Genomic DNA, 115,343 nt, shown 5'->3' with positions numbered 1-115,343 from the left:
GCTGGGTAAAGAGCTGACAGTCGCCGGTTTCATCGTTGGGTAAACGCAGGCCGCCCGTCAGTTTGTGGGACACCTCCGCCAGCGCCGGTTCAACCTGTCCCAACTGACTGGCCTCGAGGAGTTGGTACGGAACACCGGCATCTTCCAGCACGGCGATATCGCGGGTGGCGTTTTCGTACTGTTGCGCCGTGCGGAACAGCTGCAACGTACCGCCCTGACGGCCTTCGTACTCAATGCCGGTGGTGGCGCGCAAGGTTTTCAGGCAGTCACGGCTGTATTCCGCCAGACGCACCATACGCCCTTTGTTTTCCATGTAATGGCGGGTGTCGCAGTTGCGCAGCATCTGCCACATCCACTTAAGCTGGAACTGCGTGCCGTCGAGGCTAATGGCCAGCGGTGCATGGCGCTGGAACATCCATTTAATCGCCTTCAGTGGCACGCCGGGAGCCGCCCACGGTGCCGCATAGCCCGGAGAGATTTGCCCGGCATTCGCCGCACTGGTTTCCAGCGCAGGGCCTGGCTCACGATCGATAACGGTTACGTCATGCCCCGCCTGACTTAAATACCAGGCGCTGGTTACGCCAACCACACCACTTCCCAGTATGACAACACGCATAGCCACTCCATAATGTGCAAAAGAACAATCTTCTAATTACAGATTGATAACCTAGTTGAAAATATTATTCAACATACGACTTTTTTATGGTGACTTATCTCACATCTTCCCCTACTGGCGGGGAAAGGACTTATTTGGGATCTCCTGCTGCGCGTTATTTTTAACCAGCATAAAACTCTGCGTGAACCGCTTTTTTTACCGTATTGAAAACGGGAAATCGTAAAGAAAAAATTTCTGCTCCAGCACGCTTTTTAACACGTTGATCTATGCTTGAAAGGAGGCTCTCCAGACAGAGAGAGCACCCACAACGAGGGCGCGCTAATGGCTACTATTGATTCCCTGAACAAGGACAACACACGTCTCAGCGATGGACCCGACTGGACCTTTGAGTTGCTGGATGTCTACCTCGCTGAAATCGACCGGGTAGCAAAACTCTATCGCCTGGATACTTATCCTCACCAGATTGAAGTCATAACCTCCGAACAGATGATGGATGCCTATTCCAGCGTCGGGATGCCGATCAATTATCCGCACTGGTCGTTTGGTAAAAAATTTATCGAAACGGAACGGCTGTATAAACACGGCCAGCAGGGGCTGGCGTATGAAATCGTCATCAACTCCAACCCGTGTATCGCTTACCTGATGGAAGAGAACACCATTACCATGCAGGCGCTGGTGATGGCGCATGCCTGCTACGGGCACAACTCTTTCTTCAAGAATAACTATCTTTTCCGCAGCTGGACGGACGCCAGCTCGATCGTCGATTACCTGATCTTCGCCCGTAAATACATTACCGACTGCGAAGAGCGCTACGGCGTCGATGAAGTAGAGAAACTGCTCGACTCCTGCCATGCGCTGATGAACTACGGCGTAGACCGCTACAAACGGCCGCAGAAAATTTCCCTGCAGGAGGAGAAAGCCCGGCAGAAAAGCCGCGAAGAGTATCTGCAAAGCCAGGTGAATATGCTGTGGCGCACCTTGCCTAAGCGTGAAGAAGAGAAAGCTGTCGCTGAGGCGCGCCGCTACCCGTCTGAACCACAGGAAAACCTGCTCTACTTTATGGAGAAGAACGCGCCGCTGCTGGAGTCATGGCAGCGTGAGATCCTGCGCATTGTGCGTAAGGTCAGCCAGTACTTCTATCCGCAAAAACAGACGCAGGTGATGAACGAAGGCTGGGCGACATTCTGGCATTACACCATCCTCAACCATCTGTATGACGAGGGGAAAGTCACCGAACGGTTTATGATGGAATTCCTCCACAGCCATACCAACGTGGTGTTCCAGCCGCCTTACAACAGCCCGTGGTACAGCGGCATCAACCCGTATGCCCTCGGCTTTGCGATGTTCCAGGACATCAAACGTATCTGCCAGTCGCCAACGGAAGAGGACAAATACTGGTTCCCGGATATTGCCGGTTCGGACTGGCTGGAAACGCTTCATTTTGCGATGCGCGATTTCAAGGATGAGAGCTTTATTAGCCAGTTTATGTCGCCGAAGATCATGCGCGATTTCCGCTTCTTCACCGTGCTGGATGATGACCGTAACAACTTCCTGGAAATTTCAGCGATTCATAACGAAGAGGGATACCGGGAGATCCGCTCTCGCCTCTCTTCCCAGTACAACCTGAGCAATCTTGAACCCAATATTCAGGTATGGAATGTAGATCTGCGCGGTGACCGCTCTCTGACGCTGCGCTACATCCCGCACAACCGTGCCCCGCTGGATAAAGGGCGTAAAGAGGTGTTGAAGCATGTGCATCGTCTGTGGGGCTTTGACGTGCTGCTGGAGCAGCAGAATGAAGACGGTAGCGTGGAGCTGCTGGAGCGCTGCCCGACGCGGATGAATACGCTGTAGTGCCGGCCTGAACCGAAACGCCCGCGTCAGGGCGAAAAAAAACCTCTCAGCTGAGAGGTTTTTTCTTTTAGCGGGTCTGGATGGCCAGGTCACCCGGCAGTGTTTTTTGCATCCGGTGCCAGATTTCACCTGAGTCGCGGCCGTAGCGGCGCACGGTTTCATACACCTGATCGTGCTGACCGGTGGAACAGAGCTCGCTCAGCTTGTGGTAAAAGCCCAGCGCCAGACTGCGGGCTTCCGGATTGGCAAAGTAGTGACGACCGATACGGGTATAGAGCCCTTTCATGCCGTTAAGGATGAGGCCGTAAATCGGGTTACCGGAGGCAAACGCCAGGCCGCGGAAGATGTTGTAATCGAGGGTAGCAAACGCATCCGCATGATCTTCCACCTGGTTGGCACTGGCCAGAACCTGGAGCGCATCTTCCGGGTGCTGACGGAAAGCCGTACGAATAAAGATGGTGGCGATATTGGTACGCACGGAGAGCAGATTATCAATCAGCTGCGGCACGCTTTCATGATCGAGGCGCGCCAGCGTTTCAAGAATATTCAGCCCGGAGGTTTCCCAGAAATTGTTTACTTTTGTTGGCTTGCCATGCTGAATCGTCAACCACCCATCACGCGCCAGTCGCTGGAGCACTTCCCGAAGCGTGGTGCGAGTGACGCCAATCAGTTCAGAGAGTTCGCGTTCAGCCGGAAGAATGGACCCTGCAGGGAAACGATTATTCCAGATGCTTTCAATGATGTACTCTTCCGCGAAACCCGCCGGGCTCTGCGCCTTAATGACCATAGTGAGATTTCCATTACACAGCTTTAGCAAATTGCACTCATCATACCAGAGGCTCGCAGAGGCAGATAGCGCAGCAGTGAGAGAAAAGAGGGATCGCCGTTTCATTTTTATGAAATTTACATTGCAGCCGAATCCCCCTCCAGACCGTGATTTTTGCGTATACTGATGTTTTGTTTTACTTCACGGGGAAGAACGTCTGTCGTGGAAATTTCTTTTGGGCGCGCGTTGTGGCGCAATTTTTTAGGCCAGTCTCCCGACTGGTACAAGCTGATACTTCTGGTGTTCCTGGTTGTTAATCCTCTCATCTTTATTGTGCACCCGTTTATTGCCGGGTGGCTGCTGGTCGCGGAGTTTATCTTCACCCTGGCCATGGCGCTGAAGTGCTATCCCCTGCTGCCTGGCGGTTTGCTGGCCATTGAAGCGGTTGTCATTGGGATGACCAGCGCCGAGCATGTAAAAGCAGAACTGGCCTCAAACCTTGAAGTGCTTCTGCTGCTGATGTTTATGGTGGCCGGTATCTACTTTATGAAACAGCTGCTGCTGTTTATTTTTACCCGCCTGCTGCTGAGCATTCCTTCAAAAACGCTCCTGTCGCTGGCTTTCTGCGTGGCTGCGGCATTTCTTTCAGCCTTCCTGGATGCGCTGACGGTGGTCGCCGTGGTGATAAGCGTCGCGGTCGGGTTTTATGGTATTTATCACCGGGTGGCCTCTTCACGTCCCGGCGATGACCTGCTTGATGACAGCCAGGTCGATAATGACCACCGCGAGGTGCTGGAACAGTTCCGCGCCTTCCTGCGCAGCCTGATGATGCATGCCGGCGTCGGGACCGCCCTGGGCGGCGTGATGACGATGGTGGGTGAACCGCAAAACCTGATTATTGCTAAAGCTGCGGGCTGGCATTTCGGTGATTTCTTCCTGCGAATGGCACCGGTGAGCATACCGGTTCTGGTGTGCGGTCTGGCGACCTGTGTAGTCGTGGAGAAATTCAGCCTCTTTGGCTATGGTGCGCATATTCCGGCGCCCGTGCGTCAGGAGCTGCAGAAATTCGACCAGCAAAGCCGTAGCCAGCGGACGCGTCAGGAGACGCTACGTCTTATTGCACAGGGCGTCATTGGCGTCTGGCTTATCGCCGCGCTGGCGTTTCATCTTGCCGAAGTCGGTTTAATTGGCCTGTCGGTGATTATTCTCGCCACCAGTTTTACCGGCGTGACGGATGAGCATGCGATCGGCAAAGCCTTTACGGAAGCCCTGCCCTTTACCGCCCTGCTGGCCGTCTTTTTTGCGATCGTCGCGGTGATCATCGACCAGAAGCTTTTCGCGCCGATCATTACCTTTGTCTTGCAGGCGGCACCGGATGCTCAGCTTTCGCTGTTTTATCTGTTTAACGGGCTGCTGTCGTCTATCTCGGATAACGTGTTTGTTGGCACGGTCTACATCAACGAGGCCAAAACGGCCATGGAGCAAGGCGTCATCAGCGCCGGACAGTTCGAACTGCTGGCGGTGGCAATTAACACCGGGACCAACCTGCCGTCGGTGGCGACGCCCAACGGTCAGGCGGCGTTCCTGTTCCTGCTGACCTCTGCGCTGGCTCCACTCATACGTCTTTCTTATGGGCGAATGGTCTGGATGGCGCTTCCCTATACGCTGGTGCTCACGCTTGTAGGATTGCTTTGCGTCAAAATTACCCTTATTCCCTGTACGCAATGGTTGATACAAGCGGGTATACTTGCCGCGCAGTAAACCTGATATATCGGGCAGCTTGCTGCCCGTTTACCTTTTCGCACGATAAACATCCAATTACGTTTTATTTCGTCAGGTACAGGTGGCGCGAAAAACGAATTCGTTTACACTGCGCTTTCTAAGCATGTTCCAGGGAAATGATTATGTTGAGATTTTTAAACCAGTGCTCTCGCGGTCGCGGAGCGTGGTTGTTAATGGCCCTGACCGCCTTTGCGCTGGAAATGGTCGCGCTGTGGTTCCAGCATGTGATGGGACTTCAGCCTTGCGTACTCTGTATTTACGAACGCTGTGCATTGTTCGGCATTATGGGTGCGGGTCTGGTGGGTGCGATTGCCCCTAAATCGCCGTTACGCTATGCCGCAATTGCCATCTGGCTGTACAGCGCCTGGAAAGGTATTGAGCTCTCCTGGCAGCACACCATGATGCAACTGCACCCGTCACCTTTTATGACCTGTGATTTCGCCGCCCGCTTCCCGAGCTGGCTGCCGCTTGATAAATGGCTGCCGCAGGTGTTTGTTGCTTCCGGTGACTGCTCTGTGCGCCAGTGGGAATTCCTGAGCCTTGAGATGCCGCAGTGGCTGGTGGGGATTTTTGTGGCCTACTTCATTGTGGCGCTGCTGGTGCTCATCGCACAACCGTTCAAACCCAAGAAACGCGACCTGTTTGGCAGGTAAAAAAAACCCGCCTCGGCGGGTTTTTTCTTATCCACGGTTGGGATGATTCATGATGTGATCTTCCCAGTCCTGTACCTCTGACTCTTTCACCGCAATATGACGCACAGAGATGCGTTCACCGTGCATCGCCGCTTTGGAGCCCGTCAGCAGCGGGTGCCATTTTGGCAGGTCTTTGCCTTCCGCCAGCAGACGATAGGCGCAGGTATGCGGCAGCCATTCGAAGGTAGGCAGGTTCTCACGGGTTAGCTTGATGCAATCCGGCTCGTACTCGAAGCGACGCTCATAGTTGCGACACTGGCAGGTTTTGATGTTCAGCTGCTTGCAGGCAACATTGGTGAAATAGATTTCGTCCGAATCTTCATCCATCAGTTTATGCAGGCAGCACTGCCCGCAACCGTCACACAACGATTCCCACTCCACGTCTGTCATTTGGTCGAGAGTTTTGCTTTGCCAGAAAGGAATGTTGTTCATCAGGATGTCCACACGTCAAAAGAGAGCGCACCTTATAACGAGTCTGGCACGTTGTTGCAAGTTTTGCCGCCCTCTTCAGGCGGCAAGATGCTTTTACAGCACGCGAGTTTTCAGTGACAGACCGTTAAAACTGACGTCCAGTTCGTCACCGGCCTGCAGCGGGCCGACACCTTCTGGCGTACCGGTGAGGATCACATCGCCCGGTTTCAGGGTAAAGAAGCGGCTCATGTAGGCAATCAGCGGCACAATTTTATGGATCATATCTGCCGTGGTGCCCTGCTGGCGGATCTCGCCGTTAACCTTCAGGCTGAGCGGGGTGTTCTGCGGATCGTCGGTAAATTCACTTACCGGGATAAAACCGGAGATCGGGCAAGCGTTATCAAACCCTTTGGCCTTTTCCCACGGCTGCCCCGCTTTCTTCATTTTGCCCTGAACATCACGCAGGGTCAGGTCGAGCGCGACACCGTATCCGGCAATCGCCTTTTGCACATGCTCTTCGGAGGCCTGACGCAGCGTCGCGCCAATCAGCACGGCCAGCTCCACTTCATGATGCACCGACCCCAACCCCTGCGGCAGCGCCAGCGGCTGGCGAATGTCGCACAGCGCGGTTTCTGGCTTGATGAACAGGACCGGCTCGTCTGGCGTCGCGCTGCCCATCTCCTGAATATGTTTGGCATAGTTACTGCCTACGCAGACCACTTTGCTGACGGGATAATCCAGTAATGCACCTTGCCAGTTATGATGTTGATACATGTACGACCCCTAAACGGTTGATGTGTTAACCCCGAAAACAGCCGGGACTATTTTTTCCCGTTCACCTCAAGATGCTGTTTTAATAAATTCTCGGGTGGTGGCGGGAGTTGTAAATAATAGCCTTGCTCCGCTAATGCGGTTTTCACTTTTTCCAGTTCGGCGTTGACCAGTTTCTTACGGCCATCCAGCGGCAGCAGCATCGCCAGCTGAGGTCGGCCAAAGTTCTTCATTAATTCTTCAGGTACGCGCGAAAAATCGTCTTTCTTTTCGACATAAAGATAGGTCTGGTCACGACTTGTACTTCTGTAGATCACACAAAACATGTTTTTACTCTGAATTAATGGGTGGTTGCTTGCCTCAATATACTCCTGACTATAACATGCCTGATACTCTTCGGAATATCGCAACGGCGGTGTTGCGGTTAATAGCAAATTGAGTAAGGCCAGGATGTCAAACACGCCAATCGAGCTTAAAGGCAGTAGCTTCACCTTATCAGTGGTACATTTGCATGATGCAAAACCCGAGGTTATTCGTCAGGCGTTAGAAGACAAAATTGCGCAGGCTCCCGCTTTTCTGAAACATGCCCCCGTCGTCGTGAATGTCAGTGGTCTGGATGCACCGGTTAACTGGAAACTTCTCCAGCAAGCCGTGGCCGCGACCGGGCTGCGTATCGTCGGTATCAGCGGCTGCAAAGATGCTGAGCTAAAAGCAGAAATTGACCGTGCGGGTCTGCCCATTCTGACCGAAGGCAAAGAAAAAGCCGCGCGTCCTGCCCCTGCGGCAGTCCAAACGCCCCCTCCTCCGGTGCAAAACGTTACACCTGTCACAAAAACGCGATTGATTGATGTGCCGGTTCGTTCCGGTCAGCGCATTTATGCACCAAACTGTGATCTGATTGTTACAAGCCACGTCAGCGCTGGCGCAGAGCTGATTGCAGATGGCAATATTCACGTATACGGTATGATGCGTGGGCGTGCGCTCGCGGGTGCAAGTGGTGACAGGGATGCACAAATATTTTGTACTCATCTGACGGCGGAACTGGTGTCCATCGCAGGTGAATATTGGCTGAGCGACAAGATCCCAGCCGAATTTTATGGCAAAGCGGCTCGTCTGCGACTGGCAGACGACGCGTTGACCGTTCAACCGTTGAATTGATCCCTTTTTAACAAGGAATTTCTATGGCACGCATTATTGTTGTTACTTCGGGTAAAGGAGGCGTTGGCAAGACCACCTCCAGCGCGGCCATCGCTACTGGTTTGGCCCAGAAGGGAAAGAAAACCGTCGTTATCGATTTCGATATCGGTCTGCGTAACCTCGACCTGATCATGGGATGTGAACGTCGCGTGGTCTATGACTTCGTGAACGTCATTCAGGGCGACGCCACACTGAACCAGGCGCTGATTAAAGACAAGCGCACCGAAAACCTCTACATCCTTCCGGCTTCTCAGACGCGTGATAAAGACGCCCTGACCCGTGAAGGCGTGGAAAAGGTGCTCGACGAGCTGAAAAAAATGGAGTTTGACTTCGTTGTCTGTGACTCCCCTGCCGGCATCGAAACGGGCGCCCTGATGGCACTCTACTTCGCTGATGAAGCCATCATCACCACCAACCCTGAAGTCTCATCCGTGCGTGACTCGGACCGTATTCTGGGGATCCTCGCCTCCAAATCGCGTCGTGCGGAAAATGGCGAAGAACCCATTAAAGAGCACCTGCTGCTGACCCGCTATAACCCGGGTCGCGTGAACAAAGGTGACATGCTTAGCATGGAAGACGTGCTGGAGATCCTGCGCATCAAACTGGTCGGCGTGATCCCGGAAGATCAATCCGTATTGCGCGCCTCTAACCAGGGCGAGCCAGTGATCCTGGATACAATGGCAGATGCAGGTAAAGCGTACGCGGATACCGTTGACCGTCTGCTGGGAGAAGAACGTCCTTTCCGCTTCATTGAAGAAGAGAAGAAAGGTTTCCTCAAACGCCTGTTCGGAGGATAAGTTATGGCATTACTGGACTTTTTTCTCTCGCGGAAAAAGAACACCGCCAACATCGCAAAAGAACGACTGCAAATCATCGTTGCAGAGCGTCGTCGTAGTGACGCCGAGCCACACTACCTGCCGCAGCTGCGTAAGGACATCCTGGAAGTGATCTGTAAGTATGTGCAGATTGACCCGGAGATGGTCACGGTGCAGCTGGAGCAAAAAGACGGGGATATTTCGATTCTGGAGCTGAACGTTACGCTCCCGGAAGCCGAAGAGTCACGTCCGTAGTTCGGGATTGTGTATCCCCGGTAAGCGTATGCCGCCGGGGAAATGTGCCGGGCATGTCAGCATGACCCGGCATTTTCATTATCGCGGATAACCTTCCAGCACAGTATTCAGGCGATCGGCCATCAATTCCCCGCGCCAGCCCGCCATCATTTCCGGCAAACCATTCTGAGGTTTCAGCTTCCAGTGCCAGTTCAGCAGCTGGTTAATCTGACGGCGTGACGCCAGCAGTTCCGCGCTCAGTTTGCTTTGCGTCGCGACGTCCTGCACCAGCGCTTTGATATCCTTGAACGCCTTGCGATAGCCCGGCATATCCATGAGATTCAGCAGTGGCTCCGGCAGTGCTTCGTCCGGCATTTCCTGCGCTTTTGCCACCAGCGCAAGCAGGGTTTTACCGTGGAAACGGATCTCGCTGCCGGAAAGCCCGATGCTGTCCAGTTCGCCCATGCTGCCCGGCATATACCGCGCGACCGCCCAGAGGTGTTCTTCGCGTACCACAAAGTTAACGGCCAGATCGCGCTCGCGTGCTTTACGCAAACGCCAGTCCGCTAACAGCTGCAGACACGCCAGCTGACGCGTACGCAGCTGCCAGGCGTTACTGATATCGCGCCAGGCCTCTTTCGGATCAACCACTTCCTGACGACGCTGCTGCGTCATTCGGCACTCATCCAGCGCGGCGGGCAACCAGCCTGACGCTTCCGCCTCTTTCATCAGTTGGCCGGCAATCGGCAGGAGGTAAAACACGTCTGCCGCCGCGTATTCCAGTTGACGCTCGGTTAATGGGCGTGCCAGCCAGTCGGTGCGGGATTCGCTTTTATCCAGCGTCAGGCCCGTATACTCCTCAACCATGGCGGCAAAGCCCCATGAGAGCGGTCGATTACTGAAGGCCGCGAGGATCTGTGTATCAATCAACGGTTGTGGCATGACGCCAAAAGTATTCAGAAAGACTTCCAGATCTTCACTGCCTGCGTGCAGGTATTTCGTTACCGCAGTATCGAGCAGCAGGTCACGCATCGGCGTCCAGTCGGTAATGCCGAGCGGGTCGATCAGCGACACGTGTTTACCGTCGTACATCTGAATCAACCCCAGCTGCGGATAGTAGGTCCGGGTGCGGACAAACTCGGTATCCAGGGCAATGGCAGGAAAGTCGCGCGTCACTTCGCACAGCGAAGCCAGCTCGTCGTTGGTCGTGATCATCTGGTAATTCAAAACGGATTCTCTTTTGTTTGCGCCCATAAAAAACGCCGGCTTAACCGGCGTCTGGGCGATTAGCGTGAAGCTCAGGCCTTATTGTCTACTTTGCCACGGGCTTCGTCACGTAATTCTCGTCGTAATATCTTTCCGACATTCGATTTCGGCAGTTCCTCGCGAAACTCAACCAGCTTCGGCACCTTGTAGCCGGTCATCTGACGACGACAGAAGGTGATCAGCGCCTCCTCCGTAAGAGAAGGGTCTTTTTTGACCACAAAAATCTTCACCGCCTCGCCGCTGCTCCCGGAAGGGACGCCTATGGCAGCCACTTCGAGCACGCCGCTGTGCTGCATCACCACATCTTCGATTTCATTCGGGTAGACGTTGAAACCGGAAACCAGGATCATGTCTTTCTTACGATCGACAATACGCAGGAAGCCCTCTTCATCCATCACGGCAATATCACCGGTGTGCAGCCAGCCGTCTTTGATAATTTCATCGGTCGCATCGGGACGTTGCCAGTAGCCCAGCATCACCTGCGGCCCTTTGACACAGAGTTCGCCCGGTTCACCTGGTGCCACTTCGTTATCGTCATCATCAACCAGTTTGGCTTCGGTCGACGGAACCGGCAGGCCAATGCTTCCGCTGTGATAGTCGATATCGTGCGGGTTCACACTGACCAGCGGGGCGCATTCCGTCAGGCCATAGCCTTCCAGCAAATACTGACCCGTCAGTTTCATCCAGCGTTCGGCAACGGCCTGTTGAACCGGCATACCGCCACCCGCAGAGAGGTGCAGCGTGGAGAAATCGAGCTTCTGGAACTCTTTGTTGTTGAGCAGCGCGTTAAACAGCGTATTCACCCCGGTCATGGCGGTGAACGGATATTTCGCCAGCTCTTTCACCAGCCCCGGAATATCGCGCGGGTTCGTGATCAATACGTTTTGACCGCCCAGCTCAATAAACAGCAGACAGTTCATGGTCAGCGCGAAGATGTGATAAAGCGGAAGCGCGGTGATCACCAACTCTTTTCCGTGGTGCAGCAACGGTCCGTAGGTGGCATTCACCTGCTCAAGGTTTGCCAGCATGTTACGGTGGGTCAGCATGGCGCCTTTAGCCACACCCGTTGTGCCGCCGGTGTACTGCAGAAACGCGAGGTCTTCTGATACCACTTCCGGTTTAACGTATTGCATGCGGTAGCCCGCCTGCAGCGCACTGCGGAAGGAGATCGCGTCCGGCAGGTGGTATTTCGGCACCAGACGTTTGATGTATTTGACGACAAAGTTAACCAGTGTCCCTTTGGCGGTTGAGAGTTGATCCCCCATACGCGTCAGGATGACGTGTTTGACCTGGGTTTTGTCGACCACTTTTTCCAGCGTGTGGGCAAAGTTAGAGACAATCACAATGGCGGCGGCACCGCTGTCGTTTAGCTGATGCTCCAGCTCCCGCGGCGTATACAGCGGGTTAACGTTGACAACAATCATCCCGGCACGCAGGACACCGAACAGCGCCACCGGGTATTGCAGCAGGTTCGGCATCATCAGCGCGACGCGGTCCCCTTTTTGCAGCCCCAGCCCTTCCTGCAGATAGGCGGCGAACGCCCGACTACGCTCCTCAAGTTTACGGAACGTCATGACCTCGCCCATATTCACAAAAGCAGGCTGGTCTGCGTAACGCCTTACCGAGTGTTCAAACAATTCAACCAGGGATTGATAACGGTCAGGATTGATCTCGGCAGGAACATCTGCGGGATAACGGTTAAGCCAAACCTTCTTCAATGCATCACCTCTGAAATGAGTGTTCGTCGTCATCACAACCCCGATAATAAACAGTTTGTTAACATTATATTAACTCAGCGTACCAGTTTATTAATTGTTCAGATTTAAGGTTGCGAAGCGCGTCACTCTTTTTTTTCGTTTTATTCGTAAAAAACAGAGACAGCGGCTGAGCCGCTGTCTCTTTTCTAACAATTACAGGGAGTTACTCAGTAACGATTGTCTGAACCTGTGCAGGCCCCGGGTTATACCAGCCCCAGCCCGGGTAGCCATAACGATAAGGATGTGGACCCCACATCCACGGATCCATCGGCTGAGGTGGCATGATGACCTGCTGTGTCAGCCGCCAGCGCTTATACCCGTTGACCTGCATGGTCATAAATTTATACGGCGTGTTGCCGACTTTGCCCTCTACCGAACCGGTAATCGGGCCGACGACGGTGACCAGCTGTCCGCGAAAATCGACCGGGTCGAGAAAACCGCCAACGTCGGCATAAATACGCCCGCGGGAAGGTTCGCCAAGGATGGGCCGCGCACCGCTATCCAGCGGAACGGTGGCAATCTCCAGACGGGTTTTCCCCTGCTGGTTTTGCACCTCGATAACCTTGCCGCCAAAGCGCGCTTCCTGGCCGACGTAAAGCTCAGGCGCATTCATCACGCGAACCAGATCCTGCTGTGGCGTGGGGCTGCTGCCCTTAATCGCATCAGGAACGGAAACGCATCCGCTCAGTGCTATGGCCACTGCGCCTGCCATAAAAAGGCGTACAACGTTAGTCTGAACCGCCATGATGCGACTCCTTTTTCTCAGTTCCTGTTACTGAGATTCATTCCCGGCCCGGAAGTTTCTTCCACGCGACGGTGTTTCGCAAATAAACCGGCTCCGCATGTTCAACAGCCACGGTTTTGCCCGCCTCAAGCAGTTGACAGGCGATGGGAAGCATATCCTCTGCGGCGGGCAGAAGCATGTTGCCGTCTGTCAGCGTGATCCCGGTGCCGTTAGCCATCTCTGGCCATGCCGGCCAGCCGGTGCCTACTGTCGCCCACTCGCCGGACAGCTGTTTCAGCCGCTCAGTCACCGCTTCCGGCTTGAGGACTGCCTCGGTCTCTTCACCGTGCCAGATGCCGTTTTCATCGCGGGTGTATTCTGCCCAGTAAACTTCCCCCATTCGGGCGTCAATAGCCGCCAGAACGCGCGTTGCCCCGGTCATGCGCCATGCGCCCTGCGCCATGGTTGCCAGCGTGGAAACACCGATCATCGGCAGTTCTGCGCCCAGCGCCAGCCCCTGCGCAATGCCAATTCCAATGCGTACGCCCGTAAAGCTGCCGGGGCCACGGCCAAAGGCCAGTGCGTCGAGGTCGGTTAAGGTGGTGTTGCCACGGGTTAAAATCTCTTTAACCAGAGGCAGAATGCGTTGGGTGTGTTCTCGTGGGCACTCTTCGAAATGAGCAGAGATAGCACCGTCGTTCAACAGAGCAACAGAACAGGCCTCTGTCGCGGTATCAATAGCCAGAATTCGCATCAGTCGTCGCGCTCTCGCAATGGTCAGTCACAAAATGGCGCGCATCTTAGCATACTCACGGGCAAATTACTCCGCCGTTGGGTTTGCCAGGAAGCGAACCGCGCGTTTAATGTCCCGCGTGCGCGGCGCGGGCGGCAAGCTGGCAAGGAAGGTCGCACCGTAAGGGCGCATCACCAGCCGGTTATCGCATATGACCAGCACGCCGCGGTCGTCTGTGTCGCGAATCAGGCGCCCTACCCCTTGTTTAAGGGTGATCACCGCGTCCGGTAGCTGGACCTCATCAAAAGGATCGCCGCCGCGCAAACGGCAGTCTTCCATACGTGCCTTCAGCAGCGGATCGTCCGGTGAGGTAAACGGCAGTTTATCGATGATCACCAGCGACAGGGTATCTCCCCGCACGTCCACCCCTTCCCAGAAGCTGCTGGTGGCTACCAGCAGGGCGTTACCGGCACTGACAAACTGCTGTAACAGTTGCCCTTTGCTGGTCTCGCCCTGAAGCAGAACCGGCAAAGTCATGGTGGCGCGGAACTGCTCCGCCAGATCGCGCATCATCGCGTGGGAGGTGCAGAGCATAAAACAGCGGCCGTTGTTGGCCTCGATCATCGGCCTGAGCATTGCCGCCAGCAGGCGCGCCGCGCCGGGCTGGTTAGGCAGAGGCAGATTACGCGGAACGCAGAGCAACGCCTGTTTTTCATAATCAAACGGGCTGGGCAGCAGCAGCGACTCCGCCTCCTCAATCCCCAGACGCCCGGTAAAGTGGTGTAGATCGTCATTCACCGAAAGGGTTGCCGACGTGAAGATCCAGCTTCCCGGTTTTTGCGCCATCACCTCTTTGAATTTATCCGCCACCGTCAGCGGCGTCAGAGCCAGTGTGAAATGGCGGGAGGTGCATTCATACCAGTAGCTGAACCCCGGCTGGTTTATCTCTTTCAGCCGTTTGAGGCGTGCCCGATAGAGCGTGGCGCGCTCGAAGGCGGCATCCAGCAGTGCGGAACGGCCGAGCGATAGTTTCGCCACGTCGTAGCAGAGCTCAAGGGCATCATCGAGCAGCAACAGCGCGCGCTGGATATTTTTGTCTGCCAGCAGCTCACGCAGATTACCGCGATAGCCCGGCTCACCCAGTTGCAGGCGAAAATCCTGCGCACTTTGCGCCAGGCGGTCAGCACACTTCTGCAGCTGTTGGGTATCTTTTAACTCGGTGCGGTAGGCAATGGTGAAATCTTTCGCTAAGTCCTGCAGCTGGCGGCTGGAGAGCGACTGGCCAAAATACTGGCTGGCGATGTCAGGAAGCTGGTGGGCTTCATCGAAGATCATCACGTCCGCTTCCGGGATCAGTTCGCCAAAGCCGCTATCTTTAACCACCATATCGGCAAGGAAGAGATGGTGGTTTACCACCACGACATCCGCGTCCATGGCGGTTTTACGCGCTTTCACCACAAAACAATCTTTATACAGCGGGCAGTCGCTCCCCAGGCAGTTGTCGTTGGTACTGGTGACCAGCGGCCAGGCGGGAGAGTCTTCCGGCACGCTCGCGCAGGTGCTGATATCCCCCTCCTCCGTCTGATTGGCCCAGGCGCGAAGAATAATGACATCGCTGAGCGTCTGCACCGGCAGATCACCGCCCGCCAGCGCCTGCTGCTCAAGCCGTTCAAGGCAGAGGTAGTTGGAGCGGCCTTTCAGCAACGCCAGGCGACCTTTATACTTCAGGGCGTTGGCGACCGTGGGCAGATCGCGGCTGTAAAGCTGGTCCTGCAGCGCTTTAGACCCGGTGGAGATGATCACTTTCTTTTTAGCCCGCAGAGCTGGCGCCAGGTAGGCATAGGTTTTGCCCGTGCCGGTACCGGCTTCCACCACCAGCGGCTGCGCGGTGTCGATTGCGCGGGCCACGGCATGCGCCATCTGCCGCTGGGGTTCACGCGGTTTAAAACCGGGAATCGCCTGTGCTAACTGACCTTCTGGGGAAAAATCGTCTGCCACGTTGCTCTCTCACTGTATTTTTGCACAGGGATTATGTCAGCCCATCCTCTCCAGTGCCACCCCAAATAGTGACGAGGGGAACACAATATGGCAGTCTTGCCGACTGACATGAAAATAACGAGGAAACGTTTATGACAATTGTGCGCATTGATGCCGAAGCACGCTGGTCTGATGTGGTCATCCATAACCAGACGCTCTACTACACCGGTGTACCGGAAAATCTCGACGCAGATGCCTTCGAACAGACGGCGAATACGCTGGCGCAGATTGACGCCGTGCTGGAAAAGCAAGGCAGCGACAAATCACGCATTCTGGATGCGACCATTTTTCTTGCCAGTAAAGACGATTTTGCGGCGATGAATAAAGCCTGGGATGCCTGGGTTGTGGCGGGACATGCGCCCGTACGGTGTACCGTACAGGCGACGCTGATGAAGCCGGAATACAAAGTCGAAATTAAGATTATCGCGGCGGTTTAAGCCGGATTACTCCTCTTCATCATCCTCAAAACGCGCCACGATCCGCTCGCCGGTGTGGGTGGCGCGAAGTTCATTAGCAACTTGCGTGATCGCCTGTCCGCTGCTCATCCCCTGGGACATCAGTTCCTGAATACGCTCAACCGCTTTCTGCTGCTGGTCATGGCTCAGAGAAGGTAAACCTGCAAACATTGTCAACTCCTGCTAAATTATCCGCGCTAATTATTTCACGCTGCCCGGTAGTATGCCACACATGAACCCGTTACCCCCTACAGTCATTTCATTACCCTGGCGTTCAGACGCCGCGGAATTCTGGTTTGCCCGTCTCAGCCATCTTCCTTTTGCGATGTTGCTGCACTCCGGTTATGCGGATCATCCCTATAGCCGCTTTGATATTCTGGTCGCCGACCCTCTGCAGACCCTGATAACACTAGGGAATGTGACTACGACGGGCGAAACGCAGTCAACGGACGATCCGCTGTCATTACTTCAGCAGGCGCTGGACGCGCTGGGCTTAACCGTTCCGCAAAATCCCGACCTTCCCTTCCAGGGAGGTGCGCTGGGCTTGTTCGGCTATGATTTAGGTCGCCGCTTCGAAACCTTGCCGGAGACTGCACAGGACGACATTCCGCTGCCGGATATGGCGGTGGGGCTTTACGACTGGGCAATAATCGTCGATCACCACAAGCAGGCGGTCTCTCTGCTCAGCCATCAGGATGTGTCCGCCCGGCTTGCCTGGCTTGAGGCACAGGTCCCCGTCGCGACAGCGGATTTCCACCTGACCTCTGCGTGGCGCGCCAACATGACCGCGCGGGAGTACGCCGCGAAGTTTGAGCGGGTTCAGGGCTATCTGCAGAGCGGTGATTGCTATCAGGTCAACCTTGCCCAGCGTTTTCAGGCAACCTGTGAAGGCGATGAGTGGCAGGCATTTACCCGCCTCAACGCCAGTAACCGGGCACCGTTCAGTGCATTTCTGCGCCTGGAACAGGGCGCTATCCTGAGCCTCTCGCCCGAGCGTTTTATTCATCTTGCCGATGGCACTATTCAGACGCGACCGATTAAAGGCACGCTTCCCCGGCTGGCCGATCCTGTTGCCGACCGCCAGCAGGCGGAAAAACTGGCGGCCTCGTTAAAAGATCGCGCTGAAAACCTGATGATTGTCGACCTCATGCGTAACGACATTGGCCGGGTCGCTGTACCGGGAAGCGTGCGTGTCCCTGAACTGTTTGTCGTCGAGCCGTTCCCCGCGGTGCATCACCTGGTCAGCACCATTACCGCGCAACTGCCCGCCTCGCGCACGGCCTGCGATCTGCTTCGCGCCGCGTTCCCGGGGGGCTCGATAACCGGCGCGCCTAAAGTGCGGGCAATGGAAATAATCGATGAGCTGGAACCGCATCGTCGAAACGCCTGGTGCGGCAGCATTGGCTATATCAGTCTCTGCGGTACGCTGGATACCAGCATCACCATTCGAACGCTGACCGCCTGTAACGGGAATCTGTACTGTTCTGCAGGGGGCGGAATTGTTGCTGATAGCCAGGTCGATGCGGAATATCAGGAAACCTTTGATAAAGTTAACCGTATCCTGAAACAACTGGAGTAATGACGGGTGGATAAAGAGAACCTGACGCTGGATGATTTTCTGTCGCGCTTTCAGCTTTTGCGGCCCAACGTGAGCCGCGAAGCCCTGAATCAACGTCAGGCCGCGGTGTTGATCCCGGTGGTCCGTCGTGAGCAGCCGGGCCTGCTGCTCACCCAGCGTTCGCCACATTTACGTAAGCACGCCGGTCAGGTCGCCTTTCCGGGCGGCGCCGTGGACAGTTCTGACGCCTCGCTGATTGCTGCCGCGCTGCGCGAAGCCCAGGAAGAGGTCGCCATTCCGCCTGAAGCGGTTGAGATCATTGGCGTGCTGCCGCCGGTCGACAGCGTGACCGGTTTTCAGGTCACACCGGTGGTCGGCATTATCCCACCGGATCTGCAATATCACGCCAGCGTCGATGAAGTGTCTGCGGTGTTTGAGATGCCGCTGGAAGAGGCCCTTCGGCTCGGGCGTTATCATCCGCTGGATATCCAGCGTCGGGGTCATGCGCACCGGGTGTGGTTGTCCTGGTATCAGCATTATTTTGTCTGGGGCATGACGGCGGGCATCATTCGTGAACTGGCGCTGCAAATCGGCCTGAAGCCTTGACTATACTTTACATTCCACCCTCTTCTGCCAGGTTTGCGATCGGCGTCGCGCTATTAGCAAAACCATCGTTAACCATTAGTTTAATTCATGTGAATAGTTAAGCCGAGGTCGGTCTTCCCTCTTACACTATGCGCAGTTATAACATCGTTACTGGAACCCCGGTAACCCTGTCAGGAGTGTGAAAGTGATTAGTATATTCGACATGTTCAAAGTGGGAATTGGCCCTTCGTCTTCCCATACTGTTGGCCCGATGAAGGCCGGTAAACAGTTCGTCGATGATCTGGTCGAAAAAGGATTACTGGAAAGCGTTACCCGTGTCGCCGTGGATGTTTACGGCTCACTGTCATTAACGGGTAAAGGCCACCACACCGATATCGCCATTATTATGGGTCTGGCGGGCAATATGCCGGATACCGTAGATATTGATGCCATTCCGGCATTTATCCGCGACGTGGAAACGCGCGGCCGCCTGCTGCTGGCAAACGGTCAGCATGAAGTGGATTTTCCGCATGATGACGGCATGCGTTTTCGTAGCGATAACCTCTCCCTGCATGAAAACGGTATGCAGATCCACGCCTTTAACGGCGACAAAGTGATCTACAGCAAAACCTATTACTCCATTGGCGGTGGTTTTATCGTTGATGAGGAACACTTCGGCAAAGATACAACGGGCGATGTGAACGTACCTTACCCGTTCAAGTCCGCCAAAGAGATGCTGGACTACTGCCATGAAACCGGTCTGTCACTTTCCGGCATGGTGATGCAGAACGAACTGGCGCTGCACAGCAAAAAAGAAATTGAAGACTATTTTGCGAACGTGTGGCAAACCATGCAGGCCTGTATCGATCGCGGCATGAACACCGAAGGCGTACTGCCTGGGCCACTGCGCGTACCGCGTCGCGCCTCTGCGCTGCGCCGTATGCTGGTCACCACAGACAAATTCTCTAACGACCCGATGAACGTGGTCGACTGGGTGAACATGTTTGCGCTGGCGGTGAACGAAGAAAACGCCGCGGGTGGCAGGGTGGTGACTGCACCAACGAACGGCGCGTGCGGTATCGTTCCGGCGGTACTGGCCTACTACGATCACTTTATTGAACCCGTAACGCCTGATATCTACATTCGCTACTTCCTGGCAGCAGGGGCGATTGGTGCGCTGTACAAGATGAATGCGTCTATCTCTGGCGCTGAAGTGGGCTGTCAGGGTGAAGTGGGCGTGGCCTGTTCTATGGCCGCGGCCGGTCTTGCAGAACTGCTGGGCGCCAGCCCGGAGCAGGTCTGTGTGGCGGCTGAAATCGGTATGGAACATAACCTCGGTCTCACCTGTGATCCGGTTGCGGGTCAGGTGCAGGTACCGTGCATTGAACGTAACGCTATCGCGTCGGTAAAAGCGATCAACGCCACGCGTATGGCCATGCGCCGTACCAGCGAGCCACGCGTTTCGCTGGACAAGGTTATCGAGACCATGTACGAAACCGGTAAAGACATGAACGCCAAATATCGTGAGACCTCCCGCGGCGGTCTGGCGATAAAGGTGCAGTGCGACTAACCGTTTCGCCTCAACGCCTCTCTCGCCCATCTTCCACGGATGGGCGAATTTTTATCCCTTTCTCGTCGACTTAATATTTCCCCACTACACTTGCTGTGTTGCCTCGGCTTTTGGTGCTGAAGGCGTATTGGGCGGCCTCCCATGCAAACAGCACAGAGGATCATAAAAAAGTATCGCCGAAAACGCGTCATCGTCTGCGTGATGGTTGCGCTTTTTACGCTCATCATTACGCTGGGTATACGCTTTATTTCACAGCGTAACGTAAATCAGCAAAACACCCTGAACTTTGCGGCGCACTCCGTCAACGTGCTGGATAACGTCTTATTGCCGCTGGAAAAAGGGCGCAGTCCGCTGCTGGCACTGGTCGGAGCGCCCTGCTCTCAGGCGCATTTAGTGTTACGAAAACAGGCAGCCTCACTGCAAACGGTGCGCTCAATTGCACTGGTCAAAGACGGTATCCTTTACTGTTCAAGTATTTTCGGCAATCGCGACGTCCCGTTGCGAGAGATTCAGCCTGCCCTGCCGTCCGCCGAAACAAAGCTGGTGCTCTCCACCGACAAATCCTTGCTTAAGGGAAGCCCGATCCTGATCCAGTGGTATCCGGTTTCTGATAGCGGAGAAGATGGTGTGATGCAGATTGTGAATATCGATCTCATCACTCGCCTGATGCTGGAGCCACAGCGCCCGCTTATCACCGACGTGGCCCTGACCGTGGGGGATAAATACCTGCGCTACGGTGAAAATGTCTCCGACTCGCTGACAATAAACGATGATGAGAGGGTTCTGCGCCAGCAATCCAGCCATTTCCCGTTCACCATTACCGTCAGTGGCCCGGGAGCCAGCGAGCTGGCGTTGATATATTTGCCCTCTCAGCTGCCGCTGGCGCTGATGCTCAGTCTCCTGATGGGTTACGTCGCCTGGCTTGCGACCGCGAACCGCATGAGCTTTACCTGGGAAATTAACCTTGGCCTGGCCGCACGTGAATTCGAGCTGTTTTGCCAGCCGCTGCTGAATGCCCGCACGCAGAAATGCGTGGGGGTGGAGATCCTGCTGCGCTGGAACAACCCCCGTCAGGGATGGATCTCCCCGGACGTTTTTATTCCGCTCGCCGAAGAGCACAACCTGATTATCCCCCTCACACGTTACGTCATTAACGAAACGGTGAGTCAGATTGGCTATTTTCCGTCAACGCCCGGCTTCCATATTGGTATTAACGCCGCCGCCAGCCATTTCCGGCATGGAACGCTCATTCAGGACCTGAACCGCTACTGGTTCAGCGCGCATCCCACCCAGCAGCTAATTGTGGAGCTGACGGAGCGTGACGCGCTGCAGGACGTGGATTATCGCATTGTAAGAGAGTTACACCGTCAGGGCGTGAAGCTGGCCATTGATGATTTTGGCACCGGCAATAGCTCTCTCTCGTGGCTGGAAAAGCTGCATCCGGACGTGCTGAAAATTGATAAGTCCTTTACCAGCGCTATCGGCACTGATGCCGTGAACTCCACGGTGACGGACATCATCATTGCGCTCGGACAACGGCTTAGCATTGAGCTGGTGGCTGAAGGGGTAGAAACGCCCGAGCAGGCGCGGTATTTGCGTCATCACGGGGTAGAGGTACTGCAAGGATTTTTGTTTGCGCAGCCTATGCCGCTTAGGGAATTTCCGCAATGGCTGGCGGAGAGTTCGTCTCCGCCAGCACCGCGTAACGGGCATATCGTTCCGCTGATGCCGTTACGCTAGGCTCAGTTACTCTTCTTCGTCGTGGGCTGACTGCTCTTTAACAATGCGCACCATATCGACGCGATAGTCATTCGCTTCGATTATCGTGATCTGCAGCGGAGGCAGTTCAATGATATCGCCGGTCCGCGGGATTTGTCCGTTAACGGCAATAACCAGCCCAGCCACAGTCGCAATGTCCTCTTCATCGTTGATGATGTTTTCCAGACCCAGCGTGTGCTGTAGCGCGTGCAGATCGGTGGTGCCTTTCACCAGCCAGCCGTCACCGTCGGAGACAATTTCCGGGGTTTCATCCGCATCCGGGAATTCACCGGCAATGGCTTCAAGCACGTCGAGCGGCGTCACCAGACCCTGCACCACACCAAATTCATTGGTGACGATAACAAAGCTACCGCGTGCGCGGCGCAGGACGCCAAGCAGGTTGATAGGATCCAGCGTTTCCGGCACCACAATCGCCGGTGATGCGGCGGCGACAGCTTCGACGTTAATCCCCTCTTCCAGCGCCACCAGCATCTCTTTCGCACGCACCACGCCGATGATCTCGTCCAGTTCACCCCGGCATACCGGGAACAGGCTATGCGGTGAAGAGAGCAACTGCTGGCGAATCTCATCAACGCTCAGGCGGGAATCGACCCAGCTGATTTCACCGCGCGGGGTCATGATGCCACGCAGCGAGCGGGAGGCCAGGGAGAGCACGCCGTTAATCATATAGCGCTCTTCTTCCACAAATGCCCCTTCCGGGACGGGAACCGGGTTACGGCTTTCATTGTCATTCTGCACGTTGACCTGACGGCGACCGCCCATCAGACGCAGAATCGCATCAGCCGTACGCGCACGCAACGGCTGGGTAGACTGCTGCTTGATAAAGTTATGTCGTGCAATCTGGTTAAACAGCTCGATGAGGATCGAGAAGCCAATGGCTGCGTACAGGTAGCCTTTTGGTATATGGAAGCCAAAACCTTCCGCCACCAGGCTCAGACCAATCATCAGCAGGAAGCTAAGGCAGAGCACCACGACCGTCGGATGCTGATTCACAAAGCGCGTCAGTGGCTTAGATGCCAGCAGCATCACCGCCATCGCGATAACCACCGCAGCCATCATCACCGGGAGGTGGTTCACCATGCCAACAGCCGTGATCACCGCATCCAGCGAGAAGACCGCATCAAGCACCACGATCTGCAGTACCACGACCCAAAAGCTGGCATAGCCTTTACCGTGTCCATCATCGTGCTGGCGATTTTCCAGCCGCTCGTGAAGCTCTGTCGTCGCTTTGAAAAGCAGGAATATCCCCCCGAGCAGCATGATCAAATCACGGCCGGAGAAGGTGAAATCCATGACGGAAAAAAGCGGCTTCGTCAGCGTAACCATCCACGAGATCACGGACAGCAGTGCCAGACGCATGACCAGTGCCAGAGAGAGGCCGATCAGACGCGCTTTATCACGTTGTTTTGGCGGCAGTTTGTCCGCAAGGATGGCAATAAACACCAGGTTATCAATGCCGAGAACAATCTCAAGCACGACCAGCGTGAGCAATCCCACCCAGATTGACGGGTCCATTAAGAATTCCATGAAACGCTCCTGCTAACGGAATGACCAAACGGTGCCCCACTCAACGTGGGCAAAACAGAGGCAGACAGAGTCGATACGTGGCGAGGATCGCCGGTGAAACAGGCGCGGAATGGCCTGGAGGATGACTGACGTCGGTGACGGTCCATATAGTGGGCTGTAGCCCTATACTCCTGAACAATTAAACGGAGGCTAAACATATCAGAGACAATGCGTTTTTAGCAAAGATTTACGTTCCTTTGCAAAGATCTGTAACACAGCTGCTTTACCTTACAGATAATTCTGTAACCCATAGCTAAATTACGGATCTTCATCACATAAATTATTTTTTCACTATCTAAAATAATTCGCGGAAGTCTTAGTTTTTTAACTCTAACCCTTTTCTGAATCGATTCGGTTGGCCAGATACGATTCACAGTGCGACTGCCTGGCAGGCGTATTAATGATAATAAAAGGAGGTAGCAAGTGACCATTGCTATTGTCATAGGCACACATGGTTGGGCTGCAGAGCAGTTACTCAAAACAGCAGAGATGCTGTTGGGTGAGCAGGAAAACGTCGGCTGGATCGATTTCGTTCCCGGTGAAAACGCTGAAACGCTGATTGAGAAGTACACTGCTCAACTGCAGAAACTGGATACCAGCAAAGGCGTGCTGTTTCTCGTTGATACATGGGGAGGCAGTCCGTTCAATGCTGCCAGCCGCATTGTCGTCGATAAAGAGCATTATGAAGTTGTCGCCGGGGTGAATATCCCCATGTTGGTGGAAACCTTCATGGCACGCGACGACAATCCGAGTTTTGATGAACTGGTCGCTCTGGCAGTTGAAACCGGTCGCGAAGGCGTGAAAGCGCTGAAAGCACAACCGGTTGAGAAGCCTGCTCCAGTGGCCGCGGCGCCAAAAGCCGCAGCCCCGGCGAAGCCCATGGGCCCGAATGATTACATGGTGATCGGCCTTGCCCGTATCGATGACCGTTTAATCCACGGCCAGGTGGCAACGCGCTGGACCAAAGAGACCAACGTTCGACGCATTATTGTCGTCAGCGATGAAGTTGCTGCTGATACCGTACGTAAAACCCTTCTGACACAGGTTGCTCCTCCTGGCGTTACCGCGCACGTGGTGGATGTCGCCAAAATGATCCGCGTTTATAACAACCCGAAATATGCGGGCGAGCGCGTGATGCTGCTGTTCACAAACCCGACAGACGTTGAACGCCTGGTTGAAGGCGGCGTGAAAATTACCTCCGTAAACATTGGTGGTATGGCATTCCGTCAGGGCAAAACGCAGGTCAACAACGCCATTTCAGTCGATGCGAAAGATATCGAGGCATTCAACAAGCTGAATGCACGCGGTATCGAACTGGAAGCCCGTAAGGTTTCCACGGATCAGAAACTGAAAATGATGGATCTGATCGGTAAAGTTGGGAAATAAGCCCGCGCCGGTTTTTCACATAAAGCTTATGTAATAGGAGAAGTACAATGGAGATTACCACTCTTCAGATTGTGCTGGTGTTCATCGTCGCGTGTATTGCGGGTATGGAATCCGTACTTGATGAATTTCAGTTCCACCGCCCTCTGGTGGCCTGTACGTTGATTGGTGCCGTTCTGGGTGATATGAAAACCGGGATCATCATCGGTGGTACCCTGGAAATGATTGCTCTGGGCTGGATGAACATCGGTGCGGCAGTTGCGCCTGATGCCGCGCTGGCGTCCATCATTTCTACGGTTCTGGTTATTGCCGGTCACCAGAGTATCGGTGCAGGTATTGCCCTGGCCATCCCGCTGGCAGCAGCAGGTCAGGTACTGACCATCATCGTGCGTACTATCACCGTGGCCTTCCAGCACGCGGCGGATAAGGCGGCCGAAAATGGCAACCTGACGGCGCTCTCCTGGATCCACGTCTCGTCCCTGTTCCTGCAGGCGATGCGTATCGCGATCCCGGCCGTTATCGTTGCGATCTCCGTCGGTACCAGTGAAGTACAGAGCATGCTGAACGCCATTCCAGAAGTGGTCACCGGCGGTCTGAACATCGCAGGCGGTATGATTGTGGTGGTTGGTTATGCGATGGTTATCAATATGATGCGCGCAGGCTACCTGATGCCGTTCTTCTACCTCGGCTTCGTTACTGCTGCGTTCACCAACTTCAACCTGGTTGCGCTGGGTGTGATTGGTGCAGTGATGGCGATTCTCTACATCCAGCTCAGCCCGAAATATAACCGCGTTGCGGGTGCCCCAGCGCAGGCTGCTGGTAATAACGATCTCGATAACGAACTGGACTAGCAGGTGAGCGAAATGGTTGATATGACAAAAACTACCACCGAGAAAAAACTCACTCCGGGTGATATTCGTGGCGTGTTCATCCGTTCTAACCTGTTTCAGGGTTCATGGAACTTCGAACGTATGCAGGCGCTGGGCTTCTGTTTCTCCATGGTACCGGCTATCAAACGCCTGTATCCGGAAAACAACGAAGCGCGCCGTCAGGCGATTAAGCGTCACCTGGAATTCTTTAACACCCATCCTTATGTGGCGGCTCCGGTTCTGGGCGTGACGTTGGCGATGGAAGAGCAGCGTGCAAACGGCGCAGAGATTGACGATGGTGCCATCAACGGTATCAAAGTCGGTCTGATGGGCCCGCTGGCAGGCGTCGGTGACCCAATCTTCTGGGGTACCGTGCGTCCGGTCTTCGCGGCGCTGGGTGCCGGTATCGCCATGAGCGGAAGCCTGCTTGGGCCACTGCTGTTCTTCATCCTGTTCAACGCGGTGCGTCTGCTGACCCGTTACTACGGTGTGGCTTACGGTTACCGTAAAGGGGTGGACATCGTTAAGGATATGGGCGGCGGCTTCCTGCAGAAACTGACTGAGGGGGCGTCAATCCTCGGCCTGTTTGTCATGGGGGCACTGGTTAACAAGTGGACGCACGTGAACATCCCGCTGGTGGTGTCCACCATCACCGGTCAGGATGGTCAGACCCGTGTTACCACCGTGCAGACGATTCTGGACCAGCTGATGCCGGGTCTGGTACCGCTGCTGCTGACCTTCGCCTGTATGTGGCTGCTGCGTAAGAAAGTTAACCCGCTGTGGATCATTGTTGGCTTCTTCGTCATCGGTATCGCGGGCTACGCTGTCGGTCTGCTGGGCCTGTAAGACATCACGTAATACGCCGGGGGCTTGCCCCCGGTTTTTTTATCTGGAGGATGAATGACTGTCACGGACATCGTACTGGTTTTGTTTATTGTGGCCCTTCTGGCATATGCGATCTATGACGAGTTCATCATGCCCCGCCGCCACGGCGAAACGCTGCTCTCCCTGCCCCTTCTGCGACGCGGCCGCGTGGATGCGTTTATCTTCGCCGGTCTCATCGTCATTCTAATTTACAACAACGTGACCGGTCATGGTGCAATATTAACCACATGGTTATTATGTGCGCTGGCATTAATGGCGATTTATCTGTTCTGGATCCGTGTTCCGAAAATCATTTTTAAAAGCCGCGGATTTTTCTTTGCCAATGTATGGATAGAATATAACCGTATTAAAGAGATGAATTTATCGGAAGACGGTGTACTGGTGATGCAATTAGAGCAACGCCGGCTGCTTATTCGGGTCAAGAATATTGACGACCTGGAAAGAATATACAAACTTATGCTTAAAACTCAGTAAGTTAACCACATAGCTTTGGCTATATTCTGCGTTTATTTTGCGCACCTGATATAGCCAAAGCTATATTCCATTCTGTCATTTCTCTTATATTTATTAACGTTATTTTCACGCATAAATCTAAATGAAAATCGTTATCAACGCCTTGACGAAATAATGCCGTTCCATTGTTGTTTTATATTCTCAAAATATGTTAAGGTTGCGCCCGTCGTTGGGGAGTAGCTGATTTCCTGTTCGCAGGAAATGTACGTGTCAACATACTCGTTGAAAAACGTGGCACGTACGGACCGTTTGCCGCACAGATTTGTGCAAGGCGGTCAGGCGAGACCATAGATACATCAACTGCTGTTTACTGGGGGCAGTGATGTGTCATATGGATATCTCCCGGTCTGGACGCTTTAATGAATATCTCCGCAACCCTTCTTCTTGCTTTCGGTATGTCCATGGACGCTTTTGCCGCTTCCATCGGTAAAGGTGCCTCGCTGCACAAACCCAAATTCTCTGAAGCGCTTCGCACAGGCCTTATCTTTGGTGCTATCGAAACGCTGACACCGCTCATCGGCTGGGGTCTTGGTATGCTGGCAAGCCAGTTCATACTGGAGTGGAACCACTGGATCGCTTTCGTGCTGCTCGTATTTCTGGGGGGGCGAATGGTGATTGAAGGTTTTCGCGGCAATGGCGATGAGGAAGACGAGCCGCAGCACCGCCACGGTTTCTGGCTGCTGGTGACCACTGCCATCGCCACCAGTCTCGACGCCATGGCCGTCGGCGTGGGCCTGGCATTCCTGCAGGTCAATATTATTGCGACCGCGCTGGCCATTGGTTGTGCCACGCTGATTATGTCGACGCTGGGAATGATGGTTGGCCGGTTTATTGGCCCTCTGCTGGGCAAACGCGCCGAGATCCTGGGCGGTATCGTGCTGATTGGCATTGGTGCCCAGATCCTCTGGGCACACTTCGCCGGTTAATCTTCGCGCTGCCAGCAGTGGATACTGAAATCCGTCTGGCAGCGAAACGTTGTTTGCTCCGCTAAGGTTTCCCACACGTTCGGTTTCGCCCGCCATGCAAATGGCGTCATCTGCAACAACGCTACAGCTTCTTCCCCTGCCAGGTTTATCTCGTAGGCCAGCGTCTGCTCCTGCTTCAGCGTAAAGCCCGCCAGTTGCTCAGAATGTGGCGCATGCAGCCGAACCTCATCATAGATAAGCCCTTTAAGCTCCATCAGATGTCGGGGACCTGGCGTGACGGTAATGACCCATCCGCCCGGTTTGATAACGCGTGCCAGCTCCTGCGCCTTACAGGGCGCATAGATGCGGATAACCGCATCCATGCTGGCATCGTCAAACGGCAGCCGGTGGCTCGATGCCACGCAGAACGTCACGCCGGAGTAGCGTTTTGCCGCCGCGCGGATAGCCACTTTGGAAACATCCAGACCAAATGTCTGCGCGCCCTTCTCTTGTGCAACCTCAGCAAACCGCGCGGTGTAATACCCTTCGCCGCAGCCAATATCCAGCACGCCTGCTGCACTGTCAGTCAGATTATCTTCCAGCAATTGCGCGACGGCCTCTCTGAGTGGCTGATAGTGCCCGGCGTCGAGAAATGCCCGACGTGCCTGCATCATCTCAGCACTGTCACCCGGATCGCGCGAGCGCTTATGCTGCACCGGCAGAAGATTCACGTAGCCTTCTTTTGCCATATCAAACTGATGTCCCTGCGGACAGGCATAACTTTTTTCTGATCGCGTCAGACGCGCGTGGCAAAGGGGACAACTGAAGGACATGGCAGCTCCGGGGCGTAAATCAAAGGGCGAAGTGTACCGCTATTCGCCCCGGTATAAAACGCCTGGGTTAACGCATGACGATAAGGTGCGAGGAATCAGGCGCCAGACCATCGGGTTTGACGTTCTCAAGACGCAATACGTTACCCATAATCTCGCTGAATACCGGTGCGGAGACGGCGCCGCCATAGTACGCCCCGTTTTGAGGATCGTTAATCACGACCACCAGCGCAAAACGCGGATCGCTGGCAGGCGCGACGCCCGCGGTATAGGCAACGTATTTATCGACATATTTGCCGCTATCATCGATTTTCTTCGCCGTACCGGTTTTCACCGCCACACGGTAATCACGTACCGCAGCCTTAACGCCGCCCCCGCCCGGCAGCGCAACGCTCTCCATCATATGCTCGACCTGATGAGCAATCTCTTCCGGCATGACTCTGTGCCCGATAACGGGTGGATCGATACGGGTAATTGAGAGGGGCCGTTCCAGCCCGAAGCCGCCGATGGTGGCATAGACGTGCGCCAGCTGGAGGGGGGTGACCATCAGACCATAGCCAAAGGCGAAGGTCGCCCTGTCGAGCTGGCTCCAGTATTTACGCTGGGGTAACAGACCGGCGCTCTCGCCGGTTAAGCCAAGCCCGGTGTTTGTACCAAAACCAAAGTTCCGGTAGGTATCAATCAGGTGCTGAACAGGCATCGCCAGCGAGAGGCGCGATACGCCGGTGTCGCTCGATTTTTGCAGGATCCCGGTCATCGAGAGTTCAGGGTAGTAACCCACATCCCGAATGCGGTGCCCGTCAAGCATATACGGATGGGTGTCAATGACGCTGTCAGGCTGCACCAGCCCCTGTTGCAATGCCGTCATCAGCACAAGCGGCTTCACGGTTGAACCTGGCTCGAACGTATCGCTGATGGCACGGTTACGAAAATCGTCTATTGTCGCGCCCTGGCGGTTATTGGGGTTGAAATCCGGATAGCTCGCCATCGCGAGGATTTCACCGGTGGGGATATTAATGAGCACTGATGCCCCCGACTCCGCCTTGTTCCAGGCCACTGCGTTATCTAGCGCATCTTCGGTGATGGTTTGCAGGCGCTCATCAATACTGAGCTGAATATTGTGCGCAGGCACCGGCGCGACTTCCGTCAGATTCTCCACCACGCGACCGTAACGGTCTTCCCTGACCTGGCGGACGCCCGGCTTGCCTGTTAGCTGGGTGTTGAAACTTTTCTCTACCCCCTCAATACCCTGACCGTCAATATTGGTGAAACCAATCAGGTTTGCCGCCACATGCCCGGCAGGATAAAAACGGCGTGATTCATCGCGTAAATTGATACCCGGCAAATTCAGCTTATCGATCCATTTTGCCTGAGCAGGATCCACCTGCCGGGCAAGGTAGATGAACCTCCCCTGTGGATTCGCATTAATCCGTGATGACAGGGTGTTCAGGGAGAGATGTAACGCATTCGCCAGCGCCTGCCAGCGATCGTCAAAGCCCACGCCCCCTTTTGCCAGCACCGTTTTTGGGTCGGCCCACACGGCCCTGACTGGGACACTGACCGCCAGCGGCCGGCCCTCACGATCCATGATCATTCCGCGGGGAGCATCAATCGGCAGTTCGCGCAGCGATCGCATATCCTCCTGCTTGACCAGGTTGTCAGGTTTAATAATTTGCAGCCAGGCAACGCGGCCCAGTAAAAACGCCAGACTGCAAAAAATGGCTAAACAGAGCAGCGCAAAACGCGCCGGCGTGAAATTGCCGGCGGTCGTTATCATTTTCTTCTTCACCTGAACCCCAGGACTGTTAAACAACGCCCTGATTTAACGGGAAAAGACGGCCAGAGGGAGGGAAAACAGTGCTACTAACCTCGTAGCTTTGCAACAAGTTACTAACAAGAGCGGGGATGGTAATATTTTGAAAGATAAGGCACATAAAAAAGCCCCGCTATATGCGAGGCTTTATGTCTGAGAGTGAAGTACAACGTGCTTCAGTCAGCAGTGGTTCGATCAGATAGCAGTTACGTTAACTGCAGCTGGGCCTTTCTGGCCGTCCTGAATTTCGAACTCAACGTTCTGGCCTTCAGCCAGAGTTTTGAAGCCGTTACCCTGGATTGCAGAGAAGTGTACGAACACGTCTTTGCTGCCGTCAGCAGGAGTAATGAAACCAAAACCTTTAGACTCGTTGAACCACTTAACTTGACCTTTAATCTTTGCCATTTGCAAAATTCCTTAGAGTGTTTTCTTAGCCCGCAGGCATTACTGAGATAAAACTGAGACATTACTGCATGAGGCACTAATATAAGGTTCGGCAGAGAAGCGGTATTCAACGACAACGTGTTTACTCAGGACTTCTTTACTGAAAATGCCACACATAAACAGAACTGTACCTCGTTTGACCCAAAACGTGTTATCACACACTATGTTTAATATGGCAAGCCATTTTTAAACATGTCTCGATCCGCCGCACAAATTCGAACTGTGCCGGTATGCTTTTGCACAATTATGCGCATGACATATGGACAGCCCTGCTCACTTACACAGACTCGCCGTTGCTTTCACAACCGCTGTTATCTAAGACTTTTTTAACATAGCTCAATCATTCCAGTGCGTCCAGCAACCCGCTAAGAAAAACCCCTACATTGATTGAGTTAGAACAATTTGTGAAAACTTATGCTTAAATCATTGTAACGCCCCTGTATTGTTACAGTGGAAATACAATGTTAATCCTTCACGCTAAACTGTATTAAAAAGCACCAGCTAATAAAGAATGTTATGCACCAAAATAATGAAATTTTTATGACTCTGCATCAAAACAAGGCAAGCAAAACGTTTCGATAAAAATAAAACATTCTTTAGACCTTAGACATACAGAATATATGCAACAATCCAGCGCTTCGTTTATAAGGATAAATATTCACCAATTTTCAGTATCCTGAAGGAATTATTAACCGGTGCTAAATTATCGAGGACTGCAGTTAACTCTCGCACGGGGTCATCAAGCGATTCATCAGCCAGTTCAAACACGCCCCAGTGAATGGGAAACGCCAGTGGGCATCCCAACTGTTGCCACAACGCAACGGCAGATTGCGGATCCATATGATGTATGGCCATGAACCACCGTGGTGCATAAGCGCCAACGGGCAACGCCGCGGCGTCAATTTTACCCAGCCTTTCCGGTATTCGCAGCAGTTCAGGTGAATAGCCCGTGTCGCCGCTAAACCAGAAACGATGATGCCGCCCTTCAAACACCCAGCCACACCACAGGGAGCGATTGCGGTTCCAGAGCGTGCGCATACTCCAGTGCTGCGCTGGTACGGCGGACAGCGTTATCCCCTGCCAGGTGAAACTCTGCCACCAGTCGAGCTCAACAATGCGTCTTGCCCCCCGGCGGCGAAACCAGACTGCCAGACCTAGGGGAACAAACAGAGTGACGTCGGGGAAGCGTTTAAGGATCCGGCGAATGGTCGCGTCATCCAGATGATCGTAATGATTATGGGAGATAACCACTGCATCGAGCTGCTGGAGCTGTTCGACAGACAGAGCGGGAGGCGTTTTACGTTGTGGTCCGAGGAAAGGTAAGGGAGAGGCGCGGCGAGAAAAAACGGGGTCGGTCAGCAGGGTGTTGCCATCAATGTGCAACAACAGGCTTGCGTGTCCGAGCCACCATACCCCATTTTCCTGCGGCTGCTTAAGCGTTGCCGGCTGCCACCACTGGCGGATAAAGTCCTCATATCCGTTTGCCGGGGGGCGGGGTAAGCCAGCTTCTTTGCGCGCTTTTCGCCAGCGATCAACGTCACCGGGCTGATGCCCGACGGGGTCAGTATTACGAAAACCGTTCGGTGTGTGATGTTTCAGGGAGGGGTCATACCAGGGATTTTTCCAGACCACAGCCACCTCCCGGATAAGACAAATTAACGCTCAGCCACCAGGCGGATAAAGTCATCCTGCTCAGTGTTGTCTTCAGCAACCGCGTCTTTCGCCGACGCTTTCTCTTCTGGTTCGTTAGCCTCGCACAGACGACGTAACAGCGCATTCTGACGTTTTTGTTGGTCAAGCAGCGCTTCCAGCAGTTCGATCTGCTCGTTTGTACGGGAACTGGCACGGTTTACGAAAAACCAAATGACAAGCCCCACCAGCAGAACAACCAACGAGATCATCAGGGATGCCATATTTAGCAGCCCTGAATTCAGTAACTCACCCATTTCACCACCTCAATAAAAACGTCTATCTTACCACTGGTGCGAAGGAAGGAAATCACCTTGAGAAAAAATGCGTGTTACCACGGAATAAACTTATTGATTGCGCAAACGCCGCTAAAAAACTGTACATCCTGATCGCACATCACATTGATAGTCTGCGTCCACAACACCACACAGGCTACCAGCACAATAATCAGAATCACCCAGCGTATTTTTTTCACTCCACACTCCGTCTAAAGGCCCGATATAACCAGGTTATCACGGCTATCTTAAACAAGGACTAACTGTACCGCCATCTGGTCGTTTTCAGAATCATGCACTTGTTTCATAGAGTAAACCGTTTAGGCTTACTGCATGACAACAAAGATAAAGAGGCAATGATGCATTTAATCATTCGTACAATTATTGCACTGGCCGTAGTATGGGTTGGCCTTCTGTTAACCGGCTATGGCGTGCTTGTGGGAAGCACCGAAAACGCCGCTGGATTAGGGATTCAATGCAAATACATGACCGCGCAGGGCATGAGCACGGCACAATATATTCATTCAGACAGCGGGATCATTGGTTTAACCAACTGCCCGGTTCTGCGTAAAACATCCGTCGTCATTGATAACGGCTAATCACCCCGATTGATACTGATAAAAAACGCCGCACTGTGTGCGGCGTTTTTTGTGCCCGTAAGGATCAGAACGGGTAGTCGTTATAGCCCATTTGTTCAGAAATCTTGCGTGCGGCTGTATGGAGAATCGCCACATACTCATGCAGACGTTCTTCAGAAAAGCGCAGGGTCGGGAAAGAGATACTCAGCCCGGCAATGACAACGCCAAAGCGGTCAAATACCGGCACACCGATACAGCGCAGCCCTTCCTCCTGCTCTTCGTTATCTTCGCCATACCCCTGCTCACGTACTTTGTCGAGCACGGCCAATAACTCGTCAGTGCTGGTAATGGTGCGTTCAGTACTGCGCTTATATTCCACGCCTTCGAGGATCTGCTTCACTTCTTCGCGATCGCGCCACGCCAGCAGCACTTTGCCAATCGCGGTACTGTAAAGCGGATTACGACGACCGATGCGTGAATACATGCGCAGGTTGTACATGGAGTCGATTTTATGGATGTAGACAATGCTGTCTTCATCCAGTGCCCCCAGGTGGATAGTCTCTTTGGTCAGGCGAGAGATCTCACGCATCTGGATATCTGCGCTGCGGATCAAATCCACGTTTTGCAGCGCACGGGCTCCGAGCTCGAACAGTTTCAGCGTCAGAGAATACTTTTCAGACTCGCCTTCCTGTGCGACGTAACCCAGTGACTTCATGGTTTGCAAAAAGCGATAAACGGTGCTTTTCGACATCATCACACGCTGCGACAACTCTGTAATACCAATTTCACGCTCTTCTCCGAGCGCCTGTAAGATGCCAAACACCTTCAGCACGGAAGAAACAGAATCTGGCTGTTTATCCAAATCTGCAATTGCCATTTACCACCTCATAGAGAGTGTTTTATAAAAATCAGAACCGGTTTTTATTATAAATTCCCGTCATGTTACCTGCAATCGATCCTCGTTTACTTCGTTACAAATCTGCGACATAAAACTGAAATAACGATGCTAAAATAGTTACCCTGAGAATAATTTCACACTGAGCTTTTCATCCCTAATGGAAAAAAACCTGTCCGATGGCCTGCCTTTGCCCCAGCGGTATGGCGCTATCGCCACAATTGTTATCGGTATTTCAATGGCCGTCCTTGACGGTGCAATCGCTAACGTTGCCCTGCCAACCATTGCCAGCGACCTGCATGCCTCCCCTGCCAGTTCTATATGGATAGTCAATGCCTACCAGATAGCGATCGTGGTTTCACTGCTCTCGTTCTCTTTCCTGGGCGATATGTTCGGTTACCGACGGGTGTATCAATGCGGCCTGCTGGTGTTCACCTTTACTTCCCTTTTCTGTGCCCTTTCTGATTCGCTGCATACTCTGACGCTTGCGCGCATAGCGCAGGGTTTTGGGGGGGCGGCACTGATGAGCGTCAACACGGCGTTGATCCGCTTAATCTATCCGCAGCGTCATCTGGGACGCGGTATGGGGATAAACTCGTTTATTGTCGCCGTCTCGTCTGCGGCCGGGCCAACCCTTGCGGCGGCCATACTCTCTGTCGCGTCCTGGCAGTGGTTATTCGCCATTAACGTACCGCTGGGTATTGTGGCCCTCTTCTTTGCTCTGCGCTATCTTCCCGCGAACGGTCCCAAAAGCACGATGCCGCGCTTTGACCTCATCAGCGCAGTGATGAATGCCCTGACCTTTGGCCTGCTGATTACTGCCCTGAGCGGCTTTGCACAAGGTCAGTCCCTTTTACTTACCGCCGCGGAGCTCATTGCGTTGCTGGTGATTGGCTTCTTCTTTGTACGCCGCCAGCTCGCGCTCCCTGTCCCTTTATTGCCTGTCGACCTGCTGCGTATTCCTCTTTTTTCTCTCTCGATTTGTACTTCTGTTTGCTCATTCTGCGCTCAGATGCTGGCCCTGGTCTCTCTGCCCTTCTTCCTGCAAAGTGTGGTGGGACGTACTGAAGTCGAGACCGGACTGCTGTTAACGCCGTGGCCACTGGCGACGATGGTAATGGCGCCGCTGGCAGGGTATTTGATTGAGCGCGTCCACGCCGGATTGCTTGGCGCGCTGGGGCTTGCCGTCATGGCCACGGGGCTGTTCGCACTCGCACTACTCCCCTCATCACCCACCGATCTGGATATCATCTGGCGCATGATCCTGTGCGGTGCAGGGTTCGGTCTGTTCCAGTCGCCTAACAACCACACCATCATCACCTCAGCGCCGCGCCATCGCAGCGGTGGTGCCAGCGGTATGTTGGGCACCGCACGTCTGCTGGGACAAAGCACCGGCGCGGCCCTGGTCGCGCTGATGTTTAATCTTGCCGGGCAAAATGGCAACCACATTGCACTTTTCACCGCAGGCGCCCTTGCCACCCTCGCCGCCATCATCAGCGGGCTGCGCATTACCCAGCCCAGAGTACAGGCATAAAAAAAGCCGGGCGGATATCTCCAGCCCGGCTCATTGCTCTTCTTAGCGTTACTTCAGGTATTCACCACTGCGCAGCGCTTCAATACGTTTATCCAGCGGCGGGTGACTCATAAACAGCTCGCTCAGCGATTTTGATTTACCGTTAATGCAGAATGCCATAATGCTGGTCGCTTCCTGCGGTTCATAGCTGGTTTTCAGACGCTGCAGCGCGGCAATCATCTTCTCACGGCCAACCAGTTTCGCCGAGCCAGCATCCGCATGGAACTCACGGTGACGGGAGAACCACATGGTGATGATGCTGGCCAGAATACCGAATACCAGCTCCAGTACCGTCGCAACCGCGAAATAGATCAGCGGGTTGCCGTTGCTCTCTTCCCCTTCATCGCGGTTCCCGCCCATAAAGCCTGCCGCGATCTGCGCCAGAATACGGGAGATGAAGATAACAAAGGTGTTCACTACGCCCTGGATCAGGGTCATGGTGACCATGTCGCCGTTCGCGATATGGCTGATTTCGTGAGCGATAACCGCTTCGGCTTCGTCACGGCTCATGTTCTGCAACAACCCGGTGCTGACGGCAACCAGCGACGCATCACGACGGGCACCTGTGGCAAAGGCGTTAATATCTGGCGCGTGGTAAATGGCCACCTGCGGCATGGCGATACCCGCCTGCTGCGATTGCTGAGCCACGGTATTCATCAGCCACTGTTCCATATCGTTACGCGGTTGCTCAATGACTTCACCACCTACCGATTTCAGTGCCATCCATTTCGACATCAGGAGTGAAACGAATGAGCCACCAAAACCAAACAGCAGCGCCATAATCAACAGACCCTGAACGCTGCTCGACTGAATTCCTGTCAGGCTTAGCACGAGCCCGAAAACCACCATCACCGCAAGGTTGGTGAGCAGGAAGAGCGCGATTCGCATCATAATTTTCTTTTAACCTCAGTTTAACAAAGCGCACTATGCGATTACCCACATCGTATGGGTATTACGGCTATTTTCAAGCATCCATCGGGCGTAAGTCACCAGAAAGACACAACTTTACACAATTGGAAATTTGCCTGACGGGAGAATGCGGAACAAAAAGAAACAGGCACAATTTCTTGTGCCTGTTGGGGGATTATTTTGCCGGTGCGGGTTGCACGGCGGGCTTCGCCTTTTCCTGATTCGCCAGGTCAAGAGCGATATGCACCGTCTCGTCGAGGTAAGGATCCGGCTCCTGGTAATCTTTTGGCAGATCGTCCAGTTTCTTGAGCAGAGGCTTACCTTCACGCTTGAAGCGATCGTTGATACGCGCCAGACGCGTTGCATCATCTTCGTTGTTCTCTTTCTCACGCTGAGCGTAGTTGAGAGAAACAATATTCCGCTTATCTTTCAGGGCATTGAAACGAGCAATATCCTTCAAGATGTACTGGAATTCCGGATCTTTGGCGATGCGATCGTTGTGCGCTTTCAGCAGTTCAGGACCAAACTGCGTCATATCACCCGCTTTCACGTAGGTCGCGGCGTTAATGCTATCCCACGGCAATGCGTTATCTTCAAACTTCTCGCCGGTTTCAGTCTCTTCCGTGCCTGTCGGCATCATGATATCCGGCGTCACGCCTTTACGCTGCGTACTGCCACCGTTCACACGATAGAATTTCTGAATGGTGTACTGAACCGAACCCAGTGCAGGCCATTCCGGACGCAGCATCTGATCGTAGATACGATTCAGAGAACGATACTGCTGTACGGTACCTTTACCAAATGTCGGCTCACCGACAATCAGCGCACGGCCATAGTCCTGCATAGCGGCGGCAAAGATTTCAGACGCGGAAGCACTGAAGCGATCGACCAAGACCACCAGCGGGCCTTTGTAGTAGACCACACCATCATTGTCGGCATCTTCACGTACTTTACCGTTGTTATCGCGCACCTGAACCACCGGACCAGACGGGATAAACAGCCCGGACAGTGAAACCGCTTCGGTCAGCGCCCCACCACCGTTGCTGCGCAGGTCGATGATGACGCTGCTCACGTTCTGCTTTTCAAGCTTCTGCAGCTGGACTTTTACATCATCAGTCAGCCCGACGTAGAAGCCCGGGATATCCAGAACACCCACCTTCTCTTTACCCACGGTCTTCACCGACATTTTCACCGCGCGGTCTTCCAGGCGGATACGCTCACGCGTCAGGGTAACGATACGGGTTTTGGTGCCTTTACCGGCTGGCAGAATTTCAAGGCGAACTTTGCTGCCTTTCGGGCCTTTGATCAGCGCAACCACATCATCCAGACGCCAGCCGATTACATCGACCATGTTCTGTCCGGTTTGACCCACACCAACAATGCGATCGCCTACGCTTATCGCTTTGCTTTTCGACGCCGGGCCACCGGCGACCATTGAGTTGATCACGGTGTAATCATCGTCCATCTGCAGCACCGCACCGATACCTTCCAGAGACAGGCTCATTTCGGTATTAAACTGTTCGGTATTGCGAGGCGAGAGATAATTGGTATGCGGATCGATTTCGTGAGCGAAAGCGGTCATCGCCAGTGAGAAAACATCTTCACTGTTGGTCTGAGCCAGACGACGAATAGCGAATTTGTAACGGCGCGTCAGCGTGTCACGGATCTCTTTTTCATCTTTGCCGGTCAGCTTAAGGCTCAGCTCGTCGTATTTTACTTTTCCATCCCACAGCGCATTCAGCTCGGCTTCGTCTTTCGGCCAGGGCGCTTTACTGCGGTCCAGATTAAAGGTGTCGTTGCCGGTGAAGTCCATCGGACGTTCCAGCACTTTCAGCGCATACTGATAGCGTTCAAAGCGGCGCTTTTGCGACAGGTTATAGAGATCGTAGAACAGATCCAGCTTGCCTGAACGCAACTCGTCACCCACCCCGGATTTACGCTTAGCGAACTGCCCGACATCGCTGGCGAGCAGTACGTTATGGCTGTAATCCAGCAAGTTCAGATAGCGGTCAAAGATTTTGGCCGAAAAGGCCTGATCGAGATCGAACTGACGATAGTGCGAACGAGTGAAGCGTGAGGTCACACGCTCGCTCACCGTCGCGTGCTGCGTCTCTTCCTTGAGGACCGGAATTTGATCAACACGCGTGATATCGTCCACTGCGAAAGCATGGCCCGTTATAGCAAACAGGCCCGCCAACGCGGTGAGCTTAAAAAAAGTGTTCATGCCAGGCTTGGCCTCCGTTTCAGAACAACAAGTGTTCTGCGCGTACAATCATTGACATACCAGAAGTCAGCTGTACACGAACGCCATCTTTGGTGATTTCCAGTACGGTGGCGTCCATTGCGTTGTTACCCGCTTTCACCTTCAGTGCCTGACCCACGCTCAGGGCGTTAATGTCAGAAACCGGCGTATGGCGCGGCTCTTCACGAGGGGCGCGCGGGGCTTTAGCTGCAGGTTTGTCAGCACGCGGTTTGCGATCGTTATTATCGTTACGACGCGGCGCTGGGCGTGGTTTACGCTCACGACGAGGCGCTTCTTCCTGGCCGTTTGCCGCTGCGGCTTCGCGTTTTTTCGCTTGCTGTTCTGCACGTTGTGCCTGAACGCGTGCTTTGGCTTCTTCCAGCTGTTTACGTGCGTGCTCAACGTGCTGCTCGTCCAGCTCACCACAAGGGTTGCCGTCAAGATCAACACGCGTCGCGCCCGCTTTGATACCGTACAAGTAACGCCAGCTCGAAGTATAAAGACGTAAGGCGGAACGAAGCTGAGTTTTGCTGAGGTTCATTTCCCCCTCAACGCGTGCCACCAGATCCTGAAAAATACCGACTTTCAGGGGACGAGCTTCACCTTCAGCACTGAAGCACTGTGGGAAACGCTCGGCCAGAAATGCGATAACTTCTTTACTGCTATTCAACTTAGGTTGATTTTCCATGAAATTTCCTGATTACAACGGACGTTGCCAACAAGCGCAGGCATGAACAGGCGTCATTATAATGACGCTATCAGTAAATGCTACGTTATCCGTTGATTATCCTGCTACGCTCGCAAAGAATTTTTGATAATCGGTTGCGGCGAGAACGTTTTCGAGGTTCGCCACCAGCTCGCGCAGCCCTTGTTCGTCCTCGGTTGTGAAGCGACTGAAGACCGTGCTGTCGATATCCAGAACGCCAATAATCTGATTTTTTACCACCAGAGGCAGAACGATTTCAGAATTACTGGCTGCGTCACAGGCAATGTGTCCGTCAAACGCATGGACGTCTTCGACGCGCTGTACCTGATTAGTCGCGACCGCTGTACCACAAACACCGCGTCCTACGGGAATACGCACGCAGGCAATTTTCCCCTGGAATGGGCCAAGCACCAGCGTTTCACCTTCCAGAAGGTAAAAGCCGGCCCAGTTAACGTCTGATAGCCGTTCAAACAGCAATGCGCTAGTATTTGCCAGAGTGGCTAAGAAGCTGGTCTCACCCGCCATCAATGCCTTAAAATCGCGGTTAAGATCCGCGTAGAATTCTGTTTTGTTCATTATTCAATCACTTAGTTGTCTTACAAAATTACCGCATAGCCTATTAAAATAAGCATTAAATGCGCTCATGCTCAAGATGAATCCGTTCATGAGTTAATATAACGTTCAACAATACTTATTTGTGCGCAGCTGATGGCCTTAAAAACAACCAAAATTACGCCGACAAAAAAGATAACTGTCCATACGGTAAGCGAAGCTTTGCCTCGTGCACATTATCAGCGTTGCCCGCAGTGCGATACGCTTTTTATGTTGCCGAAGATGAAATCGCATGAAAGTGCTTTTTGCCCCCGCTGCGACGCTAAAATTCGCGACGGACGCGACTGGTCGCTGACCCGTCTCGCCGCGATGGCCATCACCATGCTGCTTCTTATGCCGTTTGCCTGGGGCGAACCGCTGCTGAAGCTGTACCTGCTTGGTGTGCGTATTGATGCCAACGTACTGCAGGGGATCTGGCAGATGACGCGCCAGGGTGACCCGCTCACCGCCGCCATGGTGCTGTTCTGTACGGTCGGCGCGCCGCTGGTGCTGGTCGCCGCCATTGCCTATCTTTGGTTTGGTAACATTCTGGGGATGAATCTCCGCCCCGTGTTGCTGATGCTGGACAAACTGAAAGAGTGGGTCATGCTGGATATCTACCTGGTGGGCGTCGGCGTGGCGTCCATAAAAGTGCAGGACTATGCATTCTTGCAGCCCGGGGTCGGACTCTTTGCATTTATTTGCCTGGTCTTGCTCAGCATCCTCACACTCATTCATCTGAACGTCGAACAGCTCTGGGAGCGCTTTTACCCTCAGCGCCCGGCCACGCGACCGGATGAAAGTCTCCGGGTCTGTCTGGGGTGTCACTATACTGGCTTGCCCGACCCACGTGGCCGTTGCCCGCGGTGTCATATTCCCCTGAGACTGCGGCGCAACAACAGTCTGCAAAAATGCTGGGCCGCGCTGATTGCCTCGCTGGTCTTTTTGATCCCGGCCAATATGCTGCCGATTTCCATCATTTACGTGAATGGTGGGCGCCAGGAGGATACCATCCTCTCCGGGATCATCTCTCTCGCCCACAGCAACGTGGGGGTGGCGGCAATTGTGTTTATCGCCAGTATTCTGGTGCCGTTTACCAAAGTGGTGGTGATGTTTACCCTGCTCCTGAGTATTCACTTCAAATGTGAGCAAGGTTTACGTACCCGAATTCTGCTTTTGCGATTCGTCACCTGGATTGGCCGCTGGTCGATGTTGGATCTGTTCGTGATTTCGTTGATGATGTCGCTGATCAATCGCGACCAGTTATTAGCTTTTACAATGGGACCCGCAGCTTTTTATTTCGGCTCCGCGGTGATATTGACTATTCTTGCTGTGGAATGGCTGGATAGCCGCTTACTTTGGGATGCACATGAGTCAGGAAACGCCCGCTTCGCCGACTGAAGCGAGAATTAAAACAAAACGCCGCATTTCTCCATTCTGGTTGCTGCCTGTCATCGCCCTGATGATTGCAGGCTGGCTTATCTGGACGAGCTATGAAGATCGCGGAAGCACCATCACCATTGACTTCCAGTCTGCCGACGGCATTGTGGCCGGGCGAACCCCTGTCCGCTTCCAGGGGGTTGAGGTGGGTACCGTTCAGGACATCAGCCTTGGAAAAGGGCTGAATAAAATTCAGGTCCGCGCCAGCATTAAGTCCGATATGCAGGATGCGCTGCGCAGCGAAACGCAGTTCTGGCTGGTAACGCCTAAGGCCTCTCTGGCGGGTGTTTCAGGGCTGGATGCACTGGTTGGCGGTAACTACATCGGCATGATGCCGGGTAAAGGTGAACCGCAGGATCACTTTGTTGCGCTGGATACCCAACCAAAATACCGACTGAATAACGGCGATCTGATGATCCATCTGCAGGCACCGGATTTGGGTTCCCTCAACAGTGGCTCACTGGTTTATTACCGTAAAATTCCGGTAGGTCGCGTTTATGATTACGCCATCAACCCGAATAAACAGGGCGTGACGATTGATGTGTTAATCGATCGCCGCTTCACTAACCTGGTGAAAAAAGGCAGCCGTTTCTGGAACGTCTCCGGCGTGGATGCTGACCTCAGCCTGAGCGGTGCCAAAGTGAAGCTCGAGAGCCTGGCCGCACTGGTCAACGGCGCCGTTGCCTTCGACTCTCCGGAAAACTCCAGCCCGGCCACGGCAGATGATACCTTCGGATTGTATGCTGACCTGGCGCACAGCCAGCGCGGCGTGATCGTCAAACTCGCCCTGCCCGATGCTAAAGGGCTGAAAGCGGGTTCCACACCGCTTATGTATCAGGGATTGCAGGTTGGGCAGCTCACCAAAATGACGCTCAATCCAGGCGGTTCCGTGACCGGTGAGATGACCGTCGACCCGAGCGTGGTTGATCTCCTGCGTGAAAAAACGCGCATCGAGATGCGCAGCCCAAAACTGTCTCTGAACGATACCAGCCTGAGCAATCTTCTGACCGGCAATACGTTTGAACTGATCCCCGGTGAAGGTCAACCCAGCAACAGTTTCGTTGTTGCGCCGGCAGATAAAGCGCTACTTCAAAAACCGGGCGTCGTAACGGTAAAACTGACCGCGCCTGAAAGTTACGGTATCGAAGCCGGCCAGCCGCTGATTCTGCATGGTGTCCAGGTGGGCCAGGTACTGGAGCGTACGCTCTCTGAAAACGGCGTGAGCTTCTCGGTGGCTATCGATCCGCAATACAGCGACCTTGTCCATGGCGACAGTAAATTTGTGGTGAACAGCCGCGTCGACGTGAAGGTTGGCCTCGACGGCGTTGAGTTCCTCGGTGCCAGCGCCAGCGAATGGGTTAACGGCGGGATCCGCATTTTACCGGGCAATAAAGGCCCGGTGCGCGACAGTTATCCGCTGTATGCCAACCTGGACAAAGCGATTGAAAACAGCATGAGCGATCTCCCAACCACGACACTGACGCTAAGCGCCGAGACGCTTCCTGATGTCCAGGCTGGCTCCGTCGTGCTGTACCGGAAGTTTGAGGTCGGGGAAGTGATTGCCGTACGCCCTCATGCGGACGCGTTTGATATCGAACTGCATATCAAACCGGAGTATCGCAAGTTGCTCACCCCGAATAGCGTGTTCTGGGCCGAAGGTGGTGCGAAAGTGCAGCTTAACGGTAACGGGTTGACCGTGCAGACCTCCCCGCTTTCACGTGCGCTGCGCGGAGCGATCAGCTTCGATAACCTCAGCGGTGCGGGTGCAAACCTGCGCAAAGGCGATAAGCGTATTCTCTTCCCGTCTGAAACCGCTGCCCGTGCCGTTGGCGGACAGATTACCCTGCATGCTTTTGATGCAGGGAAGCTGGCGGAAGGGATGCCCATCCGTTATCTGGGTATTGATATCGGACAGATCCAGAAGCTGACGCTTATCACCGCCCGTAACGAGGTGCAGGCCACCGCCGTGCTCTACCCGGAATATGTTCAAACCTTCGCCCGCTCAGGCTCCCGCTTCTCGGTGGTGACGCCACAGATTTCGGCCGCTGGCGTTGAGCACCTCGACACTATCCTGCAGCCTTATATCAACGTCGAACCCGGTAAAGGGAATGCTCGCCGTGACTTTGAACTGCAGGAAGCCACGATCACTGACTCTCGCTATCTGGATGGCCTGAGCATTGTGGTGGAAGTGCCGGAAGCAGGCTCGCTGAACATCGGCACACCGGTGCTGTTCCGCGGGATTGAGGTGGGTACAGTGACGGGCCTGACGCTCGGTACGCTCTCTGACCGCGTGATGGTGGCATTACGCATCAGCGATCGTTACCAGCACCTGGTGCGTAATAACTCGGTGTTCTGGCTGGCCTCCGGCTATTCACTGGACTTCGGTCTGACGGGCGGGGTGGTGAAAACCGGCACCTTCAACCAGTTCATTCGTGGCGGTATTGCTTTCGCTACACCACCGGGGACGCCGCTGGCGCCGAAAGCGCAACCGGGCAAACACTTCCTGCTGCTCGAAAGCGAGCCGAAAGAGTGGCGTGAATGGGGCACTGCCCTGCCGCGTTAATCTCAGGGCTCCGGTGTCAACGCACCGGAGCCTTTATGTTACACTGCGCCCCTGAACTTTTCCCTGTGGTGTGCACGTGGCTCAAAACTCCGTATTTCTTCCTGAACAATTCCTGGCGCAGATGCGCGAGGCGCTTCCTTCTCACCTCTCGTTAGACGATTTTATCGCCGCCTGTCAGCGGCCGTTGCGCCGGAGTATTCGCGTCAACACGCTGAAAATAAGCGTCGCCGATTTTCTGGCGCTGGTCTCGCCGTATAACTGGCAACTGACGCCAGTACCATGGTGTGCAGAAGGTTTTTGGATTGAACGGGATGACGAAGCGTCGTTGCCATTGGGCAGTACCGCAGAACATCTGAGTGGTCTGTTTTATATCCAGGAAGCCAGCTCGATGCTGCCGGTTGCCGCCCTGTTTGCGGATGATAATACGCCAGAACGCGTCATGGATGTCGCTGCCGCGCCGGGCTCCAAAACCACGCAAATTGCCGCCAGGATGGGAAATCGCGGGGCCATTCTCGCCAACGAGTTTTCAGCCAGTCGCGTAAAAGTTCTGCACGCTAACATCAGCCGCTGCGGGATCCATAACGTTGCCCTGACGCACTTCGATGGCCGCGTATTTGGCGCAGCCCTGCCAGAAGCGTTTGATGCCATCCTGCTGGACGCGCCCTGCTCCGGCGAAGGGGTGGTGCGTAAAGATCCTGATGCGTTAAAAAACTGGTCTGTGGAGAGTAACCTTGAGATTGCCGCCACCCAGCGCGAACTGATCGACAGCGCCTTCCATGCCCTGCGTCCCGGTGGCACATTGGTTTATTCGACCTGCACCTTAAACCGTGACGAGAACGAGGACGTCTGTCTGTGGCTCAAGGCGCAATACCCTGATGCCGTCGAGTTCCTGCCGTTAAACGGCTTGTTCGCTTCAGCCAATGAAGCCGTCACGCCTGAAGGATTTCTGCACGTTTTCCCCCAGATTTATGACTGCGAAGGTTTTTTTGTCGCACGGTTGCGTAAAACGCAGGCGGTTGAGCCACTGCCAGCCCCGACGTTTAAGGTCGGCAATTTCCCCTTCGCCCCCATGAAAAGGCGTGAGGCGGAGCAAGTCACTACCGCCGCCGCTAAGGTCGGGCTGGCCTGGGATGAAACATGCCATCTTTGGATTCGCGATAAAGAGATTTGGCTTTTCCCGGCAAATATTGAGCCGCTTATCGGCAAGGTACGTTTTTCCCGCATCGGGATCCGCCTGGCGGAAGTGCACAATAAAGGCTATCGCTGGCAGCATGAGGCTGTTATCGCCCTCGCCGGCAGCGAGAATACGTTCGCCCTGACGCACCAGGAAGCCGAAGAGTGGTACCGGGGCCGTGATGTATATCCGGACAACACGCCATCGCATGATGAAGTGGTAGTGACCTATCAGGGTTATCCGTTAGGGCTGGCGAAAAAGGTAGGCTCACGTCTGAAAAACAGCTATCCGCGAGAGCTGGTTCGTGATGGGCGATTGTTTACCGGTAACGATCGCACCGGCTGAAAAAAGCGCATTTTTTTACTGGCGATTTTGCTCTCCTTGTCTACGATCAAAAATGGATGCCCATACTGGTCATACCAGATTTTGATAACACACCCGGAGAGCAATATGACGAAAACCAGCGTGCGTATTGGCGCTTTCGAAATCGACGACGCAGAATTGCGCGGCGAAGCACAGGGCGAACGAACGTTAAGTATTCCCTGCAAATCCGATCCGGATTTGTGCATGCAACTGGATGCCTGGGACGCCGATACCAGCGTACCGGCAATACTTGATGGAGAACACTCAGTCCTTTACCGTGAGCATTACGATAGTCAATCCGATGCCTGGGTCATGCGTCTTGCCTGACCTAAAGAGAACCCGCCCGAAGGCGGGTTATTTATTACTGAAGCTGCGCCAGCGTAAAGTAACCATCGAAAACGGCGCCGGTATCAATATAGTGCAGGTTATTAAAATCATACCGCCGGTCAAGTGGCGTATGTCCGAACCAGAAATGGTCCGCACCGCCGATCCCCTGCCCTTTCCCGACCATAAACCCCATCAGCCGGTCGCGATCCCATAGTACGTGCTGGGCGCTTACGGGTTTTTGCCAGCGGTATTCCGCTGCGGGATAGTCAGCGTGAGCAATCACATTCAAACCGTTTGCACAGGTTATCTCAATAATGTGCGGCAGTTCCCGACACGCATTAAGTAACGTCAGCGCCAGCTGCTGCTGTGTGTGCTCAAGGCGGGTAAACCAAATTCCGCCATTCATTGTCCAGAGTGCAAAATCATTATTATCAAGGCTGTCGATAGCCATTTGTTCATGGTTGCCCCGTACTGCACGAAACCATTTTTCATTCATGAGCTGTAAACATTTAATACTGTCAGGGCCACGGTCAATTACATCCCCTACGGAAATAAGCAAATCCTCATAAGGATTAAAATGCCGGCGTTTCAGTTCATCCATGAGCCACTGAAAACAACCATGTATGTCGCTGACAACCCAGACGTGCCGCCACTTCCCACCATCGATTCGCTGATACATAAAACCTCCTTGCTTAAGTATAGACGCAGCAGAAATTGCAGCTGACACGCGCAGCATTCACAAAGCCAAACGAACGGTAAACCAAATGGAAATAAAGATCCGCGCGCTATTAATCCCTTTTTGCTGACTCTTTAGAATAAGGCATGAATTAAACGAGAGGTCTTAACGTGTCTAATATGCACCTGCACAACGATGTGTTCTATCCGCATCGCACAAATATCATTTCCGAGCTGGTGAAAGGAAAACGCGTTCCGGGTCCAATCTGGCAGAAGCGCGAGTATCGTCTGAAGTTCCTGCTGCGCTCGCTCCTGTTCTGGTCTTCCACCCATCGCGTGCTGGAAACGCTCTCAGGACGTGATGATTTTGACCGTCTGCTGGCCTCTCAAATTACCTTACCGAGTAAAACCCATCGGCAGTATCTGATGCGTGGCCTGACGGCCGGCGATCGGGCTGACGCTATCATCAGCCATTATCACTGGGTCGATAGCCTGAAAAATATCACCCTCGCCAACGCGCTGACCAGCCCGCAAGAGCAGACGATAGTGCAATTTCAGGCAAAAAACGACGCGACGTATACCGTGAGTGCCTCCTCTGCCGGCAAAGCCGAGCGGGAAGGTGAAAGCACGCTGTGGCTGCGCGACAGCGAGAATACCGTGCTCGCAAGCCTGACGTTTAGCGTCGCCCGCAGCAACGGGCAGCGAGTGCTGGTGATTGGTGGGCTTCAGGGGCCACGTCGCAACGTCTCGCATGACGCCATTAAACTGGCGACCCGCGCCTGCCATGGCCTGTTTCCAAAACGCGTGCTGATGGAAGTTGTTTTCCAGCTGGCCGCACATTCATCCGTCCGGGCGATTTTTGCTGTCGGTGATGAGGGGCACGTTTTCCGCGCACTGCGTTACCGCCTGAGCAAAGGCCGTCATTTCCATGCCAGCTATGACGAATTCTGGGCGAGTCTGGACGGTAAGAAAATCTCCCCCTTCTGCTGGCAACTGCCGTTACAGATGGAGCGTAAATCCCTGGAAGATATCGCCAGTAAAAAACGGGCGGAATATCGCCGTCGCTTTGAACTGCTTGACTGCATTGAGGCTGAGGTAAAATCACGCTTTTAAGCGCGCTGAGAGCTTTCTTCAACTCTGCACAAAAATTTAACAAAACCGGCAAAAAGGGCTGGACTTACGCCTGCCGTTTTGTGATATGGTTGAAGGCGGATCACTGAACGTGTCCCTTCTGAAAGAGCCAGTGAAAGGAATAAATCGTTTGCTTTCAATCAGATAAAAAGAGACCGAATACGATTCCTGTATTCGGTCCAGGGAAATGGCTCTTGGGAGAGAGCCGTGCGCTAAAAGTTGGCATTAATGCAGGCTAAGTCGCCTTGCCTTTTAAGAATAGATGACGACGCCAGGTTTTCCAGTCCTCAGTTAAAGCGGCCGGAAAAAAAGCGTATGAGCATCATTAAAAGTGAAAAACCGCAGTGCTTTCGCAAGCATCTGCGGTTTTTTATTGGAAACCCGAAGATTAACAAAGCGTGTCTGCACGCTCGATAAACGGTGCCAGGCTCATCTTCTGCCCTGGATGCGCGGGATCATCAATCTGAATAACGCTGATTGGCTGTCCACTGCTTTTGCCGCTGGCGACCTGCTGCTCTGCGACATCATTTAAAGGGTATTGCACCAGCGTGCTTGGGTTAATCGCATACAAGGCGTGCCCCGGACGGCAGGTCAGCATCACCTCTTCACGATTAAACGCCCATTTGTCCTTACCCACTTCAAAACGGCTGACGGTAATGACCTGTGGTGCGGCCAGGGCACTCCCCGTGCAGGCCAGCAAGATGAGAGAAAGTAGTGTCTTTTTCATAGGATAGTTAACCTTGTCAGAAGGGTTCCCAGGTTGCGAACAGACTGACTGTAGCCAGCACCAGCGCACCCAGCACCACTTCTGCTTGTGTCATTCTGATAAATATTTGTTGTTCTCGCCCGCTTTGCGCACGAAACCGTGGCACCAGAAAATACCGATTTGCCAGCGCAATTACCACCATCAAAGCCACCAGCGCACATTTGAACAACAAAAATTGCACGTAACGGGCCAGCCAGGGAATATCGATACCCAGAATAAACAACGCATTGAAAACGCCGGTAAGCACCACGCCTGCTACGGCGTAATGCCCCACGCGTGAGAAGCGCATCATGGTGTAGATTGCGGCAGGCTGCCACTGCCCTTTCGCCAGACGCATGCAAAACAGCAGCGGCAGTAATCCGCCAAGCCAGGTTGCAGCACATAACACATGAAGAGCGTGATTAAGACGTTGTAATGCGCCCACCGCGCCTTCGTTCATTGTCGCATGCCCTACTCCCGCCAGCAGGATGAACTGTCCCATGGCGAGCAGTAACAGCCGTGAGCCTTTATGCGGTGCCAGCCATGCTGTACCGGCAGTAAGGACCGCGAGAATAATTTGCCACAGCCAGACGCTTCCAAACTGCGTCCCCAGCACGCTACGCCAGATGTCGGGGTTGACGACATCGCCCCAGCCATTCCCCATTAACCCACCCTGAAGCGTAAACATCAGGAGCGCTGTCACCAGGCTGATTAACGCCGCCATTCTCTGCTGCGACTGAAAACGCCGGGACATGAGCCGCTGCAGAGAGGAAGGAGCAAACCAGACGCTATACAGCGCATTGCCAAAAATAAGCATTAACGCGCCGAAATGGAGAAAGCGCAGCCCTACGTAGCACATCGCCAGCATGCTATTTCACGCTAAAGTGATAACTGCCTTTTGTCTTGTGGCCGTCTACCGACACCACATGCCAGTCAACCTGGTAGGTTCCGGGCGTCAACTCGCGATCCAGCGACACATTCAGCTGCGTCTTGTCTTTCTCGTCGCGTTTAACGGCACCGGTCCTGATGGTCTGCTTTTGTGCATCCGTCACCACCACACCGCTAAAACCGGGCTCAATACCTTCTGAAAACGTCAGCGTCAGCGTGCGCGGTGCCGTCACGAGGCTATCTGCTGCCGGAGTCTGTTGTTTAAGGTGAGCGTGCGCCAGCACGGAGGGTGACATCACGCAAGAGGCCAAAAAGACCAGTGCGCCTGCCGCGCGGGAAGAGGATAAACCCATCGCAATCATTCCTTTTTGTTATGCCTGTATGGCAAAGAATAACTCTGTATAATAAGCGAGTCGAGGATCATCCCACCTCTGCTTGTCATCGTCGAGCAATCGCGGTAACGTTGCCGCCGTCTAAAAAGGAGAAGGTAATGAAGATCAATCTGGCCGCCCTTCCTCAGGACGAGATGGATAAAGTGAATGTCGATCTCGCTGCCGCTGGCGTCGCATTTAAAGAGCGTTACAACATGCCCATCGTGGCTGAAGTGGTTGAACGTGAGCAACCTGCTCATCTGCGCGACTGGTTTCGCGAACGCTTAATTGCGCATCGTCTCGCCTCAGTTAACCTCTCTCGTTTACCGTACGAACCTAAAGTTAAATAAGCTTAACGAGTCGTTACACTTCCTTACGCGGAATATGGCAGGATAAGAAAACCCTTATTAAATTAGGTGTATTCTTAAATCACTGCGACTCTGTGTAAAGGAAGTCACGATGTCACAATGGAATATTGCTGCGGCCCAGTATGCCGGGCTGCACCACAGTGTAGATGAACATGTCGCGCACCATCTCCGTTTCATTGCCGAAGCGGCACGACAGCAGTGCGATTTGCTGGTATTCCCGGAGCTCTCATTAACTGGCCCAGGGACAACGACGCTCCCCGCCCCTCCCGATGATAAACAGCTGGCCCCGTTGCTAAACGCCGCGAAATTATACCGGATTACTATTATTGCCGGGCTTCCGCTCGACGTGAATGGCCATCGTCAGAAAGGCCTTGCCCTGTTTACCCCTTCTCGCCATAACATCCTGCGCTACCCTCAGGGTCGCGGTGCAAGCCTGATCCCGGGTGATAAACAGCTGACGATCATCGATGCACATGCTGATTCGCCAAATCTCGACCCGCAGGCGACGCTGTTTACCAGCTGCCAGTCAGTGGGAGATAGCCGCTGGCGGCAGTCCATCAGTACTCTGCAGCGATTCGCACACAAATATGCCATTGCGGTGTTAATGGCGAACGCACGCGGCGGCAGCGCGTTATGGGATGAAAAAGGTCAGTTGATCGTCCGCGCGGACAAAGGTGAACTGCTATTGACCGGATCTCTTGGCAGACAGGGTTGGCAAGGCGATATCATTCCTTTAGGCTAGGCGTTTTAGGCTCAGGAGAGTTCAATGCTGCGCGTCATCGATACCGAAACCTGCGATCTTCAGGGCGGAATAGTGGAAGTGGCTTCTGTCGACGTGATTGATGGAAAAATAGTCAACCCAATGAGCCATCTGGTACGTCCCGATCGCCCGATCAGCCCGCAGGCAATGGCTATTCATCGCATTACAGAATCGATGGTGGCGGACAAACCGTGGATAGAAGAGGTGATACCCCACTATTACGGTAGCCCGTGGTACGTCGCGCACAACGCCAGTTTTGACCGCCGGGTGCTCCCCGACATGCCCGGAGAATGGATTTGCACGATGAAATTGGCGCGTCGTCTCTGGCCTGGGATTAAGTACAGCAATATGGCGTTGTACAAATCCCGTAAGCTGAGCGTCAGAACGCCGGAGGGTCTGCACCACCACCGCGCCTTGTATGACTGCTACATCACCGCCGCGTTACTCATTGATATTATGAATAACTCCGGCTGGACTCCTGATGATATGGCGACCATTACCGGGCGTCCGGCGTTGCTGACTACCTTCACCTTTGGCAAATACCGCGGTCGGGCGGTTTCCGATATTGCGGATAAAGATCCGGGCTATCTGCGCTGGCTCTATAACAACCTCGATAAGATGAGCCCGGAACTGCGTTTAACGCTTAAGCACTATCTTGGCGAAGCTTAACGCTCCGCACGGCCTGGCAGCGTCTCCTGCGCCAGGCCAATCAAAAACGCATACTCCAGTGCCACGCCTTCGTAAGATTTAAATCGTCCCGATTTCCCGCCGTGACCGGAGTCCATATCCGTGCACAGCAGCAGCAGGTTGTCGTCGGTTTTCAGTTCCCGCAGTTTCGCCACCCATTTTGCAGGCTCCCAGTATTGCACCTGTGAATCGTGCAATCCGGTGGTCACCAGCATGTGCGGATACGCTTTCGCTTCCACATTGTCGTACGGGCTGTACTCTTTCATGTAGCGATAGTAGATCTCATCCTGCGGGTTGCCCCACTCTTCAAACTCTCCGGTCGTCAGCGGGATGGATTCATCCAGCATGGTCGTTACCACATCGACAAACGGCACCTGCGCAATAATCCCTTTAAAGCGTTCGGGACGCTGATTGATGACGGCCCCCATCAATAATCCTCCCGCGCTGCCGCCCATACCAAAGCAAAGCCCAGGATCGCCATAGCCCTGCTCAATCAACGCATCGCAGACGTCGAGATAATCATTGAAAGTATTTTTCTTTTTCAGGAATTTCCCGTCTTCATACCAGTGCTGTCCCAACTCCCCGCCGCCGCGAACATGCGCAATGGCGAACACAAAACCGCGATCCAGCAGACTTAACCGGCTGCTGCTGAAATCAGCGTCCATGCTTGAGCCGTAGGAGCCGTAGCCGTAAACCAGAATCGGATTCTTACCTTTCTGGAAATGCGCCCGATGATAAACAAGCGAGACCGGCACCTCGACGCCATCACGGGCGGTAACCCACAGGTGTTCGCTTCGGTAGTTGTCGGAATCGAACCCTTTCACTTCGGACTGTTTAAGCACCTGACGTTGCCCGGTGTCCATATCCAGCTCAAAGAGCGTATCGGGCGTGGTCATAGACGAGTAGCCGTAGCGCAGACGCGACGATTCCGGCTCAGGATTAAACCCTATCCACGTAACATAGGCCGGGTCGTCAAACGCAATCCCGATCACTTCCCGCGTTTTGCGGTTAATTTGCCGCAGGCTGGTCAGCCCCCGCTGGCGCTCCTCAACCACCAGCCAGTCGGTGAACAGCGTAAACCCTTCGAGCATCACCTGCTCCCGGGCGGGGATTAACACTTCCCACTTGCGTTCATCGCGTACTTTGGTTTTGTAGAGGCCAAAGTTTTTACCCTCCCGATTAGAGCGCAGGTAAAAGCTGTGCTGGAAGTGATCGAGGCTGTATTCATGATCTTTACGCCGCGGCAGGAAGCACAGCGGCTGCGCATCAGGTAGCTCGGCGTCCAGAAGCAGAACTTCAGAGGTGGTGGCGCTGGCCAGGAAGATAATCACATAGTGGCGGGACGAGGTTTTGTGCAGGCTGACATAAAACGTTTCGTCTTTCTCTTCGTAAACCAGTTCGTCGTCAGCAGAATCCGTCCCAACGGTATGACGCCACACCTGGTAAGGCAGCAACGTGGAGGCATGCTTTTTGACGTAGTAGACCGTTTCGGAATCATTCGCCCAGACAAAGTCAGGCGAAACGTTATCCAGCATTTCCGGATACCAGTTACCGGTTTCCAGGTTGCGAAAACGCAAACCGTACTGACGACGGGAGAGGTAATCCTCCGCCAGCGCCATAATGGTGTTATCGGGGGAGATGGACATGCCGCCGAGGGTATAAAACTCGCTGTGGGCGGCGCGCTGGTTGGCATCCAGCAGGATGTCCCACTCATCCCATTCGGCGCATAACACCGACTGTCGCTGGTAGATAGGGTACTCGTTGCCAGGTTCGTAGATATGGCGATATCGATAGCCATTTTTGGTCCAGGGCGCGGAAATATCGCGCTGGGGGATACGCTGCACCATTTCATTTAACAGCTGGTCCTGCAACGCCTGCTGGCTGGACATGACCTTGCGGCCATAGTCGTTTTCCTCGTGCAGATAGTCGAGCACTTCTGGCCGGGAACGGGAGTCGTCCCGCAGCCAGTAATAGTTGTCTATACGCGTATCGCCATGCGTGGTGATCGCATAAGGAGTACGTCGGGCTTTCGGTGGCATGTCATCATTCTTTTGAGTTTTACACCCTATAAGGTTGGCAAAACCCACGCATGATGCAAGCGAAACATGGCTGCGACGGCGGCAGTTAGCCCTGTAACGCCCGTTTTTGCTCCTGAATATCCTTCTCGATCCCGTCCCGGACATCTTGTGGGATCTTCAGGGCATCACCCAGCGCATTGAGATAGCTGCGCTCCATAAAGTGATCGATATCGATGGCGGCACAGCTCAGAAAATAGAGTTCAAGCGCCTCTTCCTCATTTTTCACGCTTTGCGCCAGACGCTGCGGTTCGAGTGGCTGTTCGATGGCCTGCGCCACCAGCGCTCTGCCCCTTTCTTCGACACCGGCCTCACGCAGTTGCTGCTCAATCGCCGATCGTTCCTGGTCATCAATGTGCCCGTCGCTTTTCGCCGCGAACACCAGCGCCAGGATGAGCCGTTCGGTACGCAGATCCAGCGGCGAGGTCTGCTCACCAAAGTGGGGTTCGTCGCTGTGCGCGGTCCGCACTCTGTCCTTGTATTTGTTCCACAGTACGGTACCCGCAATAGCGCCGCCGCCCGCCAGCAGCGCGCCGGTACCATACTTTGCCAGTAACTTACGCGAGGATTTATTGGCAACCAGCAGTCCAGCCAGCCCGCCAAGCGCCCCCGGCACCAGGAGTTTGCTCAGCCCCTGCTCGCCGGATGACGACGTTTTCTGCCCCAACATGGATTGCAATTGATTTAGCCAGCCTGACATGGTTTCCCTCACTTAACGGTGAATATGTCTCCCAGCGTAAGCGAGCAGGCGTCAGGAAATGTCTGCCACGGCTAAAGAAGCGCAAATTTCTTAACCGCTCTTGGGCCCTGAACAAGACAGACGCAAACGTTTACGTTTATAATGCGCGCAACTTTTTCAGGGGGATTGTTATGACTCGTTTAGGAACCGCGCTGCGACCTGCGGCGACGCGTGTGATGCTGTTAGGATCGGGCGAACTGGGTAAAGAGGTCGCCATTGAGTGCCAGCGTTTGGGCGTGGAAGTCATTGCAGTGGATCGTTACGCTGACGCACCTGCCATGCATGTCGCCCACCGTTCTTATGTGATCAATATGCTGGATGGCGATGCCCTGCGTACGCTGATTACGCAGGAGAAACCGGATTTCGTGGTACCCGAAATTGAAGCCATTGCCACCGATACGCTGATCGCCCTTGAGCAGGAAGGCCAGCGCGTGGTGCCCTGCGCAAAAGCGGCCAAACTCACCATGAACCGCGAAGGCATTCGTCGTCTGGCGGCTGAAGAGCTGGCCTTACCTACCTCAGGCTACCGTTTTGCCGGCGATAAAGCCGCTTTCCTGCAGGCTGTCGACGAAATTGGCTACCCGTGCATCATTAAGCCCGTCATGAGTTCCTCCGGTAAAGGACAGAGCTTTATCCGCGACAGCAGCACTCTGGATAAGGCGTGGGAGTATGCCCAGCAGGGAGGACGTGCCGGTGCCGGTCGCGTGATTATCGAAGGCGTCGTAAAGTTTGATTTCGAAATCACGCTGCTGACGGTCAGCGCCGTTGATGGCGTCCATTTCTGCGATCCGATTGGCCACCGTCAGGAAGATGGCGACTATCGTGAGTCCTGGCAGCCGCAGCAGATGAGCGACCTGGCGCTGGCACGTGCGCAGGAAATTGCCCGTAAAGTGGTTCTGGCGCTGGGCGGTTACGGATTGTTTGGCGTGGAACTGTTTGTCTGCGGCGACGAGGTAATTTTCAGTGAAGTCTCCCCTCGCCCGCACGATACCGGGATGGTCACGCTGATTTCACAGGACCTTTCTGAATTCGCCCTGCATGTGCGCGCCTTCCTCGGCCTGCCCGTTGGCGGCATTCGTCAGTACGGCCCGGCGGCTTCGGCGGTGATCCTGCCGCAATTAACCAGCCAGAACGTCACCTTTGATAACGTCGAAGGGGCTATGGGTGCAGGCTTGCAGGTTCGTCTGTTCGGGAAACCGGAGATTGACGGCACGCGCCGCCTTGGCGTGGCGCTAGCGACCGGTGAAAACGTGGATGAGGCTGTGGCAAGAGCCAAAACAGCCGCCGCGAACGTGAAGGTTGCAGGATAAAAAAAACGGGCCAGCAGGCCCGTTTTTCATACTGTCTTCGCTTACTGCTTCGCGCCTTCAACCGCTTCGCGAGCCAGTTTAGTGATGCGATCCCAGTCGCCTGCTTCCAGCGCATCCGCAGGAACCAGCCATGAACCACCGATGCACAGGACACTTTTCAGCGCCAGGTAGTCACGGTAGTTTGCCGGAGAGATACCACCCGTCGGGCAGAAGCGAACCTGAGAGAATGGACCCGCAATAGCCTGCAGCGCTTTGGTGCCGCCGTTAGCTTCAGCCGGGAAGAATTTGAACTCTTTCAGGCCGTAATCCATACCCATCATCAGTTCAGATACGGTGCTGATACCCGGGATCAGAGGGATCGTGCCTTCGGTTGCAGCTTTCAGCAGCGGCTCGGTCAGGCCAGGGCTGATAGCGAACTGCGCGCCCGCTTCGGTCACGTCAGCCAGCTGCTGTGCGTTCAGTACGGTACCCGCACCGATGATCGCGTCCGGCACTTCTTTGGCGATAGCGCGAATAGCGTCCATCGCGCAGGCGGTACGCAGAGTCACTTCCAGAACACGAACACCACCCGCGACCAGGGCTTTCGCCATCGGGACAGCATGTTCCAGCTTGTTCACCACGATTACCGGCACGACAGGGCCAGTGGTCAGGATTGCTTCTGCACTTGTTTTCCAGTTTTTCATCAGAGTTTTCTCTCGCCAGATCGATAAAATCAAGTCGTCTTAAAACGTAATACAGGTTGCGCCCTGCTCCGCACCGGAGAGTTTCTCACGCAGCGCGCCAAACATTTCGCGTCCGGTTCCCACGCGCGATGCGCTCAGGTCAGGAATATGTGGCTTACGTGCCGCCAGTTCAGCGTCATCCACCAGCAGGGTTAACTCACCTGTCTGACCGTTGACGCGGATCATGTCTCCATCACGAACTTTCGCCAGCAAACCGCCGTCGTAAGCTTCCGGGGTCACGTGGATGGCAGAAGGCACTTTACCTGATGCGCCAGAGAGGCGTCCATCGGTCACTAACGCAATTTTGAAACGGCGGTCCAATAATACACCAAGTGGCGGCATAAGTTTATGTAATTCTGGCATCCCGTTCGCTTTTGGCCCCTGATGGCGCACCACAACGACGCAATCTTTGTCGAGCAGACCGGCATCAAACGCAGGCAAAACGTCATGCTGGCTTTCAAACACCACGGCCGGCGCTTCGATAATCTGGTTCTCTTCCGGTACGGCAGAGGTTTTCATCACCGCACGCCCCAGGTTACCGCTGAGCACTTTGGTGCCGCCATGACGAGAGAAAGGTTGTTCAAAGGTGGCGATAACCTGTGCGTCAAGCGAGGCGGTGGCGCCTTCACGCCAGTCAAGCTCACCGTTATTGAGCCACGGCTCATGGGTATAACGCTGCAAACCAAAGCCCGCCACGGTGTTCACATCTTCATGCAGCAGACCGCCTTTCAGCAGCTCGCGCATCAGCACCGGCACGCCACCGGCAGCCTGGAAGTGGTTGATGTCAGCCGGGCCGTTCGGGTACAGGCGCGCCATCAGTGGCACCACAGACGAGATATCAGAGAAATCATCCCAGTTAATCAGGATGCCCGCCGCGCGCGCCATCGCCACCAGATGCATGGTGTGGTTGGTTGAACCGCCGGTTGCCAGCAGCGCAACGATACCGTTGACGATCACTTTCTCGTCGACCATTTTACCCAGCGGCATCCACGCGTTGCCGTTACCGGTCAGACGCGTTACCTGGCGGGCAGCTGTTTCAGTCAGGGCCTTACGCAGTGGCGCATCCGGCTGAATGAAAGAGGACCCAGGAAGCTGCATCCCCATAAATTCCACCACCATCTGGTTGGTGTTGGCCGTACCGTAGAAAGTACAGGTACCCGGCGCATGGTAGGAGGCGGCTTCCGCTTCCAGCAGTGCCTGACGGTCTGCTTTACCTTCCGCATACAGCTGACGGATACGCACTTTTTCTTTGTTTGGCAGGCCGCTTGCCATCGGACCTGACGGCACGAAGATCGCAGGCAGATGACCGAACGACAGCGCTGCCATGGCCAGCCCCGGGACGATTTTATCGCACACGCCGAGGTACAGCGCGCCATCAAACATATTGTGAGACAGGCCCACTGCGGCCGACATCGCAATCACTTCGCGGCTCAGCAGAGAGAGCTCCATCCCATCCTGACCCTGCGTCACGCCGTCGCACATGGCCGGCACGCCGCCCGCGACCTGGCCTACCGCATTGACGCTGTGCAGCGCTTTACGGATGATCTCCGGATACACTTCGTACGGCTGATGCGCAGAAAGCATGTCGTTGTAGGAGGTAATGATGGCGATATTGTTACGCAGCATGCTTTTCAGCGAGGCTTTATCGTCGGGCTGGCAGGCGGCGAAACCGTGCGCCAGGTTACCGCAGGCGAGTTGTGAGCGATGAACGGTATTACTTTTAGCCTGTTCAATCCGGGCGAGGTAGGCAGAACGGGTCTCTTTCGAGCGCTCAATAATGCGTTGTGTTACGCGTAACAATGTCGGATTCATAAAAGCTCCTCTAATTTATCTGTCCGGGCTCGGGAGTTTACAAAGTCGCTGGCGATTATTAACAACGCTGAAACGCTTGCTGTCCGGAGCTCAGGGGCAAAATCACTTCCGGCAGTGTAATAAAAAAAGCTCCGCGGGTGAATCCACGCGGAGCTTAAAAGTTTATAAATTGTGCCACGAGCTGTGTTAGATCATGTTACCGGTAAAATAACACCTAAGAGGCAGCTGATTATTTTACTCAAACTCATTCCAGGAGCGGCCATCACGGGTGATCATCGCGACGGACGCGACAGGCCCCCAGGTGCCCGCCTGATACGGTTTTGGCGCATCCTGATCCGCGGCCCAGGCTTCAGTGATGGAGTCGACCCATTTCCACGCTTCTTCCACTTCATCGCGACGCACGAACAGCGCCTGGATACCGCGCATGGTTTCCAGCAGCAGACGCTCGTAAGCATCGGCAAGGTGCGTCTGATTGAACGTTTCGGAGTAGCTCAGGTCCAGCTTGGTGGTCTGCAGGTTATGTTTGTGATCCAGGCCCGGCACTTTGTTCAGGATCTGGATGTCCACCCCTTCGTCTGGCTGCAGACGAATGGTCAGTTTGTTCTGTGGCAGCTCCTGCCAGGACTCTTTGAACAGGTTGAGTTCAGGGTTTTTGAAGTAAACGACCACTTCAGAGCATTTGGTCGGCAGACGTTTACCGGTACGCAGGTAGAACGGAACGCCCGCCCAGCGCCAGTCATCGATATCCACGCGGATCGCCACAAACGTCTCGGTATTGCTCGCCTTGTTGGCGCCCTCTTCTTCCAGGTAGCCCGGCACTTTTTTACCCTGAGCAAACCCTGCGGTGTACTGGCCGCGTACCGTTTTCTCACGCACGTTTGAGCGATCGATGCGACGCAGTGACTTCAGCACTTTCACTTTAGCGTCACGGATGCTGTCCGCCGTCAGGTCAGACGGTGGAGACATGGCAATCATGCAAAGGATTTGCAGCAGGTGGTTCTGGATCATGTCGCGCATCTGACCGGCCTGGTCAAAGTAACCCCAGCGGCCTTCGATACCTACCTCTTCGGCCACGGTGATTTCCACATGGTCGATGGTACGGTTGTCCCAGTTATTCACAAACAGGGAGTTGGCAAAACGCAGTGCCAGCAGGTTCAGTACCGTCTCTTTACCGAGATAGTGGTCGATACGGTAGACCTGGCACTCTTCGAAGTACTCGCCGACCTGGTCGTTAATTTCGCGGGAGGTTGAAAGAGAGGTCCCCAGCGGTTTCTCCATCACCACGCGTGCCGGTTTAGCGTTCAGCTTCGCTTCGCCCAGACCTTTGCAGATTGCACCGAAAGTGCTTGGTGGCATGGCGAAGTAGTTAATGGTGACACGGTTTTTCTGATCCAGCATCGCGCCTAAACGGTTAAACGCGCTGACGTCGTTCACGTCCAGGTTACAGAAATCAAGACGTCCGCTCAGGGTATCCCACAAACTTTCATCAATCTTTTCCTTCATGAAAGTTTCGAGCGCCTCGCGTACGACCTTGGTATAAGCTTCCTTGTCCCAGTCGGCGCGCCCAACGCCCAGGATACGCGTATCCGGATGAATTTGGCCCGCTTTCTCCAGTTGATACAGGGAAGGCAGCAATTTCCGGCGTGCAAGATCGCCTTTCGCGCCGAAAATGACCAGGTCACATGCCTGGGCTGTTTGCGTTACCGCCATGTCATTCTCCTCAGTTGGATCACCTGGTACTTCTGCCAGGTATCGTTGTAATTTTATTACGTTGCACTGTACTGCTTTTACGTCATTCCCGAAACCATTAGCGCTTAACCTCGCGTGCGATACCGCGATTTTTTCGCCGTCAGACGCGTGTGGTGGCGGAATCACGCAAAAAGCGTTGATTCTTTGAACTACAGGGTCATAACAAAACCCGACACCGATCAAGTAATGAAAAAAAACAACAACATTATCTTGTCGACTGTTACCCTTTATGGAAGCCACAGGGGTAATATCGGCTAAATCGAATCATGATTTCATGAATTAATGAAATCGTTTCCACCCATGAGCGCCCTGTTAACAATGAACATGCTGGAAAAAATCCAGTTCCAACTGGAACACCTTAGCAAATCCGAGCGAAAAGTGGCCGAAGTCATTCTTGCCGCTCCTGCTCAGGCGATTCATTCAAGCATCGCCGCTCTGGCGCAGGAGGCAGGCGTCAGCGAACCGACGGTTAACCGCTTCTGCCGTAGCCTTGAAACGCGCGGCTTTCCTGATTTTAAACTGCATCTTGCACAAAGTCTGGCAAACGGCACGCCTTATGTTAATCGCAATGTGGATGAAGACGACAGTGTTGATGCCTATACGGCGAAAATATTTGAGTCGGCCATGGCTACGCTGGACCACGTTCGCCAGTCCCTGGATATGAATTCCGTGAACCGCGCGGTGGATTTACTGACCCAGGCCAAGCGCATTGCGTTCTTTGGCCTCGGCTCGTCGGCGGCCGTGGCGCATGACGCCATGAATAAGTTCTTCCGCTTTAACGTCCCGGTCATTTATTCCGATGACATTGTCCTGCAACGCATGAGCTGTATGAATTGCAGTGAAGATGATGTCGTGGTACTCATTTCGCACACCGGGCGCACCAAAAGCCAGGTGGAGCTGGCGCAACTGGCGCGTGAAAACGATGCCATGGTTATTGCCCTCACGACGGCGGGCACGCCGCTGGCAAGAGAAGCAACGCTCGCCATCACCCTTGACGTCCCGGAAGACACCGACATGTATATGCCGATGGTCTCCCGTCTGGCGCAGCTCACGGTGATTGACGTGCTGGCAACCGGTTTCACCCTGCGCCGTGGCGCAAAATTCAGAGATAACTTGAAGCGTGTCAAGGAAGCGCTTAAGGAATCGCGTTTTGATAAAGAATTGCTTATGAAAAGCGATGTTCCCTAAATAGTTTAATAACTACGATGTAACGATTTACGGCATTCGGTCCTCTCTCTGTTGCCTTGCAGCAGATGAAGGCCGATTTAATGTTCACGCAACACCAAAGTTGTTTCAGTCAACGGAGTATTACATGTCCAGAAGGCTTCGCAGAACCAAGATCGTAACCACCTTAGGCCCGGCCACTGACCGCGATAACAATCTCGAGAAAATTATCGCCGCGGGTGCCAACGTGGTGCGTATGAACTTCTCTCACGGTACGCCAGAAGACCATAAATTACGTGCCGACAAAGTGCGTGAAATTGCGGCCAAACTTGGCCGTCATGTTGCTATCCTCGGGGACCTGCAGGGTCCAAAAATTCGTGTTTCAACCTTCAAAGAAGGTAAAGTCTTCCTCAATATCGGTGATAAATTCCTGCTTGATGCCAACCTGGGTAAAGGCGAAGGCGATAAAGAAAAAGTTGGGATCGACTATAAAGGTCTGCCGGCTGACGTTGTGCCTGGCGATATCCTGCTGCTCGACGACGGTCGCGTTCAGCTGAAAGTGCTGGAAGTTCAGGGGATGAAGGTGTTCACCGAAGTCACCGTCGGCGGCCCGCTCTCAAACAACAAAGGCATTAACAAACTTGGCGGTGGCCTCTCAGCCGAAGCGCTGACCGATAAAGACAAAGCGGATATCGTGACCGCTGCGCTGATTGGCGTTGACTATCTGGCCGTCTCCTTCCCGCGCTGTGGCGAAGACCTGAACTACGCGCGCCGTCTGGCACGTGATGCGGGCTGTGATGCCAAAATCGTTGCTAAAGTGGAACGTGCGGAAGCCGTTTGCGATCAGGACGCGATGGATGACGTGATTCTGGCGTCTGACGTGGTGATGGTTGCCCGTGGCGATCTGGGCGTGGAAATTGGCGACCCTGAGCTGGTGGGGATCCAGAAAGCCCTGATCCGCCGTGCACGTCAGCTTAACCGCGCCGTGATCACCGCAACCCAGATGATGGAATCCATGATCACCAACCCAATGCCGACCCGTGCAGAGGTGATGGACGTGGCTAACGCCGTGCTGGACGGTACCGATGCCGTAATGCTTTCTGCAGAAACCGCAGCCGGCCAGTACCCTGCTGAAACCGTAGCCGCGATGGCACGCGTTTGCCTGGGTGCTGAAAAGATCCCAAGCATCAACGTCTCTAAACACCGTCTGGACGTGCAGTTCGACAACGTGGAAGAAGCGATTGCGATGTCTGCCATGTACGCCGCTAACCACCTGAAAGGCGTAACGGCGATTATCACCATGACCGAATCTGGCCGTACCGCGCTGATGACCTCTCGTATCAGCTCCGGTCTGCCCATCTTCGCCATGTCTCGCCACGAGCGTACGCTGAACCTGACGGCGCTGTATCGCGGTGTCACGCCGGTTCACTTCGACAGCACCAACGACGGTGTCGCGGCTGCCCACGACGCCGTGAACCTGCTGCGCGACAAAGGCTATCTGGTCTCCGGTGATATCGTGATTGTGACTCAGGGTGACGTGATGAGCACCATCGGCTCGACCAATACCACTCGCGTATTGACCGTCGAGTAAGTACGCCCCTGTTAAAAAGCCCGCTCTTTTCGAAGCGGGCTTTTTTTTATTTCTGCTTATTTCTTCGGGTAAAGCTCTTTGCGTTTGTACGGCTCTGTTTCACCGGGCTTACGCGTTTTGAGCAACTTCAGTATCCACGTGTATTGCTCAGCATGCGGTCCCACCAGAATCTCGACCTCTTCGTTCATTCGGCGCGCAATGGTGTGATCGTCCGCCGTCAGTAAATCATCCATCGGTGGACGCACTTCAATGCTCAGGCGATGGGTTTTCCCGTCGTATACCGGAAACAGCGGAATGACGCGCGCACGGCAGACTTTCATCAGGCGGCCAATCGCCGGCAACGTGGCTTTATACGTCGCGAAGAAATCCACAAACTCACTGTGCTCGGGGCCGTGGTCCTGATCCGGCAGATAGTAACCCCAGTAGCCCTGACGCACGGACTGTATAAACGGTTTGATGCCATCATTACGCGCATGCAGACGGCCACCAAAACGGCGACGCACGGTGTTCCAGACGTAATCAAAGATCTTATTGCCCTGGTTATGGAACATTGCCGCCATTTTCTGCCCCTGTGACGCCATCAGCATTGCAGGAATATCCACACCCCAGCCGTGAGGAACGAGGAAAATCACCTTCTCGTTGTTGCGGCGCATCTCTTCGATGATTTCCAGCCCTTTCCAGTCAACACGCGTCTGAACTTTCTCCGGCCCTTTGAGCGCCAGTTCGGCCATCATTGCCATGGCCTGAGGCGCGGTCGTGTACATGTCGTCAATCAGCGCTTCGCGCTCGACGTCACTCTTCTCCGGGAAACAGTACAGGAGGTTAATCTGCGCACGGCGACGGGCACTTTTACCAAACCGGCCCGCCAGGCGGCCTATTTTTCCCAGTACCGGATCGCGAACCGAGGCAGGTAACATCGCAATCCCCGCAAATGCGTAAACGCCAAGCCAGGCACTCCAGTTGCGCGGGTGGCGAAAAGTTTTTTCAAACTCAGGAATGTACTCAATATTGTTTTTTTGGGTTTCCATGCTGGTTCCAGGGTCTGGTGACGCAAAATTTCATTCAGATAGTGTAGCGAGGCAGCCGCTCGCGCACAAAACAAAAAGCCGGCACATACTGAGGCCGGCTTTTTCACAAAACAGAGGGCTTAATCAAAGCGCAGCTGCGGAATCACCTCTTTCACCTGCGCCAGGTAATCGGAACGATCTTTACCTGTCAGGCCTTCGGTACGCGGCAGTTTCGCCGTAAGCGGGTTCACTGCCTGTTGGTTAATCCACACCTCATAGTGCAAATGCGGCCCGGTAGAGCGTCCGGTATTCCCGGAGAGCGCGATACGGTCGCCACGTTTCACTTTCTGTCCCGGCTTAACCAGCAGCTTACGCAGGTGCATATAGCGGGTGGTGTAGGTACGACCATGACGCACCGCGACATAATACCCGGCTGCACCGCTACGTTTTGCAATCACCACTTCGCCATCACCCACAGCCAGCACAGGGGTCCCCTGCGGCATGGCAAAGTCAACGCCACGGTGCGGCGCAACACGCCCGGTGACCGGGTTCAGACGGCGCGGGTTAAAGTTGGATGAAACACGGAATTGTTTAGCCGTCGGGAAGCGCAGGAAGCCCTTCGCAAGCCCGGTACCGCTGCGGTCGTAGAACTTACCGTCTTCGGCACGAATGGCGTAGTAATCTTTGCCATCAGAGCGCAGACGCACACCCACCAGCTGGCTCTGCTCACGCTTGCCGTCAAGCATTTCACGGGACATGAGAACGGAGAATTCATCGCCTTTCTTCAGTTTGCGGAAGTCCATTTGCCACTGCATGGCTTTGATTACCGAGCTGATCTCGGCGCTGGTCAGTCCCGCATCGCGCGCGCTGGAGACAAAGCTTGCGCCTACGGTCCCTTTCATCACGCTGTTCACCCAGTCGCCTTTCTGCATTTCACTGGTCATTTTGAAACCGTTTGCAGTGCGATCGTAGGTGCGGGTTTCGCGACGGGACATTTCCCAGGTCAGGCGTTGCAGATCGCCATCAGCGGTTAACGTCCAGGAGAGCTGTTGACCAATTTTCAGGTTACGAAGATCTTTATCCGCCGCCGCCAGCTGGCTGATGTTTCCCATGTCGATACCGTACTGGTTCAGAACGCTGCTTAACGTATCACCCGTCGAAACGACATATTCATGGATCCCCGCTTCATTCTCGGTTTTATCGTCCAGCTCATCCTGCGGGATGGCTTCATCTTCCTGAGCCGCCTGGTCGATAGGTTCACTGGCCTCAGGGAGGAGAGAGCGGATCTCGCTCTTCTCAAGCTCAATGGTTTTGATGATTGGTGCAGAACTCGGATGGTAAACATAGGGCCGCCAGACGGCGACCGCTAACGTGAGAACTGTAAGAGACCCCAGCATAACGCGATGGGGTCGAGGCAGATTGTTAAATGCCAGGGCGACAGAGCGGGCTATCTGTTGCACGTATTCACTTCCTCGTTAATCTCCTTTCAGGCAGCTCGCATACTGGTTCGCCAGTTGGCTGAGAAACTGCGAATAGCTCGCTTTGCTCAACTGGATATTCGTTCCTAGCGGGTCAAGGGTTCCCATGCGCACGGATGTTCCCCTGGCCACGGCTTCTACGACCGCTGGCCTGAACTGTGGCTCAGCAAAAACGCATGTCGCTTTCTGCTCAACCAACTGTGTTCTGATTTCATGTAAACGCTGCGCACCAGGTTGAATTTCAGGGTTGACGGTAAAGTGCCCCAGCGGGGTCAGGCCGTAGTGTTTCTCGTAATAGCCATAGGCGTCATGAAAAACGAAATACCCTTTTCCTTTCAACGGTGCGAGCTCATTACCCACCTGCTTATCGGTTGCGGCTAATTGTGCCTCAAAATCCTTCAGGTTGGCGTCTAGTTTGGCTCGACTTTGCGGCATAAGTTCCACTAATTTGTCATGGATTGCAACCGCCGAAAGCCGCGCTATCTCTGGGGAAAGCCAAAGATGCATGTTGTACTCGCCGTGATGGTGATCCCCATCACCTTTTTCGCCGTCGGCGTGTCCGGCATCATGTTCATCACCGTCGTCGTCAGCCCCTTTCATGAGCAACGGTTTCACGCCCGGGAGTTCGGCAATGGCGACCTGTTTTTCGCCCGGCACCTGTTTTGCCGACTTCTGCATAAACGCTTCCATCTCTGGACCAATCCAGACAACTAAGTCCGCGTTTTGTAAGCGTTTTACATCAGATGGACGCAGGGAATAATCATGCTCGGAAGCCCCATCAGGGAGCAGAACCTGGGTGTCAGTAACCCCATCTGCAATCGCGGAAGTAATGAAACCGAGCGGTTTAAGCGAAGCGACAACAGCAGCGTTAACATCTTGTGCTGTTGAACCCCAAAGGGCAGCGGATAATGCTGCGAAAAGAAGCGTATTTTTATGTAACATAATGCGACTAATCATCGTAATGAATGCGTGGGATGTGATATTATAACATTCGTTGACTTCTGCAAGCTTAAATTGACATGACAACTTTGGTTTCTCTCGACAATATTTCGGTCTCATTTGGCCAACGCCGCGTCCTCTCTGACGTGTCGCTGGATCTGAAACCCGGCAAAATTCTGACGCTGCTCGGCCCCAATGGCGCAGGGAAATCCACCCTGGTGCGCGTGGTGCTGGGTCTGGTAACACCTGACGAAGGGGTTATCCGCCGTGAGGAAAAATTACGCATCGGCTATGTGCCGCAAAAACTCCACCTCGACGCCACACTGCCGCTGACGGTTAGCCGCTTCCTGCGTCTGCGCCCCGGGACACATAAAGCCGATATTCTTCCGGCGCTGAAACGCGTGCAGGCAGGCCATCTGATCGATGCCCCGCTGCAGAAACTGTCCGGGGGTGAAACCCAGCGCGTATTGCTTGCCCGCGCCCTATTGAGCAGCCCACAGCTTCTGGTGCTGGATGAGCCGACGCAGGGTGTGGACGTGAATGGTCAGGTCGCACTTTACGATTTAATCGACCAGCTACGCCGCGAACTCAACTGTGCGGTGCTGATGGTTTCCCACGATCTCCATCTGGTGATGGCCAAGACCGACGAAGTGCTGTGCCTTAACCATCACATCTGCTGTTCCGGCACGCCGGAAGTGGTGTCAATGCACCCTGAATTCATCTCCATGTTCGGCCCTCGCGGCGCTGAGCAGCTGGGAATTTATCGCCATCATCACAATCACCGCCATGATTTACAGGGACGAATTGTCCTGCGCCGGGGAAATGGACACTCATGATTGAACTGTTACTGCCCGGCTGGCTGGCCGGGATTATGCTTGCCTGCGCCGCGGGCCCACTGGGCTCGTTTGTGGTGTGGCGCAGAATGTCCTATTTTGGCGATACGCTGGCACACGCGTCTCTGCTGGGCGTTGCCTTTGGCCTGTTACTGGACGTGAATCCCTTCTACGCGGTGATTGTGGTTACGCTGCTGCTGGCCGCAGGGCTGGTATGGCTGGAAAAACGCCCTCACCTCGCCATCGATACGCTGCTTGGTATTATGGCCCACAGCGCCCTGTCGCTGGGTCTGGTGGTCGTGAGCCTGATGTCGAACATTCGTGTTGATCTGATGGCCTACCTGTTCGGTGACCTGCTGGCCGTGACGCCTGAAGATCTGATCTCCATCGCCGCTGGTGTGGTGGTCGTGCTGGGTATTCTGCTCTGGCAGTGGCGTAATTTGCTGGCGATGACCGTCAGCCCGGATCTGGCGTTTGTCGACGGCGTGAAGCTGCAGCGCGTGAAGCTGTTGCTGATGCTGGTGACGGCGTTAACGATTGGTGTGGCGATGAAATTCGTCGGCGCGCTGATCATCACTTCCCTGCTGATTATCCCCGCGGCCACTGCGCGTCGTTTTGCCCGTACGCCGGAGCAAATGGCCGGTGTCGCGGTTATCATCGGGATGATTGCGGTAACGGGAGGGTTAACCTTCTCGGCGTTCTACGATACCCCTGCCGGCCCGTCTGTGGTGCTGTGTGCGGCGCTGCTGTTTATCTTCAGTATGATGAAGAAGCCTGCAAGCTGATCGCCTCTCCCCTCTCCCACCCGGGAGAGGGAACCTCTGCTACGGCATCGCTGGCGGGGTAATACCAAAATGGTTCCACGCCCGCACCGTTGCCATACGACCGCGCGGGGTACGTTGCAAGAAACCCTGCTGGATCAGATACGGCTCAAGCACATCTTCAATTGTCTCGCGCTCTTCACCAATCGCTGCCGCCAGGTTATCCAGTCCGACCGGACCGCCAAAGAACTTATCCAGTACCGCCAGCAACAGCTTACGGTCCATGTAGTCAAAGCCTTCGGCATCCACATTCAGCATATCCAGCGCCTGCGCTGCAATCTCAGCCGAGATCGTGCCATCGTGCTTTACTTCGGAAAAGTCACGTACGCGACGCAACAGGCGGTTCGCAATACGCGGCGTCCCCCGGGAGCGCTTCGCTACCTCAAACGCCCCTTCCTCGCTCATCTCCAGCCCCATATAGCGGGCACTGCGGCCAACGATATGCTGAAGATCCGCAACCTGATAGAACTCCAGACGCTGAACGATACCAAAACGATCGCGAAGCGGAGAGGTCAATGACCCGGCGCGCGTCGTCGCGCCAATCAGGGTAAACGGAGGCAGATCGATTTTGATGGAACGTGCTGCCGGACCTTCACCGATCATGATGTCCAGCTGGTAATCTTCCATCGCCGGATAGAGCACCTCTTCCACGACCGGCGACAGACGGTGGATCTCATCGATAAACAGCACGTCATGCGGTTCAAGGTTGGTCAACATTGCCGCCAGATCGCCCGCTTTTTCCAGCACCGGGCCAGAGGTTGTGCGCAGGTTAACGCCCATTTCATTGGCGACAATGTTCGCCAGCGTGGTTTTCCCCAGACCGGGGGGGCCAAAAATCAGCAGGTGATCGAGTGCATCGCCGCGCAGTTTTGCCGCCTGGATGAAGATCTCCATCTGAGAACGAACCTGCGGCTGGCCAATATACTCATCAAGCAGTTTCGGGCGGATGGCGCGATCCACCACGTCTTCTGCCTGAAGGGTGCCTGCCGATACCAGGCGATCTGCTTCAATCATCCTTTACCTCACAATGCCGCGCGTAGCGCTTCACGAATCAGGGTTTCACTGCTGGCATCCGGTTTGGCAATTTTGCTCACCATCCGGCTGGCCTCCTGAGGTTTATATCCCAGCGCCACCAGCGCAGCAACCGCTTCCTGTTCAGCATCGTCAGAGGCTTGCGCGCCCGGCGAGGTAAGCACCAGATCAGCGGCAGGCGTAAACAGATCGCCATGCAGACCTTTAAAGCGGTCTTTCATCTCGACAATCAGACGCTCCGCAGTTTTCTTGCCGATACCCGGGAGTTTAATCAGCGCAGCAGGATCTTCGCGCTCAACGGCATTGACGAACTGCGGAGCGGACATGCCGGACAAAATAGCCAGCGCCAGCTTCGGCCCGACGCCGTTGGTTTTGATCAGCTCGCGAAACAGCATCCGTTCCTGTTTGTTGTTGAAGCCATACAGCAACTGGGCATCTTCACGCACCACAAACTGGGTAAAGACAATCGCCTCTTTGCCCGCGTCCGGCAACTCATAGAAGCAGGTCATCGGCATATGGACTTCATAGCCCACGCCACCGACTTCCAGCAGCACTAACGGGGGTTGTTTTTCAATGATGATGCCTCTGAGTCTGCCTATCACGTGACGCTCCTGCGTTCTGGAAGAAATTAACTGCCGACATAATAAAAAAAGGCTGGATAAACATCCAGCCTGATTTGTCATTATCGTAACCTGCCTCGCGCCAGATTAAGCCGCGATTCGCTCATCTGAATCGCGTTCTGGCTTATATGACAGTGGGTAATGGCTATCGCCAGCGCATCGGCGGCGTCTGCCTGCGGATTCGCGGGAAGCTTCAGGAGCGTGCGCACCATATGCTGCACCTGACTTTTCTCCGCGCTACCAATCCCCACGACGGTCTGTTTAACCTGTCTGGCTGCGTATTCGAACACCGGAAGATCCTGATTCACCGCCGCAACAATGGCGACGCCCCGTGCCTGACCCAGTTTTAACGCTGAATCGGCGTTTTTCGCCATAAAGACCTGCTCGATGGCAAAAAAGTCGGGCTGAAACTGGGTGATGATCTCCGACACGCCAGCATAGATTAGCTTCAGGCGCGACGGCAGATCGTCCACTTTGGTCCGAATACAGCCGCTGCCAAGGTAGGTTAACTGGCGCCCTACCTGCCGGATGACGCCATAACCGGTGACGCGCGAGCCGGGGTCAATCCCGAGGATAATCGACATCACGCGTCTCCCGTAAACGGTTTATACGCTCTCATCAGAGAGTCGCTGCAACCTCATCAGAGATTTCACCGTTATGATACACTTCCTGCACGTCGTCGCAGTCTTCGAGCATGTCGATCAGACGCAGCAGTTTAGGTGCCGTTTCCGCATCCATGTCCGCTTTGGTTGACGGGATCATGGAGACTTCAGCGTTGTCGGCTTTCAGACCCGCCGCTTCCAGCGCGTCACGTACCGCGCCCATCTCTTCCCACGCGGTGTAGACGTCGATTGCGCCATCATCATAGGTCACAACGTCTTCTGCACCGGCTTCCAGCGCCGCTTCCATGATTACGTCTTCGTCGCCTTTCTCGAAGGAGATGACGCCTTTTTTGCTGAACAGATAGGCCACGGAGCCGTCAGTGCCCAGGTTACCACCGCATTTGCTGAAGGCATGACGCACTTCCGCTACGGTACGGTTACGGTTGTCGGACAGACATTCAACCATCACCGCCGTACCGCCAGGACCGTAACCTTCATAAATGATGGTTTCCATGTTCGCGTCTTCATCACCGCCTACGCCACGTGCGATAGCACGGTTCAGGGTGTCACGCGTCATGTTGTTGGACAGGGCTTTATCCACTGCCGCGCGCAGACGCGGGTTAGACGCCGCATCGCCGCCGCCCAGACGTGCCGCTGTAACCAGCTCACGAATAATTTTGGTGAAGATCTTACCGCGCTTGGCATCCTGTGCCGCTTTGCGGTGTTTGGTGTTGGCCCACTTACTATGACCTGCCATAAAAATTTCCTCAAAGAGCGCGCCTTTTCAGGCTACGTTAATTACAAATTCTTCAATCGCCTGCCGGTTGCTCCACGATTTGGTCAGTGCAGCGGCATCCGCCGCATCCACCCAGCGGTAGGTCAGGTGTTCGGTAAACACGATCTCCCGTTCATGGGGGAGCGCGAGACAGAACCACGATTCCGTATTGCGCTCAATACCCGGCGCATAGCGATGACGTAAATGGCTAAAAATTTCAAACTCCACCGTGCGCTGACAGTCCTTCAGGGTCAGTTGCTCGCAAGCAACGTCAATGGTGACCTCTTCCTTTACTTCGCGCGCGGCGGCCTGCGACGCGGTCTCCCCCTCTTCCAGGCTGCCGGTAACCGACTGCCAGAAATCAGGGTCATCGCGCCGCTGCAACATCAGCACCCGTTTCGTATCTTCTGCATAAATGACAACCAGAACCGAAACGGGACGCTTATACTGCATATTATTCGTTCTCCGAAATCTCTTTTGAAGCTTTCGGAAGCACCTGAATGCCCAGCTCAGCCAGCGCGGCCGGGTTGGCAAAGCTTGGGGCTTCCGTCATCAGACATGCCGCAGCCGTGGTTTTCGGGAAGGCGATAACATCACGAATGTTGTCGGTGCCGGTCAGCAGCATGGTCAAACGATCAAGACCGAATGCCAGACCCGCGTGTGGCGGCGTACCGTATTTCAGGGCGTCCAGCAGGAAGCCGAATTTCTCGCGCTGTTCGTGCTCGTTAATTCCCAGAATACCAAACACGGTTTGCTGCATTTCGCCGCTGTGAATACGCACGGAACCGCCACCCACTTCGTAGCCGTTGATAACCATGTCATACGCGTTTGCTACCGCATCTTCCGGTACCGCTTTCAGCTCTGCCGCCGTCATGTCTTTTGGCGAGGTGAACGGGTGGTGCATTGCGGTCAGGCCGCCTTCACCGTCGTCTTCGAACATTGGGAAGTCGATTACCCACAGCGGAGCCCATTTGCTCTCGTCCGTCAGGCTCAGGTCTTTACCCAGCTTCAGACGCAGCGCGCCCATCGCGTCAGCAACGATTTTCTTGTTGTCTGCGCCAAAGAAGATCATGTCGCCATCCTGTGCGCCGGTGCGCTCGAGGATCGCTTCCACGATTTCCGCGTTCAGGAATTTCGCCACCGGGCTGGTAATGCCTTCCAGACCTTTCGCACGTTCGGTCACTTTAATATAGGCCAGACCTTTCGCGCCGTAGATCTTGATGAAGTTGCCGTAATCGTCAATCTGCTTACGGCTCAGCGCCGCACCGCCCGGTACACGCAGGGCAGCCACGCGACCTTTTGGATCGTTAGCCGGGCCGGCAAATACCGCGAACTCAACGGATTTCACCAGGTCTGCAACGTCCACCAGCTCCATCGGGTTACGCAGGTCTGGTTTGTCCGAACCGTAGCGGCGTTCAGCTTCAGCGAAGGTCATGATGGGGAAATCACCCAGTTCCACGCCTTTCACGTCATTCCACAGACTGCGCACCAGGGCTTCCATCACTTCACGCACCTGCTCGGCCGTCATGAAGGAGGTTTCCACATCGATCTGGGTAAATTCTGGCTGACGGTCAGCACGCAGGTCTTCGTCGCGGAAGCATTTTACAATCTGATAGTAGCGATCGAAGCCGGACATCATCAGCAGCTGTTTGAACAGCTGAGGAGACTGTGGCAGCGCGTAGAATTTGCCTTTGTGTACACGGGATGGAACCAGGTAATCGCGCGCGCCTTCCGGCGTGGCTTTGGTCAGCATCGGGGTTTCGATGTCGAGGAAACCGTGGTCATCCATAAAGCGACGCACCAGGCTGGTGATTTTCGCACGGGTTTTCAGGCGCTGAGCCATTTCCGGACGACGCAGGTCCAGATAGCGGTATTTCAGACGCGCTTCTTCAGTGTTGACGTGGTTGGAGTCCAGCGGCAGCGCTTCAGCACGGTTGATGATAACCAGATCCGACGCCAGCACTTCAATTGCGCCGGTCGCCATGTCTGCGTTAACGTTTTTCTCGTCACGCGCACGTACGGTGCCGGTGACCTGAATGCAGAACTCATTACGCAGCTCAGAAGCCAGCTTCAACGCATCTGCGCGATCTGGGTCGAAGAACACCTGAACGATACCTTCGCGGTCGCGCATATCGATGAAGATAAGGCTCCCAAGATCACGACGACGATTGACCCAACCACACAGGGTTACCTGCTGTCCAACGTGGGACTGACGCAGCTGCCCGCAATATTCTGTACGCATGAGATATCCCTTAATTAGCCGCAGGCTAAATGTCGCCTGGAATGCAGGCTACTATGTCGCAGCTTTCTGTATGTCACAACTGGATGAAAAAAGGCGGCTATTATACTGGAAATTCCGCCAGACGATAAGAGCGAACCACGGCCAGACGGTCGTTTGCTGCGCGCTTATTGCGTATTCTCACAAAAATTAACAAAATTATCCGACCGATAACAGGTCATTACGTCGTAAGGTGTAGCGGAAGCGACTCATTTCACTGGAGTTACCATGTTAACACTTAATGCCCGCAAAACCGCGCTTGTGGTGATTGATTTACAGGAAGGGATCCTGCCGTTTGCCGGAGGCCCGCACAGCGCCGAAGATGTTGTCAGCCGCGCCGCGCGTCTGGCAGAAAAATGCCGTGCCAGCGGTGCCCCTGTGATCATGGTGCGCGTTGGCTGGTCAGCGGATTTCGCTGAGGCCTTAAAACAGCCTGTCGATGCTCAGGTTGCAGCACATTCACTACCTGAAAACTGGTGGACCTATCCGGTTTCGCTCGGCAAACGGGACAGCGATATCGAAGTGACCAAACGCCAGTGGGGCGCATTCTACGGCACCGATCTTGAGCTGCAGCTGCGTCGGCGCGGTATCGACACCCTGATTCTCTGTGGGATCTCCACCAACATTGGCGTGGAATCCACCGCCCGAAACGCCTGGGAACTGGGCTTTAACCTGGTGATTGCTGAAGATGCATGCAGCGCAGCGTCTGCGGAGCAGCACCAGGGCAGTATGACCCACATCTTCCCGCGCATTGGCCGCGTGCGTAGCACGGACGACATTATAAGCGCCCTATGATCTACCTTGGCCTGCCCCAGTGGTCGCACCCGAAATGGGTGCGCCTGGGTATTACCAGCCTTGAAGAATATGCCCGTCATTTCAACTGCGTCGAGGGCAATACCACCCTCTACGCGCTACCCAGAGCAGAGATTGTTGAGCGCTGGCGCGACCAGACGACCGATGATTTCCGCTTCTGCTTCAAGTTTCCGGCGACGATCTCCCACACCGCTGCGCTGCGAAACTGCGGTGATTTGACCGACGAGTTCTTTGGCCGGATGTCACCGCTGGCGAACCGCATCGGTCAGTACTGGTTGCAGCTTCCGGCCACCTTTAGCCCACGTGACCTGCCTGCGCTATGGCAGTTCCTTGATACCCTGCCCAAGGACTTTACCTATGGCGTTGAGGTGAGACATGCGGCGTTTTTTGCCAAGGGAGAGGCTGAAACGGCGCTTAACCGTGGCTTACATGCGCGCGGGGTGAACCGGGTGATTCTCGACAGCCGCCCCGTGCACAGCGCCATCCCGCATAACGAGGCCATCATTGATGCCCAGCGTAAAAAGCCCAGAGTGCCTGTTCACGCCGTGGTCACCGCGCAAAACCCGATGGTCAGGTTTATCGGCAGCGATAATATGCAGCAAAACCAGGAGATGTTCGCCGTCTGGCTGCAAAAATTAGCAAAATGGGAGCAAACCACCACGCCGTATCTCTTTCTCCATACGCCGGATATCGCTCACGCCCCCGAACTGGTCGATGTTCTCTGGCAGGCCTTGCAGGCTGCGGTTCCGTCTGTAGGCAGCGCCCCTTCTATCCCACAACAATCTTCTCTTTTCTGATATCAGCCCCTATCATAGGAAGGTGCCATCTGCCAAAAACAGGGAGTTAGTATGGTCAGCGCGCTGTATGCGGTGTTAGGTGCATTACTGCTGATTAAGTTTTCATTTGATGTTGTGCGCCTGCGGATGCAGTACCGTGTTTCTTACGGTGACGGCGGTTTTTCTGAGTTACAAAGCGCTATCCGCATTCACGGTAACGCGGTTGAGTACATCCCCGTTGCGTTAATTTTGCTGCTGTTTATGGAAATGAACGGCGCGGAAACCTGGATGGTGCACGTCTGCGGCCTGCTTCTGATTGCAGGCCGGTTAATGCATTATTACGGCTTTCACCATCGCTTATTCCGCTGGCGCCGTTCCGGCATGAGCGCGACCTGGTGTTCGCTTTTGCTGATGGTGCTGGCTAACCTTTGGTATATGCCGTGGGAGTTGGTTTTCTCCTTCCATTAGCGCACAATACGCCACTTTATTTTTCCCGGATTTTTACGTTATGTCAGATCGCGACACGCTTTTTTCCGCGCCTATCGCCAGCCTGGGCGACTGGACCTTTGATGAACGGGTAGCCGAAGTCTTCCCGGATATGATCCAGCGCTCTGTTCCCGGTTATTCCAATATCATCTCTATGATCGGCATGCTGGCTGAGCGCTTCGTTCAACCCGGCACGCAGGTGTATGATCTGGGCTGCTCGCTCGGCGCGGCAACGCTGTCTGTTCGTCGTAACGTTCACCATGAAGGCTGCAAAATCATTGCCGTCGATAACTCCCCGGCCATGGTGGAACGCTGCCGTCGCCACATCGACGCGTATAAAGCCCCGACGCCAGTCGAGGTTGTGGAAGGTGATATCCGTGATATCGACATCCATAACGCGTCTCTGGTGGTTCTGAATTTTACTCTGCAGTTCCTGGTGCCTGAAGACCGTCAGCTGTTGCTGGACAAAATTTATAAAGGCCTGAAACCCGGTGGCGCGCTGGTGCTGTCCGAGAAATTCAGCTTTGAAGATGCCGAAGTGGGTGAGCTGCTGTTCAATATGCACCACGACTTCAAACGGGCCAACGGCTATAGCGAACTGGAAATTAGCCAGAAACGTAGCATGCTCGAAAACGTGATGCTGACGGACTCCGTCGAAACCCATAAAGCACGCCTGCGTCAGGCAGGCTTCGAGCACAGCGAACTGTGGTTCCAGTGCTTCAACTTCGGCTCACTGGTGGCGCTGAAAGGTGGGGACATCGCATGATCGAGTTCAGTAATCTCTATCAGCTGATTGCCAAAAACCACCTCTCCCACTGGCTGGAGACGCTGCCTGCACAAATTGCTGCCTGGCAGCGGGATCAGCAGCATGGTCTGTTAAAGCAGTGGTCCAACGCGGTGGAGTTTCTGCCGGAACTGACCCCACACCGTCTGGATCTGCTCCACAGCGTTACCGCGCAAAGCGAAACGCCGCTTCCGCCCGGGCAGATAAACCGCATTGAAACGCTGATGCGTAACCTGATGCCGTGGCGCAAAGGTCCGTTCTCACTCTACGGCGTTAACATTAATACAGAATGGCGTTCTGACTGGAAATGGGATCGCGTGCTGCCTCACCTTTCCGACCTGACCGGGCGAACCATTCTGGATGTTGGCTGCGGCAGCGGTTACCACATGTGGCGCATGATTGGCGCAGGGGCACATCTGGCGGTGGGGATTGACCCTATGCAGCTATTCCTGTGCCAGTTTGAAGCGGTGCGTAAATTGCTGGGTAACGACCAGCGCGCGCACCTGCTGCCGTTGGGTATTGAGCAGCTCCCTGCCCTGAAGGCGTTTGACACCGTGTTTTCGATGGGGGTCCTGTACCACCGCCGCTCCCCACTCGAACATCTGTGGCAGCTGAAAGATCAGCTGGTCAGCGGCGGCGAGCTGGTGCTGGAAACGCTGGTGGTAGAGGGTGATGAAAATACCGTTCTGGTGCCGGGCGATCGCTATGCGCAGATGCGGAACGTTTACTTTATCCCTTCCGCGCCGGCGCTGAAAAACTGGCTGGAGAAATGCGGTTTTGTGGATGTCCGTATTGCCGATGTCTGCGTAACGTCAACTGAAGAACAGCGTCGCACCGACTGGATGATCACCGAATCGCTGGCGGAATTCCTCGATCCGGCAGACCACAGCAAGACTGTCGAAGGGTATCCTGCGCCAATGCGCGCGGTGTTGATCGCGACGAAACCGTAGATTCCCCCCCCGGCCCTCTTCCCAAAGGGCGAGGGAGAAAAGACCGCACCGTACTGTCCCCTCTCCTCTTTGGGGAGAGGGTTAGGGTGAGGGGGCATAAAAAAAGGCCCCTGTTGAAATTGCAGGGGCCTGGTACAAGCAAGCATCATATTGGGCGACATGATGCGCGGTAAAAATCGGTACGTTGCTACACGTGATGACGTTCAATCATCGATTTCATTACCGCAACCGACTCTCCCTCTACACCGTAGCGTGAGTACTCATCCGCTTCAGCATCCGTCGACATTGACAACCCTGTGTTGCGATAACGCATGGGCGATGGCATCCATTTGCCCGCAGAGCTGTGAAGCTCCTCTACCCCGGCGTTTAAAAACAGTTCCATATTGCTGGCACGCACTCCCGCACCCGCCATTATTATTGGAACACCGGAATGTGCTTTTAGTTCCGTAATTAATTGCAGTCCTTTTTCAGCAGAGGACTGCTGACCCGATGTCAGGACCCGCGCCACGCCAAGTTCAGCAAGAATATCAAAGGATTGCAGGGGATCTTTACACATATCAAACGCGCGATGAAAAGTGACCGCCATCCCTTTTGCCGCGTTCATGACCTGACGCATGCGCGGCAGATCGACATTGCCGTCTTCATCAAGCAACCCAATAACCAGGCCGGGGAATCCCAGATCGCCAACGAGAGTGATATCTTCAAGCATGGCACTGAACTCACCCGGCGTGTAACAGAAATCGCCGCCGCGAGGACGAATAATCGGGTGTACCGGAACGGTGACAGCCTGACGGGCAGACTTCAGCATCCCGTATGAAGGCGTTAACCCACCCTCTTTGGGTGCGGCGCACAGTTCAATGCGGTCAGCCCCGTGCTGTTGCGCGGTGACGGCACACTCCACGCTGTAACAACAAATCTCCAGCAGAGCCATTACATCCTCCTTAATATCCACTTAACGCACCATCATGACACGCAGGCTACGCCCGGTCTCAGCGTACGGTCACATCTTATGCTTCGCTGGCAACAATCTGTTCAATCGTCCAGGGATGGAACTTCACGGTAACCTGTCCGTCAGTGACGGCCAGAGTAGGATTAGGCAGACGCTCACGTTCGCCTTTCGGGGAACTTGTTTTCACAAAAATGCCAGGCTTGCTCAGACCCTCGTCAGACAACAGCGCCAGTGCACGAGCATTCAGCGTTTCGGGCTCACCCGGCAGGACAATTTCGATATGCTCCCAGCCTTCATGCGGGTAGCGTTTCTCACCCGGCCAGGGCAATTCGACCACACTGAACTGCCAGTGAGCCACGCAAACCGGTTCTTGCAGTTTGAACAGGCAGATGGGGCGACCGTTGATGATGTTCTCTGAGAGTAACTCGCCACACTGTTCAAACCCGCGACGCCAGCGCTCGGCGGTTGCGTTCTGATGACAGCGCAAGGAGATGTGATCGGCCTTAAGCGGCGCAATATCCAGACCAAGGCGGGTGGCAAGTTCTGTGAACGCCTGGGTGAAGCGCGGTAAATCTGCGGAAATATCATGCAGTTCGTCAATGGAGTGCCAGTTCGCCATACGTCAGCCTCTTATCGTGTCGCAAAGCCGCTAATTTACTCTGTTGCCCTCTTTCGACCAACCTCTGAATAGCGGTTTTTACGACTGCATGTTTATGCATGCTTTCTTAGCCTGGATTCTGAGCAATCTTCGGCCCCCGCAATGCTGACGCCAGAAGGCATTTGCAGTATACTCCCGCCCTAAATTCTTTAACTGGCGCGGGCGGTTATTTGCCCGCATCAAAAATGTAAGGTATCCAGGTGAATATTCAGGCTCTTCTCTCCGAAAAAGTCAGTCAGGCACTGATTGCCGCAGGTGCGCCTGCGGATTGCGAACCGCAGGTTCGTCAGTCAGCAAAAGTACAGTTTGGCGACTATCAGGCTAATGGCGTGATGGCAGTGGCTAAAAAACTGGGTATGCCGCCGCGACAACTCGCCGAGCAGGTGCTGACTCATCTGGATCTCACCGGTATTGCCAGCAAAACTGAAATCGCCGGCCCTGGATTTATCAACATCTTCCTTGAGCCTGCTTTCCTGGCACGCCACGTTGACGCGGCGCTGAAATCTGACCGTCTGGGTGTCTCCCAGCCAGAAGCGCAGACCGTGGTGATTGACTACTCAGCGCCAAACGTGGCGAAGGAGATGCACGTAGGGCACCTGCGTTCCACCATTATCGGTGACGCGGCCGTGCGTACCCTGGAATTCCTCGGACACAAAGTGATCCGCGCGAACCACGTGGGCGACTGGGGTACCCAGTTCGGGATGCTGATTGCTTACCTGGAAAAACAGCAGCAGGAAAACGCGGGTGAGATGGCCCTGGCAGACCTGGAAGGGTTCTACCGCGAAGCTAAAAAACACTACGACGAAGACGACGCTTTTGCCGAGCGCGCGCGCAGTTACGTGGTAAAACTGCAGGGCGGTGACCCGTACTTCCTCGAGATGTGGCGCAAACTGGTTGACATCACCATGTCCCAGAACCAGCTCACCTATAACCGTCTGAACGTTACCCTGACCCGTGACGATGTGATGGGTGAAAGCCTCTATAACCCGATGCTGCCTGGCATTGTGGCTGACCTGAAGGCCAAAAACCTGGCGGTTGAGAGCGAAGGCGCGACGGTCGTGTTCCTTGATGAGTATAAAAACAAGGAAGGTGAACCGATGGGCGTGATCATCCAGAAAAAGGATGGCGGCTATCTCTACACCACCACCGATATCGCCTGTGCGAAATACCGTTACGAAACGCTGCATGCGGACCGCGTGCTGTACTACATCGACTCCCGTCAGCACCAGCACCTGATGCAGGCATGGACTATCGTGCGCAAAGCAGGCTACGTGCCGGATTCCGTGCCGCTTGAACACCATATGTTCGGCATGATGCTGGGTAAAGACGGTAAGCCGTTCAAAACCCGTGCGGGCGGTACCGTGAAGCTGTCCGACCTGCTGGACGAAGCGCTGGAACGCGCCCGCCGTCTGGTGGCCGAGAAGAATCCGGATATGCCTGCCGATGAGCTGGAAAAACTCGCCAACGCCGTGGGAATCGGTGCAGTGAAGTATGCGGATCTCTCCAAGAACCGTACCACCGACTATATCTTCGACTGGGATAACATGCTGGCCTTTGAAGGTAATACTGCGCCGTATATGCAGTATGCCTACACCCGCGTGCTCTCCGTGTTCCGTAAAGCCAGTATCGATGAAAGCGCGCTGGACAATGCTGAGGTGATCATTTCCGAAGATCGCGAAGCCCAGCTGGCGGCACGTCTGCTGCAGTTTGAAGAGACGCTGGCCGTTGTCGCACGTGACGGTACCCCGCACGTGATGTGCTCTTACCTGTACGATCTGGCGGGTCTGTTCTCCGGTTTCTACGAACACTGCCCTATCCTGTCTGCGGAAAGCGAAGCGGTCCGCAACAGCCGCCTGAAGCTGGCTCAGCTGACGGCGAAGACCCTGAAGCTGGGTCTGGATACCCTGGGTATCGAAACCATAGAGCGCATGTAATAAACAAACCCGGCCATCGCCGGGTTTTTTATGTTCAAAAATATTTGCGCAGGTATTCCGTTAAACACAGGATTGCCATGGCCTGTCCATAGGGCATCGACGTGAGTGGGATCTGGCGATAGAACGCCAGATCGCTGCCCATCCCCGTACCGAACGACGTCTGCAGTAACTCCCCTTCCGGCGAGATATTTTCCACAATGCCGCGAATCGCTTTCTCCGCCACCTCAGCATATTCCGCGCCGACATAGCGTTTACGCACCGCTTTCAGAATACCGTAGGCAAAGCCTGCCGTGGCTGACGCCTCAAGGTAGGCGTGCGGATCGTCGAGCAGCGTATGCCACAGGCCGCTATCGTCCTGACATTTGGCGAGGGCCGCAATCTGCGCGTTCAGCACCTGCACAAGGTAGCGGCGAACGGCGTTATGTTCAGGCAAATCCACCAGCTCAAGGAAATCCGGGATCACGATGGTCAGCCAGCTGTTGCCTCGTGCCCAGCGTGCCTTCGCAAAGTTATGGTGGCCTTCGTAATTCCAGCCGTGGAACCACAGGCCGGTTTCACGATCCATCAGGTTTTGCACGTGCAGCAGAAACTGATACACCGCCTCTTCAACGTACTCCGGTTTATTAAGGAGTTTGCCGATTTTCGCCAGTGGCAGAACCGTCATCATCAGCGTGTCATCCCACATCTGCTGAGAATTCTCTTCCGCCAGGGTGATGTGCTGCATGCCGCCATGGTCGGTGCGCGGCATCTCATTCATGGCCCACTCCGCCCAGCTTTCCAGCCACGGCAGCCAGGCCGGGTTTCTGGTCTCTTCGTAACGATATGCCAGCGTCAGGAACGGTGACATGGTATTCACGTTTTTGGTGGTCGCCCCTTCCCTGAAACGATCGGCAAACCAGCGGTCAATGATGTCACGCATCGCTTCGTCGCCCGTCTGGCAGTAATACTGCCAGATACCGTATAACCCCACGCCGTGGGTCCACTCCCAGCCTGCCCATCCTTTGGTGTCAATGACCCGCCCGTCGTCCAGGCGCAGTAAAAACTCACCTGTTGTATCGTGGATATTAACGAGGTTATGTGTCACCTTTTCAATCAGCGATTTCAGCTCGTCCCGGGCGATGAAATGCGCAGGCTGACGCAGGAGTGGACTGTGTTTGACCGGCCAAACTTTCATTATCTTAACCTCTGTTGTATGTCGAATTCAGTACCGCGCGCCCCTTCAGCGAAGGTGCCGCAGGCTTATTACGATTCAGATAACCGATGTTGTTATTGCCCCACAGCGACGCATAAGGCATACCGGCCAGCATCTCCACGGTGGCGCGGGCTTCTGGTGTCGCACTCTCAGGAATGGCGCGACCAGACGCGCGCATTTTGGCGGTCTCTTCACGCAACGTGGTGTGGGTGTGCAAATTGAGTTTGAAACGCAGCGAGACCAGGAAGCCGCAGAACAGAACCAGAAGCGTTCCCACGCTCAGGATCAGCAGAATGGTGTGGCTCACTTCCGCGGGCTGGGTCTTTTGTCCGCTGACAAAGCCGGACATCTGCATCACAATGCCCACCAGCATTACCGCCCCCGCCTGCGAGGCTTTGCGGGTCAGCGTCATGATGCCGGCGAAAATCCCTTCGCGGCGCTGGCCGGTGATCACTTCATCGACATCAGCAATGTAGGTGTAGGTATTCCACGGCACATAGTTGATCCCACCGCGTCCCAGACCGGCAACTGCAGAGACCAGCAATAACAGAGAGTAGATATCACTCAGGCCCGCGTAATACAGCACGGCGTAGGAAAGCGATGCCAGGCCAAACAGCACCACGACCATTCGATAGGACGGCGCGGGTCCGAAGCGAATGCACAGCGGGATCATGGCGATAACCGCAATAAACTGGAAGATGGCCATCGTGCCCAGCAGGCTGGAGGCCATGGATGCTTCCTGCATCAGCACGAAAACCACGTAGTAGGTAAACACGGCATTAAAGACGTCCTGGGCGATATACCCGCCAAGGTACATCCCCAGATGCTGACGGAAAATTCTCACGCGCAGCGTTGAGCTCAACTCCACAAACAGGCGGTTGAGGCTCTGCCCGAGCGACAGTTTCTTCTTCTCCTCTTCGGCACGCAGGGCGGCTTCGCTCCACTCTTCCCGCGGTCGCTCCCAGGTGAAGAACCAGACGAGCATCAGCATCAGCGCGCACAGAACGGAGAAGACCAGGCTTGCATAGAAAAAGGAGACCGCGTTGTCTTTGCCGAAATGCGTGAGCAGGATCCCCGGCAGGAATGAGGCCAGGATGGCAGACATTTGCGCCATCGAGATACGGGCACCTGAGAAGCGGGTTTTCTGTTTGAAGTCATCGGTCATTTCCGGCACCAGCGTTTCGTACGGCACCAGAATCATGGTGTAGACGATATCGAACACCAGATAGGTCAGCAGGTAATACCAGAAACTCATCTCCCCCACCCACATCAGGGAGTAGCTGAATACGCACGGGATCCCCAGCAGAATAAAGAACTTACGCCGACCGAAGCGCTTGCCGAGCCAGGTCGTGCCAAAGTTATCGGTCAAAAAGCCCATCAAAGGGCTGACGACGGCATCCAGTACCCTTGCGGCGGCAAAGATGAAGGTTGCTTCAATCGGGGAGAGTCCACAGAACGTTGTATAAAAATACAAAAGCCAGGCCGCCGTCAGGGCGGTGGTTCCCGCCCCGAGGAAATCGCCTGACCCGTAAGCAAGATAATTTGCGAGTCCAATTTTTCGTGTTTTCATTGCCGTCAACCCTACTCAGTTTTGGGAGACTCCCTGTAAGCAAAATCTGATCCGGGAGTTATTACACGGCTACAGTAAGAGTATCGACCTGGTGATACCTTTCTGTTTTTGCCATCACCGGCAAGCGGCTGGCAAAAATGCAAAGAGTGTCGTTACGCGTGTCACTGATTTATAAAACAGCGTTTCTCTTACATCAAAAGAGGAGGTCATTTTTTTGCGAGCCAGCCATCAGAAATGGCTGATGGCTGACGCAGAAGGCGGGGTATTAGCGGTAGTTGACGATGACGGAATTACGCTGAACTTTCAGCGCAGGGATCAGGCGTCCGCCGCCCGGCACTTCCCAGATAAAGCGCAAAGGTTCGACAGCAGGCACGCCGTTGAAGGCCTGAGTGGTGCCATTCGCTCCGTCAATTTCCGTACAGCGTGTCTGGGAGCACAGCCGAACCCGAAGCCCGGCAGGCGTTGGGCCAATAAGCGTGTAGTTCCAGACCACCAGGGTCATCAGACCGGACACCGGCTCAGTCGGTGATAGTGGTCGCGAAGACATGGCGACACCGCGATTGCTGAGGGTCACGCCAATACTGCTGGCCTGCCAGGTCCCTTCCCCGGCGGCCTGGGCCACCAGCGGAAAAAGTAAGATCCATAACCACTTACGCATTATTTTCCTCCGATCGTCGCCGTCATACGGATATGACGGTTATCCGACAACTCCATATTCGACAGCACGACCAGCTGGTTCAGGCTACGGCGCAGGAAGCGCGACAGCAGCGGACGCAGCGCATGGTTCACCAGCAGAACCGGTGGCGCACCCAGCATCTCCTGACGCGCCAGCGCCTCTTGTGTTTGCTCCAGCAGACGGTCGGCCAGGCCAGGTTCCAGCCCTCCACCGCCCTGCAGAGCCTGCAGCAGCAGACGTTCAAGCGGCGTATCGAGGCCGATAACCTGCACTTCCCCGGTGCCCGGGAACCACTGCTGCGTGATCGCCCGTCCCAGTGCCACACGCACCACCGCCGTCAGTTCATGCGGATCGCTTTGCAACGGTGCATGCTCGGCGAGGGTTTCCAGAATGGTACGCATATCGCGGATCGGCACTTTTTCCTCGAGCAGGTTTTGCAGCACCTTATGCAGCGTGGTCAGCGTCACGACGCCTGGCACGAGATCTTCCGTCAGCTTCGGCATCTCCTGCGTGACGCGGTCGAGCAGTTGCTGGGCTTCCTGACGACCAAACAGCTCTGCCGAGAATTGTCCAATCAGATGGTTCAGGTGGGTCGCCACCACGGTACTCGCCTCCACCACGGTGTAGCCCTGAATTTGCGCCTGCTCTTTCAGCGCGCTTTCAATCCAGATGGCAGCCAGGCCAAAGGCCGGGTCGATGGTTTGCTCGCCCGGCAGCGTACCCGCCGCGGTGCCCGGGTTAATGGCCAGCCAGCGGCCTGGATAAGCATCACCGCTGCCAATCTCTACGCCTTTCATCAGAATACGATAGCGCGCAGGCGGCAGATCCATATTGTCGCGGATGTGAACCACCGGCGGCAGGAAGCCCATGTCCTGGGCGAATTTTTTACGGATGCTGCGGATTCGGCCCAACAGTTCGCCATCCTGCTGGAAATCGACCATCGGGATGAGGCGATACCCCACTTCCATTCCCAGCGAATCTTCCAGTTGAACGTCGTTCCAGGTCGCTTCCACGGCCTGCGTGTTCTCCGGCATTTTTACCGGAGCAGGTTCCGCTGCCGGGGTCATCTCACGGCCACGCATCCACCAGGCAAGGCCCAGCAATGCCGCAGTGAACAGCAGGAACACTAGGTTTGGCATTCCCGGCACCAGACCGAGCAGGCCCAGCACCGCGGCGGCCAGCAGCATCACGCGCGGGTTGCTGAAGAGCTGCCCGACCATCTGCTCGCCAACATCCTGATCGGTACTGACGCGGGTCACGATAACCCCCGCCGCCGTTGAGATGACCAGCGCCGGGATCTGAGCCACCAGACCGTCACCAATGGTCAGCAGCGTATAGCTTTCCGCCGCGTGGCCCATGTCCATGCCGTGCTGCAGCACGCCCACCAGCAGGCCGCCGACCACGTTAATCACCATGATCAGGATGCCCGCAATGGCATCACCGCGAACAAACTTACTCGCACCGTCCATTGAGCCGTAGAAGTCAGCTTCCTGCGTCACTTCCGAGCGGCGCTTTTTGGCTTCATCTTCGGCAATAAGCCCGGCGTTCAGATCCGCGTCGATGGCCATCTGCTTGCCCGGCATCCCGTCAAGCACAAAACGCGCGCCCACTTCCGCGATACGTCCGGCACCTTTGGTGATAACCATAAAGTTGATGATGACAAGAATGACGAACACCACGATACCGATGGCAAAGTTACCGCCGACCAGGAAGTGGCCGAATGCCTCAACCACTTTACCCGCCGCAGCAGCACCGGTATGACCTTCCATCAGAATGATACGGGTTGACGCCACGTTCAGCGCCAGCCTTAACAAGGTGGTAAACAGCAGAATGGTCGGGAATGCGGCGAACTCAAGGGTGCGCTGGGTGAACATCGCCACCAGCAAAACCATAATGGACAACGCAATGTTGAATGTGAAAAGCAGGTCGAGGATGAACGCCGGAAGCGGCAAGACCATCATCGACAGAATTAGCAGGATGAGAATCGGTCCGGCAAGGATCTGCCATTGCGTCGATTTCAGGTTGCCGGGCAGGCGCAACATTGCCACCAGATTAGCCATCAGTGTCCTTCTCGTTCATAAAATCCAGCGCGTCAGGCACCGGAAGGTTCTCAGGTTTCACAGGCCGTTGACCGCCAGCCAGACGCCAGCGTTTCAACTGCCATACCCAGGCCAGCACTTCCGCCACCGCGGCGTAGAGTTGTCCTGGGATCTGTTGTCCAATTTCCGCATGGCGATACAGCGCTCGCGCCAGCGGAGGCGCTTCGAGTATGGGCACCCGGTTTTCGGTACCAATTTCACGAATACGCAGGGCGATAAGCCCCGCCCCTTTCGCCACCACTTTCGGCGCGCTCATTTTGTTTTCGTCGTACTGCAGCGCAACGGAATAGTGTGTCGGGTTAGTCACAATGACGTCGGCTTTTGGCACATCTTCCATCATCCGTCGACGGGCGGCAGCACGCTGCATCTGGCGGATACGCCCTTTCACGTGCGGGTCACCTTCCATCTGCTTATATTCATCCCGAATATCCTGACGAGACATGCGCAGTTTCTTGAAGTGGCTGTAAAGCTGGAAGATAACGTCAAAACCCACCATGGGAATAATGCTGAGCACCACCAGCAGGGCACAGAGCCCGGCCAGGTTCAGCGCATTGCTCATCGCGGTTAACGGCGATTCGCTGATAAGGCGCATCATTTCCGGCCAGTGGTGCCACAGAAAAAAACCGCCGGTACTGCCCATCAGGACCGATTTCAGAATCGCTTTAAGCAACTCCGCACCGGTTTGCGCCGAGAACATTTTCGCAATCCCCGGCAGCGGGTTCAGTTTCGAAAACTTGGGTTGCAGCGATTTCCCGCTAAACACCAGACCGCCCAGAATCACGGGCGAGACCAGCGCCACCAGCACGACGCCGGTAATCAGGGGCAACAGCGCAAGCATGGCATCTTTAACGAGCAGGATTATCTGGCTGAGGATCAGGTTAGGGTCGTTGACCATACTGTGGTCAAAACGTAGGCCAGCCGAGAGCATTCCCGCCAGTTTGCGGGCGAGCGCCTCCCCACCCCACCAGATAATGCACACGCCTACGATGAGGATCAGCAGGGATGTCAGTTCTCGGGATCGGGGGACCTGCCCTTCCTCACGCGCTTTTTCTAGTCGGTGGGGTGTGGGGGCTTCCGTTTTGTCGTCGTTCTCTTCTGCCACAGTGCCTGCTCGCAGCCCATTTAGTCACGGGTATCATGCCAGCCTGACCCTTCATCAATGGGTTGAAAAAACCCAATAACCGGGTTCTTTTAGCCAGTTCAGCGTCGGAGCAATCGGGTGATGAGTAAAAAACGGCAAAAAAATTTGAGATAGCGTTTGGCAACACTGTCAGCAAGTAGGGCGTGAGCAAGGGCCAGCCACCCCAGCGTTATGCACCCAAAATTAAGCGGCATACCCTCAGGTTGCGCGCGCAACCTGAGGGTCATCACCTCAATCAGAAACCAAGGCTGTCCAGCAGGTCGTCTACCTGATCCTGGCTTGCCACAACGCCCGCTTTGGTGGCGTCGAGTTGTGGACCGTTGAGCAGGCTTTCGTTCTCGCGTTTTGGACGAGCGGCCGGTTCCGGAATGTTCTCCAGCAGCACCATCAGCAGCTGACGTTCAATTTCCTGAATCACATCCATCATGCGCTTGATAACCTGGCCCGTGAGGTCCTGGAAATCCTGCGCCATCATGATGTCCAGCAGCTGCGCGTTGGTAAAGCTGGTGTGGTCCGGCACATCGCCCAGGAACTGACGGGTATCCGTGACCAGCTCGCGGGCATCCGCCAGCTCGATTGGATTCTCAAACCACTCATCCCAGCGTTTGGTCAGCGCTTTCGCGCCTTTCTCCATCGCATCCTGATGCGGTTGTGACGCTTCAACGCTGTTCAGCGCACGTTCAGCCGCCTGAGCGGTCATCTGCACAACGTAGTCCAGACGATCGCGGGCATCCGGAATGGCTTCCGCCGCTTCGGCAATTGCCTGGTCCAGCCCCAGTTCACGCAGGCTGTCACGCAGCATGCGTGTCAGGCTGCCGATGCGGGCAATGATATCGCTGGGCGAGTGTTCTTCAACGGGTTTCATAGCAGGTTGCATCATCATAACCAACACCTCACATGCCGAGTTTCTCGAAGATCTTACCGAGCTTCTCTTCCAGGGTGGCCGCAGTGAACGGCTTCACAACATAGCCACTAGCGCCCGCCTGTGCTGCGGCAATAATGTTCTCTTTTTTCGCTTCTGCGGTCACCATCAGAACCGGCAATGACGCCATTCCCGCGTCCGCACGGATGGTTTTCAGCAGTTCCAGACCGTCCATGTTTGGCATGTTCCAGTCGGAGATAACAAAACCAAACCCGCCCGCCTGTAGTTTGTTCAGCGCATCAACGCCGTCTTCTGCTTCTTCAACGTTGTTGAAGCCCAGCTCTTTCAGCAGGTTGCGTACGATACGACGCATGGTGGAAAAGTCATCCACAACCAAAAACTTAAGCTCTTTATCCGCCATAAAATAATACTCCTGAGTCAAATACGTATTGCCTGTCCGGCACTGATTTTCGCCAGCATCTGCTGGCTTACCTGGCTAAGATCGACCACTTCGCTCACGCCACCCATATTGATGGCCTCGCGCGGCATGCCGAACACCACACAACTTGCTTCATTCTGCGCAATCGTCCAGGCGCCAGCCTGGTGCATTGCAAGCATTCCGGCGGCACCGTCGTTACCCATCCCCGTCAGGATCACCCCAACGGCGTTGCGCCCCGCATGTTTCGCCACCGAATGAAACAGCACATCCACCGACGGACGGTGCCGGTTTACCGGCGGCCCGTCATGAATTTTGATTTGATAGTTAGCGCCACTGCGCGCCAGCTCCATATGCTTGTCACCCGGTGCGATATACGCATGGCCGGGGAGTACGCGCTCACCGTCTTCCGCCTCTTTCACGCTGATCTGACACAGCTTGTTCAGACGCTCGGCGAACGAGCGGGTAAAGCCTGGTGGCATATGCTGCGTGATCAGAATACCCGGACTTGAAAGCGGCAATGGCTGGAGTACATGACGAATTGCCTCTGTTCCCCCGGTTGACGCCCCAATCACCAGCAGTTTTTCCGAACTGAGTAAAGGACCGGCCTTCAGCGTTACCGGTGCATCCATCGGTTTGTGCGCGGCAAGCTTCGCACGTGACGCGGTGCGGATCTTCTCGGCGATCATTTCGCTGTACGCCAGCATCCCTTCACGAATGCCAAGCTGAGGTTTGGTGACAAAATCCACCGCCCCTAACTCCAGCGCACGCAGGGTAATTTCAGATCCTTTTCCGGTCAGGGATGAGACCATCACCACCGGCATGGGCCGCAGGCGCATCAATTTTTCCAGGAAATCAATGCCATCCATGCGCGGCATTTCGACATCCAGCGTTAACACGTCGGGGTTATATTTTTTAATTAAATCCCGCGCTACCAGCGGATCAGGCGCTGTCGCCACCATCTCCATGTCGCTGTGGCTATTGATAATTTCAGTCATGATCTGGCGCATCAGCGCAGAATCGTCGACAGACAACACCCTGATTTTACTCATGCTTTTTCCTTACTCAGTGCATATACCGTTTGCCCACGCAGGCTAAACTCACGCACGAGGTTGCTGAAGTTTTCCGAGTGCCCGGCAAACAGTAAACCGTCAGGCTTGAGCAACGGAACAAACCGACGCAGAATGTCCTGTTGCGTCGTTTTATCAAAATAGATCATGACGTTACGGCAAAAAATAGCGTCGAATGGCCCCGGCACGTTGTACTGCTTATCCAGCAGGTTAACGGGCGCGAATTCGACACAGTTCGCCAGCTCCTGGCGCACGCGCACCAGGCCTTCATGCGGGCCGGTCCCGCGCATGAAGTAACGCTGCAACTGCTGAGGTGACAGCGTTTTCAGTTCATCCTGGCGATACACGCCGTTGCGTGCCTTTTCCAGCACTTCGGTATCAATATCACTGGCGTAGACTTTCCAGCGTCCAGGCGCCATGCCCAGCGTGTCGGCAAGGGTGATCGCCAGCGAGTACGGCTCTTCCCCGGTTGAGGCGGCCGCACTCCAGACGCGATACTCCCCGCTGCGGCGACGCGCGTGCTCCGCCAGGACCGGGAAGTGGTGAGCTTCACGGAAAAATGCGGTCAGGTTGGTGGTTAACGAGTTAATAAAAGCCTGCCACTCTGCGCTGTTCTGGTTCGCTTCGAGCATGCTCAGATAGCGACCAAAATCGTCCAGCCCCAGCGTACGCAAGCGCCGCACCAGACGGTTGTAGACCATGTCTCGCTTATGATCGGCAAGCACAATCCCCGCACGCTGGTAGATTAACTGACATATCCGACGAAAATGCGCGTCGGACAGCGCGAGGCGCTGTGTCATCTGCAACAGTAATGACGTTTGCCCTGGGGGCATTGGTGATGTCATAGCGCCTTCTTAATTACATTCAGGATACAACTGGCACGGCCTGCGACCGCCCGACTTCTGTTACTGCTTCAACGTGCTCTTTCACATTAAATACCGCGACCAGCCCGGTCAGATGATCCGCCTGGCTGGCCAGCTGATCGGTTGCCGCTGCCGCTTCCTCCACTAACGAGGCGTTTTGTTGCGTGACCTGATCCATCTGGCTTACCGCCTGGGCCACCTGCTCAATTCCGCGACGCTGTTCATCGGACGCAGAAGCAATCTCGCCCATGATGTCGTTAACCCGCGTAACGGAGGTGACGATTTCGTGCATGGTTTTCGCCGCCGTGTCCACCAGGGCAGAGCCTTGCTGGACACGTGAGACGGACTCTTCAATCAGTCCTTTAATTTCTTTCGCGGCGTTGGCGCTGCGGCTCGCCAGATTACGGACTTCACCGGCCACAACCGCAAAACCACGCCCCTGCTCACCGGCGCGTGCCGCTTCAACGGCCGCGTTCAGCGCCAGAATGTTGGTCTGGAACGCAATACCGTCAATCACGCTGATGATGTCGCCAATTTTCTGTGAACTGGCGGCAATGTCCTGCATGGTACTGGCCACGTGAGAGGCCTGATCGCCCCCCTTCTTCGCCGTCATCGCCGCCTGTCTGGACAGGTCAGACGCCTGACGCGCGTTATCCGCGTTCTGGCTTACCGTCGCGGTGAGCTGCTCCATGCTGGCAGCCGTTTGCGCCAGCGAAGCTGCCTGCTGCTCGGTGCGCGACGAGAGATCGTTATTGCCTGCCGCAATCTCCGAGATCCCGGTGTGCATGGCATAACTGCCCTGTCGCACATCGGAGACCGTTTCCCGCAGGGCGCCCTGCATCGCCTTCAGGCTGGCAAAAATCGCCGAAATTTCGTTCTTGCCGTACACCGCCACCGGACGCGCCAGGTTACCCTTCGCAATACTGTCGAAGTGGCTGCTGACGATCGCCAGCGGTTGCACAATCATTCTGCGCGACCAGTACAGGGCACCGCCGGTCAGCAGTACCGCCAGAATCACCACCACAGCAAAAATCACGCCTGACATATGGTAGTTTTTACGGCTGTCATTCCCGGCGCGTTGGACAAACTGGTTAATGTTCTGCTGCCAGGCATTAAAGCTCGCATCAAACGCCGCCTGGGACGCCTGGACTGGCGCGGTCATAAAGTCCGAGAGCTGGTTGTTCTCAAGCCAGGTCGCCTGGTGATCCAGGTCGCTGTGCCACTGATCAAAACGCTTCTTCATCGCGACTTTCAGCGCTTTCACTTCCGCGCTGCCGGCGTCCTGTGCCGCGAAGGCGTTAAACTGCGCGTCAGCCTGCTTCAGGCTGTCGCGCGCGGTCACCATCAACGCCTTGATGTCATCCGGCGGATAACTCAGGGCGGTTAAGGTTCCCGCTTTGTTCAGCGCCGTGCTTGCCTGCAACAGTACGGCGCGCGTCTGTGCCACGGCGGCGCGCTGCTGGTTACTCGCCTCAACTTCCTGCAAATTCTGATAGCCATCGCGAAACGCCCAAAAAGACAACCCGTTACTGCCAACCTGCAACACACCGCAAAGGATCAGAATCAAAAACAGTGTGGTCGAGATACGAATACGATTTAACATCCACGCTCCCATCATGCGGCAAGCAGCCGCGGTTTAAATGTCAGTCAAAATGTTTCCCAGTTTTCATGTCCGGTCGTCGCTGCAGGTTTACGGGTCGCTGCCGCTGCTGCGGCAGGCGCGAGATACGTTGCTTGCGGGGTGACCGTGTTTCCAGCGAGTGAAGCGAGACGAAACGCCGAGACGGCCATCTTCAGACGGCTTGCCTGGTCTTCCAGCGCAGCGGCCGCCGCAGCGGACTCCTGCACCAGCGCGGCGTTTTGTTGTGTCACGCGATCCATTTCCGATACCGCCAGAGCGACCTGGTCGATACCACGACTCTGCTCATCCGACGCAGAGGCGATTTCACCCATGATGTCCGTTACGCGGGTAACGGCATTCACGATGTCATTCATGGTTTCCCCTGCGCTTTCTACCAGCACGGAGCCGGTATCGACGCGGGAAACGGAGTCTTCAATCAGGGCCTTGATCTCTTTCGCCGCGTTGGCACTGCGGCTGGCAAGGTTGCGCACTTCCCCGGCCACCACGGCAAACCCGCGCCCCTGCTCGCCCGCACGTGCGGCTTCAACGGCGGCGTTGAGGGCGAGGATATTGGTCTGGAAAGCGATGCCGTCGATAACGCTAATGATGTCGGCGATTTTCTTCGAACTGTCGGCGATTTCGTGCATGGTTTTCACCACGCCGTCCACCACGCGACCGCCTCGCTGCGCCGTTTCGGACGCGCTTTCCGCCAGCTGTGAGGCCTGACGGGCGTTGTCCGCGTTCTGCTTCACGGTCGCGGTAAGTTGCTCCATGCTGGCGGCGGTCTCTTCGAGCGCCGACGCCTGCTGTTCGGTGCGCGACGACAGATCGTTGTTGCCCATCGCAATTTCGCTGGTACCGGTATAAATGGCTTCCGATCCGTTACGCACGTTGGCGACGGTCTCAATTAGCGAGCGCTGCATATGATCAACGCTGTTTGCCAGCTCGGTAATTTCATTGCGCCCGGAAACGGTCAGCGTTTTGGTCAGGTCACCACCGGCAATCTCGCGAATGTGGGCAATGACGCGACCGAGAGGATTAAGCAGGATGTGGCGAATGCCGTACCACACGCCCACCAGCACGATGACCAGCGCCAGCGCCATGACGGACATCTGCCATTTGGCAAAGCGGTAATCATTCTGGCTTTGCGTAAAGGCCGAGTGATACAGGTCGCCACTGGCTTTGGCATATTCCCCGAGTGCCGCACCGAGGGCGTTTTGCATCCCCTGGGTAGGCTGCGCGAAATACGCGTCCATGTTACCGCTTTCCAGGAACTGAATAAGCTCCGTCAGACCGGCATAGTAGGCGTTGTACTTTTCATCGATATTCTGGCTCACCTGCGCCATGGCAGGCTGTGGCGTGATTTTCTTAAAGGCGTCGTAGTGTTTCGCGGCGTCAGCAAGGGTCGCCCGCGCATTTTTCAGCAGTTCCGTTTTCGCACTGCTCTGCTGATTATTTGGATCCATCATCATGCGGGCGGAAGAGCGGCTCAGGTTGATACGCGTTTGCAGCATCAGATCCCACGTCGACGTCAGTTCACTCTGCTGTACGCGGAGATCGTTCGAGGCGGCGAAACTGTCCTGGTTTTGTTTAAGTGACGAGAAAAAAAGCCCGCCGGAGGTAAGCTGAAGAAGTGCGAAAATGACCAGCACCATCATAAGCATTGTGACAACGCGGATACGGTTCAACATACAACACCTTCTCATAGATTTATTAACGGTGTTATCGGCACTGACTACAGGAACTTTACATTTGAGAAAGGGAAAAGCGCGGGGTTAAAACGCAACGTCAACGATCAGCGTATCGGTATAGGTGCCGGCAGGCGGCGTAGACTGGCTGGTAAGGACTTTGGCAGTGTAGTTGTAGGTTCGCAATAAACCGTCGGTACTGACCTGCGAGGAGGTTGCGCTGGTCCAGCGCTCGGTACCGCTGCCACCCCAGCGGTTGGTCGTGGCTTCTTTATAAATGTCGTAACTCATGTAGTTACTGCCGCTCACCATGCGGCGAACATTATTCAGCGCGTTGGCACCATTATTAATTCCGATAGTGTAAGTGCTTCCTTTGGTACAGGTGACGGCAATCGCCTGCGAGACGGTGGGGAAACTTTGCACCAGCGGCGCACTGTTGAAGTTGACGTCCGGCGTGGTCATGGCGCTGCAGTCGTTGGTGACGGTCATGTTGAGAAGAATACTGGTGGTCGCCGTGCCTGTCTGGGGAAGGGTGCAAAGGCCCAGCACGCCCACGGAACAGACGCTGTAGTTGATGCTGAAGGTGAGCAGCACCTGATAGGGCCCGGCCGTGACGTTTTGTCCGGCAACGGTGCGGAAATAAAGCGGAATGCTGTACTGTTTTGACCCCAGTAATCCCAGCAGGGTGTTGCCGCTCCAGGTATAAGCTTTGCTGATTTGCACTTCGCTGTTGCCCGAACACCCCGTTAACCCGCACAACCGGGTGGGGATCACATCCGTGATGGCCGCATTGTCGGTGCGTTTCATGGTGGCACGGCTGTTGCCTGAAACCGACGCGGCGGTGTAGTTCAGCGTCACCGAGTCGTTGGTCAGAAGATTGAGCACGGCGTCGCATGCCACAATCAGCCTGCCGGTGGTTTCGACCTCCCCGGTTCCGCTGAGCGCGAACGAGGTGACGCTACCAAATGACGCATTTACCGTACTGACGGTACACGCCGCCCAGCCGCCGCCGGAAAACAGCAGCAGCATCAACAGCAGTAAGCGCTTCACCGTTCCTCCCGGCAAATCAGCGGTCCGTATGTCTGCAGTTTATGTTCCGGATTGGCCCCCACGGTCAGCGTGGCCGAGCAGTGTTTTCCGTCTGGCGTAATCACCTCAAGCGGGTTCACATCGTTGAGATTTTCCAGCCAGGCGATGCCGTCATACCCCACCACCGCATTGTTGCGCGAGGCACGTCGAACCTGGCTGCCTACCGGAATAGCCTGCCCCTGCTTGTCATGCAGAATGACGCTTGCCACCCGCTCCTGCTCCATCGGGAAATCGACCAGATAACCGCTGTGGCGGCGAATAGCGATCCGCCGCTCTGTCTCTTTCAGCCGGGTATCCGCGGGCAGATTCAGGGTATCAATGCGATAACTGGCCGGGTAATAAGCCGATACCCCGCTGACCAGCAGGTAGCCGTTATTGTTCGTTTTGCCGACCGGCTGGTTTTCATAACTGACGGGAACGTCCGGGTGACCGTCGGTGCTGATCACCACAAACGCATCGTTGATTTTGTTTGCCGCAAACAGCTCGCCGTCCATCAGCACAACCGCGCCCATCGCCTCTCCCCACCAGGTCATCATGTCCCTTTCGCCATAACCACCGCCCTGAAGTTCGATGTTGTTATTGCGCCAGCCCAGCGTTCCCTGCTGATAATCATTGGCTTTCGACTGGTTGGCCCATGCCATGTTCCAGCTAAAGCCACCGTCGGAAGGCATGGAGTGGTTGTAGTTGATACGCTGCGTGCTGCCGGCATCTGGCGTGTTTTCATAGGTTACGGCGGCACTGTCACGCTCTCCCAGCGGCACCTGAAGCGACATGGCCACCGTCCAGTCTCCCCGCTGCTGATCGCGGCTTGCAGCCAGATAAATACTGCTCGCCCCCCACAAATTGCGGCTCCAGGAGAGATTCAGCAGTTCGGTTTTTTGGTTGTCAAAGCTCTCCACGCCGATCCAGGCAGCACCGAGACTGCCATACTCGCCCAGGTTAAAGGTGAGAGAATACTGGTCGGTGTTGCGACTAAAACTGGCGATGGGCCGGTCATTTTCGTCATAGACCGTCGGTTGGTCGTAGAGGGCGAGGTTGCCAAAGTCGCGATCGCGCCGCGTATGCTGTGTCGCTACACTAAATTCACTGGTACTGTACTGATAGCCCCAGTTGATTTGCCCGCCATTATCTCCACGCATGCGGCTTTGAGAGTACGCGGTATTCACGACGCCAAACCGACCCAATTTAATCACCGTCCCCATCCCGCCCAGCGCCAGCGCTTCTGCCCCTTCGGCATGGCCCTCCAGCGTCAACCAGTCCGTAACGCCATAGCGATACGACCCACTACCCGCCGCCGGGCCGTAGTCAAAATTCTTGATGCCGTAATTACGCCGCAGGCTGCCGAGCGTCACCGCCCCGTCGCTCAGGCCTTGTTTCAGCAATTCGCTGGTGACGTAAAACGGCAGCGTGGTACTCACCTGGCGCCCCAGCGCATCGGTGGTGACCAGTACCGCGTCCCCTGCTCCGTTGATATAGGGCAGATTGGTCAGGGTGAACGGTCCCGGCTGAAGCTGGGTCGAGCCGGAACGATAGCCATTGATAAAGAGATCCACCGAGGTGGGAACCGCCGCTTCGCCCGAGAACTCTGGCAGTGGCCAGGTCACGAGGTCAGGACGCAGGGAGAAATCCCGCCCGTAGCTGATCCCGCCCATGCGCACGCTGGTGCTCCAGCTCAGGGCATCGCTGATCACATCCCCGGCGGTCCAGGTCGTGGCCTCGTCCTCGTTCGTCATCAGAAGCGTCGTGTCATAGCGCACATACCCTTCCTGCTGACCGTCGTTTCCGGTGAAATTTTCCCGGGCATAGCCGGTTGAAGAAAAGGAGCCGTTCTCATTGAAGTAGCGGAATTCATGCCAGAGCGAGGCCTGTCCGCCGACATGTTCCGTATGGTTAGTGTAGAGATCGTAATTGAGCAGTGCTCCACGCCCGAAGTGTGGTTTGCTTTGTGACATTTGTCCGCTGAAAGGGGTCACGCGTGAGGCGACCCAGTCGGCCGGAACGCCCAGCAGCAGACGCTGCGCGGCGCTGTCGTACTCTACGCGCACCTGCGGCAGGGTAGAAAGGTTCACGTCTCCGGCAGGCACATGCTCCGGCGGAAGCCCTGCCCGCAGCAGGTCGGCGCTGGAAATAAAGAATGCCCCCTCGCGCTGCGTCACGGGCACCACCATACCGGTGTCGTAGTGATTCAACACAATCGAGAGCTGAAAGACCGCTTCGCCGTTCAACGCCTGAGCCTGAGGCGGCGGCGGTAAACTGTCATCGCCGGGCTCAGCCCAGGTGCTGGTACTGACGCAGAGCAGGATCATCATCGCCGGTTTCAGTTGACGGGCGTCGACTGCCATTGCGTATCCCTGGCATTAATCTGCGCGCTCAGCCGGTCTGGCTGACCTATTCCGACCGGAATTGACCAGGTGCGGGTGCTGCCCGCAAGAACATACCCGAGTAATCCGTCTGCAACCGTCCGCTTCTGCCCGCCCTGCTCCAGCTCCACCTGGCTGAGTTTGACGTGCACATCCCCCTGATTACGGATCTCCAGGGCAGGATGTCCCTTCTCCTGCGTCACCCGCCAGCTCAGATTTTTGGTCTCCACCAGCGCATGATGCGCCCCCTCTTTGAGGGTCGGGATCCCCTGCCCATAAACGAACAAAGGAATGGAGTAGCGCATTTGCAATTTCAGGCCAATGGCCGGCTCGGCTTTGGCATCCGGCTGGGGGATTTCATCCACAATAATGCGGTAGGCCTGTTCAACGCCGAGCGGCACCGAACCCTGCTTAATCAGACGAATAAGCTGCTTACTGCCTTTGCCAATGGTGACGATGGGCGGGCTGGCCACCACATCCTGCTGTGCGGAGTAGCGTTCATAACCGCCCTCCTGCTTCCAGCGCACAATGCGGACCTGCATTGTCGTTGCGCTGTTCCCCTGATTCTGGATCCATAATTCAGTGGCTTTGGCATCCGCTGACAGCCACGGATCGATGGGCCACAACAGAATGGTTGCCGCCGCCTGCGCCTGGCCTGTCGCCGCAGCCATTCCCCCCAACAAACTCACCAGACAAAGGTGTCTGAAAAATGGCTTCATCGACTGTCTCCCTTTATCACCATGACAAGGTCACGGTGAGCTGATCAGAATACGTTCCTGCCGGGCTAAACCCGGTCAGCAGCGCCACGCCAAAAAGCGGCAGCGCAATGTTATTACTGTTGGTATAGGTCACCGGTATTGCCTGATTGACGCCAATTTCGCTGTTCGCCGCCAGCGAACTGCTGCTGTAAAGGCGATATCCCACCACTTCCGTTCCCCCTGAGCGCTTCATACGCCGAACGGAGGAGTAATTCTGTCCGCCGTTAATGCTCATACTCAGCGCCACGCCAGGCGTGCAGGCGATGGACAAGGCCCCGTTAGGCACAAAACTGGTGCTCACCGGGGCACTTTCCACCCCGTTGTGGGTACCGAAATCGAGCGTACCGAAAACTCCTCCGCTGCCCGTGGATACCGCGCACCCGGGCACAATGGTCGCGCTGACCTTAAATGACTGTGACGTCACAGCACCCGCCGCAGGCACCAGCATCAGGCAGACGATCAGCGCGTACAAAGGGTGCACGATCCCCTCCGCGCTGTTGCGCAGACGCAAAATGGATGCCTTCATGGCTGCGTGAAACTAGTAGGTGACGCTGACGTTAATCGTGTCGGTGTAGGTGCCCGGAACGACCGTAACGCTGTTACCGCCCCCGGTAATTCGCCCGTAAAGTGTGTAACTGTCGATGCCCCCGGCGGTTGACGCTATTGGCAGTGCCGCGTTGTTGGCAACGACGTTGTTAAATCCGCTGTCGCTATACAGGCTGTAAGCCACACCCTGTGCAGCATTGGTGGTGTTGACCAGATAGCGCGCAGGCGTGCCTGGCGTTCCCACGACGGTACCCGGCGCGGTGGAGTTGGTATTCCCGGTGATCGCCACCGTATAGCTGGCGGTCGTACATTGAATGGTGAACGTGTTACCGCCGCTGGCACCGGTCAACTGCGTCGTCAGGGTGGAAAACGTTGCGGGATGGGTGCCGAAATCCAGGGTCCCGAAGTTAATGCCATTTTGCGTGGGCGAGCCGTTTATCAGACAACCGTTCGTCAGGGTTAACGTCGCGCCAATAGTACCGCTGCTGGTCACCGCCAGCGCCTGTTGGGCTGTTGTCGCCGTCAGCAACGTGCCTGCACAGATCAAAAGGAGTTTTCTTTTCATTTACCACCCTCCAGAAGACATTTCCGTTCGCTTGCCACATTTTATTTTTGCTGTTCAAGATGTTAGCCCCACTTAACGTTCCTCTTCCGGGGGTTATTGAGAATTTAGTTTATGGATACCGCTTCGACCACCCGCGCCGCGGAGGGCAAGACTGATGGCTTATTGACTGAATATTTATTTATAAAACAGGATGTTAATACTTTGTGAATGCCTTATTTCTCGTATACGCAGAGGATATATCCATCGAAATGTGATCTGCATCACAATATATCGTCGAGGCATTAACAACAAAATTAATAAAAATTAAAAACTAGTTGTATCTCCCTCCGCTTTACTTCAATTTATGTGCCGAATAATTTCCTGCGTCGTAATAAAAAATCTATATACATCGGCGCAGACGGCAACCAAAGCGCATAGAGGGTCTTTTTTCGTGGCAAGTGCAAACAAACTCACACTCTTCATCGTGATATTCATGCTGGCGGGTATTCTTTCAGGGGCGGCGATTCATGAGTATGCCTCTGCGGATGCCATCAAAGCATGGTCGGATAACATCACGCTGCTGACCGATATTTTCCTGCGTCTGATTAAAATGGTTATTGCGCCACTGGTCTTCAGCACGCTGACCGTGGGCATTATGAAACTGGGTGAAACCTCCACCATTGGTCGCGTGGGCGGCAAAGCGATGGTGTGGTTTATTAGCTCATCCGTGCTTTCCATTCTGGTGGGACTGTTTATCGTCACGCTGGAGCGTCCGGGCAGCGGCCTGAACCTGGCTATCCCGAAAGAGGCGGTAGACACCGGCCTTGCGGTGGGGGGGATGACGCTGAAAGCGTTCTTGTCCCATACCATTCCGACCAGTATCGCCGGTGCGATGGCGAACAATGAAATCCTGCAGATTGTGGTCTTCTCTATGTTCTTCGGTATCGCCGGCGCGTCGCTGGGGCAAAAATTCAATGCCCCGCTGGTGGCCGCGCTGGATGTGGTCTCCCATATCATGCTGAAGGTGACGGGTTACGTGATGTACGTCGCCCCGCTGGCCATTTTCGCCGCCATCTCATCTGTGATTGCCACTCAGGGTCTGGGCATTCTGCTGAACTACGCCTCCTTTATTGGCGGCTACTACGTGGCAATCCTTCTCACCTGCATGGTGCTGCTGGCCGTCGGTTATATGGTGCTGAAGAAAGAGGTGTTCCGCCTGGTCAGCATGCTGAAGGACCCGGTGCTGGTGGCGTTTACCACCAGCAGTTCAGAAGCGGCGTATCCAAAAACGCTGGAACAGCTTGAGCGTTTTGGTTGCTCGCGCAATATCGCCTCCTTTGTTCTGCCGATCGGTTACTCCTTTAACCTGGTGGGCTCTATGGTGTATTGCTCTTTCGCCTCGATGTTTATCGCCCAGGCGTACAATATTCACCTGAGCTTCACCGAAGTGACCGTGCTGATGCTGACACTGATGCTGGCTTCAAAAGGGATTGCGGGGGTGCCTCGTTCGTCGCTGGTGGTGCTGGCGGCAACCATCCCGAGTTTCAATATTCCGGTGGCGGGTATTTTGCTGCTGATGGGGATCGATCATTTCCTGGATATGGGACGTTCAGCGATTAACGTGCTGGGTAACGGTATTGCGACTGCGATGCTGTCGCAAAATGAAGGGGCGCGTGAAGCGGAGACTGAGCTGGTAGAGCAGGAAGCGTAACGGGTTGGCGGAATGGTTTCGTTCACCTTAAGACCAGCAGAAAATACTACGTCTGCAGTAAGTGAATAAGATAAGGGGGCTGCAATAGCCCCCTTAATACGTTCACCGCAGCGGGCGAATCAGATAACCGAAATGCCCGACTGAACGAAACGGTTCCACGAAAGCCTCACAGAACCGTTTAGAGAAACATTACGCCACGTGATTCGTCGCGATATCCAGCAGCGCCATCTCATCACTGTTCAGCAGCTTCTCAATATTCACCAGAATTAGCATACGCTCACCCAGCGCTCCCAGCCCGGTCAGATACTCGGTAGACAGCGTGACCGCAAACTCCGGCGCCGGACGGATTTGATCGGACGTCAGGGACAGCACATCAGATACGCCATCCACCACGATCCCAACCACGCGCTGCCCCAGATTCAGGACAATCACCACGGTGTTCTCGTTATAGTCCACGTCACCCTGGCTGAACTTCACGCGCAGGTCAACGATAGGCACAATCACGCCGCGCAGGTTGGTGACACCTTTAATAAAGGCAGGCGTGTTCGCGATGCGGGTAACCTGGTCGTAACCACGAATTTCCTGCACTTTCAGGATATCGATGCCGTACTCCTCATCGCCTAAAGTGAATACCAGGAATTCCTGCCCTGATGGCTCGCCCGCCAGTTTCGTTACATTACTCATACCGGTCATGTTATTACCTTCTACTTAATCAGGCGGCTGTGTACGCCACACGTTGTTCACGATTTAATCCCTGAAGCGCCGACACATCAACGATCAGCGCCACGCTACCGTCACCCAGAATAGTGGCGGCAGAAATACCTGGCACTTTGCGGTAGTTGCTTTCGAGGTTCTTCACGACCACCTGGTGCTGGCCAATCAGCTGATCAACCAGCAGCGCGTAGCGGCGACCCGCACTTTGCAGGATCACCACGATCCCCTGCGTGGCCTCGGTTTTCGCGCCATCCACTTCGAACACTTTCCACAATTCGACCAGCGGCAGGTACTCACCGCGCACTTCAAGAACGCGCTCGCCACCCGCCAGCGGATGCAGATCTTCTTCACGCGGCTGCAGCGATTCCATCACTGCGTTCAGCGGCAGAATAAAGACTTCGTCCGCCACTTTCACCGACATGCCGTCGAGGATTGCCAGCGTCAGCGGCAGCAGGATACGAATGGTGGTGCCGGAACCTTGCTTAGACTTGATCTCAACGTGGCCGCCCATCTCCTGAATGTTACGCTTCACCACGTCCATTCCCACGCCGCGGCCGGAAACGTCCGTCACCTGCTCTGCGGTCGAGAAGCCTGGCGCGAAGATCAGCATGCCCACTTCTTCGTCAGTCATGTTTTCGTTGACCGCCATTCCCTGCGAAATGGCTTTCGCCAGAATGCGCTCACGGTTCAGGCCCGCACCGTCATCGGTCACTTCGATGCAGATGTTCCCGCCCTGGTGTTCGGCGGAGAGGATCAGATTCCCGACCGGGGATTTTCCGGCGGCAATGCGGTTTTCCGGCAGTTCGATACCGTGGTCGAGGCTGTTACGCACCAGGTGCGTTAACGGGTCGATAATGCGTTCGATCAGGCTTTTATCAAGCTCGGTGGAGCTGCCCATCAGCGTCAGTTCAATCTGTTTATTCAGTTTACTGGCCAGGTCACGCACCAGACGCGGGAAGCGGCTGAAGACATATTCCATCGGCATCATACGGATGGACATCACCGATTCCTGCAGGTCGCGGGCATTACGTTGTAACTGCCCCATGCTGGTAATCAGATCGCCGTGGGTCACCGGGTCCAGTTCGTTAGACCGCTGTGCCAGCATCGACTGGGTAATCACCAGTTCACCCACCAGGTTAATCAGCTGGTCAACTTTCTCGACGGCGACGCGGATGCTGGTGGATTCACTGGAGCGCGCGGCCGGTTTTTCACCACGGCCTGGCGCGGCGGCATCTTTTGGCACCGCTTTCAATACCGGCGCCGCAGGCGCAACGGCAGGCGCGGCCGCCTGAGGAACAACCGCCACCTCTTCCACTGCCGCTGGCACGTCAACCGCCGCCGTTTCAGTTTCAAACGCGATCTGGTCGGCTTCGATAACAAAGCACAGGACCGCCACGATATCGTCCTGGCTGATCCCCTCTTCCAGCGTCGCACTCAGGCTGTCTTTGCCTTTCACCACGTTGCTTAATTTCGCCAGGTTACTCAGTTCTTCTTCAAGAAGGTCAACTTCGTTCTCTTTGAGGCGAGACAGCACCACGCGCACTTTACTCGCAGCGGCGGCCGGGGCCGCCTCTTGTGCGGTAACGGCATCGACAACGCTCAGTTTGGCTGCCGGAACAACGGCTGCGGCTGCGTCACCTTTGGCTTCCAGCGCGAGCTGGCGCAGCGCATTGCAGATGTATTCAAAGCTGGCGGCATCAGGCTCTGCCGAGCTTTTATAGGCGTCGAGCTGTTCCTGCATAATATCTTTGGTTTCCAAAAACAGGTTGATAATGTCGGTATTGAGCTGCATCTCACCGCGTCGTGCTTCATCCAGCAGGTTTTCCATTAAATGGGTCGTTTCCTGCAGGATGGTAAATCCAAACGTTCCGGCTCCGCCTTTAATCGAGTGCGCCGCACGGAAGATGGCATTGAGCTGCTCGGAGTCCGGTGCTTCAGGCACCAAATCCAGCAAGTGTTGCTCCATATCGGCCAACAATTCGTCGGCTTCATCAAAGAATGTCTGGTAAAAATCGCTAATATCCATGCTCACGCTATCACCTCGGATTGGCTGGTGGCGATGTTGGAACGGCAGCCGAAGGAACGGCCCCAGGCTGTTTTAAATCGTCCAGTGACTCATTCTGACTTTCGGCGTTTTCGTGCAGGATGGCCTGCTCCGCCTGCTGGTTCAGCACTAAAAGACTGATACGACGGTTGATGGCGTCATCCGGCCCGCGGTCAGTGACACGCATGGTTGATGCCATGCCGACCACGCGCAGTACCTTGCCATCATCAAGCCCACCTGCCACCAGCTCGCGACGCGAGGCGTTGGCACGATCGGCAGAAAGCTCCCAGTTGCTGTATCCCTTCTCACCCGTGGCGTACGGGAAGTCATCCGTGTGTCCAGACAGGCTGATACGGTTAGGAATACCGTTCAGCACTGGCGCAATGCCGCGCAAAATGTCGCGCATGTATGGCTCAACTTCCGCGCTGCCCGTTTTGAACATCGGGCGATTCTGGCTATCAATAATCTGTATACGTAAACCTTCCTGCACCAGATCGATCTTCAGGTGTGGTCGCAGGGCACGCAGTTTAGGATCCGCCTCAATCAGCTGATCGAGATCGCCGCGCAGTTTCTTCAGGCGCGCTTGCTCCATGCGTTTTTTCAGCTCGTCGATGTTCGGCTCTTTCTTCACCTCACCCTTCTGCTGGGTGTAATCATCGCCGCCGCCAGGGATCGGGCTGTCGCTGTTAGAGATTCGCTGCCCACCGGTCACGGCGGTCGCCAGCGGCGTTCGGAAATACTCGGCAATCTGGATCAACTCTTTCGGGCTGGAGATGGAGATGAGCCACATCACCAGAAAGAATGCCATCATTGCGGTCATAAAATCGGCGTACGCGATTTTCCAGGAGCCATGCGCGCCGTGCCCATGCCCCTTGTGCTTGCGTTTTTTTACGATGACGATCGGATGGGACTGATTTTTCATGCGTCCTCAGTTGTCGTCTGTTGGTTTGGGTTTTTCACCGCGCGCACGTGTTCTTCAAGCTCGATAAACGACGGGCGCTCGCTGGAGTAAAGCGTTTTACGGCCGAATTCAACTGCGATAGGTGGCGCATAACCGTTAAGGTTAGAGAGCAGCGTGATCTTCACGCACTGCATCATTTTGGTCGTTTCCGCGCTTTTCTGACGCAGAACGCTGGCCAGCGGAGAGATAAAACCATACGCCAGCAAAATACCGAGGAAGGTGCCCACCATCGCATGCGCAATCAGCGCACCCAACTCTGCCGCAGGACGATCCGCCGAGGCCAGCGCGTGTACCACGCCCATCACCGCCGCGACGATACCGAACGCTGGGAGGGAATCGCCCACCAGCGCCAGGCTGTTTGCCGGCACTTCGGATTCGCTTTCGTGCGTTTCAATCTCTTCGTCCATCAGCGCTTCGATTTCGAAGGTGTTCATGTTGCCGCTGATGATCAGTCGCAGGTAATCGACGATGAAATCCAGCATCATTGCGTCAGCGAGAATGCGCGGGTAGCTGGCAAAAATTTCGCTCTCTTTCGGGTTTTCAATATCCCGCTCAAGCGAGAACATGCCCTGCTGACGCGACTTCGCCATCAGACGATAGAGCAGCGCAAGCAGATCCATATACATGCTTTTGGTGTATTTAGAGCGACGGAACAGCAGTGGAATAGCTTTCAGCGTGCCCTTGATCGATTTACCGTTATTACCAACGATAAAAGCCCCTACCCCTGCGCCGCCGATGATAATAAGTTCAGCCGGTTGATAGAGTGCTCCAAGGTGCCCGCCGGTCATCATGTAACCGCCGAAAACTGTACCGAGAACTACCAGGTAACCTAATAAGATAAGCACGACATCATCCTTCCGCTAGTGACTATGGCAAGGATGTTCAGCTCGCAGCGTTTACCGTTTGCGGGGTAAAAAAAAGCAGCGGTAATTGCTTACCGCTGCTGGAATCTTGCCCACACGTTCGGGTTAAACAGCTTGTTCGATCTGTTCATCCAGCAGTTGTGGAATAATATCGGCAGCTTCCCGGGAAAGTTTACGTCTTTTTACTGCTCGGGATGGAGGCTGGCATAAACTACAGGCGAAGCTGCCTGCAGGCTGATGCGCATGGGTAATAAAATTGCCATCGCAGCAGTTACAGCGCGACAGCTCAAGCATTCCGCTTTCAACAAAACGCACCAGCGTCCATGCGCGGGTGAGCGCCAGCAAAGGACCCTCGTCCTGCTGCGGGCATTGTTCAAGGTAAAGTTTATACGCTTTGATCACGGCATCAACGCCGCTACACAAACCGGTTTTGAGAAGATACTGCCAGGCATTACAGAACATGGAGGCATGAATGTTCTGTTCCCAGGTCATAAACCAGTCCGTTGAAAACGGCAGCATTCCTTTCGGCGGGGGACTACCACGTAACTCTTTATACAATTTGATGAGGCGACCACGACTCAGCTGAGTCTCGCTTTCCAGCATTTGTAAACGAGCACCGAGCGTAATCAGCTCCATTGCTAACTGTATGTCACGCGCTTCCTGAACAATGCTTTTCTCGCTCATTGCTAGGCCCTTTTCTTACGGGCTGCGTCATCAGGCTGGCTGATTTCGGTAAGCAAGCGAGTGGAAAGAAGAATACCGGTATGGATCTGTTGAAGATCGTCAACACGGGAATCCTGCGTCAGACGCGTGATAGTCTGAGGATTGTCAAAACGGAACTGGCAAACCAGTTGGTTTGTTTCCGCCAGTTTAACCATTTGAGGAAGGGTTAACCCACCCAGCATGGTTGCCATTTCTTCATTAATACCCAGACGAAACATCGCGGACGCCTTGTCCTGACTAATCAAACGCTGCGCGAGCAGTAAATACGACAAATTGATGTCATAGATATGTTTTAGCAACTCGGATGTATGCATTGTTCCCATCCCGAATAACCAACTATTATTTTTATGCGGAAAGACCGCACCCCGTGATGTCGCCGGGAAATCACCCGGTATAAAAAAGAAAAGGCTAAATGCATAGTCGAATTTAGGTTTGTATTCATTGAAACGCGCAACAGCTGAAACGCGGTTACGTCTCTTACACGTTTTATCATTTCTTACAAATAACTAAGATTTTTCCTAATTCGACGCAAACTCTACTCGTCAGTTTTGACACATACAATGCAGCCACCCCCAAATTTAAAAAAAATGTGATCTACGTCACACAATTTAAGTGAATATCTCCCATAAATCCATCAGTATGACTTGTAAATTGGTTATTTTTTGAACGATCGACACTGTTTTCTATTCTTTATGGGCGAATACTCATGCAGGAGTATGAGCAGAAGTGGCATGACATGTGCTGTTCGAAACGTGTCAGCGACCGGATGCGCGTCACAGCGAATCCATCGTAAGGTCACATTTTCATTACCTATAAAAAACATGTAGTTATGCAAAACGCCCATAACAATTGTTTCACATGGTAATCATTAGAAATGTGTTTATAACGCATTAAAACGATTTAACACCGGAAACGTAAAAAAGTGTGATTCAGGTTAAGTTGTTAATTTTTTTCATTTAGGCACGTTTTCCCGTTATTCTTCTTATAAGAATAATTAATGAATAATTATGATTAGCTTCACACTTATGTCGTATTCACCTCTTGCAGATCCGGTGAAATCGCGGTAATGGTGACTAAGACGCTGTCTTTCAGACACCTAAGGAGTGCGTTATGAGTTACTCCCATCTTCTTGTTTCTGTTGCGGTTTCGCCCGAAAGCCATGAACTCATCGCCCGGGCGGTTTCCATTGCCAGACCGCATAATGCCCGTATCAGCCTGATCACCCTCGCGGCCGAGCCTGAGATGTATAATCAACTGGCTGCCCCCATGCTGGAAGATATTCGTGAGGTCTTACAGGAAGAAACGCAGCAATTTATGCGAGAGCTGGTAGAAAAGGCGCAATATCCTATATATGACACCATTATTGCGACAGGGGAGCTTAATGCGCATATTCTCAGCATATGCAGTAAGCAGAATATTGATTTAGTAATATGCGGGAATCATAACCACAGCTTTTTTTCTCGCGCAGCCTGTGCGGCGAAATCGATTGTGGCGTCAAGCCAGGTGGATGTGTTATTAGTGCCTCTTGGGGGTCGTTAAACCCCCAGAGGAAAATCAGGCGAGTTTAGGGAATGTCGCGATCTTTTTTTGCAGATGGCCTTCATTACTCTGCGGCGCAATATCACGAAGATCGCGAATAAAACGCGCCTGCCAGTGGTTAATATCGTTCTTACGGATCGTTTCCATCATCTCGGCATGGCGGGAAATACGCTCCGTGAGCGGCATCGTCAGCGCACGGTTGAGGGCATTCGCCACGTCGTCACGATCGTAAGGGTTGACGATAAGCGCAGACGTCAATTCATTGGCGGCCCCGGCAAACTGGGAAAGCACCAGCACACCCGGATCGGCGGGGTCCTGGGCGGCGACGTACTCTTTCGCGACCAGGTTCATCCCGTCCCGCAATGGCGTAACCAGCCCGACATCCGCATAGCGGAACACTTTCATCAGGATCTTACGGTCAAAGTGTTGATTGAGATAAAAGAGCGGCGTCCAGCCCAACTGACCGTAGCGGCCATTAATGCGCCCTGCTTCCGTCTCCAGCTGGTGACGAATATCCTGATAAGCCTGCACTTCACCGCGCGAGGTGGGCGCTATCTGCGTATAGCGGATTTTACCGTGATGCTGCGGATACTTCTCCAGCAGCGTTTCATACGCCAGGAAACGTTCCGGCAGCCCTTTAGAATAATCAAGACGCTCCACCGAGAAAATATTCTTCACGTGCTTGAGTTCATTCTTAAGCTGCGCCAGTTTGGGCGGCAGCGGACCGGAAGCCTGCTCGGCAATCTCTTCAGGTTCAATACCGATGGGATACACTTCAGTGTGGAATATCTTGCCCCAGGCCGTATGGGTTTTCCCCCCTTTGGTCACCACTCGCGTTTTGCCGGACACAGAATCGAGGAACGCAAGTCGATCATTCTCGGTCTGGAACCCCAGCAGATCGTAGTCACACAGCGCATCCAGCAACTCTTCATGCGGCGGCAGCGCGGTAAAGATTTCCGGCGTCGGGAACGGAATATGCAGGAAAAAGCCAATCCGGTTATTCACTCCCCTTTTACGCAACTCTCTGGCGAAGGGCAGCAGGTGATAATCGTGGATCCATAAAATATCGTCTTCCTCGATTAAAGGCAGCAGTTTATCCGCCAGCAGCGAATTCACCCGCGTGTAGCCTTCAAAGGACTCGCGCTGGAATTTAACCAGATCCAGACGATAGTGAAACGCTGGCCACAGCACAGCATTGGAGAACTGCGAGTAATACTCGTCATAATCTTTTTCGTTTAACGCAAACGACGCCCACGTAATATTTCCGCGCGTCACTTTCTTGAGCGGTTTCTGTTCTTCACTGATTTCACCATTCCAGCCAAACCACAGCCCACCGGCGGCTTTTAAGGCACCTAATACCCCAACCGCCAGGCCACCTGCACTGGATTTTTTATCATCAGGCGGTGCAATTCGGTTAGAGACGACGACTAAGCGACCCATAATGGTTTCCCCCTTTGTTTTGCGCTATTTGTTGTTGTTGCTGGTTAGCGATGTCAGATATCCACTGCCAGACGCTGGCGACATCCGCCAGACGCCATTCGGCGACAGTCTCACCAGGCCCGACCTTGATGGCGATCCCTCCGGCCTGATTCACCACACGAAACCCTGCCTCATCGGTCAGGTCATCCCCAATAAAAACGGGCGTCCTGCCGTTAAAAGGCGGTGTCGCCATAAACGCCGCAATCGCCGCGCCTTTATTGATCCCTTTAGGTTTAAGCTCCACCACGCATTTACCCGGCTGCAGCGCCAGCTCCGGATGTGCATTTGCTATAGCGGTCGCAAGCGCAAGCACAGCCGCTTCGTGCTGCGGCGCCTGGCGATAATGCAGGGCAAAAGCCATCCCTTTGGCTTCAAGCTCCGTACCGGGCAGTTCTGCCAGCGCAGACGAGAGTTGTACCTGTAGCGCCTGGATTAATGCGTCGGGGAGTGAAACGATATGCGTTTGATCATGGATGTCGCGGCGCTCCGCTCCGTGTACACCGGCCAGCGGAAAGCGATAAGGCCTGGCAAGCTGGTCCAGTTCGGCCATCGAGCGCCCTGATATCAATGCCACTGCTCCCTCAGTCATCTGCGAGAGCTGATGCAACTTCTGAAGAACCGTGGCGGGGATCGCCACCAGGTCAGGATGCGGCTTTATCTCGGCGAGCGTACCGTCGAGATCAAAAAAGAAAGCATAGTGTCCGGGCAGTACAGGCGGTGCAGTTAACAAGTCAGCCACCCTATTCCTCCTTACGGTTTACGAGAGGTAAACGCCTTTACCTCTTTCATAGCCATGTAAGTATAGACAGTGTGACGTCGCTCGCCATTTGACAACCGCCCCGCCAGCAAAACTGGCGAGGCGGTTCGGGGGTCAGCTAAGGTTATTAGTTGAGCAATATAAAGATAGGAAAAACCTCAGACGGTACGCTTCGCTTTTTGCTTGTAACGGTCGAATATCACCGCTGCCAGCAGGATCAGGCCACGAACGACGTACTGAGAGAACGGCGAAATATTGAGCAGGTTCATGGCGTTCTCTACCGTCCCCAGGATCAGGATACCGGCCACCACATATGAGATTTTTCCGATGCCGCCTTTCAGGGAAACGCCCCCCAAAACACAGGCTGAAATGACGATCAGCTCATAACCGATAGAGGTCATTGGCTGGCCACTGGTCATTCGCGACGCCAGAATAATCCCTGCGGCTGCAGAGACCAGCCCGGAGAGAACAAAGATAATAATCTTGGTACGCACCACCGGCACACCGGCCAGACGTGCGGCTTCTTCATTGCCCCCGATAGCCAGGGTATTACGGCCGAACGTGGTCCGGTTGAGCAGGAACCCGAACAGGATAAGACAGGCCACGGTCAGCCAGATTGGCGCTGGCAGCCCCAGCCAGTTAGCGTAACCGAGGGTAAAGAAGCGCTCGTCTTCAATCCCCACCGCTTTACCGTCAGAGATGATATAGGCAAGACCTCGCACAATTTGCATGGTCGCAAGCGTTGTGATCAGGGCGTTAATCTTCAGACGAGCAATGACAAAGCCGTTCACCAGACCGCTGAGCACGCCCAGTAACAGACCCGCCAGCACGCCAATCCACAGGCTCTCCGTCATGTTAATTACCACAGCCGTGGTGACACCGGCACAGGCAATAACCGAGGCCACCGACAGGTCAAAATCGCCCGAGGCCAGACAGAACAGCATACCGCAGGCCACCATGCCGGACATGGAAATGGCCAGCCCCAGCCCTTTCATATTAATAAAGGTGGCAAAATTAGGAACGAAGATCGCACAGGCGACAAACAGGGCGGCAAAGACCACCAGCATGCCGTACTGATCCCAGATTCGGCCAAAACTGAACGCCGACTTTGGCGCTCCGGATGTAGTAACAGAGGACATCATTAACTCCTTACTCAGGCGACAGCCTGGCTGACTTTAGGCATGGCGAGATTCAACGCCTGTTGTTCATTCGCCTGTTCATGAAGCAATTCACCGGCAATTTCCCCTTCACGCATGACGACAATGCGATCGGCGACGCCAAGCACTTCAGGCAGATCGCTGGAGGCGAAGAGCACCGCCACGCCGCGTTTTGCCAGTTCATAGATCACGTTATAAATCTCGTGTTTTGCCCCCACATCGATACCGCGCGTCGGTTCGTCCAGTAAAATGACCTTCATATCCTCCGACAGCCAGCGGCCCAGAATGGCCTTCTGCTGGTTCCCCCCGGAAAGATTCATGATCAGCTGTTCCGGTCCCGGCGTTTTGATATTGAGTGAACGAATGTGGTGATCGGCATTGCTCGATTCCCAGCTATCGTTGATCAGGCATCCTGCGCGAATAAATTTGCGACGGGCGGAGATATTGATGTTGTCACGCACCGAATGCACCGGAATAATCCCCTCCGCTTTGCGATCTTCCGGACAGAGCATCATGCCTGCCTTAATCGCGTGGGCGGGCTTCTGAATATCCACCGCTGCGCCGTCAATAGACACCACGCCTTCGGTAATGCGCGTGCCGCCGAACAACCCTTTCATTAATTCGCTACGCCCGGCGCCCACCAGGCCGAACAGCCCGACGATTTCACCGCTGCGTACCGATAACGAAACCGGCATGCGTACTCCCGGCGCTTTTACATTATCCAGTCGCAGGCGTTCAGGGCCGTACTCACGCGGTTTCCAGTGGTAAATGTCCCCCAGATCGCGTCCGACCATCGCCTGGACAAGCTGGTCATGGTTCACCTGCGCCATATCGCTAAAGGTGCGCACATAGCGGCCATCTTTAAACACGGTGATGGCGTCGCTCAGGGCAAATATCTCCTCCATACGGTGCGAAACATACAAAATCGTGCGGCCTTCCTGGCGCAACTCCCGGATCACGCGGAACAGGTTTTCGATTTCACGTGCGGAAAGCGAACTGGTGGGTTCGTCAAAGGCAATAATTCTGGCGTTACGCGCCAGAGCCTTGGCAATTTCAACCATCTGCCACTGGCCGATGGAGAGGTATTTCAGCGGCGTCTGAGGATCGACGTCCAGCCCAAGATGTTTAAGCTGCAGCCCTGCTTCATAATTAAGTAGCGAACGATTAACCACGCCGCTTTTGTGCGGGAGCTGTCCTAAATAGATGTTCTCGGCCACGGTCATCTCTGGGATCAGGTGCAGTTCCTGATAGATAATGGCCACCCCGGCATTAAGCGCCGCCGTGGTATCAGCAAAAGCCACCTCTTCGCCACGAATGGCCAGTGTGCCGGTCGTAGGGGAATAGTTGCCGCTGAGGATTTTCAACAGCGTGGATTTCCCCGCGCCGTTTTCACCCATCAGGGCATGAACCTGGCCGGCATAGCAGTCGAAACTGATATCGGTCAGCGCGTTAACACCGGGGAACGTTTTCCCGATGCCGCGAAATGAGAGATACGGATCAGACTGTCGCATAACGTCTCCGTGATTCCTGTAGTGTGTACGTCAGGCCCCTCATGGTGAATGAGGGGCGCAATCACAGCGTATTACTTACCGCCCAGTCCTTTTTTCGCCAGTTCCTCTTTGAAGTTGTCGCGGGTAATCAGCACCACGTCGGTCACTTCAGTAAATTTCGGCGGTTCAGCCCCTTTGGTCACCCAGTTGTAGAGCATTTCACTGGATTTGTAGCCGTGTACGTCCGGGCTTGGCAGCAGAGAGCCGTAGAAGCCGGTCGCCTGCGCTTTGGACAGTTCGCTGACGGCGTCAACGCCGTTGATGCCGATACCGATAACATCCGGAGCTTTGAAGCCCTGACCTTCTGTCGCACGCACGCCACCCAGCACGGTGTTGTCGTTCATACCGACCACCAGCCAGTGTTTAACTTCCGGGTGTTGAACCAGCATTGAGTTCGCGGCGTCGAACGCGCCGGGGATATCGTTGGATTTGGTAGGAACTTTATAGATCTGTTTTTCCGGGAAGCCGGCGGCTTTCAGAGCGTCCATGGAACCGGTAGTACGACGACGTGCAGTATCCAGCTCATCAGCCGTGATGGCCATGACGCCCGTCTCTTTTACATCCCAGCCGCGCTTTTGCATCTCTTTATAGAGTTCCTGACCCTGGCGCTCACCAATTTTGGTCGCGGCCATCATTACCAGCGGCACGGTGTCCATTGGCTTGCCTTTGGCATTGACGAACTGATCGTCAACGGCAATAACCTTCATGTCGTAACCGCGCGCTTTAGCCGCAATTGCCGATCCCAGTTTTGGATCGGGTGTACAGATAACGAAACCTTTCGCACCGCTGGCCGCCAGGCTGTCGATGGCGTTCAGGGTTTTTTCACCGTCAGGGACGGCGATTTTAATGACGTCAAAACCTAAATCTTTTCCGGCTTTATCGGCGAATTTCCACTCAGTCTGGAACCACGGCTCTTCTGGCTGTTTTACCAAAAAACCGAGTTTTAAATTCTCTGCGATAGCGGATTGTGACATAACAGCAGCCAGACCAACGGCCGCCAGCGCTTTAGTAAATTTGTGCATGGTAAACTCCAGCTTTAGCATTCTTTTCTGTAGGGAATATTTGCGTGCTTCTTATTTAATCGGACTTAAAACAAGGCATTAGCGCTTACCTCGTCATAAGCGTTATTGCTGGTGATAGTTTTAGCGGGAAATTAATCATCCATAAGAGAGCGCCATCACACCGCAGAATTACAGTAATTGCGTACATAAATTCAGCGGAAAATGACATAAAAACGGCAGGAATTGTCGGACAAATGAAACGGGGTTAAGCAGAATTATCCATAAGATCAGCTAAGAAGTCCCTGAGTGCCGGACGCTCTAGCATCCGGCGGGAAATTTACCAGGCGTAATAGATGTGGTCAGCGTGATCGCGAACGGGCGTTTCGTCACCCAACAGTCGAGCAGCCAGGGCCAACGCAAAGTCAAACGCATGACCAAGACCTTTGCCGCTGAGCAGGTTTTTATCCTGGACGACCGGTGCATCCACATATTCACCGTCTTTTACCGTCTCCCATAAATCCCCGGAGCAGACGTAGCGACGCCCCCGAAGCAGCCCATTTCCCCCCAGCACGCGCGCCGCTGCTGAACAAATAGGGCAAATCAGTTTTCCGCGCGCGTCATGTGCAGAAATAAAACGGATAACCTGCGGATCCGCGGCCAGATTTGCGCTGCCCTGCGGTCCCCCGGGTAGAACAATCGCATCGTAAAGCGAATCGCTGCGTTCTGATAAGATGCTGTCTGCCACCATGGGAATGTTATGGTAACTGATCACTGCACGCGACTGCGCGCAGGCCAGAGTTTCCACGTCGATGTTCAGCCGGCGCAAAATATCAATGGTGATAATCGCCTCTGCTTCCTCAAAACCGGGTGCCAACAGCACCGCAACCTTTGCCATCATAGACCTCAATGATTGAAACAAGATAAAACAGTGTTTCATTTTTACACAATCATTAAGAACAATCTTGCACAGCGATCACATACTCGCCTTTTTGCGATAAATTGATTTAGCGCAATTTTATTCCTCAAAATATATCCTGATTGATTGATCTGTTTTTCACATCGTCACAGAAGATTCTGTTGCCTTAATATTTTCACTCTTGAAAAAACGAGACAAACAATACACAAACACATAAAAATCAATTGGTTATTAATGTGTTAATTTATATCCACCTGTTTTCATTTCTGTACTATATTAAATTTTGTAATGTATGGTAAACACAGCCTAATTAAGAGTTTTCTTAGACAGAATACAAGGGTATGCTTATTTATATCGAACACAGGAAGTGAATATTCGATCGACTTTTGTCGCCGCAGAAATGCCATTTCTGCATTCCATTATATGTGCCTGCCGGGTCAGGTTAGCCGCGGACATCACGTCCCACAGTCAATAAGGATATGAGTATGACTACCCAAACGATGATGCAAAAACTCAATGCCCAGTTGAACCTCGAGTTCTATGCCTCGAATCTGCACCTGCATATCAGCTCGTGGTGTTCCGAAAACAGTCTCAATGGCTCCGCCACTTTTTTTCGCAGCCAGGCGCAAAGCAACGTCACCCATATGATGCGTGTTTTTAACTTCATGAAAGCCGCAGGGGCGAACCCAACCGTAAAAGCGCTTGATACGATCGACGATAACTACTCTTCTCTGGAAGAATTGTTTGAGAAAACAC

At 54.6% G+C, this 115,343-nt stretch carries 113 protein-coding genes and 1 riboswitch (2 of these 114 running past the window's edge); of the genes, 40 read left to right on the top strand and 73 right to left on the bottom strand.

Features of this window, described 5'->3' with window-relative positions:
• Positions 1–616: the 5' end (the start) of a D-amino acid dehydrogenase gene (locus tag AB6731_RS02970; protein WP_371005866.1), read on the bottom strand. Its footprint begins 683 nt before the window's first position; the window shows 616 of its 1,299 coding nt (coding positions 1–616); its start codon is at positions 614–616; its stop codon lies beyond the left edge, outside the window.
• Positions 617–937: 321 nt separating this feature from the next.
• Here AB6731_RS02970 and AB6731_RS02965 point away from each other — a divergent pair, with 321 nt between their 5' ends.
• Entirely contained in the window at positions 938–2,470 is a 1,533-nt protein-coding gene (locus tag AB6731_RS02965; RefSeq protein WP_020883440.1) for a SpoVR family protein, read from the top strand.
• Between the two features lie 67 nt (positions 2,471–2,537).
• Here AB6731_RS02965 and fadR read toward each other — a convergent pair whose 3' ends face one another.
• On the bottom strand, positions 2,538–3,257 hold the full coding sequence (gene fadR, locus AB6731_RS02960) for a fatty acid metabolism transcriptional regulator FadR (protein ID WP_025203875.1): 720 nt from the start codon (positions 3,255–3,257) through the stop codon (positions 2,538–2,540).
• A gap of 201 nt (positions 3,258–3,458) precedes the next feature.
• Here fadR and nhaB point away from each other — a divergent pair, with 201 nt between their 5' ends.
• Both nhaB and dsbB read left to right on the top strand, forming a co-directional pair.
• Entirely contained in the window at positions 3,459–4,997 is a 1,539-nt protein-coding gene (gene nhaB, locus AB6731_RS02955) for a Na(+)/H(+) antiporter NhaB (RefSeq protein WP_025203874.1), read from the top strand.
• Between the two features lie 143 nt (positions 4,998–5,140).
• Positions 5,141–5,671 carry a disulfide bond formation protein DsbB gene (gene dsbB, locus AB6731_RS02950; RefSeq protein WP_020883437.1) on the top strand — a complete coding sequence of 177 codons (531 nt, stop codon included), beginning with the start codon at positions 5,141–5,143 and terminating at the stop codon, positions 5,669–5,671.
• Positions 5,672–5,698: 27 nt separating this feature from the next.
• On the opposite strand, the gene AB6731_RS02945 is transcribed toward dsbB, so the two are convergent.
• The 3 genes from AB6731_RS02945 to AB6731_RS02935 all read right to left on the bottom strand — a co-directional run bounded on the left by AB6731_RS02945 (position 5,699) and on the right by AB6731_RS02935 (position 7,218).
• On the bottom strand, positions 5,699–6,142 hold the full coding sequence (locus AB6731_RS02945; protein WP_020883436.1) for a YcgN family cysteine cluster protein: 444 nt from the start codon (positions 6,140–6,142) through the stop codon (positions 5,699–5,701).
• A 93-nt stretch (positions 6,143–6,235) separates the two neighbouring features.
• Entirely contained in the window at positions 6,236–6,895 is a 660-nt protein-coding gene (locus tag AB6731_RS02940; protein WP_020883435.1) for a fumarylacetoacetate hydrolase family protein, read from the bottom strand.
• 47 nt (positions 6,896–6,942) lie between these two features.
• The gene (locus AB6731_RS02935; protein ID WP_041162729.1) at positions 6,943–7,218 is read right to left on the bottom strand and encodes a YcgL domain-containing protein; all 276 of its coding nucleotides are present in this window, start codon (positions 7,216–7,218) and stop codon (positions 6,943–6,945) included.
• A gap of 124 nt (positions 7,219–7,342) precedes the next feature.
• Here AB6731_RS02935 and minC point away from each other — a divergent pair, with 124 nt between their 5' ends.
• From minC to minE, 3 genes are read left to right on the top strand one after another with little or no spacing between them, the layout of a single operon-like run.
• Entirely contained in the window at positions 7,343–8,050 is a 708-nt protein-coding gene (gene minC / locus AB6731_RS02930) for a septum site-determining protein MinC (protein ID WP_020883433.1), read from the top strand.
• A gap of 23 nt (positions 8,051–8,073) precedes the next feature.
• The gene (gene minD / locus AB6731_RS02925) at positions 8,074–8,886 is read left to right on the top strand and encodes a septum site-determining protein MinD (protein WP_014170584.1); all 813 of its coding nucleotides are present in this window, start codon (positions 8,074–8,076) and stop codon (positions 8,884–8,886) included.
• A gap of 3 nt (positions 8,887–8,889) precedes the next feature.
• Positions 8,890–9,159 carry a cell division topological specificity factor MinE gene (gene minE / locus AB6731_RS02920; protein ID WP_008500504.1) on the top strand — a complete coding sequence of 90 codons (270 nt, stop codon included), beginning with the start codon at positions 8,890–8,892 and terminating at the stop codon, positions 9,157–9,159.
• Positions 9,160–9,237: 78 nt separating this feature from the next.
• On the opposite strand, the gene rnd is transcribed toward minE, so the two are convergent.
• From rnd to AB6731_RS02895, 5 genes are all read right to left on the bottom strand, one after another.
• Entirely contained in the window at positions 9,238–10,353 is a 1,116-nt protein-coding gene (gene rnd / locus AB6731_RS02915) for a ribonuclease D (RefSeq protein ID WP_131701782.1), read from the bottom strand.
• A gap of 83 nt (positions 10,354–10,436) precedes the next feature.
• On the bottom strand, positions 10,437–12,122 hold the full coding sequence (fadD, locus tag AB6731_RS02910; protein ID WP_284942621.1) for a long-chain-fatty-acid--CoA ligase FadD: 1,686 nt from the start codon (positions 12,120–12,122) through the stop codon (positions 10,437–10,439).
• A 202-nt stretch (positions 12,123–12,324) separates the two neighbouring features.
• Positions 12,325–12,906 carry a Slp family lipoprotein gene (locus AB6731_RS02905; RefSeq protein WP_014170588.1) on the bottom strand — a complete coding sequence of 194 codons (582 nt, stop codon included), beginning with the start codon at positions 12,904–12,906 and terminating at the stop codon, positions 12,325–12,327.
• A gap of 37 nt (positions 12,907–12,943) precedes the next feature.
• Positions 12,944–13,639 (bottom strand): tRNA (adenosine(37)-N6)-threonylcarbamoyltransferase complex dimerization subunit type 1 TsaB, encoded by a 696-nt coding sequence (gene tsaB, locus AB6731_RS02900; protein WP_014170589.1) that lies wholly within the window; start codon positions 13,637–13,639, stop codon positions 12,944–12,946.
• Positions 13,640–13,705: 66 nt separating this feature from the next.
• Entirely contained in the window at positions 13,706–15,616 is a 1,911-nt protein-coding gene (locus tag AB6731_RS02895; RefSeq protein ID WP_014170590.1) for an ATP-dependent DNA helicase, read from the bottom strand.
• A gap of 131 nt (positions 15,617–15,747) precedes the next feature.
• Between AB6731_RS02895 and AB6731_RS02890 the strand changes: the two genes are divergently transcribed.
• Entirely contained in the window at positions 15,748–16,092 is a 345-nt protein-coding gene (locus tag AB6731_RS02890; RefSeq protein WP_014170591.1) for a RidA family protein, read from the top strand.
• 6 nt (positions 16,093–16,098) lie between these two features.
• On the opposite strand, the gene AB6731_RS02885 is transcribed toward AB6731_RS02890, so the two are convergent.
• Entirely contained in the window at positions 16,099–16,281 is a 183-nt protein-coding gene (locus AB6731_RS02885; RefSeq protein WP_020883426.1) for a YoaH family protein, read from the bottom strand.
• A gap of 61 nt (positions 16,282–16,342) precedes the next feature.
• On the opposite strand from AB6731_RS02885, the gene pabB reads away from it, so the two are divergent.
• The 4 genes from pabB to AB6731_RS02865 all read left to right on the top strand — a co-directional run bounded on the left by pabB (position 16,343) and on the right by AB6731_RS02865 (position 21,563).
• The gene (gene pabB / locus AB6731_RS02880; RefSeq protein WP_371005865.1) at positions 16,343–17,689 is read left to right on the top strand and encodes an aminodeoxychorismate synthase component 1; all 1,347 of its coding nucleotides are present in this window, start codon (positions 16,343–16,345) and stop codon (positions 17,687–17,689) included.
• 6 nt (positions 17,690–17,695) lie between these two features.
• The gene (locus AB6731_RS02875; RefSeq protein ID WP_181240543.1) at positions 17,696–18,274 is read left to right on the top strand and encodes a CoA pyrophosphatase; all 579 of its coding nucleotides are present in this window, start codon (positions 17,696–17,698) and stop codon (positions 18,272–18,274) included.
• Between the two features lie 184 nt (positions 18,275–18,458).
• Complete coding sequence (sdaA, locus tag AB6731_RS02870) at positions 18,459–19,823, top strand: L-serine ammonia-lyase (protein WP_020883424.1); 1,365 nt, start codon at positions 18,459–18,461, stop codon at positions 19,821–19,823.
• Positions 19,824–19,964: 141 nt separating this feature from the next.
• On the top strand, positions 19,965–21,563 hold the full coding sequence (locus AB6731_RS02865) for an EAL domain-containing protein (protein WP_371005864.1): 1,599 nt from the start codon (positions 19,965–19,967) through the stop codon (positions 21,561–21,563).
• Between the two features lie 6 nt (positions 21,564–21,569).
• Here AB6731_RS02865 and yoaE read toward each other — a convergent pair whose 3' ends face one another.
• Positions 21,570–23,129 (bottom strand): CNNM family cation transport protein YoaE, encoded by a 1,560-nt coding sequence (gene yoaE, locus AB6731_RS02860; RefSeq protein WP_014170597.1) that lies wholly within the window; start codon positions 23,127–23,129, stop codon positions 21,570–21,572.
• Complete coding sequence (locus AB6731_RS02855) at positions 23,117–23,275, bottom strand: hypothetical protein (RefSeq protein WP_370874538.1); 159 nt, start codon at positions 23,273–23,275, stop codon at positions 23,117–23,119. The genes yoaE and AB6731_RS02855 overlap by 13 nt, the downstream gene beginning before the upstream one ends.
• Positions 23,276–23,591: 316 nt before the next feature.
• Between AB6731_RS02855 and manX the strand changes: the two genes are divergently transcribed.
• The 5 genes from manX to mntP all read left to right on the top strand — a co-directional run bounded on the left by manX (position 23,592) and on the right by mntP (position 27,744).
• Positions 23,592–24,554: a PTS mannose transporter subunit IIAB gene (manX, locus tag AB6731_RS02850; protein WP_014170598.1), complete on the top strand. Its 963-nt coding sequence runs from the start codon at positions 23,592–23,594 to the stop codon at positions 24,552–24,554.
• Positions 24,555–24,601: 47 nt separating this feature from the next.
• Positions 24,602–25,402 carry a PTS mannose transporter subunit IIC gene (gene manY, locus AB6731_RS02845; RefSeq protein ID WP_014170599.1) on the top strand — a complete coding sequence of 267 codons (801 nt, stop codon included), beginning with the start codon at positions 24,602–24,604 and terminating at the stop codon, positions 25,400–25,402.
• A gap of 12 nt (positions 25,403–25,414) precedes the next feature.
• Positions 25,415–26,266 carry a PTS mannose transporter subunit IID gene (locus tag AB6731_RS02840; RefSeq protein WP_006810994.1) on the top strand — a complete coding sequence of 284 codons (852 nt, stop codon included), beginning with the start codon at positions 25,415–25,417 and terminating at the stop codon, positions 26,264–26,266.
• A gap of 54 nt (positions 26,267–26,320) precedes the next feature.
• Positions 26,321–26,779 carry a DUF986 family protein gene (locus AB6731_RS02835; RefSeq protein WP_014170600.1) on the top strand — a complete coding sequence of 153 codons (459 nt, stop codon included), beginning with the start codon at positions 26,321–26,323 and terminating at the stop codon, positions 26,777–26,779.
• 198 nt (positions 26,780–26,977) lie between these two features.
• Positions 26,978–27,167, top strand: a riboswitch (yybP-ykoY riboswitch).
• A gap of 10 nt (positions 27,168–27,177) precedes the next feature.
• Positions 27,178–27,744 (top strand): manganese efflux pump MntP, encoded by a 567-nt coding sequence (gene mntP / locus AB6731_RS02830; protein WP_014170601.1) that lies wholly within the window; start codon positions 27,178–27,180, stop codon positions 27,742–27,744.
• Here the strand turns inward: mntP and rlmA are convergent.
• The 7 genes from rlmA to mgrB all read right to left on the bottom strand — a co-directional run bounded on the left by rlmA (position 27,741) and on the right by mgrB (position 32,974).
• A complete protein-coding gene (gene rlmA, locus AB6731_RS02825; protein WP_044858098.1) occupies positions 27,741–28,556 on the bottom strand; it encodes a 23S rRNA (guanine(745)-N(1))-methyltransferase in 816 nt (271 codons plus the stop codon). The two genes, mntP and rlmA, sit on opposite strands and share 4 nt — an antisense overlap.
• Positions 28,557–28,623: 67 nt before the next feature.
• Positions 28,624–30,330, bottom strand: coding sequence for a peptidoglycan glycosyltransferase FtsI (gene ftsI / locus AB6731_RS02820; RefSeq protein ID WP_072126430.1), 1,707 nt, complete (start codon positions 30,328–30,330; stop codon positions 28,624–28,626).
• A 231-nt stretch (positions 30,331–30,561) separates the two neighbouring features.
• Positions 30,562–30,771 (bottom strand): transcription antiterminator/RNA stability regulator CspE, encoded by a 210-nt coding sequence (cspE, locus tag AB6731_RS02815; protein WP_001062678.1) that lies wholly within the window; start codon positions 30,769–30,771, stop codon positions 30,562–30,564.
• Between the two features lie 39 nt (positions 30,772–30,810).
• Positions 30,811–30,927: a DUF2627 domain-containing protein gene (locus AB6731_RS02810; protein ID WP_032611517.1), complete on the bottom strand. Its 117-nt coding sequence runs from the start codon at positions 30,925–30,927 to the stop codon at positions 30,811–30,813.
• Positions 30,928–31,452: 525 nt separating this feature from the next.
• A complete protein-coding gene (locus AB6731_RS02805; protein WP_121339460.1) occupies positions 31,453–32,442 on the bottom strand; it encodes an MBL fold metallo-hydrolase in 990 nt (329 codons plus the stop codon).
• 23 nt (positions 32,443–32,465) lie between these two features.
• Complete coding sequence (locus AB6731_RS02800) at positions 32,466–32,756, bottom strand: YebO family protein (RefSeq protein WP_020883419.1); 291 nt, start codon at positions 32,754–32,756, stop codon at positions 32,466–32,468.
• Between the two features lie 74 nt (positions 32,757–32,830).
• Positions 32,831–32,974, bottom strand: a complete 144-nt coding sequence (mgrB, locus tag AB6731_RS02795; RefSeq protein WP_014170606.1) for a PhoP/PhoQ regulator MgrB — start codon at positions 32,972–32,974, stop codon at positions 32,831–32,833.
• A gap of 159 nt (positions 32,975–33,133) precedes the next feature.
• On the opposite strand from mgrB, the gene AB6731_RS02790 reads away from it, so the two are divergent.
• Positions 33,134–33,373, top strand: a complete 240-nt coding sequence (locus AB6731_RS02790; protein ID WP_020883418.1) for a YobH family protein — start codon at positions 33,134–33,136, stop codon at positions 33,371–33,373.
• A 64-nt stretch (positions 33,374–33,437) separates the two neighbouring features.
• Here the strand turns inward: AB6731_RS02790 and kdgR are convergent, their stop codons facing one another.
• The gene (kdgR, locus tag AB6731_RS02785) at positions 33,438–34,229 is read right to left on the bottom strand and encodes a DNA-binding transcriptional regulator KdgR (protein WP_014170608.1); all 792 of its coding nucleotides are present in this window, start codon (positions 34,227–34,229) and stop codon (positions 33,438–33,440) included.
• Between the two features lie 178 nt (positions 34,230–34,407).
• Between kdgR and AB6731_RS02780 the strand changes: the two genes are divergently transcribed.
• Positions 34,408–35,781, top strand: a complete 1,374-nt coding sequence (locus AB6731_RS02780; protein WP_047955766.1) for an MFS transporter — start codon at positions 34,408–34,410, stop codon at positions 35,779–35,781.
• Between the two features lie 48 nt (positions 35,782–35,829).
• Here the strand turns inward: AB6731_RS02780 and htpX are convergent, their stop codons facing one another.
• From htpX to AB6731_RS02760, 4 genes are all read right to left on the bottom strand, one after another.
• On the bottom strand, positions 35,830–36,711 hold the full coding sequence (gene htpX, locus AB6731_RS02775) for a protease HtpX (RefSeq protein WP_014170610.1): 882 nt from the start codon (positions 36,709–36,711) through the stop codon (positions 35,830–35,832).
• A 193-nt stretch (positions 36,712–36,904) separates the two neighbouring features.
• Positions 36,905–38,953 carry a carboxy terminal-processing peptidase gene (gene prc, locus AB6731_RS02770; protein WP_371005863.1) on the bottom strand — a complete coding sequence of 683 codons (2,049 nt, stop codon included), beginning with the start codon at positions 38,951–38,953 and terminating at the stop codon, positions 36,905–36,907.
• 19 nt (positions 38,954–38,972) lie between these two features.
• Positions 38,973–39,659, bottom strand: a complete 687-nt coding sequence (gene proQ, locus AB6731_RS02765) for an RNA chaperone ProQ (RefSeq protein WP_014170612.1) — start codon at positions 39,657–39,659, stop codon at positions 38,973–38,975.
• Positions 39,660–39,755: 96 nt separating this feature from the next.
• Entirely contained in the window at positions 39,756–40,253 is a 498-nt protein-coding gene (locus AB6731_RS02760; RefSeq protein WP_014170613.1) for a GAF domain-containing protein, read from the bottom strand.
• Between the two features lie 132 nt (positions 40,254–40,385).
• On the opposite strand from AB6731_RS02760, the gene yebS reads away from it, so the two are divergent.
• From yebS to AB6731_RS02740, 4 genes are all read left to right on the top strand, one after another.
• Complete coding sequence (yebS, locus tag AB6731_RS02755) at positions 40,386–41,669, top strand: membrane integrity lipid transport subunit YebS (protein WP_020883415.1); 1,284 nt, start codon at positions 40,386–40,388, stop codon at positions 41,667–41,669.
• On the top strand, positions 41,638–44,271 hold the full coding sequence (locus AB6731_RS02750) for an MlaD family protein (RefSeq protein WP_371005862.1): 2,634 nt from the start codon (positions 41,638–41,640) through the stop codon (positions 44,269–44,271). The genes yebS and AB6731_RS02750 overlap by 32 nt, the downstream gene beginning before the upstream one ends.
• A gap of 76 nt (positions 44,272–44,347) precedes the next feature.
• Positions 44,348–45,790, top strand: coding sequence for a 16S rRNA (cytosine(1407)-C(5))-methyltransferase RsmF (rsmF, locus tag AB6731_RS02745; protein WP_371005861.1), 1,443 nt, complete (start codon positions 44,348–44,350; stop codon positions 45,788–45,790).
• 105 nt (positions 45,791–45,895) lie between these two features.
• Positions 45,896–46,135: a YebV family protein gene (locus tag AB6731_RS02740; RefSeq protein WP_020883412.1), complete on the top strand. Its 240-nt coding sequence runs from the start codon at positions 45,896–45,898 to the stop codon at positions 46,133–46,135.
• Positions 46,136–46,169: 34 nt separating this feature from the next.
• Here the strand turns inward: AB6731_RS02740 and pphA are convergent, their stop codons facing one another.
• Positions 46,170–46,814: a protein-serine/threonine phosphatase gene (pphA, locus tag AB6731_RS02735; RefSeq protein WP_252068458.1), complete on the bottom strand. Its 645-nt coding sequence runs from the start codon at positions 46,812–46,814 to the stop codon at positions 46,170–46,172.
• Positions 46,815–46,981: 167 nt separating this feature from the next.
• Here pphA and AB6731_RS02730 point away from each other — a divergent pair, with 167 nt between their 5' ends.
• The gene (locus AB6731_RS02730; RefSeq protein ID WP_014170619.1) at positions 46,982–47,923 is read left to right on the top strand and encodes a VirK/YbjX family protein; all 942 of its coding nucleotides are present in this window, start codon (positions 46,982–46,984) and stop codon (positions 47,921–47,923) included.
• Positions 47,924–48,329: 406 nt separating this feature from the next.
• Here the strand turns inward: AB6731_RS02730 and AB6731_RS02725 are convergent, their stop codons facing one another.
• From AB6731_RS02725 to yobA, 3 genes are read right to left on the bottom strand one after another with little or no spacing between them, the layout of a single operon-like run.
• On the bottom strand, positions 48,330–48,668 hold the full coding sequence (locus tag AB6731_RS02725; protein ID WP_014170622.1) for a YebY family protein: 339 nt from the start codon (positions 48,666–48,668) through the stop codon (positions 48,330–48,332).
• 16 nt (positions 48,669–48,684) lie between these two features.
• Positions 48,685–49,554, bottom strand: coding sequence for a copper homeostasis membrane protein CopD (copD, locus tag AB6731_RS02720; protein ID WP_371005860.1), 870 nt, complete (start codon positions 49,552–49,554; stop codon positions 48,685–48,687).
• 1 nt (position 49,555) lies between these two features.
• On the bottom strand, positions 49,556–49,927 hold the full coding sequence (gene yobA, locus AB6731_RS02715; protein WP_113656005.1) for a CopC domain-containing protein YobA: 372 nt from the start codon (positions 49,925–49,927) through the stop codon (positions 49,556–49,558).
• A 137-nt stretch (positions 49,928–50,064) separates the two neighbouring features.
• Between yobA and AB6731_RS02710 the strand changes: the two genes are divergently transcribed.
• The 3 genes from AB6731_RS02710 to exoX all read left to right on the top strand — a co-directional run bounded on the left by AB6731_RS02710 (position 50,065) and on the right by exoX (position 51,742).
• A complete protein-coding gene (locus AB6731_RS02710; protein WP_013096102.1) occupies positions 50,065–50,295 on the top strand; it encodes a DNA polymerase III subunit theta in 231 nt (76 codons plus the stop codon).
• A gap of 109 nt (positions 50,296–50,404) precedes the next feature.
• Entirely contained in the window at positions 50,405–51,055 is a 651-nt protein-coding gene (locus AB6731_RS02705) for a carbon-nitrogen hydrolase family protein (RefSeq protein WP_073396013.1), read from the top strand.
• Positions 51,056–51,079: 24 nt separating this feature from the next.
• Positions 51,080–51,742 carry an exodeoxyribonuclease X gene (gene exoX / locus AB6731_RS02700; protein ID WP_014170626.1) on the top strand — a complete coding sequence of 221 codons (663 nt, stop codon included), beginning with the start codon at positions 51,080–51,082 and terminating at the stop codon, positions 51,740–51,742.
• Here the strand turns inward: exoX and ptrB are convergent.
• Both ptrB and AB6731_RS02690 read right to left on the bottom strand, forming a co-directional pair.
• Positions 51,739–53,799, bottom strand: coding sequence for an oligopeptidase B (gene ptrB, locus AB6731_RS02695; RefSeq protein WP_032678427.1), 2,061 nt, complete (start codon positions 53,797–53,799; stop codon positions 51,739–51,741). The two genes, exoX and ptrB, sit on opposite strands and share 4 nt — an antisense overlap.
• Positions 53,800–53,884: 85 nt before the next feature.
• Positions 53,885–54,535 carry a tellurite resistance TerB family protein gene (locus AB6731_RS02690; protein ID WP_020883404.1) on the bottom strand — a complete coding sequence of 217 codons (651 nt, stop codon included), beginning with the start codon at positions 54,533–54,535 and terminating at the stop codon, positions 53,885–53,887.
• Positions 54,536–54,705: 170 nt separating this feature from the next.
• On the opposite strand from AB6731_RS02690, the gene purT reads away from it, so the two are divergent.
• The gene (gene purT, locus AB6731_RS02685) at positions 54,706–55,884 is read left to right on the top strand and encodes a formate-dependent phosphoribosylglycinamide formyltransferase (protein WP_032680777.1); all 1,179 of its coding nucleotides are present in this window, start codon (positions 54,706–54,708) and stop codon (positions 55,882–55,884) included.
• Positions 55,885–55,925: 41 nt separating this feature from the next.
• Here the strand turns inward: purT and kdgA are convergent, their stop codons facing one another.
• From kdgA to zwf, 3 genes are all read right to left on the bottom strand, one after another.
• Positions 55,926–56,567, bottom strand: a complete 642-nt coding sequence (gene kdgA / locus AB6731_RS02680) for a bifunctional 4-hydroxy-2-oxoglutarate aldolase/2-dehydro-3-deoxy-phosphogluconate aldolase (RefSeq protein ID WP_020883402.1) — start codon at positions 56,565–56,567, stop codon at positions 55,926–55,928.
• A gap of 39 nt (positions 56,568–56,606) precedes the next feature.
• Positions 56,607–58,418 carry a phosphogluconate dehydratase gene (edd, locus tag AB6731_RS02675; RefSeq protein ID WP_047744844.1) on the bottom strand — a complete coding sequence of 604 codons (1,812 nt, stop codon included), beginning with the start codon at positions 58,416–58,418 and terminating at the stop codon, positions 56,607–56,609.
• Positions 58,419–58,652: 234 nt separating this feature from the next.
• Positions 58,653–60,128, bottom strand: a complete 1,476-nt coding sequence (gene zwf / locus AB6731_RS02670) for a glucose-6-phosphate dehydrogenase (protein WP_020883401.1) — start codon at positions 60,126–60,128, stop codon at positions 58,653–58,655.
• A gap of 357 nt (positions 60,129–60,485) precedes the next feature.
• Between zwf and AB6731_RS02665 the strand changes: the two genes are divergently transcribed.
• Positions 60,486–61,355, top strand: coding sequence for a MurR/RpiR family transcriptional regulator (locus AB6731_RS02665; RefSeq protein WP_025203851.1), 870 nt, complete (start codon positions 60,486–60,488; stop codon positions 61,353–61,355).
• A gap of 124 nt (positions 61,356–61,479) precedes the next feature.
• Positions 61,480–62,922, top strand: coding sequence for a pyruvate kinase (pyk, locus tag AB6731_RS02660; protein WP_020883399.1), 1,443 nt, complete (start codon positions 61,480–61,482; stop codon positions 62,920–62,922).
• 56 nt (positions 62,923–62,978) lie between these two features.
• On the opposite strand, the gene lpxM is transcribed toward pyk, so the two are convergent.
• From lpxM to znuA, 3 genes are all read right to left on the bottom strand, one after another.
• A complete protein-coding gene (lpxM, locus tag AB6731_RS02655) occupies positions 62,979–63,950 on the bottom strand; it encodes a lauroyl-Kdo(2)-lipid IV(A) myristoyltransferase (protein ID WP_371005859.1) in 972 nt (323 codons plus the stop codon).
• Positions 63,951–64,069: 119 nt separating this feature from the next.
• Positions 64,070–65,389 (bottom strand): murein DD-endopeptidase MepM, encoded by a 1,320-nt coding sequence (gene mepM, locus AB6731_RS02650; protein ID WP_014170636.1) that lies wholly within the window; start codon positions 65,387–65,389, stop codon positions 64,070–64,072.
• 15 nt (positions 65,390–65,404) lie between these two features.
• A complete protein-coding gene (gene znuA, locus AB6731_RS02645; protein WP_047956233.1) occupies positions 65,405–66,349 on the bottom strand; it encodes a zinc ABC transporter substrate-binding protein ZnuA in 945 nt (314 codons plus the stop codon).
• A 77-nt stretch (positions 66,350–66,426) separates the two neighbouring features.
• On the opposite strand from znuA, the gene znuC reads away from it, so the two are divergent.
• Both znuC and znuB read left to right on the top strand, forming a co-directional pair.
• Positions 66,427–67,182, top strand: a complete 756-nt coding sequence (gene znuC / locus AB6731_RS02640; RefSeq protein WP_014170638.1) for a zinc ABC transporter ATP-binding protein ZnuC — start codon at positions 66,427–66,429, stop codon at positions 67,180–67,182.
• Positions 67,179–67,964, top strand: coding sequence for a zinc ABC transporter permease subunit ZnuB (znuB, locus tag AB6731_RS02635; RefSeq protein ID WP_014170639.1), 786 nt, complete (start codon positions 67,179–67,181; stop codon positions 67,962–67,964). The genes znuC and znuB overlap by 4 nt, the downstream gene beginning before the upstream one ends.
• A gap of 39 nt (positions 67,965–68,003) precedes the next feature.
• Here the strand turns inward: znuB and ruvB are convergent, their stop codons facing one another.
• The 6 genes from ruvB to aspS all read right to left on the bottom strand — a co-directional run bounded on the left by ruvB (position 68,004) and on the right by aspS (position 73,271).
• Complete coding sequence (gene ruvB / locus AB6731_RS02630; RefSeq protein ID WP_014170640.1) at positions 68,004–69,014, bottom strand: Holliday junction branch migration DNA helicase RuvB; 1,011 nt, start codon at positions 69,012–69,014, stop codon at positions 68,004–68,006.
• A gap of 8 nt (positions 69,015–69,022) precedes the next feature.
• Positions 69,023–69,634, bottom strand: coding sequence for a Holliday junction branch migration protein RuvA (gene ruvA / locus AB6731_RS02625; RefSeq protein WP_020883395.1), 612 nt, complete (start codon positions 69,632–69,634; stop codon positions 69,023–69,025).
• An 80-nt stretch (positions 69,635–69,714) separates the two neighbouring features.
• Complete coding sequence (gene ruvC / locus AB6731_RS02620; RefSeq protein WP_020883394.1) at positions 69,715–70,236, bottom strand: crossover junction endodeoxyribonuclease RuvC; 522 nt, start codon at positions 70,234–70,236, stop codon at positions 69,715–69,717.
• A 34-nt stretch (positions 70,237–70,270) separates the two neighbouring features.
• Positions 70,271–71,011: a YebC/PmpR family DNA-binding transcriptional regulator gene (locus AB6731_RS02615; RefSeq protein WP_014170643.1), complete on the bottom strand. Its 741-nt coding sequence runs from the start codon at positions 71,009–71,011 to the stop codon at positions 70,271–70,273.
• Positions 71,012–71,038: 27 nt separating this feature from the next.
• Positions 71,039–71,482 carry a dihydroneopterin triphosphate diphosphatase gene (gene nudB, locus AB6731_RS02610; RefSeq protein ID WP_014170644.1) on the bottom strand — a complete coding sequence of 148 codons (444 nt, stop codon included), beginning with the start codon at positions 71,480–71,482 and terminating at the stop codon, positions 71,039–71,041.
• Between the two features lies 1 nt (position 71,483).
• Positions 71,484–73,271 carry an aspartate--tRNA ligase gene (gene aspS / locus AB6731_RS02605; protein ID WP_371005858.1) on the bottom strand — a complete coding sequence of 596 codons (1,788 nt, stop codon included), beginning with the start codon at positions 73,269–73,271 and terminating at the stop codon, positions 71,484–71,486.
• 264 nt (positions 73,272–73,535) lie between these two features.
• On the opposite strand from aspS, the gene AB6731_RS02600 reads away from it, so the two are divergent.
• The 5 genes from AB6731_RS02600 to cmoB are packed head-to-tail and all read left to right on the top strand — an operon-like array spanning position 73,536 to position 77,116.
• Positions 73,536–74,102: a hydrolase gene (locus AB6731_RS02600; RefSeq protein ID WP_032678431.1), complete on the top strand. Its 567-nt coding sequence runs from the start codon at positions 73,536–73,538 to the stop codon at positions 74,100–74,102.
• Positions 74,099–74,917, top strand: a complete 819-nt coding sequence (locus tag AB6731_RS02595) for a DUF72 domain-containing protein (RefSeq protein ID WP_020883392.1) — start codon at positions 74,099–74,101, stop codon at positions 74,915–74,917. Before AB6731_RS02600 ends, AB6731_RS02595 begins: the two co-directional genes overlap by 4 nt.
• Before the next feature lie 51 nt (positions 74,918–74,968).
• Positions 74,969–75,364 carry an MAPEG family protein gene (locus AB6731_RS02590; RefSeq protein ID WP_020883391.1) on the top strand — a complete coding sequence of 132 codons (396 nt, stop codon included), beginning with the start codon at positions 74,969–74,971 and terminating at the stop codon, positions 75,362–75,364.
• A 40-nt stretch (positions 75,365–75,404) separates the two neighbouring features.
• On the top strand, positions 75,405–76,148 hold the full coding sequence (cmoA, locus tag AB6731_RS02585) for a carboxy-S-adenosyl-L-methionine synthase CmoA (RefSeq protein WP_014170649.1): 744 nt from the start codon (positions 75,405–75,407) through the stop codon (positions 76,146–76,148).
• Complete coding sequence (cmoB, locus tag AB6731_RS02580; RefSeq protein WP_371005857.1) at positions 76,145–77,116, top strand: tRNA 5-methoxyuridine(34)/uridine 5-oxyacetic acid(34) synthase CmoB; 972 nt, start codon at positions 76,145–76,147, stop codon at positions 77,114–77,116. Before cmoA ends, cmoB begins: the two co-directional genes overlap by 4 nt.
• Before the next feature lie 187 nt (positions 77,117–77,303).
• Here cmoB and cutC read toward each other — a convergent pair whose 3' ends face one another.
• A complete protein-coding gene (gene cutC, locus AB6731_RS02575) occupies positions 77,304–78,047 on the bottom strand; it encodes a copper homeostasis protein CutC (RefSeq protein ID WP_121339431.1) in 744 nt (247 codons plus the stop codon).
• A gap of 76 nt (positions 78,048–78,123) precedes the next feature.
• Positions 78,124–78,684 (bottom strand): VOC family protein, encoded by a 561-nt coding sequence (locus tag AB6731_RS02570; protein WP_371005856.1) that lies wholly within the window; start codon positions 78,682–78,684, stop codon positions 78,124–78,126.
• Positions 78,685–78,923: 239 nt separating this feature from the next.
• Here AB6731_RS02570 and argS point away from each other — a divergent pair, with 239 nt between their 5' ends.
• A complete protein-coding gene (argS, locus tag AB6731_RS02565; RefSeq protein WP_371005855.1) occupies positions 78,924–80,657 on the top strand; it encodes an arginine--tRNA ligase in 1,734 nt (577 codons plus the stop codon).
• 34 nt (positions 80,658–80,691) lie between these two features.
• On the opposite strand, the gene AB6731_RS02560 is transcribed toward argS, so the two are convergent.
• From AB6731_RS02560 to AB6731_RS02485, 16 genes are all read right to left on the bottom strand, one after another.
• Positions 80,692–81,831, bottom strand: a complete 1,140-nt coding sequence (locus AB6731_RS02560; protein ID WP_032680772.1) for a glycoside hydrolase family 105 protein — start codon at positions 81,829–81,831, stop codon at positions 80,692–80,694.
• A gap of 4 nt (positions 81,832–81,835) precedes the next feature.
• Entirely contained in the window at positions 81,836–83,419 is a 1,584-nt protein-coding gene (locus AB6731_RS02555) for an MFS transporter (RefSeq protein ID WP_025203842.1), read from the bottom strand.
• Between the two features lie 265 nt (positions 83,420–83,684).
• Positions 83,685–84,080: a flagellar protein FlhE gene (locus tag AB6731_RS02550; RefSeq protein WP_126547620.1), complete on the bottom strand. Its 396-nt coding sequence runs from the start codon at positions 84,078–84,080 to the stop codon at positions 83,685–83,687.
• Positions 84,077–86,155, bottom strand: a complete 2,079-nt coding sequence (flhA, locus tag AB6731_RS02545; RefSeq protein WP_014170658.1) for a flagellar biosynthesis protein FlhA — start codon at positions 86,153–86,155, stop codon at positions 84,077–84,079. Before flhA ends, AB6731_RS02550 begins: the two co-directional genes overlap by 4 nt.
• Positions 86,148–87,296, bottom strand: coding sequence for a flagellar biosynthesis protein FlhB (gene flhB / locus AB6731_RS02540; RefSeq protein WP_371005854.1), 1,149 nt, complete (start codon positions 87,294–87,296; stop codon positions 86,148–86,150). The genes flhA and flhB overlap by 8 nt, the downstream gene beginning before the upstream one ends.
• A 274-nt stretch (positions 87,297–87,570) precedes the next feature.
• A complete protein-coding gene (cheZ, locus tag AB6731_RS02535) occupies positions 87,571–88,215 on the bottom strand; it encodes a protein phosphatase CheZ (RefSeq protein WP_047744911.1) in 645 nt (214 codons plus the stop codon).
• Between the two features lie 13 nt (positions 88,216–88,228).
• Positions 88,229–88,618 (bottom strand): chemotaxis response regulator CheY, encoded by a 390-nt coding sequence (gene cheY, locus AB6731_RS02530; protein ID WP_000763862.1) that lies wholly within the window; start codon positions 88,616–88,618, stop codon positions 88,229–88,231.
• A gap of 17 nt (positions 88,619–88,635) precedes the next feature.
• Positions 88,636–89,685: a chemotaxis response regulator protein-glutamate methylesterase gene (locus AB6731_RS02525; protein WP_014170663.1), complete on the bottom strand. Its 1,050-nt coding sequence runs from the start codon at positions 89,683–89,685 to the stop codon at positions 88,636–88,638.
• On the bottom strand, positions 89,682–90,548 hold the full coding sequence (gene cheR, locus AB6731_RS02520; protein WP_014170664.1) for a protein-glutamate O-methyltransferase CheR: 867 nt from the start codon (positions 90,546–90,548) through the stop codon (positions 89,682–89,684). The genes AB6731_RS02525 and cheR overlap by 4 nt, the downstream gene beginning before the upstream one ends.
• Before the next feature lie 19 nt (positions 90,549–90,567).
• Positions 90,568–92,169 carry a methyl-accepting chemotaxis protein IV gene (gene tap, locus AB6731_RS02515; protein ID WP_020883383.1) on the bottom strand — a complete coding sequence of 534 codons (1,602 nt, stop codon included), beginning with the start codon at positions 92,167–92,169 and terminating at the stop codon, positions 90,568–90,570.
• A 44-nt stretch (positions 92,170–92,213) separates the two neighbouring features.
• Positions 92,214–93,878, bottom strand: a complete 1,665-nt coding sequence (tar, locus tag AB6731_RS02510; protein WP_371005853.1) for a methyl-accepting chemotaxis protein II — start codon at positions 93,876–93,878, stop codon at positions 92,214–92,216.
• 84 nt (positions 93,879–93,962) lie between these two features.
• Positions 93,963–94,925 carry a spore coat U domain-containing protein gene (locus AB6731_RS02505; RefSeq protein WP_182269092.1) on the bottom strand — a complete coding sequence of 321 codons (963 nt, stop codon included), beginning with the start codon at positions 94,923–94,925 and terminating at the stop codon, positions 93,963–93,965.
• Positions 94,922–97,306, bottom strand: a complete 2,385-nt coding sequence (locus AB6731_RS02500) for a fimbria/pilus outer membrane usher protein (protein WP_371005852.1) — start codon at positions 97,304–97,306, stop codon at positions 94,922–94,924. The genes AB6731_RS02505 and AB6731_RS02500 overlap by 4 nt, the downstream gene beginning before the upstream one ends.
• Positions 97,282–98,043, bottom strand: coding sequence for a molecular chaperone (locus AB6731_RS02495; RefSeq protein WP_371005851.1), 762 nt, complete (start codon positions 98,041–98,043; stop codon positions 97,282–97,284). The genes AB6731_RS02500 and AB6731_RS02495 overlap by 25 nt, the downstream gene beginning before the upstream one ends.
• Before the next feature lie 16 nt (positions 98,044–98,059).
• Positions 98,060–98,608, bottom strand: a complete 549-nt coding sequence (locus AB6731_RS02490; RefSeq protein WP_025203836.1) for a spore coat U domain-containing protein — start codon at positions 98,606–98,608, stop codon at positions 98,060–98,062.
• A 12-nt stretch (positions 98,609–98,620) separates the two neighbouring features.
• Positions 98,621–99,193 carry a spore coat protein U domain-containing protein gene (locus AB6731_RS02485; RefSeq protein ID WP_020883378.1) on the bottom strand — a complete coding sequence of 191 codons (573 nt, stop codon included), beginning with the start codon at positions 99,191–99,193 and terminating at the stop codon, positions 98,621–98,623.
• A 430-nt stretch (positions 99,194–99,623) separates the two neighbouring features.
• Here AB6731_RS02485 and AB6731_RS02480 point away from each other — a divergent pair, with 430 nt between their 5' ends.
• Positions 99,624–100,883 carry a dicarboxylate/amino acid:cation symporter gene (locus AB6731_RS02480; RefSeq protein WP_025203835.1) on the top strand — a complete coding sequence of 420 codons (1,260 nt, stop codon included), beginning with the start codon at positions 99,624–99,626 and terminating at the stop codon, positions 100,881–100,883.
• 189 nt (positions 100,884–101,072) lie between these two features.
• On the opposite strand, the gene cheW is transcribed toward AB6731_RS02480, so the two are convergent.
• The 6 genes from cheW to flhD all read right to left on the bottom strand — a co-directional run bounded on the left by cheW (position 101,073) and on the right by flhD (position 106,502).
• Positions 101,073–101,576, bottom strand: a complete 504-nt coding sequence (cheW, locus tag AB6731_RS02475; protein WP_020883376.1) for a chemotaxis protein CheW — start codon at positions 101,574–101,576, stop codon at positions 101,073–101,075.
• A 19-nt stretch (positions 101,577–101,595) separates the two neighbouring features.
• Entirely contained in the window at positions 101,596–103,629 is a 2,034-nt protein-coding gene (cheA, locus tag AB6731_RS02470; protein WP_020883375.1) for a chemotaxis protein CheA, read from the bottom strand.
• 4 nt (positions 103,630–103,633) lie between these two features.
• The gene (motB, locus tag AB6731_RS02465) at positions 103,634–104,563 is read right to left on the bottom strand and encodes a flagellar motor protein MotB (RefSeq protein WP_014170676.1); all 930 of its coding nucleotides are present in this window, start codon (positions 104,561–104,563) and stop codon (positions 103,634–103,636) included.
• Complete coding sequence (gene motA / locus AB6731_RS02460; RefSeq protein ID WP_008500417.1) at positions 104,560–105,447, bottom strand: flagellar motor stator protein MotA; 888 nt, start codon at positions 105,445–105,447, stop codon at positions 104,560–104,562. The genes motB and motA overlap by 4 nt, the downstream gene beginning before the upstream one ends.
• A 123-nt stretch (positions 105,448–105,570) precedes the next feature.
• Positions 105,571–106,149, bottom strand: coding sequence for a flagellar transcriptional regulator FlhC (gene flhC / locus AB6731_RS02455; RefSeq protein WP_014170677.1), 579 nt, complete (start codon positions 106,147–106,149; stop codon positions 105,571–105,573).
• 2 nt (positions 106,150–106,151) lie between these two features.
• Positions 106,152–106,502, bottom strand: coding sequence for a flagellar transcriptional regulator FlhD (gene flhD, locus AB6731_RS02450; protein WP_020883374.1), 351 nt, complete (start codon positions 106,500–106,502; stop codon positions 106,152–106,154).
• A gap of 796 nt (positions 106,503–107,298) precedes the next feature.
• Here flhD and uspC point away from each other — a divergent pair.
• Positions 107,299–107,727, top strand: a complete 429-nt coding sequence (gene uspC, locus AB6731_RS02445; RefSeq protein ID WP_014170679.1) for a universal stress protein UspC — start codon at positions 107,299–107,301, stop codon at positions 107,725–107,727.
• 15 nt (positions 107,728–107,742) lie between these two features.
• Here uspC and otsA read toward each other — a convergent pair whose 3' ends face one another.
• The 6 genes from otsA to AB6731_RS02415 all read right to left on the bottom strand — a co-directional run bounded on the left by otsA (position 107,743) and on the right by AB6731_RS02415 (position 114,566).
• Positions 107,743–109,167 carry an alpha,alpha-trehalose-phosphate synthase gene (gene otsA, locus AB6731_RS02440; protein ID WP_328704595.1) on the bottom strand — a complete coding sequence of 475 codons (1,425 nt, stop codon included), beginning with the start codon at positions 109,165–109,167 and terminating at the stop codon, positions 107,743–107,745.
• Positions 109,142–109,945, bottom strand: coding sequence for a trehalose-phosphatase (gene otsB, locus AB6731_RS02435; RefSeq protein ID WP_014170681.1), 804 nt, complete (start codon positions 109,943–109,945; stop codon positions 109,142–109,144). The genes otsA and otsB overlap by 26 nt, the downstream gene beginning before the upstream one ends.
• 176 nt (positions 109,946–110,121) lie before the next feature.
• On the bottom strand, positions 110,122–111,102 hold the full coding sequence (gene araH / locus AB6731_RS02430) for an arabinose ABC transporter permease AraH (protein WP_014884358.1): 981 nt from the start codon (positions 111,100–111,102) through the stop codon (positions 110,122–110,124).
• A 14-nt stretch (positions 111,103–111,116) separates the two neighbouring features.
• Positions 111,117–112,631 carry an L-arabinose ABC transporter ATP-binding protein AraG gene (gene araG / locus AB6731_RS02425; RefSeq protein ID WP_020883372.1) on the bottom strand — a complete coding sequence of 505 codons (1,515 nt, stop codon included), beginning with the start codon at positions 112,629–112,631 and terminating at the stop codon, positions 111,117–111,119.
• Positions 112,632–112,702: 71 nt separating this feature from the next.
• The gene (gene araF, locus AB6731_RS02420; protein WP_020883371.1) at positions 112,703–113,692 is read right to left on the bottom strand and encodes an arabinose ABC transporter substrate-binding protein AraF; all 990 of its coding nucleotides are present in this window, start codon (positions 113,690–113,692) and stop codon (positions 112,703–112,705) included.
• Positions 113,693–114,008: 316 nt separating this feature from the next.
• Entirely contained in the window at positions 114,009–114,566 is a 558-nt protein-coding gene (locus tag AB6731_RS02415; protein ID WP_059305592.1) for a DJ-1 family glyoxalase III, read from the bottom strand.
• A 506-nt stretch (positions 114,567–115,072) separates the two neighbouring features.
• Between AB6731_RS02415 and AB6731_RS02410 the strand changes: the two genes are divergently transcribed.
• On the top strand, positions 115,073–115,343 hold the 5' portion of the coding sequence (locus tag AB6731_RS02410; RefSeq protein ID WP_020883369.1) for a non-heme ferritin-like protein. 233 nt of this gene lie beyond the right edge of the window; 271 of the gene's 504 nt are visible here — the first part of the coding sequence; the start codon lies at positions 115,073–115,075; the stop codon falls past the right edge of the window.

The organism is Enterobacter sp. RCC_40 (assembly GCF_041360735.1).
GTDB lineage: Bacteria > Pseudomonadota > Gammaproteobacteria > Enterobacterales > Enterobacteriaceae > Enterobacter > Enterobacter ludwigii.
Note: the sequence above shows the minus strand (reverse complement) of the source record. Positions and strands in the feature narration are given on the sequence as shown.

Coding starts and splice junctions, on each gene's coding strand:
- AB6731_RS02490 (WP_025203836.1), bottom strand. CDS start 98,608: ATGAAGGCATCCATTTTGCGTCTGCGCAACAGCGCGGAGGGGATCGTG.
- AB6731_RS02780 (WP_047955766.1), top strand. CDS start 34,408: ATGGAAAAAAACCTGTCCGATGGCCTGCCTTTGCCCCAGCGGTATGGC.
- htpX (WP_014170610.1), bottom strand. CDS start 36,711: ATGATGCGAATCGCGCTCTTCCTGCTCACCAACCTTGCGGTGATGGTG.
- proQ (WP_014170612.1), bottom strand. CDS start 39,659: ATGGAAAATCAACCTAAGTTGAATAGCAGTAAAGAAGTTATCGCATTT.
- yebS (WP_020883415.1), top strand. CDS start 40,386: ATGGCCTTAAAAACAACCAAAATTACGCCGACAAAAAAGATAACTGTC.
- ruvC (WP_020883394.1), bottom strand. CDS start 70,236: ATGTCGATTATCCTCGGGATTGACCCCGGCTCGCGCGTCACCGGTTAT.
- AB6731_RS02595 (WP_020883392.1), top strand. CDS start 74,099: ATGATCTACCTTGGCCTGCCCCAGTGGTCGCACCCGAAATGGGTGCGC.
- AB6731_RS02615 (WP_014170643.1), bottom strand. CDS start 71,011: ATGGCAGGTCATAGTAAGTGGGCCAACACCAAACACCGCAAAGCGGCA.
- edd (WP_047744844.1), bottom strand. CDS start 58,418: ATGAATCCGACATTGTTACGCGTAACACAACGCATTATTGAGCGCTCG.
- cheZ (WP_047744911.1), bottom strand. CDS start 88,215: ATGATGCAACCTGCTATGAAACCCGTTGAAGAACACTCGCCCAGCGAT.
- yoaE (WP_014170597.1), bottom strand. CDS start 23,129: ATGGAATTCTTAATGGACCCGTCAATCTGGGTGGGATTGCTCACGCTG.
- AB6731_RS02600 (WP_032678431.1), top strand. CDS start 73,536: ATGTTAACACTTAATGCCCGCAAAACCGCGCTTGTGGTGATTGATTTA.
- araF (WP_020883371.1), bottom strand. CDS start 113,692: ATGCACAAATTTACTAAAGCGCTGGCGGCCGTTGGTCTGGCTGCTGTT.
- kdgA (WP_020883402.1), bottom strand. CDS start 56,567: ATGAAAAACTGGAAAACAAGTGCAGAAGCAATCCTGACCACTGGCCCT.
- copD (WP_371005860.1), bottom strand. CDS start 49,554: ATGCTGGCGATGTGCTACGTAGGGCTGCGCTTTCTCCATTTCGGCGCG.
- AB6731_RS02905 (WP_014170588.1), bottom strand. CDS start 12,906: ATGGCGGTTCAGACTAACGTTGTACGCCTTTTTATGGCAGGCGCAGTG.
- cheY (WP_000763862.1), bottom strand. CDS start 88,618: ATGGCGGATAAAGAGCTTAAGTTTTTGGTTGTGGATGACTTTTCCACC.
- AB6731_RS02495 (WP_371005851.1), bottom strand. CDS start 98,043: ATGAAGCCATTTTTCAGACACCTTTGTCTGGTGAGTTTGTTGGGGGGA.
- kdgR (WP_014170608.1), bottom strand. CDS start 34,229: ATGGCAATTGCAGATTTGGATAAACAGCCAGATTCTGTTTCTTCCGTG.
- AB6731_RS02525 (WP_014170663.1), bottom strand. CDS start 89,685: ATGAGTAAAATCAGGGTGTTGTCTGTCGACGATTCTGCGCTGATGCGC.
- AB6731_RS02965 (WP_020883440.1), top strand. CDS start 938: ATGGCTACTATTGATTCCCTGAACAAGGACAACACACGTCTCAGCGAT.
- mntP (WP_014170601.1), top strand. CDS start 27,178: ATGAATATCTCCGCAACCCTTCTTCTTGCTTTCGGTATGTCCATGGAC.
- pabB (WP_371005865.1), top strand. CDS start 16,343: ATGAACCCGTTACCCCCTACAGTCATTTCATTACCCTGGCGTTCAGAC.
- AB6731_RS02560 (WP_032680772.1), bottom strand. CDS start 81,831: ATGAAAGTTTGGCCGGTCAAACACAGTCCACTCCTGCGTCAGCCTGCG.
- cutC (WP_121339431.1), bottom strand. CDS start 78,047: ATGGCTCTGCTGGAGATTTGTTGTTACAGCGTGGAGTGTGCCGTCACC.
- AB6731_RS02810 (WP_032611517.1), bottom strand. CDS start 30,927: ATGTGTGGCATTTTCAGTAAAGAAGTCCTGAGTAAACACGTTGTCGTT.
- aspS (WP_371005858.1), bottom strand. CDS start 73,271: ATGCGTACAGAATATTGCGGGCAGCTGCGTCAGTCCCACGTTGGACAG.
- AB6731_RS02760 (WP_014170613.1), bottom strand. CDS start 40,253: ATGAACAAAACAGAATTCTACGCGGATCTTAACCGCGATTTTAAGGCA.
- minD (WP_014170584.1), top strand. CDS start 8,074: ATGGCACGCATTATTGTTGTTACTTCGGGTAAAGGAGGCGTTGGCAAG.
- cheW (WP_020883376.1), bottom strand. CDS start 101,576: ATGACCGGTATGAGTAATGTAACGAAACTGGCGGGCGAGCCATCAGGG.
- uspC (WP_014170679.1), top strand. CDS start 107,299: ATGAGTTACTCCCATCTTCTTGTTTCTGTTGCGGTTTCGCCCGAAAGC.
- minE (WP_008500504.1), top strand. CDS start 8,890: ATGGCATTACTGGACTTTTTTCTCTCGCGGAAAAAGAACACCGCCAAC.
- cmoA (WP_014170649.1), top strand. CDS start 75,405: ATGTCAGATCGCGACACGCTTTTTTCCGCGCCTATCGCCAGCCTGGGC.
- minC (WP_020883433.1), top strand. CDS start 7,343: ATGTCAAACACGCCAATCGAGCTTAAAGGCAGTAGCTTCACCTTATCA.
- AB6731_RS02890 (WP_014170591.1), top strand. CDS start 15,748: ATGACAATTGTGCGCATTGATGCCGAAGCACGCTGGTCTGATGTGGTC.
- AB6731_RS02935 (WP_041162729.1), bottom strand. CDS start 7,218: ATGTTTTGTGTGATCTACAGAAGTACAAGTCGTGACCAGACCTATCTT.
- rnd (WP_131701782.1), bottom strand. CDS start 10,353: ATGATCACGACCAACGACGAGCTGGCTTCGCTGTGCGAAGTGACGCGC.
- exoX (WP_014170626.1), top strand. CDS start 51,080: ATGCTGCGCGTCATCGATACCGAAACCTGCGATCTTCAGGGCGGAATA.
- AB6731_RS02705 (WP_073396013.1), top strand. CDS start 50,405: ATGTCACAATGGAATATTGCTGCGGCCCAGTATGCCGGGCTGCACCAC.
- prc (WP_371005863.1), bottom strand. CDS start 38,953: ATGAACACTTTTTTTAAGCTCACCGCGTTGGCGGGCCTGTTTGCTATA.
- motB (WP_014170676.1), bottom strand. CDS start 104,563: ATGAAAAATCAGTCCCATCCGATCGTCATCGTAAAAAAACGCAAGCAC.
- AB6731_RS02725 (WP_014170622.1), bottom strand. CDS start 48,668: ATGAAAAAGACACTACTTTCTCTCATCTTGCTGGCCTGCACGGGGAGT.
- AB6731_RS02740 (WP_020883412.1), top strand. CDS start 45,896: ATGACGAAAACCAGCGTGCGTATTGGCGCTTTCGAAATCGACGACGCA.
- AB6731_RS02855 (WP_370874538.1), bottom strand. CDS start 23,275: ATGGACCGTCACCGACGTCAGTCATCCTCCAGGCCATTCCGCGCCTGT.
- cmoB (WP_371005857.1), top strand. CDS start 76,145: ATGATCGAGTTCAGTAATCTCTATCAGCTGATTGCCAAAAACCACCTC.
- AB6731_RS02555 (WP_025203842.1), bottom strand. CDS start 83,419: ATGAAAACACGAAAAATTGGACTCGCAAATTATCTTGCTTACGGGTCA.
- pphA (WP_252068458.1), bottom strand. CDS start 46,814: ATGTATCAGCGAATCGATGGTGGGAAGTGGCGGCACGTCTGGGTTGTC.
- araH (WP_014884358.1), bottom strand. CDS start 111,102: ATGTCCTCTGTTACTACATCCGGAGCGCCAAAGTCGGCGTTCAGTTTT.
- araG (WP_020883372.1), bottom strand. CDS start 112,631: ATGCGACAGTCTGATCCGTATCTCTCATTTCGCGGCATCGGGAAAACG.
- AB6731_RS02885 (WP_020883426.1), bottom strand. CDS start 16,281: ATGTTTGCAGGTTTACCTTCTCTGAGCCATGACCAGCAGCAGAAAGCG.
- AB6731_RS02945 (WP_020883436.1), bottom strand. CDS start 6,142: ATGAACAACATTCCTTTCTGGCAAAGCAAAACTCTCGACCAAATGACA.
- yobA (WP_113656005.1), bottom strand. CDS start 49,927: ATGGGTTTATCCTCTTCCCGCGCGGCAGGCGCACTGGTCTTTTTGGCC.
- dsbB (WP_020883437.1), top strand. CDS start 5,141: ATGTTGAGATTTTTAAACCAGTGCTCTCGCGGTCGCGGAGCGTGGTTG.
- znuA (WP_047956233.1), bottom strand. CDS start 66,349: ATGTTACATAAAAATACGCTTCTTTTCGCAGCATTATCCGCTGCCCTT.
- tap (WP_020883383.1), bottom strand. CDS start 92,169: ATGTTAAATCGTATTCGTATCTCGACCACACTGTTTTTGATTCTGATC.
- AB6731_RS02500 (WP_371005852.1), bottom strand. CDS start 97,306: ATGGCAGTCGACGCCCGTCAACTGAAACCGGCGATGATGATCCTGCTC.
- ftsI (WP_072126430.1), bottom strand. CDS start 30,330: ATGATAACGACCGCCGGCAATTTCACGCCGGCGCGTTTTGCGCTGCTC.
- otsA (WP_328704595.1), bottom strand. CDS start 109,167: ATGGGTCGCTTAGTCGTCGTCTCTAACCGAATTGCACCGCCTGATGAT.
- AB6731_RS02665 (WP_025203851.1), top strand. CDS start 60,486: ATGAACATGCTGGAAAAAATCCAGTTCCAACTGGAACACCTTAGCAAA.
- flhD (WP_020883374.1), bottom strand. CDS start 106,502: ATGCATACATCCGAGTTGCTAAAACATATCTATGACATCAATTTGTCG.
- AB6731_RS02590 (WP_020883391.1), top strand. CDS start 74,969: ATGGTCAGCGCGCTGTATGCGGTGTTAGGTGCATTACTGCTGATTAAG.
- fadR (WP_025203875.1), bottom strand. CDS start 3,257: ATGGTCATTAAGGCGCAGAGCCCGGCGGGTTTCGCGGAAGAGTACATC.
- flhA (WP_014170658.1), bottom strand. CDS start 86,155: ATGGCTAATCTGGTGGCAATGTTGCGCCTGCCCGGCAACCTGAAATCG.
- zwf (WP_020883401.1), bottom strand. CDS start 60,128: ATGGCGGTAACGCAAACAGCCCAGGCATGTGACCTGGTCATTTTCGGC.
- AB6731_RS02485 (WP_020883378.1), bottom strand. CDS start 99,193: ATGAAAAGAAAACTCCTTTTGATCTGTGCAGGCACGTTGCTGACGGCG.
- AB6731_RS02690 (WP_020883404.1), bottom strand. CDS start 54,535: ATGTCAGGCTGGCTAAATCAATTGCAATCCATGTTGGGGCAGAAAACG.
- AB6731_RS02835 (WP_014170600.1), top strand. CDS start 26,321: ATGACTGTCACGGACATCGTACTGGTTTTGTTTATTGTGGCCCTTCTG.
- pyk (WP_020883399.1), top strand. CDS start 61,480: ATGTCCAGAAGGCTTCGCAGAACCAAGATCGTAACCACCTTAGGCCCG.
- AB6731_RS02790 (WP_020883418.1), top strand. CDS start 33,134: ATGCATTTAATCATTCGTACAATTATTGCACTGGCCGTAGTATGGGTT.
- purT (WP_032680777.1), top strand. CDS start 54,706: ATGACTCGTTTAGGAACCGCGCTGCGACCTGCGGCGACGCGTGTGATG.
- AB6731_RS02940 (WP_020883435.1), bottom strand. CDS start 6,895: ATGTATCAACATCATAACTGGCAAGGTGCATTACTGGATTATCCCGTC.
- ptrB (WP_032678427.1), bottom strand. CDS start 53,799: ATGCCACCGAAAGCCCGACGTACTCCTTATGCGATCACCACGCATGGC.
- rlmA (WP_044858098.1), bottom strand. CDS start 28,556: ATGTCCTTCAGTTGTCCCCTTTGCCACGCGCGTCTGACGCGATCAGAA.
- ruvB (WP_014170640.1), bottom strand. CDS start 69,014: ATGATTGAAGCAGATCGCCTGGTATCGGCAGGCACCCTTCAGGCAGAA.
- znuB (WP_014170639.1), top strand. CDS start 67,179: ATGATTGAACTGTTACTGCCCGGCTGGCTGGCCGGGATTATGCTTGCC.
- AB6731_RS02710 (WP_013096102.1), top strand. CDS start 50,065: ATGAAGATCAATCTGGCCGCCCTTCCTCAGGACGAGATGGATAAAGTG.
- tar (WP_371005853.1), bottom strand. CDS start 93,878: ATGTTGAACCGTATCCGCGTTGTCACAATGCTTATGATGGTGCTGGTC.
- tsaB (WP_014170589.1), bottom strand. CDS start 13,639: ATGCGAATTCTGGCTATTGATACCGCGACAGAGGCCTGTTCTGTTGCT.
- AB6731_RS02415 (WP_059305592.1), bottom strand. CDS start 114,566: ATGGCAAAGGTTGCGGTGCTGTTGGCACCCGGTTTTGAGGAAGCAGAG.
- AB6731_RS02570 (WP_371005856.1), bottom strand. CDS start 78,684: ATGGCGAACTGGCACTCCATTGACGAACTGCATGATATTTCCGCAGAT.
- AB6731_RS02840 (WP_006810994.1), top strand. CDS start 25,415: ATGGTTGATATGACAAAAACTACCACCGAGAAAAAACTCACTCCGGGT.
- lpxM (WP_371005859.1), bottom strand. CDS start 63,950: ATGGAAACCCAAAAAAACAATATTGAGTACATTCCTGAGTTTGAAAAA.
- AB6731_RS02750 (WP_371005862.1), top strand. CDS start 41,638: ATGAGTCAGGAAACGCCCGCTTCGCCGACTGAAGCGAGAATTAAAACA.
- nudB (WP_014170644.1), bottom strand. CDS start 71,482: ATGCAGTATAAGCGTCCCGTTTCGGTTCTGGTTGTCATTTATGCAGAA.
- AB6731_RS02865 (WP_371005864.1), top strand. CDS start 19,965: ATGCAAACAGCACAGAGGATCATAAAAAAGTATCGCCGAAAACGCGTC.
- znuC (WP_014170638.1), top strand. CDS start 66,427: ATGACAACTTTGGTTTCTCTCGACAATATTTCGGTCTCATTTGGCCAA.
- AB6731_RS02800 (WP_020883419.1), bottom strand. CDS start 32,756: ATGGGTGAGTTACTGAATTCAGGGCTGCTAAATATGGCATCCCTGATG.
- flhC (WP_014170677.1), bottom strand. CDS start 106,149: ATGAGCGAGAAAAGCATTGTTCAGGAAGCGCGTGACATACAGTTAGCA.
- cheR (WP_014170664.1), bottom strand. CDS start 90,548: ATGACATCACCAATGCCCCCAGGGCAAACGTCATTACTGTTGCAGATG.
- cspE (WP_001062678.1), bottom strand. CDS start 30,771: ATGGCAAAGATTAAAGGTCAAGTTAAGTGGTTCAACGAGTCTAAAGGT.
- manY (WP_014170599.1), top strand. CDS start 24,602: ATGGAGATTACCACTCTTCAGATTGTGCTGGTGTTCATCGTCGCGTGT.